Raw genomic sequence first — 115,343 nt, forward strand, 5'->3', positions numbered from 1 at the left:
CGCTTCGTCCCGGACAAAGCTCTCGTGGGTTGACTGCTTCATTCGACTATCAAAAGAAAGCGCTGCCCGTGCGTCCTCGAGATAACTGTCCCAAAACTTCGCCGGCACGTCCTTGCTTCGCCATACCCGCTTTGCGGCGGAGGTCGATTGATCCGAAAGCCTTGATTGCTGAGACTCGTAAATCCGACGGCCAGCTTCCTCGAGAATAGAGTCAATGCGCCATTCACTCACGAAAACCTCGCCCGTTCTCGTCCTGGCAACAAGCTGGAGTATTTCGTAAGCCCAGAGGCGGCTGCAAGGGGACTAACGAGGTACCCCCCTGAGGTTAGCCGCTTCGGCATGTGGTTTTCGCGATAACAGTCGTCCGGTTCGTTCCGCCGAACGTTTGAACCTCGGGCACGGCTAGCTTGAGTCGTCTCCCGCGCCGGTCCGGCGCATTGGAAGAAGAGTGCAACCCGACTCCTGAGGGAACTCTAGTTTGAAAGCCGGTGTGGATTTTCGCAGCCGGTTATTCGCCCGTGCGGATCAACCGGTAGTGGCGTTGCAGGCAGCGATGTTCACCGCAAAATGCCACCGAAGTCGCTGGGCGTACCTCACCCTGGGTATGGTCGCTCGCCCTCAGGATACGGTATAAATTGCCGATAGGTCGCTCATCGTTGCATCGCGATTTCACACGATCCTGGCTGCTTCCAACCGCGTGTTCGAGTTTGGGCTATTCCGGATTGAGCCGCTCGCCCCCGTATATGTCTATAAGATTCCGCGCGGGAGTGTGCGAGGAAATTGGGGAGCCTCAGAGATCGTCATCAGAGCTGAAAGGAGCTTGAGAGGGCGACTAGGTGCCCGTCGTCGCGCGGTCATCGATAACGGGCCATGCCCACGTTCGGAACGGGGACTCGTCAACAGTCGGTCGGACATAGAAGGAGGGGACATGAAAACCAAGGAGAGTCTCCTAGGCGGCATAACAGTTGCAATTGCTGTTATTGGTTTTTTGGCGGTAGCGGAATGTGTTCTTCGCTTCCTTCCTGTGAGGACTTCGCCACCTATCGTTCCAGTCACGCAAATCGATCCAGTGTTTCGCTTCACGCCTAACCGTTCCTTTGTGTTCTCAAAGGACTGGGACCTCGCCATGGTCAATTATAGCCATACCAATAACGATGGATGGGTGAACAAGCTCGACTATCGAAAAGAGGACCCGCTGCCGCTGATCGGTGTCATCGGGGACTCATACATCGAAGCCCTATCTGTCCCGCCCGATAGTACCGCGCAAGCCCATCTATCTGAATCCCTCAAGGAACAATTTCGAGTTTACAGCTTTGCCGCATCAGGTGCGCCTCTGAGTCAATATGTTGTCTGGGCCGCGTATGCAGTTCGAGAATACAAAGCGAAGGCGCTGATCATAAACGTTGTTGGGAACGACTTTGACGAAAGCCACTTGAGCTATAGTCAACACGTCCCCGGTTTCTGGATTTATGTTCCAGAACCAAGCGGGGAACTCCGCTTGCAATTGCTCGAACATCACCCGGGCGCAATGCGTTCTTTTCTAAAGATGAGCACTCTTGCACGGTACCTCTTCCTTAATTTGAATGTTAAGGAGGCGCTATTGAATGCGAAATGGGGAAGCTTTGTTTTTGGAGAGCACTATCGTGACCCAAAAGTTTATGCGGGTAACACGAGTGCCAGTCCGGATCCTGCGCGAATAGAGGCGTCTATTGCAGCGATCAACGCGTTCTTTCGAGATCTGCCGAAATATACTGGCCTCCAACCAGATCGCATTGTGTTTACGATGGACGGGTTCCGATATCCGGATGCTGCGAACGCTGGCAAAGGAAGCTACTACGATATTATGAGAACTTTGTTTCGCAAGACGGCGGAAACGTTGGGCTACGAAGTGATTGACATGGATCCCCTGTTCTTTGCTGATTTTCAGCTTCACGGTGGTCGGTTTGAGTATCCAAGAGATGCTCATTGGAATCCGACGGCGCATGCCATGGTCGCGAAAGCGATGCTTTCCTCGAAACTCATTGGTCGGCTTCAATGCTCTCTGGACAATTCGTGCGAGGGTGAGCGCGGTAACGACCAGGCTTCTGCCGAGGGTCGTGTCCCCGGCCAAGCTGCTCGCGAGCCGCGCCCTAAATAGCGCCGCGGCGGGCGAGCGTCTTCGCAATCGATCATCGTTGGTTCGCCCAGTAAGACCGGTTGCGATGTCAATCTCATTCGAAGAGGGACCTGTGTCTACGAAAACCTGAACCCGGGCGTAGCGCTATGTGAAAACGGCAAGACGCCTGAGCGCCATAGAAGGAATTCTTCTTCCAAGACCGTTCTGGGGCTCAAGCCCCGGAAGCGTATGAGGTCAGCTGTACCTCTAATGGCGGTGCAATAGCGGACCTGACCAGAGTCCCGAGAAGGGCCGGTAGCAGAGGAAAATTTCCGGACAGGTATCACGTCCACGTGCCGAGCAGTCATGATCGAATATCCTGCTGAACGGATCGACTACCGCGAGCAAAGATCGGGGCCGACAATTCTTTTCGTGCCCGGACTCGCCGGACGACGTTTCGATTGAACGGGAGATCGACGTCATCGAAGCAGTCTTCCAGCGCACCAAGAGCCCTGTCCCTCGACCCGGCGGCGCGCTGGATGGAGGCGCACGGCGGCCAAGCCTTTTTCGCCTACTCGACGAACTAGCTGGTCGACATCGAGAACGCGCCAAGCGATCAGAAGGTGGATGAAGTATCTCCTCTTTGGAAGGGAAGTAGTGCAGCCGGATCGACATCGGCCGGTTGCGCGCAATGCTCCTCGATGATGCTCCACTTCGTCTATCGCTCCCGCAGCGCCTCCTGCTTGTATCTTGCCAGCGGCGAGAGAAGGTAGCTGATGATTCTGCGCGCGCCGGTCTTGATCTCGACCGTCACCGCCATGCCGGGGCCGAGCTTGACGAGCTTGTCCTCCACCTGCATGTGCGTGCGATCGAGTGAAACGCGCGCCGCATATTCCAGCTCCTGGCCTTTTGGCTCGCTGCTGCCTTGCACGGTCCCTAACGCACGGTCGTTCGATCCACCCTGCCTGTCGCGCGTGATGGCATCTGTCGACACGCTCAGCACATCTCCAGAGAGAAGCCCGTAACGCGTGAAGTTGAACGTATCGATCTTGATCTCCGCCTTTTGCCCGGGATGAACGAATCCGATATCGCGGTTGGAGAGCATGGCCTCGATCTCAAGCTGGCTCTCGGTCGGAACCACGATGGCCAGGGCCTGCGCCGGCGTCACCACGCCTCCCACCGTGTGAACGGCAAGCTGTTGCACCGTGCCGTCGACCGGCGCGGTCAGATGCTGCAGCTTGGTGCGGCGGTCCGCCTTGACCACTTCCTGCGCAGCGCTTGCCGCCTTCTGCTCGGCTTTCGCAAGTGCGTCATAGGTGGTACGACGATACTCCGCGGCAGTCCTCTCTTTCGTTTCCTTCAGCAAGGCGATCGCAGCGTCGGCTTCGCGGAGCCGACTCTGCTGCAGCACCAGATCCTGTTGAAGCCCGACCAGTTCTTGGTACTCGGAGAGATAGACAACCTTCGAGGCCAGGGCCTTGTCGACGAGACCTTTGCGAATGTCGACCCGCTCCTGCAGCACCGGTATCGTCGCCTGGAGCTTCGCCACGCTCGCCGATGTGGTCGCCCGCTCCGCTTCCTTCTGACCTTGCTGGCGCTCGATCTCTGCGAGCTTGGCGCTCTGTTCGGCGCGCTGGCTGATCAGAAACTGGCGATGCATCTCGATCTCCGCGGCACTAGCGCCCTGCGGTGGTCGAAAAGCGGCGAGCGGATCACCGGTGAGCGCTGCGCGCAACCGCGCGACGTCGAGTTCCGACGCAACCAGATCGCTTCTCTGGCGCTCCTGATCGGCCTCCGTCATGGTTGGATCAAGCTCGATCAGAACGTCGCCGGCCTTGACGCTCTGTCCGTCGCGTACGTGGATTGCGCGGACGACGCCCGTCTCGAACGGCTGGATCAGCTTGGTACGGCCACCAGGCACGATCTTGCCCGTCGCGGTGGCGACGATATCGACGCTGCCCAACGACGCCCACAACAGCGCGATGCAAAAAACCGCGATGATGCTCACCCCGATCGCGCGACCGATCGGAGACGGCGGCGATTCGGTGATCTCGAGCGCCGCAGGCAGAAATGCGATCTCAGGCTCCCGCCGTCGAACCTCGGCTCGCGGAAAGGGGACAATATTTCGGCTAGCGGACATCATGGATACCGGCCTGCAAGTAGTGGAGATTTGCGTAGCGTCCGTTCGAGCGGACCAGCTCATCATGACTGCCGTCCTCGACAATTCGGCCGTGCTCGAGTGTGATGATCCGGTTCGCATTGCGCACGGTCGAGAGCCGATGAGCGATGACGAACACAGTCCGGCCCGCGGCAATCCGTTTCATGTTCTGCTGGATGGCCCTCTCGCTTTCATAATCAAGTGCACTGGTCGCCTCGTCGAAGATAAGAATGCGCGGGTTGGTAATGAGTGCGCGAGCGATCGCAACACGCTGGCGCTGCCCGCCGGATAAAGTGCTGCCGCGTTCGCCCACGACGGTGTCGTAGCCCTCCGGCAGCTCCAGGATGAAGTCGTGAGCGCCGGCGAGTGAGGCCGCCTCGATGACGCGCTCCATGGGCATGGACGGGTCGGCGAGCGCGATGTTCTCGCGAATCGAGCGATTGAAGAGCACGTTCTCCTGCAACACCACGCCGATCTGGCGCCGAAGCCAGGTCAGGTCGGCGGTCGCGAGATCAACGCCATCGACCAGCACGCGTCCGCTCTCCGGCACGTAGAAGCGCTGGATCAGCTTGCCGATGGTGCTCTTGCCCGAGCCCGAAGAGCCGACAATACCGATGACCTGGCCGGGCTCGACGCCGAAGGACACATCGTGCAGCACCTCGGGGCCGTCGGCGCGGTAGCGGAAGGTCGCGTGCTCGAACACAACCTTGCCGCGGATCGGCGGCAGCGCGGCGCGAGCCGAACTGAAGCTTGGCTCGGGAATGGTGTTGAGAATGTCGCCGAGACGATCGACCGACAGACGGGCCTGATGGAACTCCTGCCATATCTGCGCGAGCCGAAGCACCGGCATGCTCACCCGCCCCGCCAGCATGTTGAACGCGACCAGCTCGCCGACGCTCAGATCGCCGCCGATGACGAGCCTGGCGCCGAAGTAGAGCGTTGCGGCCGTGACCAGCTTGTTGATCATCTGGACGGCCTGGCTTGCCGTGTTGTTCAGGCTGAGCACGCGGAAGCTCGCGCCGACATAGCCGGCAAGTTGCTCCTCCCAGCGGCGCTGCATCTGCGGCTCGACCGCCATCGCCTTCAGTGTCTCGACGCCCGTGACGCTCTCGACCAGGAAGGCTTGGTTCTCCGATCCACGATTGAACTTCTCATCGAGGCGCCGGCGAAACAGCGGCGCGGCGCCGGCGGAGATCCCGATGTAGAACGGGAATGAAGCCAGAACGATCAGCGTCAGCGGTGTCGAGTAGTAGAACATCACCGCAAGGAAGACGACGGTGAACAGGAGATCGACGACAAGCGTGAGCGCCGAGCTCGTCAGGAACTGACGGATGTTCTCGAGCTCACGAACGCGGGCAACCGAGTCGCCAACGCGGCGCGTTTGAAAATAGGCGATCGGCAGCGCCATCAGATGACGGAACAGCCGCGCGCCGAGCTCGACGTCGATACGGTTCGTCGTGTGCGCGAACAGATAGACGCGCAACGTGCCGAGGACGGTCTCGAACAAGGTCAACGCGACGAGGCCTGCAACCAGCACATCGAGCGTGCTGATGCTTCGATGCACCAGAACCTTGTCGATGACGACCTGGAAGAACAGCGGGGCAACGAGCGCAAAGACCTGAAGGAAGAACGAGGCGATCAGCACTTCGCCGAGAAGGCCGCGATACTTGTGAACCGCGCCGAGGAACCAGCCGATATCGAATCGTCTGGAGAGATCCGTCAGAGCTGCACGTCGGGTCATCAGGATGATGTCACCGTCCCAGATCGCCTCGAGCTCGGCCTGGGTCATCGATTCAGGTCGGGAGGATAATGGACGCTGAACGAGGAGCGTGTCGTCGACGACCTTGCCCAGGATCAGGAAGCTGCCATCGCGCAGCGCGGCGATCGCCGGCAACGGCGTGACGGCAAGCCTGTTCCAGTTCGACCGTTGCGCACGGGCCTTGAGGCCGAATTCCCTGGTGCAACGCAGGATTTCGGTCACACCGACGCGCGAGGTGCCCATGCGATGGCGAATTTGCTCCGGGTCGGCGGCAACGCCATGGCAACGCAGCAATATCGCCATTGCGATAAGTCCCGACTCATCGCCGTCCACAGGCTCAGGACCGGGCTTCTGAACGCGCGTATCGCGACGAACGAAGGGATATGCCCGCATCAGGGCGTCTCCGGCGCGGACAGCCACGTCGCGCGCGTGCGCGATCACACCGGCAAACGCCTGATGCGCCCGGTCGGCGAGGCTTTGAGATCCGCTCAGGATCAGTCGGCCGTCCCAGATCTCCTCGAATTCGGCGCGCGGCATCAACTTCGGCTGGGTCGCGGTCGGATGCAGAACAAGCGCGGCGTCTTCCTCGACCTTCCCGAGCAGCAGGAAGCCGCCATCACGCAGCCCTGCGATTCCGGGGAGGCTGATGCCTGCGAGTTGTTTCCAATGTGTCGTGCGCGAAGCGACCTTCAGTCCGAAATCGCGGGCGCAGCGAAGCATCGCACGGATGCCGATTGCGCTGTCTCCGCAACTGTCGCGGAGCTGGTCGGGCTCGGCGTTTACGCCATGAAGGCGCAGAAACAGAGACAGGGTTCGAAGCCCGAGGTCTCCGGCATGGGCATTTCCATTCTGGATCGCCATTTAATACTCAACCCTTCGCGGCTACCGGCCGCGTATGATGTTCCTTCTCATGCATTCCAAAACATTGCGGGTGCCGCACCCAGGCGCGGAGCCTGGGTGCGGCTTGGCCTTAGTGTTGCGGTCTGGCCAGCAACGCGTCGTGCCCCCAACCGGTCGCTTGCGACACAGCCGCCACGATCTGACCGGGATCCACCCGGCCGGTGTGAGCGGCCAGATACTGGTTCAGGAGCGCAAAGCTCTGGCTTGCCAGCGACGCCATCGTGCTCCCGGTGGCAGACGGATGATCCGCCGCCATGACCGGATGGGCAGCGGTCGTTGCCAGGCTGCTGCCGGCCGGATCAAAGTGCTGCTGGAGCAGCGCAAAGGCCCGGCTTGCCAGGAAGCCCGTGTTTGCAGCCGCCGCCGGCTGATGATCCGTGGGCTCGATCGTCTGCGAGGTCGTCGGGGTCACGGCCGTCGTGGCGGCAACGGGCTGCTGATCCGTCACTGCGTGATGGCCGTGCGACGACGTCGTTGTAGTCGCGTCCCTCGCAGGTCGGGGGTCCGTCACAGTGATGGTCTTTGGCGCAGCGGTCGCAACGGCACCGGTTGACGGATCCGTCGCGCTTGCCGTCAGCGTAAGTTCCGCAACCGGATGGCCGCCGCCCCTGTAGGTGGACGTCAGAGTCAGCCCGCTGTTGACCTGCGCGGCCGTCAACGTGATGTCTCTTCCGCGGAACGTTTGACCGTCGAGCGCGTCAGTGATCGATTCATATTTCGGCAACCCCGTGATGTGCAAGGCCACGCGGTCGTTGGAATCGGTCGTTGTCACCTTCGTCCCGAGATCGACCGTACCGCCTCGACCCGCCACCCAGAGCGAGTCATCCGCAATGGTGAGGACAGGCGAAATCACGGAGGGAGTCGACGGCGGCGTGGGCGTCGTTGGCGTGGTGGGTGTGGTCGGCGTCGTAGGCGTCGTGTCGATCTGCAAACCGGTGAACGTCTTCACCGCGCCCGAGAGGTTGGCCGCAAGGCCGCCCGTATCCTTGATGCTCGCGCCACTCGGAATGTTGACCCCGGTGATGGCGAGCGCCGAAGTCGTAGTGTCGGTCGACGCGACGGTCGTCTTGAACGTGAGTGAGTTCGTCCCCGAGCCGCCGACATAGGTGGCCTTGGCGCCATCATTGAGCGACAGCGTCGGGGTACCGGTGACGGTCACGGCCTCGCTGAAGCCGAGTGTCATTGTGACGGTATCGCCGACATGCTCGACTCCCGTCCCCGGTGAAGCGGAGGCCTGCGTCACCGTCGGCGCAACGTTGACGGGGGCGGTCGGCGTCGTCGGCGTGGTTGGCTGCGTCGGGTTGGCGGTGCCCCCGCTCACCGCCTTGAGCATCGGAAGCATCGTATTCATGTCCCGACGGAGGGCGTCCATTGTCGCCGCATCATAGGCGTTCGCCTGGGTGCGAATGGCGGTCTGGGTGCCTCCGTCGTCGATGACGTAGGCGCCGTATTGCTGGAGCGCGCGGAACACCTCCTGGCCGAGCGTCGAAAGGCCGGATGGCATCGACGTCCCGGGCGCAATGGCCAGAAGCTGCCCTTCCTGCATTATGCCGCTGGAACTGCGGCCGTCGGTGGCAATGGCGGGGGAAACATAGCCTGGCTTCAAGAGCGAGGCCTCGACGGCAAGCTGCAGGGCATGATTGATCGTGCCCGTGTCCGTCTGTGCCTGGACCAGGAGCCCTCCGAGCTCGCTCGAGCCGGCCGCAGTGATGCCTGCGCCCTTCCCGGAGCCGCCCCAACCGGTGCCCGTGACCACGTTCGCCTCGCCATACGCCACGGCGGTCGCGGTCGTGGTGCTCGTGCGGTGGAATTGCCAGAAATTGTAGGCGATGTCGCCGTCGACGATGACGACCGGTCCGTCCGTGCCGATGCCGCCGGTCCCCCCGGCCGGAGCATGGACGCTGACGGTCCCGCCGGGCCATCCCCAGCTGGCGGGAACAGACACCTGCACGACTGGGTCCGACGACGAAGCGACGTAGACTGGCACGTTGCCCCAGCCCACGTCGTAGTTCCATCCGGTCGCGGTGGGCCAGTTGAGCGACGTATATGTTGCTCCGGTCGGAACCTGCTGGTTCCAAGCGGAGGTCGACGAAAACGGAGTCGATGACAAGTTGAACGACATGCGTACCTTTCGTTCTGCGTGAGTCTTTGACGTTGACAAGGGAATTCCACTGCCGCGCATCACGAAGGCGCGCGACATACCACGTGCTCGCAACCTCAGGCCGCGAGCGGATTCCAACGCATCACAGTCTCGGACCGCGAGCGGATTCCAACGCATCGCGGTCTCGGACCGCGAGCGGACTCCAAAGCAGTGGGATTTTTGAAGGTGCCCCCCGACTGCTGGGTTGGTTGGTTAATGAGCAAAAATGGCGAAAAAACTTTCAAAGTGTGATTCATACTCAAGTATGTAGCGCCCGGAAAACTACGCGCCTCTATCGCGCAACGTATTGAATTGGTTGGTTCAAGACACGCGCACCCGATTTTTCTGTCAGCTTGTATCGCGTCGGAGAGTACAGCTTGGTCCGATGCCAGCGCGGAACCTCGCGTAGGCGAGCACATCAGTCGCAGCTTCCTGGGCGAACGGTGGCGATGGAAGCGGAGACGACGCGCCGTGTGCTCTTGCCCGCATGCGCCAGCACGTTTGCCCGCATACGCCAGCATGTTGCGCATGAAGTGCAGGTGGCAATGCTGCGCCTACAAGCATGCAATGTGGCGTCGTTTGTCGATCTGTTTGGAGCAAGGGGCAAGTCCACCGATCGGCGGCATGGCGGAGTCATCTTGCGACCGAACAGATTGCCGCTCCAGGGTGACCCGTAAGGATTATTGCGAAGGCTGACCTCAAGTACGATCTGGAAGTTGAGCGCGTTGCCGGTGACCTGCGCCCAGCAATCGGAAGAGAAGCGAACCCGGTGACCTACCAAGTCGTGCGGCACGCGGCGGCGGACCCGCCCATCGGCATCGGTCCACCAGGATGCAGTCAGGTGACCTCGTCAACTTCATCGTGGGCTAGGAGAGCAGCCGTATCTCGCCTGTCCCACCGCGCGAGCCGATCGCCACGATCTCAGGCTAGGCGAAACGAGCGGCCACATCGAATGGAGGCGAGTGCGTTGACGAAGCTGATGCCTGACTTATGTGGCGATCCAGCGTCCACGCATGGAGCGTCTCAATGAGATTAGCGCAGCACAATGCGATTTACGATCGCATTAAAACACGCGGACAAGAACTGAAGGAGGTGGACAAAATCCACGTCAGCGTTCCAGGCTAATTGCTTCCGCTCTCAGTGAGGATTCGCATCGGCTGGTGTCCCTGCACGTGCGCGCCTCGGCGCCAGCGTCGTATAGGCGGCGAGGAGGGAACGCTTTTCGAGCTCCCACTGAAATGCGCCGTAGGCACGCTCCCTGCCGTAATTCCGCATACGCTCGCGCCCGGCCTCGTCCTCAAGCAGCGCCACGATTCCTTCGCCGAGCGCCCGCGGCGTCGGCTCCGCCACCACCAGGCCAGCGTCGCCTGCATCAACCCTCGCCTGTGCCAAGTCGAACAGGACGAACGGTAGCCCGAGGGCCATGTATTCAAAGACCTTGATCATCGACATAACCACGTTGCAGGCATTGGGCGGATCCGGAACGACGCCGATGTCGCAAGCCGCCAGCATGGCGGGAAGCGGATCGCCCGAAATGTACCCGGCAAATTCGATATTGTCGGTAATCCCGAGTTCGCTTGTGAGCGTCCTGAGCCGACCTGCCTCCGGCCCGTCGCCGATGATCAGGCAGGCGATATCCGTTCGATGCAGGCGCTTGACGATGTGTTCCATCGCCTTGACCAGGAGGTCTACACCGTCCTGCTCGGCCATCATTCCCACGTAGCCGACGAGATATCGACAGTCCCGCCTGACCGACAGTTCGGGCTTGACCCGGCTGAAGCGCCCAAGCTCGGGGACGCTTCTGACAATCCAGACCCTGTCTGGCGGCATCCCGCCTCGCTCCACGGCCTGCCGCTTCAGGGTAGGATTTGTCACGAGGCTCCCGTCAGCCGAGCGAAACGTCCAGCGTTCAAGCAGGAGCAGGAGACGATAAAGGAAATCCTGGCGGCCGAACTTGACCTCATAAAGTTCGGGCGCGGGATCATGCTGATCAAACAGAAATTTCTTGCCAAAGAAAACTTTGTAGAAAAGCGCAATCAAAAAGATCAAATCCGGTGGATTGCACGCATGAAGAATATCGAATCCATGCCTGTACAACACCTTCAACGAGAGAACGAATTGCCAAAAAAGGGCGACGGTATATTCGAGAAGATAAGTCACGGCGCCCGAGCCTTCCACACCCCGTGGATGGCGGTAGATATGCACACCGTCCATCTGCTCGTATCCCTTGTCATATCCCCTTCCTTTGGGACAAATGACCGAGACGGTGTAACCAGCCTGGTGCAGCGCTGTGGCCTGCGTCCAGACCCGGCGATCGGCCGGCACCGGCAGGTTCTCAACGATGATAAGGACCGCGCCGGTCGCATCACCTGCCGCGGATATGTTCGCTGAGAGAACCATTGCGCCTACCTCGGTCAGAGGGAACACGGCAAGCTTTATGCGCGGACTGGGCAGCTTGAGGAACGAGAGGTCAAGCTGAAGCGGCGGCCGCGCTCAGCCCTGACAAGTCGCCGCTGCAGATGTTTCGCGGGAGCTTTCCTGGGTTGAGCACCGGGTTCCCCATGGGCCGGTTATAATATTCTTCTGAACGATTTTGGCCGGATTGCCCATTACGATGGATCCCGCTGGCACATTTTGCAAAACCACGCTGTTTGGTGACACAATGCAATTATTTCCGATTTGAATTCCTGGCATTATTACTGAACCCGCTCCGATCAGGCAGTTGTCGCCAATAAAAACGTCCTTGTGCTTTGTGTTTATGAAATCATGAGCAAGTATTGCAGATCGAAAAGCAACCGCAGTATTCTTACCAATGTGTATACCCGTAGGATTTGTCTTATCTAGTTTTGCGCTAAGCGAGATGCGCGTCCCCTTTTTTATATCCATTTTCCAAAAATAAACAAAATACAACCGCCTCAATTCATAATTGAGCAAAGCTAACTTAGATCTAACCCGCGAGATCATCGGCTTTGGCATATTATCACTCCGAACCATACTTACTGTCGCAATTGTCGCGCGCTCTCTAGGATATCCTATTATCTTTCAGATCGTGCCCGCCCGGCGACCCTCCAGCCTAATGCACGGGATGTGGACATCGCGTCCGCCGTGTCAGACGGACGCTGCGGAGCCATTGCTCCAGCACGAGGATGCTAAATAGCATCTTGTGGTGGTCGGCCCGGCCTGCCTCATGGTCACGCAGCATGGATTGCACCGCAGCCGGCTCCAAGAACCGGTAGACCTGTGACTGCGGATCGGCCAAGTATTGTCGGATCCCTCCGTCGAGGGATTGTCGGAACCACCCATCGACCACATTCACCGCAAATCCGCGCTTCTTGCGATGGATGATTTCCGACGACAACAGCCGCTTGCACACTTCGCGATGAAGCCACTTGCGGATGCCATGACGCACCTTGAAGGACGCGCCCAATTGCTGGACGTGCTCGACCACTTCACGATCGAGAAAGGGTACGCGAACCTCGAGGGCGTGCGCCATGGACAGCTTGTCGCCATACATGAGCAACTCGTCCGGCAGCGACGAGCGCAGCTCGAGTAACTGAAAGGCGTTCAGGTCGTCCAGGTTTTCGAAGGCCGGCCGGTATTCCTCCCAGCAGCGGGCCGCCACGGCAGCTTCCCCGTCAGCGATCAGCTCGGGGCGAAAAAGCCCCTGCATCGCGTTGTCCGAAACCAGGGAGAATATCTGCTGGAAACGACGAAGCCGGTCGGGCTCGTGCAGCGAGTAAAGGCCACGCTTGATCGTATCGTTGCGCGGGAGGGCGCGCGCGAGTGCGGCACTGGGTGTCTGCAACCAGGCGGGCAGCGCGCGCCAGGCGGCGCCATAGTGCACGCCTAGGTGTCGGGTGTATCCGCCGAACAGCTCATCCGGCCCTTGGCCGATGAGCGCCACCTTCACGTTTTCACGAGCCCGCTGGCAGACGAAGTACATGGGCACGATCGATGACGAGGCGACCGGTTCCTCGAGAACGTCCACGATGCGGGGCAGGACGTCTCCAAACGTTTCCCGGGTGAGGTGAACCGAATTGTGCTTGGCCCCGTAGGTCCGGGCCGTTTTGGCGGCATCCTCGAGCTCATCATCGGCGAACGACGAACCATACCCGACGCTGAACGTGTGCCAGTCGCGGCCATAGGAGCTCATCAGCGCCAGCAGCAGGCCCGAATCCAGGCCGCCGCTGAGCAGCAGTCCGAGCGGAACGTCGCTGATGAGATGCCGCTTCATGGCCGCCCTGTACAGCTCGATCAATTTTTCCGCCGCCTCCTCCGGGCGGGGCTGCGGGGCGAATGGCTCCGGGACGAACTGGTAGTAGCGCGAGACGTGCACCTGGCCATTTTCGACGACGAGTTTTTCACCCGAGGCGAGCTTCTGGATGCCCTTGAACATCGTGCGCGGGGCCGGCGTATAGCGATAGCGCAGAAAAAGAGCGACGGCTTCGGGATCAACGCCCGGCGGCTCGCCTAGAGCAACACGGACCGGCCGAATCTCCGAACCAAAAGCGAGCGATCCGTTGCGGATTGCGTAGTAGACCGGCTTGATGCCCATCGGATCGCGCGCCAGCAGCAGCCGGCGCTCTCTCACGTCCCAGATAGCGAGGCCGAACATGCCGTTGAAGCGGTTCAGCACGGCGTCACCCCACTGCTTGTAGCCGTGCACGATCACCTCGGTGTCGCAGTTGGAACGAAACACGTGGCCGTGCCCCTGCAACTCCTGCCGGAGCTTCTGATAATTGTATATCTCTCCGTTGAAGGCCACCCACACCGTTTGGGCTTGGTCAGACATGGGTTGGTGGCCGGCGGGTGACAGATCGATGATCGCCAGTCGGCGGAAACCCAAGCCAAGATTCCCGTCCAAATGCTGACCGGCGTCGTCGGGGCCGCGGTGGATGATCGTGCCCATCATCGCTTCGATGGTGGAAGCACTGACGGGTGCACCGCTGCCGAAGTTAAACTGCCCGCAGATGCCGCACATGGTGGAATCCTTTGGCTGCTCGATCGCCTCGTCAACGACAAACCAGGAAGACAGAAAACACTCTCGCATTGTCTGGTCGAGATTGCCCGGTTCGGCGATTATCTCGCCCGCGCCTGCGATCCGCCGCCCGGCAACACCGTCATTTAGCGAGGGCCGTTACGCCTATCGACATTGCGCTGGGCACCATTATCGGAGGAAACACTTGTAGGTAGTTGAAAGCTTCACCGGATGGATGCGCGAAATATTTTCGCCAATACCTTTCATATGGCGGGTTTCCCAAATTGTTTCTTCAATCCCCGCGGTGAAGCGTTCGTCGGCGACGGCGTGCTGTTCATCGACGATCGCCATCGGCGCGCCCGCGCCAGCCTTCCGCTCCTGCAGCTTCACGAAAGAACGCGTTCGTACAAAGATTGTATTCGCCTCGCGACCGTTGCAAGCGAAAGTTCATGGACCGCGGCATAGCCACCGGAAAGACGCTTTCTACGGACCAGCACCTTCTCTGCAGCTTCCGCGATAGAAGTCGGCTCGTCAGACACGATGTAACATCCTTCGAACTCTTTAATTCGCTCGGCCACATCGCCAACATCGACGGAAACAATCGGTAGATTGCAGGCAAGAGCTTCTTTTACAATGTTCGGAGAACCCTCATGAGCGGACGTTAGCAGCAAACAATCGACGGCGTTCAGGAAGCGCGCGACTTCTTCCTGAGGTCTCTTATCAAGTGTGACCAATTGGGCAGATGGATTGGATTTTCGAACCAACTCAAAAGCGGCTTCGGCGAGCGGGTATCTCTTATAACCCCCTGCCGAGGGCCTGCCTGCAAATAGGACGTGCTGCTCGTCTTCCTTTAGACCCACTTCGTGCTTAGCGACCGTTCTGGGATAGAAGACATCAAGATCTATCCCATTGGAAATGATGGACGTTGTTTTGGCGCGAAGATATTTTGCAAGGCCGGCACTCTTCGCAATATTGTGAGCCGTCGCACACGACAATAAACGGGAGAATAGTCCGTGCAACACTCGATTCGAGAATCGATATTCTCCCCGCTCGTTGCAATCTCCATATACGTCGTTGCCCATAAAAGACACAACGAGTGGCAGGGTAGTAGCGAATCTGGCTGTCCAGCCTGAGTACATATAATGCGCATGAACGATATCGTACTGCCTCGAACGCACAGCCTTCCGTACTTCAGCAATACCCTTAATATATTTGCCAATGCCTGTGCTCTTGAGCAGGCAAACATCAACATCAATCCCACGCTTCGCTAGCGACTCCACTTGAGTGCGGATGAAAACGCCCGCAGACGGATTCTGTGCAGTAGGGTACGCGCCCGTAACATGCAGAACAATCAACGCAGCTTGCTCCTTGTGGCCTCCGGGAATGGCCATTCGCTCACCCGGCGCACGTCAAAAACCCCGTTTGATGGCCAAATAGGAAATCAGATCCAGCTCGACTATCGCAATCCCGCACATAGCGACCAATGCTTCTCAACAGGCTCCAATTACGGTCGTTCGATCAATCTGAGGCCCCAGCTCGCAATCAAACCGCAAAAGGCACCCTATTCCCGCTTGCCAATTGCCGAAACAGCTCAACGTGCTTCTGCACCATTTGCTCAATCCCGAACTTCTCCTCGACGAGCACCCGTCCTGCACGACCGAACGCGCTTCCAATGTCAGGACAGTCGACAATTTCCCTTATCCGCGACGCCAGTGCATTTTCGTCTCCGAATGGAATTAGGAATCCATTCTCTCCGTCCTTGACGATTTCGCGATTGCCCGCCACGTCTGTGGCTATGACCGGCTTTTCCAGCGCCATGTACTCTAGAATCACATTAGAGATTCCCTCTCCGTTTGTTGAGACCAATACTCCGACGGAAAAGGTTCTTATGACTTCTTCGACCCGTTTCCTGACTCCCAGAATGCGCACATTCGAAAGACCGTCGCGCTTCACACGCTCCATGAAGCTTTCAAGATCTGGTCCTTCGCCCACAGCGACGAATGTAATGTCCTTCCGCTCGCTGCACACCAATTTTGCCGCCTTGAAGAACGTACTATAGTCTCTCTCTCGATGAAATCTTCCGACCATACCGACTACGTGTTTGGTTCTTATATCCATCGAACGCTTGACGTCGTTGACGTCCGGAAGATTGTTTATTCGATCAAAATCAAAACCGTTTCGTATACAAAGAGCTTTTTTGCCTTCAACTCGAAAAGCTCTAAGTCCCGCTAAAGAATTTGCCAATATTACAGTTGAAAATGGAGCTGTCAGACGTAAACGTCGGTACGTATAATCCTTCAAATTCAGATGGGGCGGTGCGTTTTGTATCATTGCATTGATCAAAGCTGATCGAGATATCAACGCGATTGGTGACGCATACACCGAACACATCGACTCCCACGAATATATTATGTTCGGTCGGTATCGTCTCGCCAGGCCATATAGCTTTTCGAAAATACTGAAGTCCCATTGTCGGCTTCTTCTGATGATGTGTATTTTTATTCCCAGTGACCTAATCTCGTCATAGTGGATGGTATCTGAAAGAACGACGAGTTCGTTAATGAACCCATCTAGTTTGCTGAACCCACGCAGCAATTCAACCAGTTGCCGCTCCTTCCCCCCGGAGGCCAACGTGTCGGTTATATGCAGAACCCTGATCGCGGGCCTTGACGAATTCAGCATTCCCTCACCCGACCTTATGACCGCAGTCCCAGCGCTCAACCGAAATTAGGACTTTGATATAGGTTGATGTACGTTGGCGACGCAGAGGATCCTCACGATTAGTGTTGCCTCGACGCTTGGCACGAACTGCCACCGGGTCATGCGCCGCTCTCAATCACGACATGCGGGTGATGACCACCTGGTTACCCTCGTAACACCAGGCCGCACCACAGCGAACTCGGCGATCGTCACGTCCGCACCGATCGCCTCGGTCTCGACCACCGCCCATGCACTGTTTCGATTCATCACCACTCCTTCCCGACATCGGCCTGCAGCGCAGCGGACGAATACGTCGACTTCCGCTGCAAGTTCTTGTGACCGTCCTGCTCGGCCGCAGCGCGCGCAATCGCGGCGACACGGCGCACTTGGTCGCGTGTGAGCTCGGGAAACATGGGCAGGGACAATGATCGAGCGGCCATCGCTTCGCAGCACGGCAAGTCGCCCTGCCTGTAGCCGAGATGCTCGAGAGCAGGCTGTAGGTGGAGCGGTAACGGATAGTGGATCCCGGTCGCCACGCCGGCTTCGTCCAACTTGGTTCGCATTGCGTCACGATCGTTCGTGGTGATTACATACAAATGGTAGACGTGTGTCGACCCCTCTCGAACGAACGGCGTCTCGATCCCCGACTGCGCCAATTCAGTGGCGTACCACTCCGCAGCGCGCCGCCGATTGGTGTTCCATTCATCCAGACGCCGGAGCTTGACCTGCAGGACTGCCGCCTGGAGCGCGTCGAGCCGGCTGTTGAACCCGATCTCGGCGTGGCTGTAGTGAGTGGTTCGACCGTGGTCACGCAGTCGTTCGATCCGCTGGGCGATCGCGGCATTGTTGGTGGTGACCGCTCCGCCGTCGCCATAGGCGCCGAGATTCTTCGCTGGATAAAACGAGAAACATGCGACATCGCCGAGCGCCCCCGTTCGGACCCCCTGATATTCCGCCCCGTGCGCTTGGGCTGCGTCTTCTAGTACATAGAGGCCGCGCCGCCGTGCGATGTCCTTGATTGGACCCATGTCAGCCGGCTGCCCGAAGAGGTGGACTGCGATGATTGCTCTTGTACGGTCCGTTACGGCGCGCTCGATCATCTCGGGATCGATCGTGTAAGTGTCCGGATCGATATCGACGAACACAGGCCGCGCTCCCGTCGCCACGATGGCGGCCGCGGTGGCGATGAAGGTATGGGCGGTTGTGATCACCTCGTCGCCATGACCAATACCCAAGGCCCGCAGCGCCAGATGAAGCCCGTCCGTGCCGTTCGCCACACCGCGCGCGTAGCGCACCTGGCAATACGCGGCGAAATCTCTTTCGAACGAGGCAAGCGCCTCGCCACCTACGAACTGCGCGGAGTCGAGAACGCCTAGAATTGCTTCGGCCACGTCGTCTTTTAGCGTCTCATATTGCGCTTTGAGATCGACAAACGGAATGTGCATTTTTTCCAACCTCACGAGACTCCGTCTTTGTTTCCAGAGAACGTCATCGAGCACCGTGCCCCCGCAGAACCGCGGGAAACGTCAGGGCAATCAACTTCAGGTCGGTCAATAGGGTCCAGTTCATTGCATATTCGACGTCCATCTCGAGCATCACCTCGGGGCTGACACGACCCCGACCGCGCACCTGGCAAAGTCCGGTTATCCCGGGCTTCACAATGTGACGCTTATGGTGCCAGTCCCGGAAGTATTCGAGTTCATAGGGAATCGCTGGCCGCGGACCGACGATGCTCATTTCGCCCCGCAATACGTTGAGGAATTGAGGCAGTTCGTCGAGGCTGGTTCTCCGCAGCCACCGTCCCACGCGCGTCACGCGAGGATCGTCCGTCAGCTTGTATGGGGCGGCGGGGTCGTTCGAGAGGAGTTCCTTTGCCCAAGCCCTCCGGATCGCCTCGCGATGGACGTTTTCGTCGGCGTTGTGGTGGAGTGTCCGGAATTTGAAGCAGTCGAACGGCTTCTCGTCTCGCCCGATGCGACGTTGGCGAAAGACCGCTGGCCCGGGACTGTCGAGATGGATTGCTATCCACACCACGATGAAGACGAGGGCCAGCGGCACGATCGCGATAACGCTGATCGCGACGTCGAGCGCCCGCTTGCCGAATTCCCGCGGGGTCGCCTTCCGTCGCGTGGCGTCATGCGACGGCAATTTCGGGACCTCCCGCCGGCATGCTCCGCCGCCGAAATATCCGTTGATCCTTGCCATTGCTACGGTGCTTGTGCTTGAGCCGTAGACACGCCGATGCCGCCTCGAGCGCTTCGACAACGCGCAGCCCGTGCATTCCGTCCGCGCACGGCCGTTCCCCGGTCACGATCGCATTGACAAAGTCGAGTATCTCGAGCTTCAGCGGTTCACTGCTGGAAATCGCGGGGATATGCACGTCGCCATGATGATAGGCCGACTGGAAATCGGCATAGGAGTCGCCGTCGATCCGCGGCCTGAAGCGCTTCTGGTAAACGCGCACTTTTTCGGACGGCTGCACGTCGTCGAACACCAGCATCGCATCGCTTCCGACGATCGTGATCTGGCGCACCTTGACCGGGTCCAACCAGGAAACATGCACATGGGCGGTCGGGCCGCTCTTGAAGCCCATCTTGGCGTAAACAACATCCTCGACGTTGGGCAGAACGTGCGCGCAACCCCAGGCGCCGATGGTTTGCGGCACCTCCTCCAGCAAGCAGAAGATGATCGAGAGGTCGTGCGGCGCCAAGTCCCAAAGGACGTTGGCGTCCTGCCGGTAGAGACCGAGATTAAGACGCCGCGAATCTATGTAGTAAAGCTCGCCGAGAGATCCGCTCTTGATCATCTGGCGCATGACACCGACCGCCGGGTGATACTCGAACGTGTGCCCGACCATCAGCACGCGCTTGCGCTTTTCGGCGATCGCATTCAACTCGCGGCATTGCGCGCTCGTCATGGCGAGCGGCTTCTCGACGAGCGCGTGCTTTCCGGCCTGGAGCACCGCTCGCGCCAATTCAAAGTGCGTCTCTACAGGGGTGGCGACAATGACACCGTCTATAGAAGGGTTATTCAGTACCGCGCCGATATCATGCGAAACAGCGACAGAAGGATATTGTGAACGGATATATTCCAATCTATCAGGACGCGGATCAACGGCCATCGACAACCTTGCATCGCGTATATCGCAGCTGACGCGGATGTGTTTCGAACCCCAGTAGCCGCAACCGATGACCGCTAGCGAGGGGCCGTCGTTCCTGGTCCGCATTTCCGCGTCCTTATTCGCCATATTCGCCATGTTGGCCCCTGTTTGAACGCGCTCAGCGTGCATCCATTCAAGATAACCGATTGGGCGCGCGCGCCGCGGTAGAACAGGGATTATGATCTACGCTCTTTGGGGGTACACAGGTTGGACTCTCCCCCCGCCCCCTGCTCTCGTAGTGTTGGTCATAGCCAAAGTGATTGATTGGCTGGTCAACCACATAACGCCTTATCACTCCATGGGTTTTCAGCGCAGAGTCCGCGCCGATTGCGACAAGGAGCTGCCCGCATCGCCCATCGCAGATATGTTGGCCGACAGAACCATTGCGCCGGCGTCCTTCAGTGGAAACCTGGCGATCTTTGGTATAGGACTCCTCAAAAGAGGAGCACAGTCTCGAGGTCGCGGACGATCCGCAGGATGTCCGCTGGCCTTGCCGAGGGATGATGCGACAACCAGCAAGGAGCCCCCACGCCATGGACACGGGTTCTTCGATCGCACTTCTGCTCCGCAGCGACGACCCCCCATCGCCCGAGGATTGCAATCTAGCGGAAATCCTCGATTTTTTCGGAATTCCATGGACGGCGCTGACAGTCAGCGAAGCGAACGGGGACAAGGTCGCATCGCTGACGGCAAGTCATCCGCAGTTCTCCATCCTGACTTCCGCGCGCTCGCTCGCCGAAACCTTGCAGCGCTGCAAGGCCGGAACGTTTCCGGCCTGGTTGGCGGCAGCCGCTTCCGTGTTCGTCTATGACTTTCAACCAGGGGATCCCTGCAGGGCTCTGCTGCGCCAGATCACGGGAGACCCGGAGGCGGATATCCGCGGCATCGACGCATGGCCGATAACCGTGTCCGTCACTGATGCTTTTCCAGACATGTGCGGGCCTATGTCAGCCCTGCAGATCCAACTGCAGCGCGGCGCCGCGGATACGGCGCTTGTCATCCAGGCTGGTGGCGGATTGCAGAGCATCGCCGCGGCGCCCGAGGGACATCTGTTCGCCGGATTTTCTCATTCCGGCGTGCGCTTTTTTGCCGACGCGTCACTGACGATGGTGGACATTCGCGAACGGGCTGCGACTTATTTTGACGTGAAGAAGCGTTTCGCCGGTGCGGTGCCAATCGTGATGTATCTGAAGTGGTCGTTCCGCGACATCTGCTGGACTGCCTCCGAAACAAACGCGTGCCTGATCATCGACGATCCACCTCTGAGGCCACGGTACGGCTTTCTCGAATTTGGGGAGCTACTGCACTTGGCCAACAAACAGACGTTCGCGACGACCATCGCCTTCATTCCATGGAACTGGCAACGAACAAATCGCGACACCGTTGCCGCCTTTCGGAAAAATAGCGAAAAACTATCCGTCTGTGTGCACGGCTGCGATCACACCCGTGGTGAATTTGCAGCCCGTTCAGCCGAACTCCTCGACAGAAAACTGAAGACCGCCAAGTGTCGGATGCAGTCCCTTCTCAACAAGACCGCGCTTGATCATGAAAACGTAATGGTTTTCCCGCAAGGGGCATTCTCGCCGGAGGCAGCGTCGGCTCTTAAACGAAACGGTTTCGTCGCAGCAGTGAACACGGAAGTCGCACCAGCCGATGACACGTCGAACGAAACGACACTTGCCGACCTGTGGAGTGTCGCCATCGTCCGGTATGGGGGATTTTCGATCTTTACCCGGCGGTACATTCACCACGGCATTGAAAACTTCGCATTTGACGGACTCCTGGGCAAGCCGTGCTTCATCGCCGGGCATCACGACATTTTCCGGGGCCATGGCAGCGCACTGGCGGAGTTCCTCCGACAGCTTGCATCCTTGCGGTGGAAACTCTGTTGGCGGACTCTCGGGGACGCCGTTTGCCGCAGCTACAGCATTAAAGCCGGCGGCGGAACGAGCAAAATAAGGATGTTTTCTGAACAACTCCGCATCGAAAACAAGGAGGCGATGACGCGACGGATCCAAGTTATGAAGGAAGAACCACAGGTCGCCTCCTTGAAAACTGTTACAGTCAACCAGGAGATCGTCGCGCACGAATACATGGACGGATGTCTCAGACTGACCGTCGATATCCCGCCCGGCAGAACGGCGGATATACGCTGTGTTTATCACGAACAGCCGGATGCTTTCCCAGATTCAGAATCGGTCTCATACCGACTTGGAGTGGCGGCTCGGCGATATCTATCCGAACTTCGTGACAACTACGGGTCCAGCGACCTGTTTCGTTTTCGCCTGTAGCCGGGAGGCGCGCCGCAATTGAGCGTGATCATGCTGTTTCGGCCCAGGTACAATGCATGATGCTCCTAGCATGATGCTCTTGGCAGGTCGCTTCCTGCTCTGGCGGACTCCGACGCCTGACCCGATAGTCGCGTCCAAGCGGTCGTCACTTGGCCTCGGGCGCTGCCCTGGTCTCGAAAGGGCATTGCTGGCGCGCTGGTCCGCGCGCACGCAGGCGGCGGTCTTGCCCGCCGCCAGGAGCACGTGTCGGAGCAGTCGAAAGGATTACCCCCAATTCGCAGAGTTCACGCAGCATCAGACGCTTGCACATGAGGCATGAGACGGCGAATCTCGCACACTATCTCAATCTGGTCACGAATGACATCAGCTGCGATCACATCTCCTCGCGGCATCATCCGTGATGCCGCGGGCGATGACGGCACGCAAAACGTCATTCGACAACATGGCCATCGATAGATGAATGTCTCCTTCTCGAATTCTGGCTCCGTCGCGCCGTTACGAGCCGACACTTTATTCTTGATTCTCATCGGGATATTTGCCGCGATCGGCGGCGGATTGACCGCAATGGTCGGGGGAACGATTCCCTTTTTTCTTTATTCGTTGCCGATTGCCGCGGCGGTGGTTCTTGCCGACTACCGGAATGGAGTCTGGCTGTTGGTGTTACTGTTACCCTTCGCGTCAACCCAAATGGTTCCGCGTCAGGTATTCGAGGTCACCGGATTCAATTCGGAAAATTGCCTGCTCGTGCTCACGTTCTCGTCGTTGTGCTTGGCTTCGCTCCGAGAGGCCGTTCGATTCCCCCACCTGCCGCCGGCACTACTGGTTTATGTCGCACTGATTGCACTCGCCGCCTACAGCGGCTCCGGGTCGGCAGAGCAAGCGATCACGATTCCAGGCGAGGAGCCTTTAACCGTGAAGACATACATCCTCGACAATTTCGCTAAGCCGATGATTATCCTTGTCGTGGCTTGGATGGCGGCTGTGGTCTCGCGAAATGGAGGTGGGCAATCTCTGATCTGGGCGCTCGCAGGGGCCCTTGTTACCTTCTTCATGCTCGTCGTGGCCGACCTCGTTGGCAACGGCATCAGCCTTGAAAGTCTCGCGTCCGCAGGAGAGCGCGGTTTTCTCAGTTGGACCGGAATGCACGCCAATGAGATCGGCCTCATGGCGAATTTGGGGTTTGCGATCCTGCTCTACACGGCGGTGGCCACCGCCCGACCGATTCCGCGCCTGACGCTTTTTGCATGCGCCATCGCCGCCGCCGCGATGGCGGCGCTGACCTTTTCTCGAGGCGCCTTTATCGGCCTTGCCATCATCGTTGGACATTATCTGATCACCCGGCGCCGAACAGGCCAGATCGTTCTTGCGCTGTCGATCATCGTCGGTGTCACCTTGTTATTGCCCGGCGCATTCGTCGAACGAGCGACGACAGGTTTCGCCACAGAGGATACTCATGCAATCACGGCCGGTCGCCCCGACATGATCTGGCGCCCACTATTGCCAACGTTCTGGGAAGCGCCCATCCTCGGGCATGGCCTCGGTTCGACCATGTGGGCCACTCCCAATCTCCGCGGAGAAATGCTTCCGGTCGGACACCCCCATAATGCCTATCTCGGCGTTCTTTTTGATATGGGGATGGTGGGTGTCGCAGTCGTCGCAGCCTTCTTCTGGTCGGCTTGGGCCATGTTCAGACGCCTCGCGAAGAACCATGGTGATCCCCTATGGCGCGGGGTTTTCGAAGGGGGCGTTGTTTGCCTGATGTGCCTCGCCGTCCAGGGATTGACGGATGACCGATTTGTACCGACCTACCCGCAGGTGGCCCTTTGGCTGTGTTATGGGCTCGCACTCGGCCAGGCCCAATCAACCTGTTCGACCAAAAGAACGCAGCCATGAAGGTGTGTTTCGTCGGTCTTGAAAACCTCCCGGTCCTTGCCCCCGAATACAATCACCATGGTATTGGCGGGGAGGAGGTCCAACAGACGCTGCTCGCGAGAGCACTCGTTGCTCGTGGATACCAGGTTTCCGTTGTCGTCGGGGATTACGGTCAGTCCGACGCAGCAGCCTGGCACGGAATCACAACCTACAAAACGTATCGTGCGGATGCGGGCATTCCGGTTCTTCGTTTTGTTTATCCCCGTTGGACCGCAACGTGGGCGGCGTTGATGCGGGCCGATGCCGACGTCTACTACACGAGCAGTGCCGGCACGCGCGTCGGCTTGGTCGCGATGTTCTGCCGCCGGCATGGACGTGGCCTTGTCCACCGATTGGCACATGACACGGATGCCGATCCGGAGAAGTTGCTGATACGCTACACACGAGACAAAAAGCTTTACGAGTACGGATTGAGGAGAGCTGATAGTGTCCTTTGCCAGCACGCCGGCCAGCAACGCGCGCTCTTGGAAAATTACGGACTGACGAGCGTGGTCGCTGACATGCTGGTGGATCCCCCGGATCGGCAGCTGGATCGTGATCAGCGCGACGTGGAAATTCTTTGGGTAAGCAACCTGCGCGACTTCAAGCGCCCCGAGCTCGCCATCGAGTTGGCGCGCCGCATGCCTTCCCGGCATATCCACATGGTTGGCGGTCCACAACCGGGTTATTCCGAGCTGTACAGCAAGATCGAGTCTGCCGCGAAACAACTGCCGAACCTGACGTTTCACGGTCGTGTGCCTTATCACGACGTCGGTGACCTCTATGACCGCGCCAAGATTTTCGTCAATACCTCGCACACCGAGGGTTTTCCCAATTCCTTTCTTCAGTCCTGGCGTCGCGGTGTTCCGGTAGTATCATTTTTCGATCCCGATGGTCTCATCAAGCGCGAAGGTCTGGGTGCCTCACCCCAGTCCATCGATGAGATGGCTTACGTTGCCGACCACTTGATTGCAGATGAAACAGAATGGCGAAAGGCGTCCGAGCGATGCAGAAACTACATGGACCGGATGCATGGCGATCACGTGGTGCTGAAGCCCTATGTCGCAGCAATCGAGGAAGCGGTTCGCCGAAGGAAGAAATCACGCGCGTCGAGCAAACCGGTGTGGCAATGAGGCTTCTGATCGACGGCGATGTATGCAGGGGGAGCATGCGGGTCAGCGCGTCGATGGCCTCATTTCCTTTTGCCCATGCGCAGGCAGCAGTGGCAGACCGGTCGAGTCGCCCCGGTGGCTTTCACCCCCAACGCGCTCACAGATCCGTACATCAGCCTCGCGGCGTTGCGCGTAGTACAGGCGTTGGATCGCGCAAGAGGTCCTGCGGATCCAAACCTCTGCCCGCCGGCGATGTCGCTCGGGGCGCTCGTATTTAGCCATTGCCGAACGCGCCAGGCATCGGTTCAGCTAACGCAGCATCGGGCGCTGAGGCCTTTCCTCGCCGATACAATCGAACTCGGGCGGATGAAAGAAATAGAGCTTCAATCCGCGTTGGCGGGGGCCGCAGCCCGGACTTCGCCAATATCGATCTTAAGCGCCTGGAAGCGAGAGCTCGTTCGTGAAGGCGATATTCGGGCCGCGCCATTGCGGTCTTTGTCGGCTCACACGAAACTCACATGCCAAAGTATTACTCACGAAGAGCCACGAGGCGAAGCGCGGCGCCGCACTGGGGAGCGCCGCCTCACGTTGCGTCAACGAGCCAAATGGGCTCAAATCAACCCAGGAAAAAAAACTCTACCGTCGCTGGATGAATGAAGAGGCCGAGTCAACGACAGCGAGTAACGTGCTGTGTGCGATTCCTCGACAATCAATGAGGCCTCGTGATGCGCATCCTAGTAATAACAGATAAGCGGCTCGCTAGCCTACGTAACGGCCGCGATCTTCGCGTGTGGCATCTGTGCCGTGAATTGGCGAGGCGGCATGAGCTGTACCTTTTGACGGTTAATCTCAGTTCGCTAGATAACTTCAATGAAGGCCTAGTCGGTTTGGCTGATGTCTTCAAAACAATGAACGACGCACCGACTCTTCCTACAAACAGCCCCTCGCTGAAACGGCACTTCCGTCGAAATGATTCAAATTACTATTCGCTTTCCTACCCGCATCACTTTTCAGTTGTTACTAAAGCCATATCGGACATCTGTGAACAGAACAGTATCAGCCATATGATTGTCTGTAGCCTCTCCCTTGCGGAATTCGTTAGGCCGTTTTCGAGCAACAAGAAGATACTCTTCGATCTCATGGACAGTGAAGTTCTAACACTGACCCGAGAAATACAGTTTTTTCCACCCTGGCCCTTGCAGCCAAAAACAAGTCTAAAAGCGCACTTAATGCGCGCACGCCGTACCAAGATGGAAGCGTGTTTGCCTCATTGGTTCAACCACGTAACAACAATCAATGATGCAGATTCCGATACTGTTCGCAAATTGTCCGGCATCAGTACAAACATTAGCACAATACCGAACGGAGTTTCGACCGACCTCGTGGCGACATTTGACGCAAATAGTCATGTCGCTAAACGCAGGGGCGTGGCTTTTTGGGGAAATCTTTCCTTTAAACCGAACAGCGACGCTGTTCGTTCCTTCTACAAGAATGTCTATCGACCGTACTTGGCACCGGCCGGAATTGAGTGGTGCGTGGTGGGCAGGGATGCGGAGCTTTGGCTTCTAGAGGAGGCAAAGCGAGATCATGGTATTCGCCTCACTGGGTACGTTGACAACATTTCCTCAGTACTCGCCGAATACCCCATAATGGTGAACCCAATGCGAATTGGCAGTGGATTGAAGAATAAAGTGCTTGAGGCGTTTGCCATGGGGTTGGCTGTAGTTTCAACCGGATTAGGTGTTGAAGCTCTTTGCAAGGCACGTGAGGGCATCGACTACATGCGAGCTGACGAGCCCGAGAAGACGGCCTTTGCGATTAAATTACTCATCGAAAATGAATGCCTTCGGCTCTCTATGATCAAGAGTGCTCGAAAACTCGTGTCAGAGCACTACACTTGGAGCAAGGTTGCTGGCGATTTTGATGCACTTTTGTGCTCATTGTGAGCGCCGCTCCTGATTTGAAGCAGCAGGTATGTTTGTTTGCTATGTCGTTTTGGTCATTCTGTATTTCTTGCGCCACAGCCCTAACCGGCGATGCATCGATGATACTCCGCCTGGCCACATGAAACCGATGGGATGAGGCCCGCCAAACATGAGCTGTGAGCACGTCAGTTCCAGAGTTTGTTTGATGTTTTCCGGAGACTCACCAATGAGCTTTGATCTTCATTGCCGTGGAAAGTTCGGGCGGGCCGATATTCCTGCTCGCTATCTTCGGCGCCATCGCTAGGTCGCGGATCCATGGCCCCGATATTTCGTCAAGGCATTGCGCTCTCCGCTGCGCGCTACATCGAACAGGTCACCATGCTATTGACGCCGGTCGTTCTTGTGCGAACGATCGGGCCCACAAGCTTCGGCGAATATCGGCTGTTCTGGCTACTTGTAAGTACCGTGGCCCTTTTGATCTCCTTTGACATGCCCCGCAGCTTGCTTTTCTTCTTTGTCCGTTTGGATTCCCAAGGACGCCGGCTTTACGTCGGGCAGACGGTGCTGTTCTTGCTCGCCACAACGATGGTCGCGACGCTTCTGATTTTTGTCTTTGGTGAGGCGCTACCCTCGGGCATGAAAGACCTGCTGCACGAGCATGGGTTCTTGCTCGCGGCTTTCCTGCTTGTCTGGAATTTTGGCTTGTTGCTTGACGTGTTACCTAACGCCGCAGGGCAGGTTCGATGGCAGGCACAAGCTATCCTGATCACATCTGTGCTCAGGACCGCGCTCATAGTTTCCGCAGCAGTAGTTTTTCAGCGGATTGAAGCGGTGCTCGTTGCAGCATTGATTGCTGCCTGCATGCGCCTTGGACTTTTGGCGTATTTCATTGCACGCTATTGCGGTATTCGACTGTTCCCCCTGGACAAGCAGCAATTCCGTGCGCAGCTTCGTTATGCGCTTCCATTTGGCGTTGCCGTCTTGCTGTGGAGCATGCGGAAACAGGCCGAACAATGGATTGTGGCCACGGTGTTTTCATCAAGGGAGTTCGGCATTTTTTCAGTTGCAACTACGCTCCTTATGCCCTTTGGGGTCCTGAGAGACGTACTTGGGAATTTGCTTTTGCCCAAGATGAGCCATCTCCATTCACTTGGGCGCCACGAGGAGCTATTGCGCCTGAACAATCAGGGCAATGTGATCATCAGCGCCGTCATGTTCCCCGCCATTGCGGCATTATTCGCCTTTTCTGATGAAGTCATCCAGTTCCTGTTTACGAAGGAGTACGTGAGCGGCTCGCCGGTCCTGCGTATCTATCTGGTTCAGACGTTGATCTCGGCTGAGATGACCACGCTGCTGAATGTATTCCGACAAGGATCAGCTAACATGCGTTATGAAGCCTCAATTCTTCCCTTTGCCGTAATAACCAGTCTAGTCGGCGCTTGGTATTTCGGCTTGCCGGGCGCGGCTATCGGATCAGCACTGGCCACGTTCGTTTGGTATACGCTCTGCCTGAGAAGACTTTCAAACGTAATGGACGTTCCTGTCGCAAGACTGCAGGATTGGAAAAACCTTGGAATAATCTGGAGCGTATCCGCGGTTTGCGCCCTCGTAGTACGAGTTTCGGCCGACCTCCTGAAGCCGTCGGTCCCGATTGCTGCGATAGTCGGGCCCGCCGCAGTTTTGGTGCTCTATGCTGCTATTGTGTTTGTGACGGGGTACTATCGGACGCTTGCTGAGATGCGAAGATTCGATGTCCCAGAGTCAAATGACCATCTGCCAACAAGACAAGTTACCGTTGTTTCAACTCGCTCGTAGCCAAATGTTGCGCGACGGCGCCTCTACGCAGCGGCCACCTGACAAAGAAGCGTAAGCGTTAGCCTTAACCTTGGAAAAGGGAATTTCCCAACCGGGAAATCTCCTTCGTGCCCCTCCAGTAAGTTGATCAAGGCAGGGTTCATAATGAGTTCTGATTAGTCGGCGCAAAGTCATTGTCTCCGGCTTGTCTTCCCAGCTTTGGGCGTGGCCGAGACGCCACTCCAAACACAGGCGGGACGCCTACCCATGCAAGAACAACGACCGGATGCAACAGCCGTACGAGCGACGACGATTCGCACGAGGCGATGCGGTCCGTTCATGATGCAGAGCGCTGGCGAGCGGGCCGGAAGATACGTACCCCTGGCAAAGAGTGCCTGGAGCGCATGGTTCATTCGTCGAACGTGTCTAGGAATGCTGTTGGCCGCTTTGAGCTTCGCCGCCGGGCATGCAGGCGTTGTCAAGAGCGAGCCATACGTCTGGACAAACGTGAAGTGGGGCGGCGGTGGGTACGTCACCGGAATCGTCGCACATCCGTCGGCCCCCAACTTGCTCTACATTCGCACCGATGTCGGCGGATGTTACCGGTGGGATGCTGCCAACCAGCGGTGGATTCCGTTGCTCGACTGGCTCCCGCTCTCGCACCAAAATCTATTCGGCGGAGAGAGCATTGCTATCGATCCATCGAACCCGAATAACGTCTACTTCGCTGCCGGGATGTTCAACTGGTGGCGCGGCGGACCGTGGGATGTGCTTAAGTCCACGGATCAAGGCAAGACGTGGGAACGCACTAATCTGAACGTCGTAATGCACGGCAACGATGGTCGCGGCGCGCTCAACGGGGAGCGGCTGATTGTAGATCCGAACGACGGCAACGTCCTTTACTTTGGTTCGCGCAACGACGGTTTGTGGAAGAGCACCAACGCTGCAGTAAGTTGGCAGCGGGTCGAGAGTTTTCCCAAAGGCACGGCGGGAGTCGGGATCACCTTCGTGACCATCGATCGCACGACAGGCAGGGCGGGGTCGCCGTCTTCAACAGTCTATGCCGCTGTACGTGGCCACGGAGTCTATCGCAGCATGGACGCAGGGCTATCGTGGGCCGTCATGGCCGGCAGCCCGGTTGCCCCTCACCGCGAAGCCATCGCATCTGATGGAACCCTCTACGTGACCCACGACGACGGCGTCGCGAAATTTTCCGGAGGGGCCTGGACCAATATCTCGCCGCCTCAGCAGAGGCGCAACTTTTCAGCCATCAGCGTTGACCCGACCAATCCAAAGGTCGTGGTGACGATGGAGAGCCACTACGGCTGGTACCGCTCCACGAACGGCGGCGCCAGTTGGACCTTTTGGAACGTGAGCGCCACTTCTTCGGTTCCGTGGCTGCCCAACAGCGAGTTCGCCGATGGGCCGTCGGCGATGGTAATTGATCCTGCCGATCCGAAGCGGGTCTGGTTCACGGACACCGGTGGGGTGTGGCGCACCGACGACATTACCGCCAAGCGCCAAATTTGGCAGAGCTACGTAAATGGGCTGGAAGAGATGGTCGTCTTCGACGTCAAGTCCCCGCCCCGGGGCGCTCCCCTGCTCTCGGCTGTGGCTGACCATATCGGGTTCAGAAATGCCTCTCTCACCACGCCACCGCCCAACGAGTTCGGATATACCCCCTTCGGCAACTCCACAGGAATCGATTTCGAGGAGGCGGATCCAAACTTCGTCGTGCGGGTGGGACATCCTGGAGACACCTCGCCGGCCGGCGGCTATTCCATCGACAATGCGCAGACCTTCACGGCTTTTCCATCCAACCCAAACGGAAACTTAGACGGCCGAGTGGCGGTTTCGGCCACGTCACGGCGGATCGTATGGCTGCCGAAAGGAAGCGTTCCCTACTACTCGACCGACCTGGGCGCCTCGTGGACGCAGTCGGTTGGAGCGCCATCGGCCGCCGTCGAAGGAAAGAACTACTGGAGCAAGAACAAACCACTGGCCGCGGACCGCACAGATGGAAGCAAGTTCTACCTGTACGACTACAACAACGGGCATTTCTACCGCTCGACCGATGGTGCGGCGACATTCGAGAGCATCTCAACTATTCCGTCGTCGGGCTGGCGACAGCAGGTCGTAGAGGCCGCCCCAGAAATGAGCGGGGAGGTTTGGATGAGCAACGGTGCCTCGGGCCTTTATCGTTCGTCGAACGCGGGTGAGACCTTCGCCAAGGTCGCCAACGTGCAGTACGCCTTCATGTTCAGCTTCGGAGCGCCCCCGAACGGGTCGAAAGTCCCGACGGTCTTTCTCTACGGGACAGTCGAAGACACGAAGGGGGTCTTTAGGTCCGACGACATGGGGACCAGCTGGATTCTCATCAACGACAGCCAGTACCAAATGAGCGATTTCGTAAACGGAGCCGGGGCCATGGCGGGCGACCGGCAGGTTTGGGGCCGCGTGTACATCGGGACCGACGGACGGGGCGTCTTCTACGGTGTACCGTCAGCCCCAAGCGCGCGGATGCAGTGATTGATTTTGTCCGCTCGTTAACCCCTGGAGATTTGACGAAGAGCGCCCCTCCTTTGTAACCTGCTCTGGAACTTGCAATGTTTCGCGTATCATTCTTTTCGCATAGAAAAATGATCGGGCAAGCATGTGCGGAATTGCCGGAATAATCGAGGCCAAGAAGCCGGTTAGCTTTCAATTGCTGCAAAGCATGTGCGATGCACTCGCACACCGCGGCCCAGACGACGCTGGTACCTGGCTCAGTCCTGATCGGCGGGTAGGCTTAGGTCATCGGCGCTTAGCCATAATCGATCTCAGCCCTCTCGGTCATCAGCCAATGAGCTCGGACGATGGCCAGATAACAATTGTCTTTAATGGTGAGATTTACAATTTTCAGGAAGTTCGAGCCGAACTTCAGGCGCGCGGCAATAGTTTTCGCAGCACAAGCGATACCGAGGTCGTGATCACCGCGTATCGAACGTGGGGCCCCGCGTGTCTCGATCGTTTGGTCGGAATGTTCGCGCTCGCGATCTGGGACGGCGCCAAACGACGCCTGTTCGTTACTCGCGATCGGGCCGGCGAAAAGCCTTTATTCTATTTGCACAAGAATGGCCGGTTCGCTTTCGCGTCCGAACTGAAAGCCATTCTCGTTGATCCGAACATCCCACGGAGCATCAATCGCGAAGCGCTCGACGATTACTTGGCGTATGGTTACGTTTCCGGGTCACTTTGCATCTTCGACGGATTCGCAAAACTACCGCCGGGGCATTGGCTGACTTACGAACCCGATCTGGATCGACTGCAGATCAGCAGATATTGGGACCTACCGATACGTGCCACCAACACCGCGCAGAGCGATCTGCAAGAGCTCACGAGCGATCTCGAAGTCCTGCTGACGCAGAGCGTGCGCTGCCAGCTCATCGCTGATGTGCCGATTGGCATCATGCTGAGCGGTGGTCTTGATTCGAGCCTCGTGGCTGCCGCGGCCGTCAGGAGTTCGGGGCGGGCTGTTCGCACTTTCAACGTCGCCTTTCCAGGCTATCCGAGCTTCGACGAGTCGCGCCACGCGCGTCGGGTCGCTGATTATCTCGGTTCAAACCATACTGAACTCGTCGCTGAGCCGGGCTCGGGCGAGTTCCTGCCTTCACTCATTCGTCAATATGACGAGCCTATCGCTGACAACTCGTTGCTTCCCACCTATCTGGTGAGTCGCGCAATTCGAAAGGAATGCGCTGTCGCCCTAGGAGGCGATGGCGGCGATGAACTCTTCGGTGGCTACATTCATCATCCTTGGCTTCTGAAGATCGCGCAACTACGGAAGTTTGGTCTGCATCGACTCGGATTGGAAGCACTCGCCGCAAGATCGATACCGTTGGGAATCGAAGGACGCAATGCGATCATGGGGCTACTCAGCTGCAATGGGCCACAAACAGCGCTGACGCGACTACTTGATCCGATTACGAGGTCGCGACTGACCGGCCGGCCGATGTCGGCTACCCCGGAACTTCGCCGCGCTGGATTGGAAACAGTCTGCGGTGGCATAGATGCGATTTGTGCCGCCGAGTTTCGCACCTACTTACCGGATGACATTCTCGTCAAAGTCGATCGGGCCAGCATGCTCACATCCCTGGAGGTGCGCGCGCCGCTCCTGGATCATCGAATCGTCGAGTTTGCTTTTGGGCGATTGCCCGGAAGATTCAAAGTCCAGGATGCTCGAAGAAAGATCATTTTGCGTGCTCTTGCACAGCGTTGGCTACCTCCCGACTTTGATAGTCACCGAAAGCAGGGTTTCTCGATCCCTCTGCATGAATGGTTCCAGGGGCCTTGGAGGCCGCTCGTGGACGATCTCATCGCGACCGGTTCGCCACTTTTTGAAAAACGATTTTTGACGCGCCTCCTGTCAAGACTTCGGTCGACAGAGCGCGGAAGTCGCCGCTTATTTCAGCTCATGATGGTCGAGATGTGGCGCCGTGAGTATCGTGCTTCCGTACCAGAATAGCTTGCAGCTCGGTTGGAGCGTGTTCACCAGCGGTGCCTGCGCTCGGCGGATCCTGGCGCCGGCGTGATCATCGGCGGTGAAGACGTTCATCCGCGATGGCCGTACTGTTCTTCAACGATCGTCAACTGCGCGCCCATAGTCCGCACCGGCTACGAGTAGGAACTCGGCACCTGCCGCCAATAGTAATAGAGCGGCCAATCTGCCCCTTCCAACGGCCCGCAATCGCCGTGCCGCCATCGACCGGATGTGCCGGAAGTTTGGCGGAGGCCGGCAAAACGGGCAATAAGTGGGTAACTACGATGGTCGATTGAGCCGCGACCGCGCGGGATTAGATTCGGGCAGCAATGGAAGCGCCCGTCCCAATGGGTTCGATGAGTATGATAGAGAACCGATCAATCGAACTGAGCGGAAGAAGGCACCGAGTGGTTCGGCGTCAATGAGAGAACGGAACGTCATTTTGCGGATCGCCTGTCGGGAGGCTACTCGGACGGTTGTCCGCGAACAAATTCGGTGACCACGTTCGTACAGGGAATGACGCCATGCCGAACTCCAGACTGCGCAATAGCTTCCATGTCGACGTCGATGGCAGCGACCTGGGTCGTTGCATCAAATGGGCCTTGGTGGCTGTTGGCCTGACAATTTCCGTCACTCAAGCGAAGGCAGAATATCTGGTAAACATCGGAGATGTGCTGGAGGTTGCGGTGGCGGGCGTGCCGGAGCTGCGGCATCGTGCTCCCGTTCAAATGGACGGGAATATTTCGTTGCCTCTGGTTGGAACGCTTCCAGTGGCCGGCCTGCCCTTACCACAGATCCGAGCCAAAATCGGGGCTGCACTTGCGCGCAAGGTATTTCGACAGCGGACGTCCGATGGACGTGAGACGGTCGTCGTGATCGACGCAAGCGAGGTCACGACGATCATCGCGGAATACAAGCCCATATACGTAAATGGGGATGTATCGAAGCCGGGTGAGTACCCTTATCGTCCGTCTATCACCGCACGTCAGCTCGTCGCCGTGGCAGGCGGCTACGACATCATGCGCGTCAAAATGAGCAACCCGTATCTCGAGGCAGCAGACCTGAGAGGCGAGTATGGTTCGCTTTGGACAGAGCTGGCCAAAGAACAAGCGCGTATGTGGCGCATCAAGACCGAACTTGGAGAGGCAACCCAGATCAGTTCAGGCGCTCTGATGGACGCACCCTTAGCTCGATCGGCGATTTCGGACATCGTTAATGCAGAAACGGAATATCTGAAGACCAAGCAGAGCGATTATCAGCAGGAAAAGACGTACCTTCAGCGCGGCATTAGACAGGGAGACGACGAGGTCCGCGTGCTGTCAGAGCAGCAGAAGAAGGATGAAGAGGGACTTCACGCAGATCTTGACGACCTGCAGAAAACGACCGAGCTCTTCGGCAAGGGTTCCTTGATCAGCCCTCGCGTTACGGATGCGCGTCGCGCCGTGCTGCTGTCATCGACCCGGAAGCTGCAAACCTCTGCGCAACTGCTGCAGGTCAAGAAGCAGCAGGACGAGTTCGTCAGGAAGCTGGCAAAGCTAGACGACCAGCGGAGGCTCGACCTGCTCCGCGAGCTGCAAGATACCAGCGTGAAGCTCAATCAAATTCGCGAGAGGCTGCAGAGCGTCGGCGAGAAACTTCAGTACACCGCGATGGTTCGATCACAACTCGTGCGAGGAACCGGCAACCACGCGGAGATCGCCATCATCAGGAAGGGCGATAAGGGACAGGAACGGATCATCGCAAGCGAGGATACCGAGCTGCAGCCGGGTGACGCCGTCGAGGTCACTCTCCGATACCAGGATGGTCCTGCCGTCCCTCCCCGAAGGATAGGCAGTTCAGACATTCCATCAGGGACAAGCCGAACCGATGAGAGCTCTGGCGATTCGGTACGCATCGGGCAGAGGTAACAACAGCCGTCGCAATTCCCTAGCGGGAGATAGCATTTTGCGACGCTATCCTACGTTGGCGGATCCAAACCTCATCCGCGACGCCTGTAAATGGATGATGCAACGGTCATGAGCGCTCGATGGTCCGCCCCCGGCTGCACCGCCCGGATGCAGTCCATTAGGGGTAGCTCATAAGGCCCAGAATCTCCACGCCCCGTGGACGAGACTTCCGATTAATGTGGTGCCGCATGCACGGAGGCCAGTTGAGCGAATGCGGAAACTGTCCGAGATGATCTTGGTGACTGGAGGTACCGGCTACATCGGGTCCCACGTCTGTATCGCATTGCTGGACGCCGGGTTCGACGTCGTCGTGCTCGACAATCTCTCCAACAGCAACCAGACTTCGCTCGAGCGGGTGCAGTCCATTTGTGGGCGTTCGCTCGTCTTTCGGCACGCAGATATCCGCCATGAAGAGGCGATTCACGCCATACTTCGTTCCTGCGGAGTGACCGCGGTCATTCACCTTGCAGGATTGAAGGCCGTCGGCGATTCCAACGTACGGCCCCTGAGCTATTACGAGAACAACGTTTTGGGAACGATGCGGCTGGTGTCGGCAATGAAGAGGGCGAATGTAAAGACGCTCGTCTTCAGTTCGTCCGCGACCGTTTACGGAATACCTAAATACTTGCCGCTCGACGAGAAGCATCCCCTCTGTCCGACCAATCCGTATGGCCGCACAAAGCTCGTTATCGAAGAGATGCTGAAGGATCTCTGCAGGTCCGACGACGATTGGCGGATCGCCAATCTGCGCTACTTCAATCCGGTCGGCGCACACGAAAGCGGGCTGGTCGGAGAAGACCCGCTGGGCCTTCCCGACAACCTGCTCCCGTTTGTGGCGCAGGTGGCGATTGGACGGAGGGAGAAGCTGCAGATCTGGGGAAACGACTATGACACGCCTGATGGCACCGGAGTCCGCGACTTCATTCATGTGGTCGATCTCGCATCCGGGCATTTGAGCGCCTTGCGCAACCTGAGACAGCCTGGTGTGCTCACGGTCAATCTTGGCACGGGGAACGGCAGCAGCGTTCTGGACATCGTTCGTACATTTGAAGCAGCGAGCGGGCGTTCAGTTCCCTATGAAATCAAGGAGCGTCGGGCTGGCGATGTCGCCGCCTGCTATGCCGACCCGACCTTTGCGATGGAGGCTTTGGGCTGGAAGTCGACCCGATCGTTGGAGCAGATGTGTGCGGACCATTGGCGTTGGCAATTGCAGAACCCCGACGGTTACCATGGTAGCGCACTTTCAAAGACCGGAGCTGTCCAGGCATTTCCACCGTCACGGATGAGCGCGTGCGCCTCAGCTATTCGAACGGGCGACGCCGAGCGGATTCGGGGCGAGCACACCGCCCATCAGAGGTAGCTCGCAATGCTCCATAATCTCCAAACCGGAGAGCGAGGCGGCAGGTAAGATGCGGTCGCGTGGGGATTTGCGATGCCACACTATCGTGCATTTGTTTTGGACGAACACGGCCAATTGGGGAGCGTGGTCAACCTTCACTGCCCGGACGACGCGTCCGCAACCGAGCGGGCCGGGCGGTTGGCGGATGGCCACGAGGTTCAGCTTTGGCGACTGGTCGCCGAGCTCAAGTTTGACGATCCGCGGCAACGACACAAGCGGCGGCGGGCTGCCCGTGCACCAATGCACTGAGCTCGATTGATGGTGCGCTCCGTCTCGTGGTCAACTCGCGCATCTTCCGCTGCAAGCCAGATCAGTGTGCCCACTAAGGACGCTGGCGCGTCACCACGTCGGGATCGTGGACCAATTGCGCCATCATCCAGCTGGCCGCTGCGGAAAGCGCGAAGCCGGCGCAGGTCGAAAGCGCATCGACCATAAAATCCTCAAACCTCGCGTGCCGTCCCGGTACCCATAGTTGCATGATCTCAAGGAGGCCGATCAGGGCAACGGCGAGCGCTGAAGCAGTCCAACGCCGCTGCGGATAGGCAAGGCCGAAGGCAATCCCGACCAGAACGAAGGCGAGCGCGTGATCGCCTTGCTGTCCGAGAAAGGGGCGAGGCCGAGCGTCCGGAGGTCCAAGCGTTGCGAAAGTGACGGCGGCTGCGAGCAGCCACGCGACAAGCCGAAGAAGAGCGGTAATAACCACTAAAGGGCCTCGATTGGCAGCGCCTGCCGGCGCTCTTCATTTCTGAGACTCGATTTCAAGAACATGCTCCCTCCACTCGGCGCAACCGGCACCCCTGAGCGGTAGAACGCCAGGTCCATGATTACCACCTGCTCTCGACACATGAGTGCAGGATTCCTGACGTGCGTGGACGAAAGGAGAGTACTCCAAAAGGATGGGACACTGAACCAAAATCCGGAACTTGCCTTCTGCAACGGCTCGGCGATCCGGGCTTGCGCGTTTGCTCTGGATCAGCACATGGCCGATTAGGTGCGAAACATCACGCTCGACATACAATTTCAAATAGCGGTTGATATAGGTGCATCCGCACTGGGAGTACCCATCCATGGCAGTTGTTAATCGCTGTTTGTTAGCAACAATAGCTTCTGCTTTCCTCAGGATTGAGGACAATGCGATGGCGATCCGTGAAGGCGCTACTCGCAGCCGCGGGGGCTGGACGGCCCTAGGATCCAGCCCGCTGAGGCCATCTCATTGTTCACGGCTCGAGCACAATCCGTACCCTAACCCAAAAGTGGTGAGAGAGGGTCCTCCATGCGGGCTATATGATTCGCGTAAAGATGAAGGGCATAATGAGGCGTCTGAAGGCATCTGAGAGATGTCGTATCGCCGCGTGACAGGTGATTGCAGATGGCTCGCACGGTCGTGCTCAACGAGGAAATGAAGAACTCCCTCACGCGGGGACGATGCGCGCACCTGTGGATGGCAGCGGTCATGCTCGCTATGACATGGGCGTCGGAAACGGAGGCTTCCCGGGATCAGGCGCGGCACCGCGCAGACGAGCAACTGGCAACGACTTTCCACGATCTCGGTTCTGACGAGTTCAAGAGGTTGCTGCCGGGCCGGGGCGGCAGTGACAAATCGATACAGGTTGCGCAAGCGACGATTAGCGACACAGGGGCCCTGCAGCAGCCCCCTAAACAGCAACGCGACTGGCCAGAGTCCCTGTCATGCGAACTTGCCTTTGCAAGGCGCGACATAGAGCTGCTGCAACATCTCGAGCGGGAGCACGATCGGGCCGAGTGGCTGGTGCAGAGCCTTGACGATGCGCGGCGCGAGATCGAAGCGCAAAAGGCGTTGGCAGCGAAGGCCCTGGAGGAAAGCTCCCAACTGAAGCAAGCTTCCCGGCCGAATCAAGCGGGCGAGAGTGGCGCGGCTGAGCTGCAGGCATTCCTGCAGGAGGAGCGCGAGCGGTCGGCCCGGCTGGAGCAGGATCTCGCAGCCGCGCGGCGCAATGTCGAAACCCAGGGTGCGTTGGCGACGAAAGCAGGTGAGGAAACGTCCCGGCTGAAACAAGCCGGAGAGCGCGAAGCCGCAGAGCTGCGGAATGCCCTGCAACATGAGCGCGAGCAAACAACGCGATTGGAGCAGAGTCTCGCAGCCGCGCAGCAACACGTCGAGACCCAGGCTGCGTTGCTGGCAACGGCAAACGAGGAAATCTCGCAGCGAAGTCGGGCGGCGGAGGCCAGTGCCGCGGACTTAACGCAATCGATGCAGAAGGAGCGCGAAACGTCCGCCCCGCTCGCGCAGGTTATCTCCCTGTCGCTGAGCGCGATTTATGCATACCAGGCGCAAACCGCACCGTCGGCGAGAGCCAGCGACGGCTCGTCCTTGCTGAGAGCGCCAGAAGGGAACGGCACGGCGGAGCTGCAGAATTCCCTGCAGCAAGAGCGGGATCGGGCCGGGCAGCTGGAGCAAGCGCTGGTGGCTGCGCGCCGAGATGTCGATGAGCAGACGACGCTGGCCGCAAGGGCGAGTGACGAGGTCGCCAGACTTACGCGAGCGGCAAAAACCGAGGCCGCAGAGCAGAAGCGATCGATCCAGAAGGAGCAAGAGAGAGCCGATGCACTGGCGCAGGATCTCTCGATCGCTCGCAGCAAGGTCTACGCATACGAAGCTCAAGCGGCCAAAGCCAGCGAGGAAGCGGCACAGCTCAAACAGACGGCAGCGAGCAATACGGCCTCGCTGGAGCAGTCGCAGCGGCGGGAGCGCGAGCGGGCTGAACAGCTGGCCCGGGACTTGGCGAAAGCAAGCCGCGAGCTCGACGCGCAGACCGAACGGGCGTCCAAGGCGAGCGAGGACGTGGCACGGATCAAGCAGGCCGGAGAGCGCGAATCGGCCGAGCTGCGGAGCCTGTTGCAGCGTGAGCGCGAGCGCGCCGAGGGGTTGGAAAGGGATCTGACATTGGCGCGTCGGGATAACAGCGCGCTTGCGGCGAAAACTCTCTCCGCTGCGGCTCCGCCGGCTACCACCGGCAAGGCCGCGCGCGAGGAGCCACCGTCGGCGCCGGCCCGGCCAATCCAAAACCGGCCTACGCAAGATGGACTCGTCCACGACAAGCCCATCCAACAGAAATCGGTCGGAGACAGACCAGTCCAAGACAAAGCCTTATCGGCGCGCAGCAAGGGCGATGCTGAGGTCCAGTCTAACAACAGCGCGCAGGCGGAGAAATTGGTCGCGCGCGCGAGCGCACTACTTGAACAGGGAGACATCGGCTCGGCCCGGATCGTGCTGGAGCGCGCCGCTGAGATGGGGAGCGCGAAAGCAAGCTTCGCGCTCGCGGAAACCTACGATCCGCTGATCCTGCCGAATTTCGGAACGTACGGAACGCAAGGGGATTCCACTAAAGCGCGAGATCTTTATGCGCGAGCCGAAGCCGGGGGTATCAAGGAAGCAAAAGCGCGATACGAAGCGTTGCGCCGATAAAAAGCCCAAAGCGGATGCAGCGTGCGTAAAGGAGTTCGTCGATGAAAGGGTTCATAGGATTCCGCCGGTTGGCCTTGTTTGCGGCGTTCGCATCATCGCTCATGGCCGTTCAGCCCTGGGCGGATGCGCGGCCGTTGAATTCACAGTCCCACAATGCTCGGCCGGTTCGCCCCGCGCCTTCGCAGCCAAGACCTGAGGTGCTCTCCATGAACGCCTGGACTGTTGGCCTGGCCGGAGGCCTGCTCGAGGGCGCACCGATACGGCTGGCGGCGGAGATCGCGCGTGTGGTCGACGACGGGGATAACCTACACGTTCTGCCGGTCGTCACTCGCGGAGCCACTGAAAACGTGAATTCCCTGCTCTATCTACGCGGCATCGATGCGGCAATCATCAATTCCGACGCGCTCGAGGAATACAAAAGCCAGGTGCCGGACATCCAGCGACGAATTGCATATGTCCTGAATCTGTTCCCGTCCGAGCTGCATATCTTCGTTCGACCGGAGATCCAGAGCTTGAGCGATCTTTCCGGCAAGAAGGTCAACTTCAATACGCAAGGCACCGCTGCGGCCTATTCGGGCCCGCTGATCTTCAGCCGCCTCAAGCTCGAGGTGGAAAAGACGTTCATCCCGCACCAGATCGCGCTCGAGCAGATGCGCAAGGGCGAGATTGCAGCGGTTGTCTTCATTACATCGAAGCCGGTGGATGCCTTCGTGCGGGGCCGTTGGGAGCCGGGTTTCAAGTTCCTGTCCCTCCCCTATGACGGCAGGTTCGAGGACTACTATCTCCCCGCCTCCCTCGGCGAAGCCGACTATCCCAATCTGATCAAGCCGGGCGAACGGGTTTCGACGATCGCCGTGCCGACCGCACTGGTCGCCTTCAATTGGCCGATCAAGTCAAACCGCTCCGAACGCGTCTCACGTTTCATCGACCACCTGTTCTCCCGGATCGACAGACTGCAGGCGCCCGGTTTCGACCCGAAATGGAAATCCATCAATCTTGCTGCAACGGTTCCGGGTCTCACCCGCGTCCCTGCGGCGCAGGCGTGGCTGGATCGTCAGCACCGCGCAACACAAGCATCACAATGAACTGGGCCGCGACCCTGCTTCTCTTGGCGCTCGCGGCTACAGGCGGCGTAGCGTCGGCGCAGGATTCGATGGGGCAACTGCGCTCCTGCCTTCAGAGGCAACACGCCGAGCGCCTCGAATGTCTGGACAAACTGACTCGCACCGTGGCGCCTCAGCATCGTCAATCCCCCGAAGACGGCTGGGTCGTCAGCCAGACGACCTCGCCGATAGACTACTCTCCGATCGCGACTGCCACGACATCCTCACGCAGCGGAGCCGGCGAGTCCGCGATGCAATTGTCGATTCGCTGCCGCAACGGGCGGACCGAATTGGTGCTCACGGGACCAGGCATCTCCCGTGGGGGCGGTGACGATGCAATTTTTTACCGCATCAATGATAACCCGGCGATGCAAATCGGGGCAGCCGTCCCGGCCTTCGGGCCCGGCGTTGCGTTTACGGGGGAAATTATTCGCTTGGTGCAGTCGCTTCCAGACAGCGGGGACCTCATTGTCCTGTTCTCGCGACGGGGCGGCGCCGCCCATGACGGATCGTTCTCCCTCGCTGGGTTGGACGAAGCGCGTGCGAAGATAGCAGCGGCATGCAAATGGCCGCGCGCGCTCGCGACACCGAGTCATTGATGACATGCAAAACGATCTTCTCGATGGAGGCGGATAATGATGACGTTCCAACATACTGCCAAGGTGTTCGCGATGGCGGCGATTACAGTTCTGGCTTCTGCATCGTTTGCGGCCGCCGAGCAAGGCGGAAGATACTGGACGCCGGCAGACGGGCAACAAGTCCAGCATAGGGCGGCGCACGCGAGACAACACGTGGCGAAGCCGGCAAAGCGAAAGCAGGACGCGTTTGCCCATATGAAGAATTCGGCGGCGCCGAAGGAAAGAGAGCATCATTTGATCCTGCAGGTAAATACCAATGACGCCCCGGCGATGAATCTCGCGCTCAACAACGCGATGAACGTGGCGCAATACTACAAGGACGCCGGCGAGAAGGTGAAGATCGAGGTCGTCACATTTGGGCCCGGGCTACACATGCTGCGTGACGACACGTCGCCGGTAAGAGCGCGCATCGAGGAAATGGCCCTGAGCACGCCTGAGGTTTCGTTCAAGGCCTGCGGCAACACCCAGGAGAAAATGAAGAAGGCCGAGAACAAGGACATACCGATTATGCGTCAGGCGGAGATCGTGAAATCGGGCGTCGTGCGCGTCATGGAATTGCAGGAGAAGGGCTGGACCTACGTCAAGCCGTGACAGGTAAGTAGCGGCAGTGACGTCGGCCGCCATCGCCGCGTCTAAGAGCATCTCATTTGCTGAGAAGGCCATGGCGGGACCAGCCTACACCAATCTCGGGTTTCCGCCGGGTTCACGCGTTCAGGTAAAGCCCGAAGCCGGCGCTCGCTTGGCTGGAAAGACCGGACGCGTCGTTGGCGGCGGATTTTATCCGAAAAGCCTCCGTCTGGTCCTGGACGGAGCGAAAGTTCCAATCACTCTGCACGTGAACTACGTGGCGGCGATTGACGACGACGTCGATCCGATGAAATCGGATTGATGGATGGGCTGACGTCGGGCCAGAAACGCAGGCCTGCTCTAAGGTCGTTCCAATGTAATGGAGCTTGCGTTGAGCGACGTTCCTTCCATTTCATTTCCGGCAATTGCCTTGCATCCCGTCAAGTAAGTCGCGGCGCCGCAGGTTGGCCGGGCATCAATGACTTGAGCATCCTGGCAGCACGGATGGCGAAGCCCAGCGGAGGCCGCCGGCAAAAGGCGACCTTCTTCACACGCTCCTTGACGTGCCACTTGGCATGCGAGCCGGTGCGGAACAAGATCACGTCGCCGGCACCATAACGCGTCGGCGCTCCACCATCGACCTCGAGCATGATTGATCCTTCGAGGATCACGACGGTCTCGTCGAAATCGTAATGCCAGTTGAACTTGCCTTCGGTGCAGGACCAAATCATCGTCCACCAGGTCTTGAACGCGCTCTTCGACAGAAGGTGCGAACGAGCTTCCGGGCGACCTTCGATGATCCACGACGGCTCGATGGGTGACGGCGTGAGTTCAACCGTGTCGCAATATGCCGCTTCAACAAGGTCGCGCATCTGCACCATCCGCATTGTTTGATGTATATTTGGCTCCTTCTCAACATATTCAGGCCTCAATTGAAGCCCGTGAAGATGTCGCCTTGTCGCACTCCCCGCTTCGTCGCGCACCATTACGAGGTACCTCGGCCCGGTAGATTCGCGGACGGTGTTTTGTGCTGCTTCTGAGCGATCGACAGCTCCGCGACTCGCCCGGATGGAGCTGGCAAGATGCGTGCTTCGACACCACGCATCGCGTGGCTTCCACCGCTATCTCAAGGACGGTGCTTGCCAGCTGATCTGCTGCATCTCTCGTTACGGCAGATTGTCGCGCAGAAAAATGTCGATGCGGATGCGCTCCTGGTCCGGGCTGATGGGCTCGCCCGAGCAATGCGCGAGCAGGACGCGCGCCGCGGAACGCGCTTCGTGGCCCGGATCCTGGTTGATGATCGCATCGAGCGTGCCGCGGACCAGGAAGCGCCGCGTGTGCTGGGTCAGTTCATGGGTGATCCAGACCACCTCGCGTGCGCGGCCCGAGGCTTCGAGCGCATCGGCGATGCCGCGGTTCCCGGCCCCGCAGCAATAGATGCCGCGGAGATCGGCATGGCGCGCGAGCAGCGCGGCCGTGAGCTTTCGCGTGCGGTCGCTGTCGTCGCGGCCCTCGAGGACCGGCAGCGCGCGCAGGTTCGGATATTCGCTGGACAGGATCTGGTGGAAGCCGAATTGCCGCTCGGTGTGGTCGCGCAGCGACAACGATCCCGCGATCACGGCAACCGTCCCCTCGCCGCCGGCGAGGAAACGTCCCATCAGCGTTGCGGCGGTCCGGCCAGCGGCCGGATTGTCTATTCCGACGTAATGGAGACGGCGCGCGCTCGGTGCATCCGACACAAGCGTCACGACGGCGACCCCGCGCGATGCGAGTTCGTCGATCGCGGCGCGCACCCGGGGATGGTCGAGCGCGATGACAGCCACCCCCTGATAGGCCGGCGACAGAGTCTCCAGCGCGCCGGCGAGCACGTCCGGATCGAACACGTCGACATGGAGGATGTCGATGAAGCCGCGCTGTCCGGCGAGCCACTCCGCCGTGCGCTGGACCTGCTCGGTCAGATTGGTCATGAAGCTGTTGCTGCCGCTCGGCAGCACGAAGGCGAAGCGGAAACTCTGCCCGCGCGCGAGCCGCGCCGCGGCGACGTCGGCGCGATAGCCGAGTTTCGCCACCGCAGCCTCGACACGCGCGACCGTCTTGGCGCGCACGCCCTCGCGCCGGTTGACGACGCGGTCCACGGTGGCGAGCGAAACGCCGGCCGCCCGCGCGACATCCTCGAGCGTGGCGCGAACGACCTGCTGGGCCGCGCCGGCTGTCATTCGCGCGCTGCCCACAACATGCCGCGGGTCATCAGCGTCCGGATCTCGGGCACGTCGAGCTCGTAGGCGCGGTGGCCGAGCGAGGAATAGAACACCCTGCCGGCGCCGTAGCGCTTCTTCCACACCACGGGCATCACCACGCCCTCGATCCAGGGCGCGTGCTCTCCGGTGAAGGTCGTCGTCGCCAACACCTCGTTGGCGGGGTCGACATGCATGTAGTACTGCTCGGAACGATGCTCGAAACTCTTCAGGCCCTTCATGATGGGGTCGTCCGGCTTCGTCAAGTCGACCTTGTAGTCGATGATGTTGCCGGGATGGGCGACCCACTGCCCGCCGCACAGGAACTGGTAGTCGACCGAATCGCGGAATGCGTCGCACATCCCGCCATGGTGTCCGGCGAGCCCGACCCCGCTGCGCACAGCCGCGCAGAGATTGAGCGCCTCCGCCTTCTCGATCTTCGACATCGTGTAGATCGGGATGATCAGCGACAGATCGTGGATCGCGGGATCGGCGAACGCCGCCGTCGTGGTCTCGATCCGCACCTCGAAGCCTTCGGCCTTCAACCAGCCGCGGATCATCGACGCACAGAGATCGGGATCGTGCCCCGGCCAGCCGCCCCAAACAATCATTGCCTTGCGCATGCTTCTATCCTCAGTCGATCTGTCCGGTTTCGCGTCCGGCCGGCAGCATCGCCGGCCGCTCGACGCGGCTCTCGATCTTGACGCGCCTCCCTTCGTCGGCAGAGGTCTGGAACGCCTCCATCACCTCCAGCACATGGAAGGCAAGCGCGCCGCTGGCGCGATGCGGCCGGTTGCCCAGGATCGCGGAGGCCATGTCGGCGACGCCGATGGAACGGAACTCGCCCTCGGCGTGACCGTGCGTGAGCGGCACCGTCTCCCACTCGCCGCCGGTTCTGGCCAGTTGCACCTCGCCCCCGAAGCGGTTCGGGTCCGGCACCAGCATGGTGCCCTTGTCGCCCCAGATCTCGATCGGGGCATGGCGGTGCTTGGGCACGTCAAAACTCATTCCGATCGAGACAACCGCGCCGCTTTCGAATTCGAGCAGGCCTGCGACATGCGTTGAAACCTCAACGGGGATCAGCGTGCCGTTCATCGGCTGGCTGGTGACCAGGCGCTCGGTTTTCGGACGCGCCGTCGTGCCCATTACGCTCGCAACCGGGCCGAGCAGTTGCACGAGATCGGTGATGTAATAGGGACCCATGTCGAGCATCGGCCCACCGCCGCGAAGATAGTAGAAGCCCGGCGCCGGATGCCAGCGCTCGTGGCCGGGGCAGCCGAAGAAGGCACTGCCCGCCACGGGCGTGCCGATCGCGCCGTCGTCGATCAGCTTGCGCGCGGTCTGGTGCCCGCCGCCGAGGAACGTGTCGGGCGCGCAGCCGACCCGAAGGTTCTTCTGCGCGGCAAGGTCCATCACCTTGCGCGCTTCCGTGGCGTTGATGCCGAGCGGCTTCTCAGAATGGACGTGCTTGCCGGCGTTCAGCACTGCAAGGCTGACGTCGGTATGGGCGAGCGGCACCGTGAGATTGACGACGATCTCGACGTCGTCACGCCTCAGCAATTGATCGACCCGCATCGCCGGAAGCCCGAAGGCCGCGCCCTGGCGCTCCGCGGCGTCACTGCGCATGTCGGCAAGCGCCTTGATCTCGAGGACGGGAAAGCGCTGGGCCGCCTTCAGATAGGCGGTACTGATATTGCCGCAGCCGATGATTCCGATACCAATTCTTCTCATCATGTTCTCCGTGAGATGCCGTTCATCCCTTGACCGCGCCCGCGGTCAGGCCGGCGACGATGTGCTTCTGCGCCAGAAGGAAGAGAATGACCGTCGGCAGGATGGTCAACGTGATGAAGGCCAGGATCAGGTGCCACTCGGAGGAGTACTCTCCCTGATAGACCATGATCCCGAGCGGCCAAGGATACAGCGCATCCGTGTTGAGCATCACCAGTGGCAACAGATAGGCGTTCCAGCTATTGACGAAGGTGATCGTGCCGACGGTCGCCAGGATCGGCCTCGACAAAGGCAACGTCACGTAACGGAAGAACTTGATGTAGCTGCAGCCGTCGACCAGCGCGGCCTCCAGCAGCTCGTAGGGGATGTCCTTGAAGAAACGGCGCAGCAGCAGCACGCTCATGGCGAGGCTGAAGGCCACCTGCGGCAGCGCAACGCCGAAATAGGTATCGAGCAGCCCGAGATCGCGCACCTTGATGAAGAGCGGTAGCACCGCGGTCGCGGCGGGAAACAGCAGGCCGAGCGTCAAATAGCTCAGCAGCATCGAGCTGCCGTAGAACCTGACATGGGCGAAGGCGAACGCCGCCATCGAGGCCACGATCAGGGTCAATGTCACCGCGAGCGCCGAGATGATCAGCGAATTGCGCAACAGCTGCCAGTAGCGCGCGGAGAACAGGATGTCCGCATAATTCTGCCACTCCCAGTGCTGCGGCAGGCCGAACGGATTGACGCGCAGTTCCCCGAGCGATTTGAACCCGCCGAGCACGGTCGCGAGCAGCGGCACCAGCACGAAGACGGCGATGGTGGCGAGGAACAGCGCCTTGAACAATGCCGCGGGATCGAACGGCGCGCGGGTGATGCCGGTCCTACTCATCGCGCATGAACCATCGCTTGTAGGTGAAGGCAAAGGTCACGCAGATCACGAACAGAATGACGCCGATGGCGCTGCCATAGCCGACCCGCATCCGGGAGATACCGTTGTTGTAGAGGAAGCTCACCATCGTGTTGGAGGAGTCCGCAGGTCCTCCGCGCGTCAGCGGCATGACGAGATCGAACAGCTGCAGCGAGCCGATGATGGCGAAGAACACGGACAGCCGAATGGTCGGATAGAGCAAGGGAATGACGACGTGGCGCAGGGTCTGCGTCCGCGTCGCGCCGTCGATGCGCGCGGCCTCGACCAGGCTCTTGTCGAGGCCCTGAAGCGCCGCGATGAACAGCATCATGTGAAAGCCGAAATATTTCCAGACGATCACGATCAGCACCGCCAGCATCGCGGTGTCGGTCGAGGCGAGCAGATGGGGCGGCTCGGCGCCGAATGTGCGCCAGATCGAGGCGACGAGGCCGTAATCGCCATCGTAGACGAAGCTGAAGATCAGCCCGGTCGCGATCTCAGCCAGGATATAGGGCATGAAGAACAGCATGCGTAGCGCCACCGCACCACGAAAGCGTTCCGCGAGCATCAGGGCGAGAGCGAGCGCCAGGGGCAGCTGGATCGCGAGCGAGACTGCGATGATCAGGCCGTTGTTGCGCAAGGCGAGCCAGAACGCGCGCGTTTCCAGCACGAAACGGTAATTGTCGAGGCCGATCCAGTTGGTCGGCCTGCCGAACCCGTTCCAGTTGAAGGCCGAGTACCACGCGGCCTCGCCGATCGGCAGCACCACGAAGAGTGTGAACAAGAGGAGTGCCGGCGGCAGGAACAGGATCAGGACCGTGAAGCGCCCGTCCCAGCGCGGACCGCGGACCGCGATCGACGAGAACGATGCCTCTGCAACGCCGATCGCAGGTGAGCTCGCGATCCGCCGGGCCACCGTCAATTGCCCTGCTTCCAGGCCGCCTCGATCGCTTTCGCAGCATCCTGCGGGCTCATGCTGCCGCCGGCGATCTCGGCGGTGACGTCGTTGACGACGCGACCGACCGAGGGACCAAGGCTCTGGTCATAGAAGTTCTGGTGATAGTTCGACTTCGCCAGATTGGCCGCGATCAGCTTCATGAAGGAATTGTTGAGGCCGGCATCCGCGCCTTGCACCACCGGGATGATGAAGTTGGCCGCGGCCAGCCGCGTCTGTACGTCTTTGGAGACGAAGTATTTCAGGAAGTCGACCGCCTCCTTCGGCGAGCCCTTCGTGATCAGCCAGCCGGTGATGCCGCCAAGCGTATCCGTCGGCGCGCCCTTGCCGCCTGATACGACGGGGAAGTCGAACCAGCAGATCTTGTCCTCGGAAAGGCCCGTCTTGTCGGCTGCGAGCGCGCGCTGCAAATGATAGACGGTGCTGATGGCGAGCGTCATCGCCGCCTTGCCGTCGCCGAAATATCCGACGGCCTGCGGATTCTTGAACCCGAGGAAACCGTTCTGGAACGGCTGGAGATCGACGAGCTGCTTGAACAGCTCGCCGGATTTCTGGAAGGTCTCACCGGCGAAGCCGCCATTCTCGCCGCGCAGCGCCGCGTCGAACGCCGGCTTGCCTCCGATGCGCACTGCAAGATGCGTCCAGTAGAAATGCAGCGGCCATTTGTCGGCACCGCCGACCACGATCGGCGTCACGCCGGCGGCCTTGAGTGTCTTCACCGCCGCAAGCAGATCATCCCAGCTCTTGATCGCGCCGGGCTCGACCTTCGCTTTCGCCATCAGCTCCTTGTTGCAGAGGAAGCCGACCTGCGAGAGCGCGGTCGGCAGACCATAGACGCGACCGCCGCTCGTGAAGGCGGCGAGCGCGGCTGGCGTGAGGCTGTCGCTGTAACCCTTGACCTGATCGGTAATGTCGTCGAGGACGCCGGCCTCGATCTGCGTTTTCAACACGCCGCCGGCCCAGCTGTAGATGATGTTCGGCCGATCCTTGGATTGCAGGATGGTCGGCAGCTTGGCCTTGTAGGCCTCGTTCTCGAGGAACTGCATCTCGACCTTGACGCCCGGATGCGACGCCTCGTAGCTGCGCGCGACCTCCTCCCAGATCTTCACCTGGGCGGGATTGGCCTCGATGTGGAGCCATTTCACTGTTGTGTCGGCTGCGGCCAGATTGGCCCCAAACAGGCATGCGGCAGCGGCGAGTCTCAGCTTCCCGAGCAGCCTCATCACATTCCTCCCAACAGGTTCTTCTATTCTTTGGCTGCAATCCTGCCTTCAAATTTTGAGGTACGCAACTAAAATTCTGATCTATGAACCTCACGACGGAAATGACTAAGGTTTGCAAGGGAAACGGGCGGCGCTTCGCACCGCCGCAAGCAAGTCGAGATGTGTCCATGGCAGCCATTTATTCTGACCTCGCCGGCAAGGTCGTTCTCGTTACCGGCGGCGCATCGGGAATTGGCGCTGCGATCGTGCGGCGGTTCGCGCAGCAGAACAGCAAAGTCGTGTTCTTCGACATCAAGGCCGACGAAGGCCTTCGCCTTGCACGCGAATTGTCCGATCAAGGCCTCGATGCACATTTCCAGCGCGTCGACCTCACCGATATCGCTGCGCTACGCGCCGGCGTCGCGGAAGCGCGCAACACGCACGGCGTGATCAACATCCTCGTCAACAATGCCGCGCATGACGAACGTCACAAGACCGAGGACATGACGCCGGAATACTGGGATGACCGCATCGCGGTGAACCTGAAGCATCAGTTCTTCGCCGCGCAAGCTGTACTGCCGGACATGAAGGCGGCGAATGCCGGCGCCATCATCAATTTCGGCTCGGTGTCGTGGATCGCCGGACAAGGCGGCATGGCCGCGTACACGGCGAGCAAGTCCGGCGTGGTCGGACTGACGCGCTCGCTGGCGCGCGACTACGGTCCCTACAACATCCGTGTAAACGCGATCGCGCCGGGCTGGATCATGACCGAGCGCCAGCTCGAGAAATGGATGACGCCGGCGGGCGAGATCGAACTGCAGCAGCGACAGTGCCTGAAGCGCCGGCTGGTGCCGGACGAGGTCGCGAAATTCACCGTCTTCCTCGCCTCCGACGAAGCCTCCGCCTGCACCGCTCAGCACTACATCGTCGATGGCGGCTGGGTGTGAATGCCTTGAGGACGATCGCTGCACCTGGACGCAAACCGGGAGCCGCGGATCCATCCCGCTGCGTTGACCTTCGCCTGCTGCACCGCGAGACCATTTGCGCCGCAGCATTCAAAAATGAGACTGCCCGTCAAGCCGGACGAGGCGTCCACGCGTGCACCGCATTCGACTTCGGCTAGCTTCCCCATAAAGCCGCGGGCCCATTGAGAGCCACGGGTGTCACGCCGGTTCGGCGCGGCAACAAATCGACGACACAGGGAGGAGCACAATGTCGAAATGCAGTATCGGACTGCTCGCGCTGAGCAGCCTGTTTCTTTCAGGCGCAGCGATCGCCCAGGAAAAGATCAAAGTGGGCGTGACCGCGACCCTCGAAGGCACCTACACGGTGCTCGGCGAGGACGGCATGCGCGGCCACCAGACGGCGCTCAATGTCCTTGGCAAGAAGATCGGCGACAAGGAGCTCGAATTCATCGTCGCCTCGACCGATGCGACACCGGACTCCGCGGTGCGCGCGGTCCGTAAGCTGATCGAGCAGGACAAGGTGCAGATCCTTCTGTCGCCCCTCTCCGGCGACGAGGGCATCGCGGTGAAGAACTTCGCGAAGACCCACCCCGAGCTGACCTTCATCAACGCGGCATCCGGCGCGCAGGAAACCACCTATGTCGACCCTGCCCCGAACTTCTTCCGCTACAACATGGACGGCGCACAGTGGCAGGTGGGCCTCGGCAAATACGCCTATGACGAGAAGAAGTATCGCAAGATCGCGACCGTCGGCGAGGACTACTCTTTCATCTACACCCAGGTGTTCGGGCTGGTGCTTGAGTTCTGCGGCGCCGGCGGACAGGTCACCAACAGGCAATGGGTGCCGCTCGGCACCAAGGACTTCGCCTCGGTCATCGCCGCCCTGCCCGACGACGTCGATGCCATCTATCTCGGCCTTGGCGGTGCGGATGCCGTCAACTTCCTCAACCAGTATCAGCAAGCCGGCGGCAAGGCGCATCTGATGGGCGGTTCCATCATGATCGACCAGACCATCCTGTCGTCGAAAGGGAACGCCAAGAATGCCCTCGTCGGCACCATCGCCGCGAGCGGCCAGGCCGACACCTGGGAGGATCCGGGCTGGCAAAAGTTCGTCAAGGCCTATCAGGACGCCTTCCCGCCCAACAAGCGCTTCCCGAGCCCCTCGCTGCTGGCCACCAACTATTATGGCTCGACCATGGCCCTGATCCTCGCGCTGCGTCAGGTCAATGGCGATCTCTCCAACAACCAGGCGAAGTTCAGGGAAGCGCTGGCGAAGATCGAGCTCGACGCACCGAACGGCAAGATCAAGCTCGACTCCAACCGCCAGGCGATCGGCACCAACTTCGTCACCGAGGTCGTCGATGACGGCAAGGGCGCGCTGTTCAGCAAGGTGGTGAAGGTGATCCCGAATGTGAACCAGACGCTCGGCTATGATCCGGCGGTGTTCTCGAAGATCGGACTGCCGAGCCGCACCGTGCCGGAATGTAAGAAGTACTGACGCATCACATCGGCAGGACGCAACCGGGGAGCGACTCGCTGACGCGGTCGCTCTCCGCTCTTGCAATCTCGGCGCCTTTGTTGAACGCTGGCTGAAAAGAAGAACATTCGGGAGGGGAAGGCATGAGCCGCGCGCTCGCCGTCTTCCACGGCCGCTTCGGCCGGGCGACGGTTTATCAATTGAACCGCCCTTTCAATATCCACGCCCATCGCGAAGGTCATCTGATCTTCCATGTCGGCGGCATGCCGGCATGCATCGATGTCTCCGACGGACACTATGATCTCACCGAATCCTCCGTCGTCGCCGTCAATCCCTGGGAGCCGCACAACTTCCTGCCGACCGACCTCGATGGCGGCGCCATCTTCTTCGTGCTCTACGTCAATGCCGAATGGTTTGCGCCCGACGCTTCGGGCACCGACCGGCTGCGGTTCGGCCGCACCCAGTTCAGGCGCACGCCTGCACTCGACAAGCACATCAGGCGGACCGCCGCGCTCGTGTGCGGCGCACCATCCCTCTCCAGCCTCGATTCCGAACTAAGGCGGCTGATCGACATCTGCTACGACGAGAGCTGGCAGCAGGCCGAGATCGCGCGCGATCCACGCGCAAACGGCGCCGTCACCGATTTTCGCGTGCGCAAATGCATCAAGATGATGACCGAAAGCCCCGGCGCCGAGATCGAGCTCGACACCATTGCGCGCGAATCCGGCCTGTCGCGGCCGCACTTCTACCGGCTGTTCCGCGTTCAGACCGGAGTCACGCCGAACCTCTATCTCAACACATTGATCATGGAACAGGCGCTCGAAGCACTGGTGGCCAGCGAGACGCCGATCGCCGACATCGGCTTCGATCTCGGTTTCTCCTCGCAGAGCGGTTTCACCCGCTTCTTCGCCGCCAATGTGGGGATGGCTCCGACCGATTATCGCCGCGCCGCCAAGGTTTTGCGCGCCTGACCGCTGTACGAAAAGATACTCACGATCAAACGTCGCCCTCCCCGCCCGGCTAGGATGCGGGCAACGCGATCCCGAGATGATCGCGACCGACGGGAGCGCACGTCCATGGCAAGGCCTGCAGCCGCTGCAAGGCTGTCCGACCTGCATTCGATGAACGATCGCCGCGTCGCCCGGACAAACGGACGGCGCACATGAGCCGTTTCATCGAACGCCATCCCGCCTGGGCGCTGATCACGATCATTGCCATTGCCGTCTTACTCTGGCTGATCTTCTCGGTCTGGCCGCCGGGTCTCGAAGAGGCGATCGGCCGCAAACGCGTCTTCCTCAATGCCGTCTTCAACGGCATTACGCTCGGGGGCCTCTACTTTCTCGTCGCCAGTGGCTTCACGCTGATCTTCGGCCTGATGCGCAACGTCAATCTCGCCCACGGCTCGCTCTATCTGTTCGGCGGCTATGTCGGCTACGCCGTCAGCACGTCGACCGGCTCCTGGACCCTCAGCTTCATCGTCGCCTTTATCCTGACGGCCCTGGTCGGCGTGCTGCTCCAGGTGATCGTGTTCCGGCGCATGGAGGGCCAGGACCTCAGGCAGACCATGGTGACGATCGGACTGTCGATCGTGTTTGCCGATCTCATGCTCTGGGCCTGCGGCGGCGATTTCTACCAGATCCAGACCCCGAGCTGGTTGATCGGGCCCGTGGACCTGCCGCTGATCACCGCGGTGAAGTCCTCGGGCGAACCGGTCTATCTCAGATATCCGATGGTACGGCTCGTGATCTTCGCTGCGTCCGTGGTCATCGGCGTCGCGATGTGGCTCGCGCTCAACCGCACCCGGATCGGCATGATCATCCGCGCCGGCGTCGATGATCGCGACATCCTTGCCGCAACCGGCGTGCGCATCCAGCTCGTCTTCGTGCTGGTGTTCGCGTTCGGCGCGGGGCTTGCCGGCATCGCCGGCGTGGTCGGCGGCACCTTCCAGTCATTATCGCCCGGCGAGGACATCCGCTTCCTGCTCGCCTCGCTCGTCGTCGTGATCGTGGGCGGCATGGGCTCGATCCCCGGTGCGGCACTCGGCGCGCTGATCATCGGCCTCGCCGAGCAGCTCGGCTCGGTCTACATCCCGACCTACGCCATCGTCGTGACCTTCCTGATCATGGTGCTGGTGCTGGCGATCCGGCCGCAAGGCCTGTTGGCGAGGCGCTGAGATGTCGTTGCTGCAGAGCACCCAGCTTCGCGCCACCCCGCCCGCATCAGCCGCCCGCCGCGCCTTCATCCGCGCCTGGCCGGAATTTGAGAACCCAGCGGCTTGGCTGGTGGCGCTGATTCTCGTCATCATGCCGCTGATCGCGAGCGGCTTCTTCCTGATCGAGATCTTCGGCACCACCTTGATCCTCGGCACCATCGCGCTCAGCCTGATGTTCCTCGCAGGCTACGGCGGCATGGTCAGCCTGATGCAGCTGACCATCGCGGGATTTGCCGCCTACATGGTCGCGGTATTCGGCATCAGCGCCAACACCAATATCAGCCTGGGCTGGCCGTGGTGGCTCGCAACGCCGATGGCACTCGCGCTCGCGACCGCCTTCGGCACGCTCGGCGGCGCGCTCGCGGTGCGCACCGAGGGCATCTACACCATCATGATCACACTGGCGATCGGTGCGGCCTTCTACTACTTCACCAACCAGAACTGGGCGATCTTCGGCGGCCACACCGGCATCAATACCGTCGCCACCCCGCATTTCTGGGGCATCGACTGGCGTACCGATATCGCGTTCTATTACGTGACGCTCGGCGTCGCCGCGATCTGCTACTTTGCGGTCCAGTATATCTCACGCGCGCCATTCGGCCTCGCGCTGCAGGGCGTGCGCGACAACCCACGCCGGATGGCCGCGCTCGGCTTCAATGTCAACGCGCATCGCGTGGCGGCGTATGCCTTCGCTTCCTTCATCGCCGCGCTCGGCGGGGTACTGCAGGTCTGGAACTACCGCCAGATCTCGCCGGGCTCGGTCAGCGTCGGTGCCTGCATCGACGTGCTGATCATCGCCGTGGTCGGCGGCATCACCCGCCCGATCGGCCCCTTCATCGGTGCGCTGATCTTCGTGCTGCTGCGCACCTTCGCGCTCGACTTCCTGGTCAGGCTCGGGCTCGACGGCAACCGCTTCCGCCTGCTGATCGGGCTCGGCTTCCTCGCCATCGTGTTCTGGTCCTCGGACGGCGTCATCGGACTGTGGCAGCGGTGGCGTCAGAGCCAGCGTCCGCGGACGGATCGCCCAGACGGAGGGCGCGGCCATGGATAGCGTCGCCCAACGCCTCTCCGCCGTCGGTGCCAGTGCCGCGCTCGAGCTACGCGGCGTGACGCGGCTGTTCGGCGCGCTGGCAGCGCTGACGGACGTCACCTTCACGGTGCGGCCGGGCGAGCGGCGCGCCGTGCTCGGCTCCAACGGCGCCGGCAAGACCACGCTGTTCAACTGCATCACCGGCGATTTCCCGCCTTCCTCCGGCACAATCCGCTTCTTCGGCGAAGACGTCACGCACTTCCCGCCCTATGAACGCATCCGCCGCGGGCTGCGCCGCACCTACCAGATCTCGGCGCTGTTCCCGGGCCTCACCGTGCAGGACAACGTCTATCTCGCCTGCCGCGGCGTCTCGCGCGGACGCTTCTCGTTTCTGCGGCCGGGACAGAATGATGCCCTGATGCATGCAGCCGACAATCTCGTCCAGGCCGTGCATCTGTCCGCCGTGAAGGACCAGCGCGTGGCCGAGCTCGCGCACGGCCAGCAGCGCCAGCTCGAGATCGCGCTCGCGCTGGCCGGCGCCCCGCGCTTCGTCCTGTTCGACGAGCCGGCCGCGGGGCTGTCGCCGACCGAACGGGCCGAGCTGATCGAGATCCTGACTTCCCTGCCCGCCCATATCGGCTACATCATCATCGAGCACGACATGGACGTGGCGCTGCGCGTCGTCGAGAGCGTCACGATGATGCACAACGGGCGCGTCTTCAAGGAGGGCCTGCCGCAGGAGATCCAGTCCGATCCCGAGGTGCAGGAGCTCTATCTCGGAGGCGGCCATGAATGAGGCCCGCCGCTCTTCCCCTGCGCTCGAGGTCCGCGGCCTCGACGTCTACTACGGTCACTCCCACGCGCTGCAAGGCGTCGATCTCACGCTGGACAGCGGCGTATTCTCCGTCGTCGGCCGCAACGGCATGGGCAAGACCACGCTGTGCAAGGCGATCATGGGGCTCGTTGGCGTGAGCGGCGGATCGATCCGCGTGCGCGGCGAGGATGTCACGCGGCGGCCGTCGGCCCAGATCGCCCGGCTCGGCGTCGGCTATGTGCCGCAAGGCCGCCGTCTCTGGCGCTCGCTCAGCGTCGATGAGCATCTGCAGCTTGCCGGCGGCATGCGGCAAGGGGCCTGGACCGTCGAGCGGATCTACGACACCTTCCCGCGCCTCGCTGAACGCAAGGGCCACGGCGGCGGCCAGCTCTCCGGCGGCGAGCAGCAGATGTTGGCGATCTCGCGCGCGCTGCTCACCAATCCGCATCTCTTGATCATGGACGAGCCGACCGAAGGCCTCGCGCCCGTCATCGTCGCGCAGGTCGAGGAGATGCTGCTGCGGCTCGGCGAGGACGGCGACATGTCCGTGCTCGTGATCGAGCAGAACATCGGGGTGGCCACGGCGATCTCGCGCAATGTCGCGATCATGGTCAACGGCCGCGTCAACCGCATCATCGACTCCGGCCGCCTTGCCGCGGACCGCGAGCTGCAGCAGCGCCTGCTCGGCGTCGGGCTTCACGCCGAGCTCGAGCCCGATAGCGACATCTCCGAGGCTGCCCGCGGCGCGAAGCCAGCGCCGGCGCCGCGCCCGGGCGGACCGATCCGCATCTACGTTTCCAACCCGACGCTCCCGACGCGATGGTCGCAGCCGGTGCCGATCGCCCGCATCGAGGCGGCGGCCCGCACGGTCTCGACGCATGTCGCGCGGCTGGAGGAGACGACGCGGCGCAGGCGCGAGCCGGTGGCGGCGCAGACCGCCGGCCCGCCCATCGTCCTGGTCGTCGGCACGCTCGATACCAAGGGCACCGAGTTGCGCTTCATCCGCGACATCGTTGCAGGAACCGGTCTACGCACCCGGCTGGTCGACGTCTCGACCAGCGGCAAGCATTCGAGCTGCGATGTCTCCGCGCAGGAGATCGCGCTGAACCACGGCCGCGGCGGTGCGGCCGTGTTCGGCCCCGATCGCGGCGCTGCCGTGACCGCGATGGCCGATGCGTTCGCCAATTGGCTGCGACGCCAGGGTAACGTTGCCGGCGTGATCACGGCCGGCGGCTCGGGCGCGGCGTCGCTGGTTGCGCCGGGCATGCGTACCCTTCCCGTCGGCGTGCCCAAACTGATCATCTCCTCCATCGCCTCGGGCGATGTCGGGCCCTATGTCGGCCCCGCCGACATCACGATGATGTACTCGGTCACGGACGTGCAGGGGCTGAACTCGATCTCGCGCGCGGTGCTGGCCAACGGCGCCAACGCGCTCGCCGGAATGGCCAAGGCGCGCCTTGATGCGCATGCCGCGGCGGCGCGCGAGGCCGGCGGCCTGCCCTCGGTCGGCATCACCATGTTCGGCGTCACCACGCCTGCCGTGCAGAAGATCGCGGCCGAGCTGCACGACGATTTCGAATGCCTGGTCTTCCACGCCACCGGCGTCGGTGGCCGTTCCATGGAAAAGCTCGTGGAGTCCGGCCAGCTCGCCGGCGTCATCGACCTCACCACGACCGAAATCTGCGACCTGCTGATGGGCGGCGTGTTTCCGGCGACCGAGGATCGTTTTGGCGCGATCATCCGCAGCCGGCTGCCCTATGTCGGCTCGGTCGGCGCGCTCGACATGGTCAATTTCGGCGCGCTCGACACCATCCCCGAGCGCTACCGCGGCCGCAAATTCCACGTCCACAATCCGCAGGTCACGTTGATGCGGACGACTGCCGAGGAGAACGAGCGCATCGGCCGCTGGATCGCCGAGCGGCTCAACCAGATGGATGGCCCTGTGCGCTTCTTCCTGCCCGAGGGCGGCGTCTCCGCGCTCGATGCGCGAGGCCAGCCGTTCTGGGATCCGGACGCCGATGCCGCGCTGTTCCGCTCGCTGGAGCGCAATGTCCGGCAGACCGGCAACCGCCAGCTCATTCGCACGCCCAAGAACATCAACGATCCCGACTTCGCCGCCGTCATCGTCAGCGCGTTCCGAACCCTGTTCGGCCGCACCGGCGCGCGGCGGAGACTAGCGAGGTGACCGATGGCCAGGTTTGAACGCGCAGCCCTCCTGAAGAAGTTCCGCGACATGGCAAGGCGCGGCGAGCCGATCGTCGGCGGCGGCGCCGGCACAGGCCTGTCGGCCAAATGCGAGGAGGCCGGCGGCGTCGATCTCATCGTCATCTACAATTCCGGCCGCTATCGCATGGCCGGCCGCGGCTCGCTCGCGGGCCTGATGGCCTATGGCGATGCCAACGCCATCGTGCTCGAAATGGCCAGTGAGGTGCTCCCGGTGGTCGGCCAGACCCCGGTGCTCGCGGGCGTCAACGGCACCGACCCGTTCCGCGACATGGACGTCTTTCTCGACCAGCTGAAGGCCCTTGGTTTCGCCGGCGTCCAGAACTTTCCGACGGTCGGTCTGATCGACGGCACTTTCCGCGCCAATCTCGAGGAGACCGGCATGTCCTATGCGCTCGAGATCGACATGATCGCGAAAGCGCACGACAAGGACATGCTGACCACGCCCTACGTGTTCAGCGAGAAGGAGGCCGCCGCGATGGCGATCGCCGGTGCCGACATCATCGTCTGCCACATGGGGCTGACGACGGGCGGGACGATCGGCGCGCAGACCGCCTTGAGGCTCAAGGACTGTCCCGCGCGGATCGACACCTGGGCCACAGCTGCGCTCAGCGTCAATCCGGACATCCTGGTGCTGGCCCATGGCGGCCCAATCGCCGATCCCGCCGACGCCGATTTCATCATGAAGAACACCCGTCATTGCCACGGCTTCTACGGCGCCTCCTCGATGGAGCGGCTGCCCGTGGAGCGGGCGCTGACGGAGCAGGTACGTCAATTCAAGGCGATCGGCGCGCGGTAACGCCGGAAGGTTCGAAGGAGGGAAACATGTCAGGGATGCTGGTCGGTGAATTGATCCTCTGGCTGATCGTCGCGATCATCGTGATCGTGGTTGGCGTCTATATCGTGAACTGGCTTTACCATCGCTCCTCCAAGGAGACGTCGTTCGTCAGGACCGGTTTCCTCGGCGAACGCGTGGTGATCAATGGCGGCGCCTTCGTGCTGCCGTTCATCCACGACTACACGCCGGTCAACATGAATGTTTTGCCGATGGGCATCGTGCGCTCCAAACAGGACGCCGTGATCACCCGCGACCGCATGCGGGTCGACATCGAGGCCGACTTCTACGTGCGCGTGCAGCCGACCCGCGAAGCCGTCTCGATCGCGGCAGCCACGCTCGGCCGCCGCACCTTGGAGCCCGGGCAGCTGCACGCGCTGCTGGCCGGCAAGTTCATCTCGGCGATCCGCTCGGTCGCCTCCGAAATGACCATGGAGGAGATGCACGAGCGGCGCGGCGAATATGTCGCGCGTGTCAAGACCGAAGCGGCGGAAGCCCTCGCCCAGAACGGCCTCGAGCTGGAATCGGTCGCGATCACCGATCTCGACCAGACCGACCTCGAATTCTTCAACCCCTCGAACCGGTTCGATGCCGAAGGCTTGACCCGCCTGATGGAGGACATCGAGGCCAAGCGGAAGCTGCGCAACGACATCGAGCAGGACTCGATGATCAAGATCCGTTCACGCAATCTGGAGGCCGAGCGGCAGGCGCTGGAAATCGAGCGCGAGAGCGAGACCGCGCGCCTGGAGCAGGAACGCGACATCGAAATGCGCCGCGCCCTCCAGCGCACGGAAGTGGCCCGCGAGCGCGCGCTGCGCGAGACCGAGGCCGAGCAGGCGCAGATCTCGGCGCGCGAGGCCATCGAGCGCGCCCGCATCGCCAACGACCAGGCGATCGCGGAAGCCCGCATCGCCTCGGAGCGCGAGACCCGCCAGAAGGAGATCGAGCGGACCCGGACGATCGAGGAGAAGGAGCTGCTGGCGCGCGAGGAGATCGAGAAGACCCGGATCGCCAACCAGCGCTCGATCGACACCAGCCGCATCGCTTCCGAGCGCGAGGTGCGCCAGCGCGAGATCGAGCGGATGCGCACGGTCGAGGAAGCCGAGATCGCCGCGCGCGAAGCCATCGAGAAGGCGCGGATCCAGCAGGACCGCGTCGTCACCGATGCCCGTATCGCCAACGAGGAGGAGACGCGGCGCCGCGAGATCGAGCGCACCCGCGCCGTAGACGAGGCCGAGATCGTCGCGCGCGAAGCCACCGAGAAGGCCCGCATCGCCCAGACGCTGATTGTCAATGTCGAGCGCATCTCCTCAGACGAGCGCACCCGCGCGCTGGAGATCCAGCAGGTGCGCACCATCCAGGAGGCCGAGATCGAGGCCCAGCGCGCGGTCGAGGCCGCGCGCATCGCGCGCGAGCGGACGCTGGCCGCAGACCGCATCGCCGCCGAGCAGAACACCCGGCAGCTGGAGATCGAGCGTAACCAGACGCTCGACGTTGCCGGCATCGCGGCCCGCGAAGCGACGGAAGCCAGCCGCATCGCCCAGGAGGAGCGCGTGCGCTCGCTGGAGATTGCCCGCAACCGCGCGGTCGAGGAAGCCGACATCGCATCGCGCGAGGCGATCGAAGCGGCCCGCATCGCCCAGGAGAAGGCGGTTGCGGCCGAGCGAATCCAGGCCGAGCGCGACACCCGTTCGCTCGAGATCGAGCGAACCGGCATCCTGGAAGCGGCCGAGCTGAAACGGCGCGACGCCATCGAGCGCCAGCGTATCACGGTCGATCTCGCCCTCGAGGCCGAGCGCATCAACTCCTCCAAAAAGCGCGAGGTGCTCAATATCGAGCAGAAGAAGGCCGTCGAGATTGCGGACGAAGACCGCGTCATCGCCCTCTCCACCAAACGCTCCGAACGGATCGATGCCGACCGCCAGGTCAAGCAGGCCGAGATCGTCGCGCGCAAGGAGGTCGAGACCACCGACGTCTCGCGCGAGCAGGCGCTTGAGGCGGCCCGTCTCGAGCGACGGCGCGCCATCGAGCAGCTCGAGGTCGCCCGCGTCCAGTCGCTCCAGGAGGCGGAAATCGCAGCGCGCGAAGAGGTCGAGCGCGCCCGCATCGCTTCGGATCGCGGCCTCGACGAAGCCCGCATCGGCCGCGAGCGCGAACTGCGCAAGCTCGAAGTCAACCGCGAGAAGGACGTCGAGACGGTGCTGATGGAGAAGGCCATCGCCATTCATCAGAAATCGCTGGAGGAGTCCGCCGCCCGCGCCGCCGCCGAGGAGGCAAGGATGCGTGCGACCGAAGCGGCCGAGCGTGTCGTCACCGCGCGCGAGAGCGAGATCGCAAAGCGACGCAAGACCGTCGAGGTCCTGCTGGCCGAGAAGCAGGCCGAGGAAACCCGTATCGCGGCCGAAGCCGAGCGCATCCGCGCCACAGTCGAGGCCGAGGCGCAGCGGATGCTCAACGAGGCCGAAAACGTGCTGACGGATCAGGCCCGCTACTCGCTGTTTCGCCGCAAGTTGCTCGACCGCATCGAGGGCATCGTGCGCGAAAGCGTCAAGCCAATGGAGAAGATCGAGGGCATCCGCATCCTCCAGGTCGACGGCCTCAACGGCAACGGACACGGCGGCGGCAATGGCGGTCGCAGCGCCACCGACGAGGTGATCGACTCCGCCCTGCGCTACCGCGTCCAGGCGCCCCTGATCGACTCCATCCTGTCAGACATCGGCGTCGAAGGCGGCAGCCTGGCAAAGATGCCCGGACTGATCCGCGAGGCCCGCGACATGCAGGGCATCAAGGATGCCGCGCGCAAGGGCGGCGGTGGCGACAAGCCCGCCGCCCCGCCCCCTGCCGAAGGCGGCGAGCCGCCGACCGAGCGCGGTCCGCGGAAGAAGAGCTGAGGTCGCGCCATGGCCCGCGTCTACGTCTCCACCGTCGTCAACGCCCGCAACGATCGCGTCTGGGCGCGGGTGCGCGATTTCAACGGCCTGCCGAACTGGCACCCGGCGATCGCCGAAAGCCGGATCGAGGGTGGCGAGCCCTCCGACAAGATCGGATGCGTCAGGGACTTTCGCCTGCGCAACGGCGACCGCATCCGCGAGAAGCTGCTGGGGCTCTCCGACTACGACATGTTCTGCACCTATTCGATCCTGGAATCCCCGATGGGCGTCGAGAACTACGTCGCGACGCTGCGGCTCACGCCCGTCACCGACGGCGACCAGACCTTCATGGAGTGGACCGCAGAGTTCGACTGCGCGCCGGAGCGGGAGACCGAGCTCGTGAGCAATATCGGCGGCGGCGTGTTTCAGGGCGGCTTCGACGCCCTGAAGCGCGTGTTCGGAGGCTAGCCGTGCCACATATCGTCAAGAGCACGATCCTGAACGCGCCGACCGAGGCGGTGTGGAGCGTGCTGCGCGATTTCAACGGGCACGACCGCTGGCATCCGGCGGTTGCGACCTCCTCGATCGAGCGCGCGCAATCCGCCGACAAGATCGGCTGCGTCAGGCGGTTCAAGCTGAAGGACGGCTCGGAGCTGCGCGAGCAATTGCTGGCCCTGTCCGACCTCGAACAGAGCTTCAGCTATTGCCTGCTCGATACGCCGATCCCGATGTTCAACTACGTCGCCCATGTCCGCCTGCTGCCCGTCACCGACGGCGACCGTACCTTCTGGCACTGGGAGTCGCGGTTCACGACCAAACCGGAAGACCGGGAGCGCATCACCCTCATGGTCGCCGAAGACATTTACCAAGCCGGGTTCGAAGCGATCCGCCGGCACATGAAGGAGGCCGCATAACATGGCCGTGACGGTAAAGACCTTCGCGAATGCGAGCGAGGCGGCCGGAGCGCTGTCCTCGGACCGCAGCGCGCGCTACGTCGGCGGCGGCACGCTGGTGATGCGGGCGTTGAACGAGGGCGACGTCTCGATCTCGACCATCGTTCGCGCCAGCGACCAGGCGCTGACCCGGATCGATGCTTCCGGCCCGCGCGTGACGCTCGGCGCCGGTGTCACCTTCGCGCGCGTCCTCGCCGAGCGCGACCTCGCCTTTCTGCACGCCCCTGCCCGCTCGATCGGCGGCCCCGCCGTGCGCAATATGGGAACGGTCGGCGGCAATCTGTTTGCGCCAAGTCCTTACGGCGATTTCACCGTGGCGCTGCTGGCGCTCGATGCCATCATCGCCGTCGCGGGTGGATTCGGCGCGCGCGACATCCCGATCGAAGAGTTTTTGCAGGCACGCGAACGGCAGGCCGGGACATTGGTGCTGTCAGTTTCCTGCACCCGGCCAGCGAGCGCCGAGGCATTCCGCTTTCGCAAGATCGCGCGGATCAAGCCGAAGGGCGGCGCGGTGATCACGCTGGCCGCGCATCTGCCCATCAGCGGGGGCCGGATTGCGGGTGCGCGCATCGCACTGGGTTCGATGGCGCCGACGCAGATCCGCGCACGCGCAGCCGAGCGTACGCTGGAGGGCCGCTCGCTGGATGCCGCGACGATCGCGGCCGCCGCATCGGCGGCAGCTGAAGGAACGTCGCCATCCGACAACGCGCTCGGCAGCGCCTGGTATCGCCGCGAGATCGTCGGCGTGCATCTGCGCCGACTGCTGTCGGGACAGGAATAGATCGTCATGTCGAAAATCCCCCTGCAATTTCGCCACAACGGCCGCGACGTCGCGATCTTCGTCGACGGCGGCACCAATCTGCTGGTGGCGCTGCGTGAGCTGATCGGCGACATGACGCCAAAATTCGGCTGCGGCCAGGGCGGCTGCGGCACCTGCAGCGTGCTGATCGACGGGGAGCTGCACCTCTCCTGCCTGACACTCGCCGAGACGGTCGCGGGCCGCTCGGTCGAGACGCTCGACGGCATGAAGCAGGGCCCGAACCTGCATCCGCTCCAGCGCGCCTTCGCCGACCATTTCGCCGCCCAGTGCGGCTATTGCACGCCGGGCATGCTGATGGCCGCCAAGGCGCTGCTCGACCGCAACCCCGCGCCCAGCCGCGACGAGGTCGTCGAAGCCATCTCTGGCAACATCTGCCGCTGCACCGGCTACGAGCCGATCATCAATGCCATCCTCGCCGCCGCAGGCGGCCGGGTCAGCGCGTAAGGGAACGCGACCATGCTGGAACTGCGCAAGGACATCTTCGCCGACGAGCGCGACGATAATCTGAAGGAGATCGGCAAGGGCACCCAGCGCCAGGACATGCTCGGCCATGTCACGGGCACGTCCAGCTATTTCAATGACCACAAACTGCAGGGCATGCTGCACCTGAAGGTCGTACGCTCGACGCAGGTGCATGCAAGGCTCCGCCGCATCGACACCACGGAGGCGGAGCGCTCGGCCGGCGTCCGCCGCATCATCCGCGGCGCCGACGTGCCGCGCAACCTCAACACGCTGCTCAGCCTCATCAACTTCGGCAAGGACGACGAGCCGTCGCTGGCGGTCGACAAGGTGCGTTACAAGGGCGAGCCGATTGTCGCGATTATCGCTGACAGCGAGCGCGAGGCCTTCGAGGCGATCGCAAAGGTCAAGGTCGACTACGAGCCGCTGCCGACCGTGTTCGACGTCGAGGACGCGCTGAAGCCCGGCGCCCCCGTGGTGAACGAGACCTATCCGAAGAACACGTTCACCTATCACGACGTCTACGATCACCAGCGCCTGCGCTTCGGCGACGCCGATGCGGCGCTTGCAACCGCCGACCACGTGCTGGAGCAACGCTACCAGATGTCGCCCATCGAGCACGCGCCGACCGAGACAAACGGCGCCATCGCAGCGCCCGATACCAACGGTCGCTACGTCGTCTACACCTCGACCCAGGCGCTGTTCTTCTCGGTCGACACCTGCGCCAAGATCCTGGACGTGCCCTCCAACACCTTCCACTTCATCGGAGGAACCGTCGGCGGCGGGTTCGGCGGCAAGGTGGACACCCTGACCGAGCCGCTCGCGATCCTCGGCGCCATGCTGACCGGGCGTCCCGTGCGCTACGTGTTCGGGCGCGAGGAGGAAATGCAGTACGGCCCGCCGCGCGGCGCCGAGCGCATCTACATCAAGGACGGCGTGATGCGCGACGGCCGCATCGTCGCGCGCAAGATCCGCGCCTATTTCGACAGCGGGGCCTATACAAGGCTGTCGAGCTATGCCGCAGTAAAATGCGCCGCGCACCTTCCGGGCCCCTATACCATCCCGAACGTCTATGGCGAGGTCTATTGCGTATTCACCAACCGCACGCCCGCCACCGCCATGCGCGGCTTCGGCGTCACCGCCATGGACTTCGCCATCGAGTGCCAGATGGACAAGCTGGCCAACCTCGTCGGCATGGACCCAATGGAGTTCCGCATCCTCAACGCCTATCGCGACGGCGACATGAAGGCGCACCGGCGCGAGGCCAAGAACACAGCATTGATCGAATGCGTCCAGGTCGCGGCCGAAAAGGCAAAGTGGCCGATCCGCGAGGAGTTCAAGCGCGCCTCCTCGCGCAAGGACGGCGGCGGCAGCCGCGCCGCCATCCCCACGACGCCGACGGATTCGCGCGCGCGGCCGGCGGCGCCGTCGCAGCAGCGCACGAGCTATGACCGCGCGCCGGTGACGGTCACGCGAGAGCCGCCGCGCGATCCACCTCCGCCGGCGCCTCCGCCGCCCCGCCCCGCCGCCCCATCGCACGGGGCGACCCGCTTCTCGTCCGTGTTCGGAACCAGGAGACGTTGAGATGACCAGGCATCGCGGACGCGGCATGGCGTCGATCAACTATCCCATCGGCATGAATCTCGGCGGCGATCCGAGCCAGGCGCTGGTGCATTCCAACCCGAGCGGCAAGTTCACCGTGGCGCTGTCGTCGATCGACTTGGGACAGGGCATGAAATCGGTGACGCGGCAGATCTGCGCGGAGACGCTGGGCGTGCCAGTCGAGGACGTCTATGTCGACACGGCGGACTCCGACACCGGCCCACACTGCATGGGCTCGTTCGCCTCGCGCGGCACCCACCGTGTCGGCAACGCCGTGATGGCTGCCGCCCGCGAGGCGCGCGGCGTGATGATGGAGGCGGCCGCCGAGGAGCTCGAGGTCAACGCGGCCGATCTCGAGACCGACGGCCGCGGCAACATCCACGTCAAGGGCGCGCCACACCGCTCGATCTCGACCAAGGACGTCGCGATCGCGGCGCAATTCAAGCAGGGCAAGACCATCTCCGGCCGCGGCATCTTCCTCGTGCCGCTGTCCGACGTCGATCCGGAGACCGGCGAGATGTCGCCGGCGACCTGCTATGCCCATGCTTGCCTCGTCGCCGAGGTCGAGGTCGACGACGAGACCGGCGAGGTTGCGATGGTCCGGATGGACTCCGCTTATGAGCTCGGCCGCGCGCTCAACCCGCGCCTGGTCGAGCAGCAACTCGTCGGCGGCGCCTGGATGGGTGTCAGTCACGCGCTCTACGAGACGCCCGAGCCTTATTACCCGGACCCGGCTCACGGGCCCCGCGACTTCGTCGAATATCTGATGCCCGGTCCCGGCGACATCTGTCCGCACGATATCGCCGTGCTGGAACGCCCTGCCCCTGATGGTCCGTTCGGCGCCAAGGGCCCCGGCGAGATGTGCGCCAATCCGGTGCTGCCCGCCGTTGCCAACGCGATCTTCAATGCCGTCGGCGTGCGCATCGACGATCTCCCGATCACGCCGGAAAAGGTGCTGCGGGCAATCAAGAGCCAGGGCGGTGCACGGCCGCAGGCGCGGCGCTGAGGGAGACGCCGTGGCCGTTCGCAGCAACATCGTCGGCATCGACAGCCCGGAAGCGCTGGAGAAAGCGCTTCGAGCTGCCTACTACCTCGCCGACGAAGGCCTTGCGACTGCCGCCTATCTCGGGCTCGCACTTGGTAAGCCGCTGTTGCTCGAGGGCGCACCCGGCGTCGGCAAAACGGAAGCCGCAAAAGCCATTGCCGCCGTGCTCGGCCGCCGTCTCATCCGCCTGCAATGCTACGAGGGCATCGACTCCTCCGCTGCGCTCTATGAATGGAACTATCCGCGCCAGATGCTCGCGATCCGGCAGGCCGGCGACGATAGCATCGACATCTACGGTGAAACCTTTCTGATTGAGCGGCCGATGTTGGCCGCCCTTCGCGCGCCTGATTCAACCGTGCTGCTAATCGACGAAATCGACCGAGCCGATCAGGAGTTCGAGGCATTTCTGCTCGAATTCCTCTCCGATTTCCAGATATCCATCCCCGAGCGCGGCACGGTCCGCGCGGCCGAGCGTCCCGTGGTGGTGCTGACCTCGAACCGGACGCGCGATCTGCACGAAGCCCTGCGGCGCCGCTGCGTCTATCACTGGATCGACTATCCCACCGCCGAGCGGGAGGCGCGGATCATCATGATGCGCGCATCCAGCGTCGCCGAAGCCACGGCCCGCGCCGTCGTCGCCGCCGTCGAGAGGTTGCGGCGCGAACCGCTGAGCAAGGCGCCTGGCATCGCCGAGGCCGTCGATTGGGCGGAAGCCGCGACGCTGCTCAACAAGGGCGGCGCGCGCTGGCCCGACGCCTTCAAGCGCTCGATCGGCGTGGCGCTGAAGGACGAGGAGGACCTGCACTTCATCGCCCCCCGGCTCGATGCCATGCTCGCGGAGGCGACCGCATGAGCACCGAGCTGCTGCTGCCGCGCGCTGCCCGCATCTTCATTTCCTTCGTTGCGCTACTGCGCGTCAACGGTTTCGCCGTTGCCCCGGAGCAGACCACCGCCTTTCTCGCAGCGATCGCGTTGCTCGGCCCGCGTGACCTCGACGACATCAGGCAATCTGCGCTCGCCACCCTCGCCCCGCCGCCCGAGCGCCGCACCACCTTCGACCGGTTGTTCGACCTGCATTTCCGCGGCAGCGAGGCCATCGAGCACGCCGACGACGGCGAGGACGACGAGACCGTTCGTCTCCAGGAGGAAGGCCGCGGCGACGAGGAGCCCTTGCTCTCCGATGACACCAATGAATCAGGCCTGACGGCGACGCGCGCCGAGGCACTGGTCGAGCGCCGCTTCGCCCAGCTCCCCACGACCGATGCGCTCCGCCGTCTGGCGCGCGAGGCCCCGCGGCGCCTGCCGCGGCGGCGCGGGCACCGCCGTATGCGGGCACGCCGCGGTCCCTTCGCCGATCTCCGCCGCACCTTGCGCGACAGCGTCCGCAGCGACGGCGAGATCCTGCGGCTCGGCCATATGAAGCGCCGCCAGCGCCCGCGCAAGATGCTGCTGCTGATCGACGTCTCCGGTTCGATGAAGAGCCGGACCGAGGAGAACATGAAGCTTGCCCATGCGCTGGTGCACGCCGCGCCCAATGTCGAGGTCTTCACCTTCGGCACACGGCTGACCCGTGTCACCCGCGCGCTGCGGCTGAGGCGGCGCGAGCAGGCACTGAGCGCGGCAGCGCATCTCGTGAGCGACTGGGACGGCGGCACCCGCATCGGCGACGCGCTGCAGGCCTTCCTCGCGGTGCCGCGGTTCGGCGGCTATGCCCGCGGCGCCGCCGTGGTCATCGTGTCGGATGGGCTCGAGCGCGGCGAGCCCGACGCGCTTCGCGATGCCGTTGCGAAATTGTCGCGGCGGGCCTGGCGCCTGAGCTGGCTGACGCCGCTCGCGACAGGACCGGGCTTCCGCCCGCAGACCGAGGCGCTCGTCGCGATTGAACGCTTCGTCGACGATCTCGTGGACGGAGGATCGAGTGCCTCGATCGTCGCCCATGTACTGGCGCTCGGACGAAGGAGAGCTGCGTGAACGGTATTGTCGACGGCCATCATCACATCTGGCGGCAGGCCGACCTGCCCTGGCTGACCGGCCCCATGCAGCCCCGCATCTTCGGACCGTACGAGCCGATCCGGCGCGATTATCCGATCGAGGAGTATCTCGCCGATCTCAAGGGCGCCGGCGTCACCCGATCAGTGTATGTGCAGACCAATTGGGCGCCCGAGCACTTCGAGGAGGAAGCTGCCTGGGTCCAGCGCACAGCCGACGAGCACGGCTGGCCGCATGCCATTGTCGCCTACGCCAATTTCGCGGCCGACGACGTCCGCCCGCAGCTCGATCGCCTCAAACGCTATCCGCTGCTCCGCGGGGTGCGCATGCAGCTGCACTGGCACGAGAACCCGCTGTACCGCTTCGCCGCTCGTCCGGATCTCTGCGCCGAGCCCGTGATCCGTCGCAACGTCGCGCGCCTGGCCGACTACGGCTGGAGCTTCGACCTGCAGGTCTTCACGCCGCAGATGCCGGATGCCGCGCAGCTGGCCGAGTCTTGTCCCGGCGTGACATTCATCCTCCAGCATGCCGGCATGCTGGAGGATCTCTCGCCGGCGGGCCGTGCGGCCTGGCGCGCGGGCATGGCCCGCCTCGCCACATGCCCGAACGTGGTCTCGAAACTGTCCGGGCTGGGGACCTTCATCCATCGCAACGATCCCGCGCATATCGCCGCCGTGCTCACCGACACTGTCGCGATCTTCGGCGCCGAGCGATGCCTGTTCGGCTCCAACTTCCCGATCGAGAAATTGTGGACCAGCTATCACGAGCTCGTCAGTGCCTTTCGCGCAGCTGCCGCCCCGTTCAGTGCGGAGCAGCAGGACGCGATCTTCGGGACGACGGCGACACGCGTGTACCGGCTTTGACAGACAAGAAACGAGACAGGAGGGCACCGAATGGCACTGGAGATCAAGATCCTGGACTATGGCGATATCGAGCTGGAATCGAGCTTCCTGGTGCTCGGCCGCGACTGCGGCCGCACCCGCCGCGTCCTCACCCTCGGCTTTTTGATCCTCGGCGGCCCCTACCCGGTCGTGGTCGACACCGGCTACCGCTCCAACCAGATCATGGAGACGCTGGGCATGCGAGGGCTTCAGTACCATGAGCACATGATCGAGAACCAGCTCGCGCGTCACGGCGTGCGCATGGGCGACGTGCGCTTCGTCTGCCACACCCATCTGCACATCGACCATGCCGGCAAGGACGACCTGTTCCCGATGAACACGACCGTCGTCGTCAACCGCAAGGAGCTCGAATACTCCGTCTCCGGCCTGATGCATCCGCAATATCCGGCGCCCGACATCAAGCACCTGATCGACCGCCTGCACACCAAGAGCGCGCTGCGCTTCCTCGACCTCGAAATCACCGGTCCGATCGAGCTGATGCCTGGCGTCTATTGCGATGCCGCCAACGCCCACACCGAGGGATCGATGAACATCATCGTCCACACCGCCGACGGCATCGCGACCATCTGCGGCGACGTCATCTACGACTTCAACGACCAGATCGTCACGCCCTTCCACGAGATCCACGACTGGGAGCCGCGCACCACCGGCAACCACGGCACCAGCAAGCGTGCGGAGAAGGCGGCGATCAAGAAGCTGCTGAGCAGTTCGCGCTACCTGCTTCCCGTGCACGACCGTCCTGCCAAGATCGAAGGCGGCAATGTCGTCGGTCGCCTGCACGACCAAGTCCCCGGACCGGTCGTGCAGTCCCTGCCCCAGCGGAACTGGTTTCCGGCCTGATGTTGTCGAGGATCGACCGATGACGCACGTCACTTTGCGAAGCGAGTTCGAGAACCTGATCGATCCCTATGCGCCGGTCGCGCAGATCGGCACCGGCTTCGACTTCACGGAAGGGCCGATCTGGCATCCGGTCGATCACTACCTGCTGTTCTCGGACATGCCGGGGGACGTGCGCCGGCGCTGGGACGCACGGCGCGGCGTCGTCGAGGTCAAGCGTCCCTCGAACAAATGCAACGGCATGACCTATGACGCCGAGCTCAACCTGATCGTCTGCGAGCACGCGACCTCGTCGCTCGTCCGCGAACGTCCGGACGGACGGCGCGAGGTGCTCGCGTCGCATTTTGGCGGCCAGGAGCTCAACAGCCCCAACGACGTCTGCGTGCACTCCTCCGGCGCGATCTATTTCTCGGATCCCTGGTATGGACGGATGCCGGTCTATGGCGTCGAGCGGCCACGCCAGCTCGGCTTTCAGGGCGTTTATCGCATCGTGCCAGGCGGCGAGCCGAAGCTCGTGGTCGACCGCAACCTGTTCGATCAGCCGAACGGTTTGTGCTTCTCGCCCGACGAAAAGCTGCTCTATGTCAACGACACCGTGCAGGCACTGATCCGCGTGTTCGACGTCAATTCCGACGGCACGCTTTCGAACGCACGCGTGTTCGCAAGCGGCATCCGATCCGAGCTGGAGCCGGGCCTGCCCGACGGCATGAAATGCGACCAGCACGGCAATGTCTGGGTCACCGCTCCCGGCGGGATCTGGGTCTATTCGCTGCGCGGCGAGCTGCTCGGCAAGGTTCGCGTGCCGGAGCTGGTCGCCAACCTCGCCTGGGGCGGGCCGGACTTGCGCACGCTCTATCTCACCTCGACCCATTCGGTGTACGCAATTCAGACCAAGGTCGGTCCGCGTCACGAGCCCTATATGAGCGGCCGTCGCGCCGGTGGCGGCGCAGGCCCGAGCTCGTCACCGGCCTCGCCTGTTCTCACCCAGGGTGAGATGCGGCTCGATCCGCAGCGCTGCGCCATGATCATCCAGGATCTCCAGAACGACGTCATCATGGACGGCGGCGCCTTCGCCGAGTCGGGTGCGCCGGGTCATGCGAAGCAACAGCATGTCGTCGAGAATGTCCGGCGGCTGGCGGAAGCCGCACGCGCGCGCGGCGTCGCCATCATCCATGTCTGGTTCGTCGTCGAACCGGGCGCACCCGGCGTTACGCTCAACGCCCCTTTGTTCGAAGGCCTCGTCGACAGCAAGGCGATGGTGCGCGGAAGCTGGGGCGCGGCCCCGGTCTCAGGCCTGGAGCCACGACCCGGCGACTTCATCGTCGAGAAGATGCGGATGAGTGCCTGGGAAGGCACGCGGCTGGAGACGATCCTGAAAGCCACCGGCCGCGACATGATCATCAATACCGGCGCCTGGACCAACATGTCGGTCGAGCACACGGCGCGGACCGGTGCTGACAAGGGCTATTTCATGATCGTGCCCGAGGACTGCTGCTCGACCATGAATGCCGACTGGCACAACGCCTCGATCAATTTTGCCATGCAGAACGTCGCGGTCGTGACCAGGGCCGATACCGTGATCAGAGCGCTGGGATGAGCCGTGGCGAAGCTCCTGCATCTGTCCTGCTCGCCCCGTGCCGAGTCCGAGTCGAATGCCGGCGCACGCGTCTTTCTTGACGGCTTCCGCCAAGCCCGGCCGGATTGGGACGTCGATGTCGTGGACATCTGGCGTGAGCGGATGCCGGAGTTCACGGGCCCCATCGTCGACGCCAAATATGCCCGCATGAAGGCTCAGGCCTTCACCGAGGCGCAACGCGAGAGCTTTGCCGAGGCCGAGCGGATGGCGCTGCGCTTCTCGCTCGCCGATCGGGTCCTGATCTCGACCCCGATGTGGAACTTCGGCATCCCCTACAAGCTCAAGCAGTGGTTCGACATCATCGTCCAGCCCGGGCTCACCTTTCGCTTCGATCCGTCGCTGGGATATTCTCCGCTGCTGAAGGACCGACCGACGCTGGTGATCATCGCCAGCGGCAGCGACTTCGCCACCGGCATGAACCGTGGCCGCAGCGACATGGCAACGCCCTACCTGCGGGAGATCCTGCGCTTTATCGGAATCAGCGATGTCCGTTTCGTGCCGATCGGTCCAACCACGGGACCGCAGCAGCCGATCGATTCTGCCCGTGAAAGGGCCTATCAGCGCCTTGCTGCAATGGCCGCGACCTTCTAGGCATTTCGGCGCCTCAGTGAGCAAATCACGTGGCGCCACCAAGATAGAGCCGCTTGACGATATCGTTGCCTCTCAATTCATCGACCGAAGCGGCCGCCACGACGATTTCACCATGTACAATGATATAGCCGCGGCTCGCGATCCGGATCGCCTGATTGAAGTTCTGCTCCGCCATCAGCACCGTCAGACCGAGGTTTTGATTGAGCTCGCCGATCTTGGTGATGGTCTGCGAGACCAGTAGCGGCGAGAGACCCACCGAAGGTTCGTCGACCAACAACAAGCGTGGTGACGACATCAGGGCGCGCCCAATCGCCAGCATCTGCTGTTGTCCGCCCGACATCGTGCCCGCGAGTTGCGCCTGCCGCTCCTTGAGGACGGGAAATGCTTCAAAAACGATCGCAAGATTACGGTCGATACTGCGCCTGGCTGCCTTGCGGAACGCGCCGAGCATCAGGTTCTCGAGCACGGTCAGCCGGGGAAACAAACGCCGCCCCTCCGGAACCATCGCTACGCCGAGCTCGACAATGTCTTCGGTCGAAAGGCGGGACAGGTCGTGCGCCGCTCCGTCGATTGTAAGCGATATGGCGCCGCGTTGCGGCCTCACCAGGCCCGCGATGCACTTCATCAGCGTGCTCTTGCCGTTGCCGTTGGTGCCGAGCAAGGCAACGGTTTCGCCGGCCTCGACACGGAGCGAAGCGCCGCGCAACGCCTTCACCGCGCCATAATCTGCATCAAGATCATTGATGGCAAGGCTAAGTGCCAAGGTAAGCCTCCTGTACGCGCTGGTCGGCCATGACTTCGGATGGCGATCCGATCGCAATGATTCGGCCGGCGTCAAGACACATGACGCGTTCGGAGAAGCGCATCACGGCCTGCATGATATGCTCGATCATGATGATGGTGATGTCCCGGCTTGCAAGGCTGAGCAGCAGATCAAGCACTTCGTCGACTTCCGAGCTGGAGAGGCCTGCCATGGCCTCGTCCGAAATCAGGAGCTTCGGATGCGTCGCCATCGCGCGTGCGAGTTCCATCTTGCGCAATTCCACCTGACTAAGCTGCGTGGCCGAGACGTTGGCTTTCGGGCCGAGGCCCATTTGATCGAGGATCGACATCATGCTGTCTCGCCGCTGCGCCGCCGAGACGTGCTCGTGCGCGGCAAAATCGAGCGCGACCATGAGATTTTCAGCGACCGTCATGCTCCTGAACGGTCGCGGGATCTGGAAGCTCCGAGCGATACCGCGGCGCGTGCGCACGTGCGGCTGCAGCAGTGCGATGTCCTCGTCACGAAACAGGACCGTGCCGGGTTCGGTGCGAAACGCGCCGGAAATGCAGTTGATCAGCGTGGTCTTGCCCGAGCCGTTCGGGCCGATCAGGCCGAACCGCTCGCCGGGCCGAATGTCGACGCTGACATCATGGAGTGCCGTGAACCCGCCGAAACGCTTGGTGAGCGACGAAATCCGCAGCAGGGGCGACCGGGTGTCGGAGAGCGTCATACTTCACCCTCCTTGCGGTCGCCGCGCAGCTTGCGGATCAGGCCGATGATACCCTCCGGGGCGCCCACGACGAACAGCACCAGCATCAAACCCAGCACCAGCACGTTGACTTCCGACGAGATCGTTACCGTCAGCAATTGCTGCGTTGTGCCTAGCAGGATCGCGCCGATGATCGGCCCGGACCAATGCGCGGTTCCGCCGATCAGAGACATCGCGAGTGTCGTGACCGAGTAGTTGAGATTGAACGCGGACGCGGGGTCCGCATATTGCAAGTACATCGCCGCCGGCGCGCCGACGGCACACATCAGCGCCCCTGAGATCACACAGGCGAGCAGCTTCAATCGCAAGGTCGGCACGCCCGTGCATTCGGCCGCAAGTTCGTCGTCCCTCAGCGCCTGCAGGCCGCGGCCGATCCAAGAGTTCTGGATGTAGCGCGAGATCGCAACCGCCAGCACCACGAGAAGGGCCTGAACGAAGAACAGCATCTGCACATAGTTGTCGAATGGCGCCGTCACCGCCGGCCGTTGGATCTGGATGCCCGCAGCTCCACCGACGTATCGCCAGTTCGTTATCGTCGTCTCGATGATGATCGTCAGCGCAATCGTCGCGATCGAGAAAAAAATGCCCTGCATGCGAAGCGTCAGGAGACCGAGCGCAAACCCCATGAGTGCACCGATCGCGGCGCCAGCCAGGATCTGCAGGGGAAGCGGCGCGCCAAAGGCCTTGACCAGGAATACCGCGGCATAGACGCCAACGCCGAAGAACGCGCTGGTGCCGAAATTCACATAACCTGCATATCCACCAAGGATGCTCCATGCCACGGCAAGCGCGATGAACTGCAGGATCACGTAACCGGCAAAGAACGGATACTGGTTGCCGACGACCTGTGTCATCACAAAGACGGCGACGAGAAAGACGGTCGATCCGGTCCAGAAAGCAATGCTGTTGCGTGTCATGATCGCCTGCCAAACAGGCCCTGCGGCCGTACGGCAAGAACGCCGAGCAACATCGCAAAGGAAATCGCCGGCGCCCAGGAGGCGCCGAACATGGTGAGCACAATCGTCTCGGCGACACCGAGAATGATGGCGGCGACGAGCGTGCCGCCCATGCTGCCGAGCCCCGCCATCACAACGACGCAGAATGTGCGCCCGATATAGGCACGGTCGAGCGTCGGATCGACAGGGGCGACGATGATGAGCAGGGCGCCGGCGATCCCGAGCACAGCGGTGGCGATGCCGAATGCCCACTGCTTGATCTTGATCGGGTTGGCGCCCATCAACCGTAACGCCTCCTGGTCCTGCGCGACCGCGCGAATGGCGCGTCCCATGAAGGTCCGCGACAAATACAGTGTGAGCAGGACGGTCAGTGCGGTTGCGACGGCAAAGGCGACCAGGAGCCGGTACGGAATGCGGATATCGCCGAGCCGCCAGGCCCTGCCGATATAATCGGCGGTGACGGAGCGTTGATCGACACCGAATTGCAGGATGATCAACACTTCAATGATGAAGGCGACGCCGAAGAAGAAGGCGATGCCGCGCACGGCGGCGTCGCTGCCTCGCTTCTCGAACGTTTCGTAATACAAGCGATAGGCCACGAGCCCGAGCAGAAAGAATACCGGCGTGATCAGGAGCCCCGCGACCAGGGGATCAACGGCGTAATGCTCGTTAAGGAAATACACCGCGTACGACGCCAGAACCAGAAACGCCGGATGCGCCACATGGGGAACGTCGAGCAGGCCGAACGACACGGACAATCCGAGGCTGACCGCGCCGTAAAAGCAGCCTAGCAGCACCCCGATCACCACCGCATCGAGCAGGAGATCAAATGAAAACAATTGAGGTCCCCCTTGACCCGCCTTGGCCCGCTTCCCCGATCAACTCGTGCCGGGGTATCCGATCCCCGCCGGGGACGATCTTTCCCTTGCCGCCTCGACTTATTTCCGCGCGGCCTCAAACGGAGCGATCAACTCGCCGGATTTCAGGTTCTCCGGGAACAGGATCACCTGCTTGCCCGAGCTGCGGAACTGCTCCATGTTCTTGTCAACGACGCCGCGGAACTGGGCCTGCAGCACCGCGGTTTCCTTGCGCTCGCCGTCAGGCGAAAACGCGATCGGACCGACGATGGTCTTGTGCGTGTTTTCGCGCAGATATTTTGCAAGTGCCTTCTGCTCCAGCGATCCCACCGCGTTGATGGCCTGCGCGATGAGCTGGCCGCTGGCATAGCCGAACGGCGCCAGATAATAGCCGAGCGGATCGATCTTGGCTTCGACGGCACGTTTCGTGTACTTGTCGAAGAACTCCTTGGTCCCCTCGAAATACATGCTCTTTTCGGGCAGCCATGTGTTGTAGTTCACGACTCCGTTGAGTAGCGAACCCATATTCTCCATCACGGCGCCGAACTGCAGGCCGACCATACCGCCGCCGAAAACCTTGACATTGTCGCCGATCCCGATCTCGTTCACGGCACGCAGAATGCCCGCCGAGTCCGGCGGATAAGACGCGATATAGACGATGTCGGGCTTGGCCGCCTTGAGCGCGCGGATGATGCTGGAGAACTCCACCGTGTTCGGCGGATAGGCCTGGTCGAATACCATCGGCAGGTTGCGCTTCGCTGCGACTTCACGCGCGGTCTTCGCCAGATTCTGCGCGAATTCCTGGTCGGCGGCCAGCAACGCCATGGATTTGCCGCCGGCCCTCTGACCGATATCGAGGAACGAGGTCGCCCAGCTGTCAGCCGGCCCCCAGGGCGCATTGTTGAACCACATGTCATGGCCGACTTTGCTGTTGACCTGGAAGGAGAAGTTACCCATCAGCAGAAGCCCACGCTGCTTGACCATCGGCATGATCGGCGCCGTCGGCACGGTCGCATAGGGCGCGAACAGGAGGTCAACCTTGTCGACATCGATCAGCTTCGAATAGATCGCCGGCGTCTCCGACGCGCTGGACTTGTCGTCATAGACGACAAGTTCGATCTTGCGGCCTCCGAGCAGCCCGCCCTTGGCGTTGACGTCGTCGCGCCAGATCTCGATGCCGAGCAGCGAGGCCTTGCCGCCGCCTGCGAGACCGCCGGTTTGCGGCATGCTCATGCCGATCCTGATCGGCGTCTGCTGCGCCCGCACCAACTTGGCGCCGAGCGGCGTGGCGGCAAGCGCCGCGCCGGCGGTCGCCAGCAGGCGGCGGCGGGAAATCGATCCTGGCTTGGAGACCTTCTTCGACATTGGCAGTTCTCTCCCCTGGGTCGTTGTTGCTTGGTGTAATTGTACTGGTGTTGTGGCGGCGTCCCTCGTCAGATCCGTCCCAAGGCCGACAGGATGACCTGCGGTGTCAGGGGAATCTCGGTGATCATTGTCCCGAACGGTTTGAGCGCATCATTGACCGCGTTGGCCACCGCCGCCGCCGCGCCTGCAGTACCGGCCTCGCCCGCGCCCTTGGCGCCTAGCTCGGACTCGCGCGTCGGCGAGACAACGTGGCCCACGTCGATGTCAGGCATTTCGCCGGACATCGGCACCAGGTAATCGGCCATGTTGGCATTGGTCAGCTGTCCCCGGTCGTCATAGACGCACTTTTCAAACAGCGCCGCACCAAGCCCCTGCACCACCCCGCCCCTGATCTGCTCATCGACCAGCTGCGGATTGATGATGGTGCCGCAATCCTCGACCACCCAGTGCTTGAGCAACTTGACGAAGCCGGTGTCGGTATCGACTTCGACCCAGGCGGCTTGAACGCCATTTGTGAAGGCGAAAGGATAGTCACGGGGCACATAGTGCCTTGTCGCCATCGGTTCGGGCTGGATGCCCGGTGGTAGGGTGTCGGGACGGAAATAGACGATGCGCGCAAGCTCGTCGAGTTCGATGCGCCGCGCACCGTCGCTGACATTGACCACGGCATTGTCGATGATATCGAGTTCGGCCGGGGTCGATTGCAGAATGACAGCGGCCACATCGAGGATATTCTTGCGCAAGATCTTCGTCGCCTGCAACGCCGCCTCGCCGCCAATGCCGGCGCCGCGCGAAGCCCACGTGCCGCCGCCGTAGGGCGTCATGTCGGTATCACCGAGGATGACGCGGACGCGATCCATGGAAACGCCGAGGACGCTGCCCACGATCTGCGCCGTGAGCGACTGCGAGCCCTGCCCCTGCTCTGTGATGCTGGTCTGGCAGATCACCGAACCTTGCGCATCCAGCCGCACCGCCACGCCATCCTGGGACGAAATCTTGGCCCCTCCGACGCCATAGAACGCGGCGCTGGGATTGGTAACTTCGATAAAGCTCGCGATGCCGATGCCGCGATGAATGCCCTGCTTTCGCAAGGCCGCCTGCTCGGCGCGCAGCGCCTCATAATTCATCATCTCGACGATCTTCGCCAGCGACGCATGGTGCGACAACTGCTCGAACCGCAGCCCCGACGGCGAGGCACAGGGATAGGCGTCGTCGGCAATGAGATTGCGGCGGCGGATTTCCACCGGATCCATACCGATCTTCATGGCGGCGAGATCGACCAGTCCCTCAGTCACCGAACAGGCGATGGGATGGCCGACTGCGCGGTACTGGCACATCACGTTCTTGTTCTGAAACACCACCCGCGCACGTGCGCGATAGTTCTTGGTGGTGTAGGGGCCGCCGACGAGGTTGACGACCTGGTTGGCCTCGATCGCGCTGGTGCGCGGGTACATCGAATAAGGCCCGATGCCGGTCAGATCGTCGATCTCGAACGCCGTGATGGTGCCATCGCGCTGGACGCCGATCTTTCCCTTGCAGCGATGGTCGCGGGCGTGAATGTCGGTATTGAAACTCTCGACGCGGTCGGCGACGAATTTTATCGGCCGACGCAACAGCTTGGCCAGCGCGTATGTCGCCATCTCGTCGGCGTAGATGTGCACCTTGATGCCAAACGAGCCGCCGACATCCTTGCAGACGACGCGGACCTGCGCCTCTCGCAAGCCTAGATGCAGTGCCGCGATGTTCTGCACCATATGCGGGGCCTGCGTGCCCTGATAGATCGTGAGCCGCGCTTCCGCGGCATCCCAGTCGGCAACGACCGAACGCGGCTCCAGCGTCACGCCGGTGTGGCGGCCGAAGATGAATTCGGCCTCGACCACCGCATCGGAACCGGCGAAGGCTTGATCCACCGCGCCTGCGTCGAGGATGCGCTCGAACGCAAGATTGTCGCCAAGCGAGGCGTGAATGACCGGTGTCGCCGGATCGAGCGCTGTGCGCATGTCGGTGACGGCTTCGAGTTCCCTATACTCGACCCCAACATGCTCCACGGCATCCTCAGCCGCCGCCCGGCTCGTCGCGACGATAGCGGCCACCGCCTCGCCCTGCCAGCAGACCCGGTCGACTGCGATCGCCGATTGTGGTGCGGATTTGAGGCCCTTGAGATGGGAGAGCACGCCGATCCACGGCGTGATGACGTCCGCAAGCTCTTTGCCCGTAACAACCGCGATCACGCCCGGCATCCGCCTTGCAGCGGCGGCGTCGATGCTCACGATCTCCGCGTGCGCATACGGCGAGCGCAAGAACACGACATGCGCCATCCGCGGCAGCTCCATGTCGCTGACATAGCTGCCGCGGCCCTGCAGCAGTCGGTCGAGATTCGGCCGGGGCACCGTCTTGCCGATATAGGAGTTCGGCCGGTCCAGGACCGACAGCCGTTGGGGATTGCTGCGGATCGAGCTCATGCCTTCAGCTCCATCCGCGCCCGCGCGGTCGTCTCGATCGCGTCGATGATGGCGTGATAGCCGGTGCAGCGGCAGTAATTGCCCGAGAGATGCTCGCGGATCTCCTCTCGCGCAGGCGTTCGGTTCTCGCGCAACAGATCCTGCGCCGCCATCAGCATGCCCGGCGTACAGAAGCCGCATTGCAGCGCATTGCGGTCGCGAAACGCCGCCTGCAGATCGGCGATCTCGCCGGAGTCGGATAGGCCCTCGATCGTCTCGACCGCGGCGCCATTCGCCTGCACCGCCAGCATCAGGCAGGAGCGCACAATCTCGCCGCCGACGCGCACCGTGCAAGCTCCGCATACACCATGCTCACATCCGAGATGCGTGCCCGTCAGTTTCAGATGTTCGCGCAGGAAATCCGCAAGATTGAGCCGCGGCAAGACATGCGCCTCCACGCGCTCGCCGTTGACCGTAACTGAGATCGCCACTGGAGCCGTCACGAACGTCCTCCGATGTTGAGATCGGGACGGTTCAGGAGCGAAGCGACGCAGCGCGCCAGCAACACTCTTGCGAGATGTCGGCGCATTGCCGGCGTCGCCTGCTGATCCTCATGCGGATCAAGCTCATGTGAAAGGGCGTCGGAGGCCTCGGCCAGCAGTGCGGGCGTGATCGTGGCGCCAGCCAGTTTGCTGGCAGCCTTCGCCAGGACGGGCTTGTCGCCGACGGCGAAATAGCCGAGCCGGAGGTCGGCGAACCGATCGCCCTGCAGCATTGCCTGTGCCGCAAGGCCGACGATCGCATAGTCGCCGTGCCGCCGCGCAAACTCCTGGAAGAAATGCGCCGAGCCGGTACGGGCGACTGGCAGTTCGATGGCGACCAGCAGATCCTGCGGTGCGAGCTGCGTCTCGTAGATCCCGGTGAAAAAATCCTCTGCAGCAATCCGCCGTTCGCCGCCGGGGCCGTGTACGACGATCGTCGCACCCAGCGCCAGCATGCAGGCGGGCAGCTCGGATGCCGGATCGGCCTGCGCAAGGCTACCGCCGATGGTCCCCCGGTTGCGTATCGCGGGGTGCGCGACATGCGCCGCTGCCGCCCCGAGCAGCGGCGCGCATTTCACAATGTCGGATGATTTCAGGAGGTCGGCATGCCGGGTCAGCGCGCCCATGACGAGTGTATCGCCCTTGACCACGATCCCGCGCAATTCGGCGAGATCGCCGATATCGACGATTACTTCCGGCGCAACCAGCCGCAGATTCATCGCGGGGATCAGGCTTTGCCCGCCCGAAAGCACCCTCGCTTTCTCTCCGTGCACGGCAAGCAGCTCCAGCGCATTGGCAACGCTGGTCGCGCGTGCATAGGCGAAAGCCGCGGCTTTCATTCAGGCAAGCCCCTCCCCGGAACTGCTTTTCTGCTTTTGAGGGGATTAGAGGGTGGGACTATTCGAAGGTCAAGCGACTAGATTTCGCAGTCTTTTCGACTTTCGGACTTGCCTTGATCGACCGGCCGACGCACGCTCCCGCCAACAAAAACAGCTCGGGGAGGCACAGCAATCATGAAGCTTGGGTTCTTCACGATGCCGATCCATCCCCTGGACAAGGATTGGCGGCAATCCCTGAAGGAGGATCGGGAAGCCTTCCTGCTGGCGGACGAGCTCGGATTTTCGGAGGCCTATGTCGGCGAGCACGTCACCGACCGCGCCGAAAACATCACGTCCTGCGTCGCTTTCATCGCCTGGCTTGCCGCCGCCACCAAGCAGATCAAACTCGGCACCGGCACGGTCAACATGCCGAACAGCCATCCGGCTGCAATTGCCGCCTCCATCGCAATGCTCGACCACATGCTCGACGGCCGGCTGATCTTCGGCATCAGCCCGGGCGGCCTGCTGTCGGACGCCGAGCTGTTTGGCAATCTCGGGGCCGATCGCAATGCGATGTTCCTGGAGGCGATTAACCAGGTCCTGGCAATCTGGGAGGGCAAGCCACCCTACAATCTTGCCGGCAATTACTGGAACATCTCGATCGAAAAGACCCTGATCGAAGACATCGGTCAGGGCTTCATTGCAAAGCCACTGCAGCGTCCGCACCCGCCGATCGTGGTCACGGCCGTCGCGCCCTTCTCCAAGGGCGTCACCGAGGCGGCCGCGCGCGGCTGGGAACCGATTTCCGCCAACTTCCTGATGCCGGCATGGGTGAAGAGCCACTGGCCGAAATATGTCGAGGGCTGCGAGCGCGCCGGCCGTCCGGCCGATCCCGCCAACTGGCGCGTGGCCAAAAGCGTATTCGTCGCCAAGGATGCCGCTACCGCCAAGGCCTACGCCACCGACCCTAACGGACCTTACGTCTACTACTATCGCTCGCTCTTCACCAAGCTGAAGCGGAATGGTCGCATCGAGCTGTTCAAGACCCGGCGCGACCAGCCCGACGATGAGGTGACGCTGGAGTCGATCTGCGAAAAGCTCATTATTTACGGCACACCGGAGAGCGTCGCCGACCAGTTGCTGGCTTTCCAGGAGGAAGTCGGCACCTTCGGCACGCTCCTCTACGCCGGCAAGGACTGGCGCGATCGCGAGGCCGGCCGCCGCTCCATGATCCTGATGGCCGAGCAGGTCATGCCACGCGTGAACGCGGCCTCTGCCCGAAGCCGCGACGCCGCAGGTTGAGCGCGATGGCCCTTTCCGATCGCATCCCCTATCTGGCGCAGGTCGACCGCCCGAAGCTCAAGCTGCCCGGCGGCAAGAGGCTCGCCGTCTGGGTCATCCTCAATGTCGAGGAATGGCGGATCGAAAACGCCATGCCTCGTAGCGTGCTGTCGCCGCCGATGGGGCAGCCGCTGTTGCCGGACGTGCCGAACTGGTCGTGGCATGAATACGGCATGCGCGCGGGTTTCTGGCGCCAGTTCAAGGCACTCACGGAGCGCAACATCCCGGTGACGCTCGCGATCAACGGCAATGTCTGCAACTCCTATCCCCGCGTCGCCTCCGCCGCACTGGAAGCCGGGTTCGAGTTCATGGGCCACGGCTTCCTGCAGGGGCCGATGCACAAGCTCGATGACCAGGCCGACGCGATCAAGCGCGCGGTCGACACCATCGCCCAGTTCGCCGGCAAGCCGCCGCGCTCATGGGAGAGCCCTGGCCTCACCGAAACCGAGGCAACTCTGGACCTGCTCCGCCTCAACGGCATCGAATATGTCGCGGACTGGGTGATCGACGATTTGCCGCAGGATGTCGCCACGCCCCACGGCACAATCACCACCATCCCCTATTCGGTGGAGACCAACGACATTGTCATCCATGCGCTGCAGCATTTGCCGTCCGAGCAGTTTTTGAAGCGCTGCACCGACCAGTTCGACCGCCTCTATCTCGAAGGCGCCGATAATGCGCGGGTGATGGCGATCTCGATCCATCCTTACATCACCGGCGTGCCGCACCGGATCAAATATCTGGAGGCGCTGCTCGATCATGTCATCTGCCATGATGGCGTCGCCCTGATGACCGCAAGCGAAATCGGCGACTGGTATCGCGCCGAGATGGCGGGGAAATAGCGCTGATCTATTTGCCGTCGCCGGGGATGAATTGCCATCCGCGTGCGCTGCCCGGGCTGAAATCACCGCCCAAGTGCTTTATTGATGCCGGCCAGACCGATCCGCAGGAACGGGTCCGAATGGATGTAGAAATACTTGACGCCCCGCTCGAGCCAGAACGGTAATTCGTTAGACGTCACGAGCGTCCCGGCGATCTTGCCCGCGGCGCGGATCTTCCTGACTGCAAGATCGACCCGCTCGGTGACGGCTTGCGGCCGTGGCTGTCCGAAGGGCGGCGCCGGCGGATAGCCCATGTTCTGCGAGAGGTCGCCGGGCCCGATGAAGAAAACATCGATGCCTTCGACTGCCAGCAGCGCGTCGATGTCGTCGATCGCGTTCGGCGTCTCGATCATGGAGATCACAAGCCGCTTCTCGTAGTCGGCGGGACAGGCGTAGCGCACCGCATCGACGATGGCCCGCGCCTGCTCTGCGGTATCGACCATCGGCACCATCAGGCCGTCGGCGCCGGCGTTGAGATAGCGGATCAGGACGGGCCGCTCATGGGAATGTGGGCGGACGATCGCAGCGCCGCCGGCACCGCGGATGGCCTGCGCGGTCACGCGCAGGTCCTCGAAGCTCCAGGTCCCGTGCTCGCAATCGACGAAGATGGCGTCCGCGCCGAGCTCGACCAGCCGCACCGCCAGTCCCGATGAGGCATGGTGCGGCGTGAACATGGTGACCGCCTCGCCCTTGACAAGGCGCTCGCGCAACTTGGCTCCGTTCATGGGAGATCCTCTCTAGCTCTTCGGCTTGTCGGCAAGACCGGCAGGCGCGCCGACCCAGCGGGCCGTCTCGATGTCCGCGGACGTATCGCGCATAAAGGTCGGGCAGATGTGCAGCTCGGGAATCATGGCGCCCTTCTGCAGGCTCGCGCAAAGCAGCACCGCGCGTGCAACGTCGTGCGGATTGAGCATCACGGCGCGTTCGCTGTCCAATGGCGGGCGGGCGCGATTGTCCATGATCGGCGTGTCCGTCTCGCCCGGCAGGATCGTCGTCGCGCGGATGCCCTGATTGCGGAACGTGTTGTGCAGGAAGGTCATGAAGTTCTTCACCCCGGCCTTGGCTGCGCCGTAGGCGGCACCGCCGAGCAGGTTCGGATTGACGACCGCGAGCGAGGAGACCGTGATGATCGTGCCGTCCTTCCTGGCAAGCATGCCGTCCAGCACGGCCTGGGTCAGATTGAATACCGCCGTGAGATTGACGTTGACCGTGGCGTTCCACTCGGTCTCGCTGATGAACCGCGCGTTCAGCACCTTGCTGGCGCTGCCGGCATTGTTGACGAGGATGTCGATCGATCCGACGTTACCTTTGACCCAGGCAACTGTCTCAATGATCGCCTCGCGCGAGGCAACGTCGAGCGCGTGTGCGACGGCTTTGCCACCCGCTTTCTCGATCGCGGACACGACCTGCTGAAGCGGCGCGATCCGCCGCCCGGTCAGAACAACGGTTGCACCTTCCTGGGCGAGCAGGATCGCGGTCTCACGCCCGATCCCCGTGCCAGCCCCCGTGACGAGCGCAATCTTTCCGTCGAGCAGCCCCATGATTCACCTATTCGGCGGCAGTCGCCGCCAGGCTTGAGCGTTGATATCCGTAGAACTGCCGGGCAGCCTGCGGCGTAATCAACCCCTCCGCAAGATCGAGCTCAATCGATGCAGCCGAGCGTTCGGACGTCTTGCCCCAGCCACCACCACCGGGCGTCTCGACTTCCAGGCGGTCTCCGGTCTTCAAGACGACCTTGCCCTTCGGAAATTGCGGTTCGCCGTTCTTATACACCTTGCCGGCGCTGCCGGACTGACCACCGACCACACCGAAGCAGGGATGACGCACCCGTTCGGAGGCAAGATAGATATTCATCGGATTGCGGCCGAGATTGCGCAGCACCACGTGCTGGCCGAGACCGCCCCGGCTCTTGCCGGCGCCGCCGGAGTCCGGAATCAGCTCCTTGCATTCGACCAGCGCCGGCACGGCTATCTCGAACATCTCGATGGCGGTGACCCTGCAATTGGACGGGAAGCTCAGCGTGTCGAGGCCGTCGAACTCAGCGCGCGCGCCCTGCCCGCCGTGGAAATTCTGCACGGAACCATATTGCGAGCCATCGTCGCGCCGACCGACGCAATTGGCGGCCCAGATCGGCGCGCCGCCACTGTCGCCCATGACCTTGTCGGGCACCACGCTCTCCAGCGCCTTGAAGATCAGCGAGGGAATGACGTGCCCGATCAGGTTTCGCGAATTGCCCGCCGTCCATTGCTGGGGATTGAGGATGGAGCCGAGCGGCGCCTCGTCGGTGATCGGGGTGATGCAACCCTCGTTGTTCGGTGTATCCGGATCGAGCAGGCACTTCAGCGCATAGACCGAATGGGCGTAGCGGTAATTGGTGCGGCAATTGATCGAGTGAAGGATCTGGTCCGATGTCCCGGCGTAGTCGACGTGGATGGAATCGTCGCGCACAATGACGGATGCCTTGAGTCTCACGTCGGTGTCATAGCCGTCGAGCAGGACCTCGGCAGAATAGGTGCCGTTCGGCCACTGCCGAATGGCCTTTCGCGTCTGGGCCTCGGAGCGCGTATGGATGGCGTCCGCGAGTTCGTCGATGCTGTCGAGATCATACTCATCGAGGAATTTCAGGAGCTCACGCCCCATGACGTTGTTGGCCGCGACCATGGATTCGAGATCGCCCATCACCTCGGTCGGGAGGCGAACGGAGGCAGCGATGATGTCGAGCACATCCTGGTTGGGAACGCCCGCCTTGTGCAGCTTCACGATCGGAAAGCGAATGCCCTCTTCGAAGATGTCGCTGGCTTCCGAATGCAGGGGAGCGCCGCCGATGTCAGGCAGATGCGCGATCGAGCCGGCATAGGCCACGACCTTGCCGTTCTTGAAGATCGGCGTGATCATCGTCACGTCGGGAAGATGGCCGGTGCCGATCTCCGGATCGTTGGTGGCAAGGACGTCGCCCTCCTGCAACGTCTCCGCGGGAAACTTCGGCAGGAAGTATTTCTGCGCTGCGACCGGCAGCGAGGTGATGAATACCGGAATCGACCACGTACACTGCGCGAGCGCGCGGCCTCGGCTATCCAGCAGCACGGTCACATAGTCGTGGTTCTCGCGCACGATCGGCGAGAACGCGGTCCGGCCGAGCACGATGTCGGCCTGGTCGGCGATGAAGATCAACCTGTTCCACATCACCTGGAGGTTGATCGGGTCGTTGAAATCGGCAGCGTTCACGGACATGGATACGTGGTCCTCAGGCGATATTGATCACGAGATTGCCGTTGATATCGACGTGAGCGGTGCCGCTCGGTCCGACCACCGCAGTGGACTCGCGCTGCTCGACGATGGCCGGCCCCCTGATCTCCTCATCCACTGGCAATTTGTAGTGATCGTACACCGGCGTTTCGACGAAGTCGCCGCGCTCGCTGAAATAGACCAGGCGGGTCCCCTTCTTCGCCTGCGCGGCATGGCGTGTATGCGGTCGGGTCACCTGATCCTTCTGTCCGCCAGCGCGCAGGCGCCAGGTGATCACCTCGACCGACGAGCCTGCCACGGTCCGACCGAACAGCTCGCGGTAGAGCTTGAAAAAATTGGCGAGCAGCTGTTCGTGGAACTGCTTGGGCGGCAAGCTGCGCTTCGGCAGGGCGACGGTAATCTCGTGGCCCTGGCCGACGTGACGCATGTCGACGGTGTAAGTGTTGGTGATGGTCTCCGGTGCGACGCCCGCGGCACGGACGACCTCAGCGCCCTGGGCAGCGAGATCTCCCAGTAGGCGATCCATCGCGGCGAAATCCCAATTGTCGACCTGCATCGGAAAGCTCGCCGACAGATCGACGGCGACCGGCGCGATCAGCAGGCCGATCGCCGAGGTGACACCGGCGCCGGTCGGGCAGATGATGCGCTTGATACCGAGCTTGCGCGCGATGCCATAGGCGTGCACGGGCCCGGCGCCGCCAAACGCGACCATCGGCAGGCTGCGCGGATCGACGCCGAGATCGGTCGCGTGCACGGCCGCGGCCTTGCTCATGGATTCGTTCACGAGATCGTGGATGCCGAAAGCGCAGCGGGGAACGCTGACGTCGAGCGAGGATGCAAGCTTCGTCATCGCCGCGAGCGCGGCATCCTTCGAGACCTTGAACGAGCCGCCGACGAAGGATTCAGTGCCCATGTAGCCGAGCAGGATATCGGCGTCGGTGACGGTCGGCTCAGTGCCACCGCGCTGATACGCCGCCGGTCCCGGAATCGCCCCTGCCGAGCGCGGCCCGACATCCAACAGCCCGAGCGGGTTCTTTGCCGCGATCGAGCCGCCGCCGGCGCCGATCTCGATCATGCGGATCGACTGGATCTTGAGCGGGAAGCCCGAGCCCTTACGGAAGCGGTGATAGTGCGCGACTTCGAGATCGGTGCCGACCGTCGGTTCACCGTTCGGGATCAGGCACAGCTTTGCCGTGGTGCCCCCCATGTCGAAGGACAGCACGCTGCCCTCTCCGGCGATGCGACCGAACTCGGCGGCGGCAACCGCGCCTGCGGCTGGCCCCGACTCGATCAGGCGAACCGGCAACTCGGCAGCGCGGCTGCTCGGCACGAGTCCGCCCGAGGACGTCATCCAGAGCACCTGGCGATCGATGCCCTTGACGGCGAATTCGCGCTCGAGGTGAGCGACGTGTCCCGACATCTGCGGCCGGGTATAGGCGTTGACGACAGTGGTCGAGGCGCGATCGAACTCGCGCACTTCCGGGCAGACCTCGGAGGACAGCGAGACGAAGATATCAGGATCCTCCTCGCGCAGCAGCGCTGCGATGCGCTGCTCGTGGGTCGGATATTTGTAGGCGTGCAGCAGGCAGACGGCGACGGATTTGATGCCCTCCTCGCGCAGGCGGCCGGCGATCCCACGGACCGTCTCCTCCTCCAGCGCCGTGATGACCTCGCCATCGGCGGAGATGCGCTCGACCGCGCCAAAACTGTTCGCGCGCGTGACCAGTGGATCGGGATACTTCAAATTCAAGTCGTAGAGATCGTAGCGCCCCTCGTTGCGGATACGCAGCATGTCCTGGAAGCCGGCGGTCGAGATGAAGCCGGTCTTGACGCCTTTTCGCTCCAGCACGGCATTGGTGACCACGGTGGTCGCGCCGAGCACCTGTAGTTTGTCGAGATCGACGACATCACCAAACTGCTCGAGCAGTTCGGATACGCCGCGGACCACGGCTTCGGCGGGATTGTTGGGCGTGCTCAGCACCTTGTGGAGATGCAATTCACCGTTGTCGTCGAGCAGCGCGAAATCGGTAAAGGTTCCCCCGGTGTCAAATGCGAGCTTGGCCATCTTTTTCCTCGAAGCGATCGCCGTGCAGGATGACGAAGGATTCTCGAGCTGCCTGCTGAACCGTGCGATCGAGCTTCAAATCGGGAACGCCGGGTTCGACGATGTCTTCGACGGTAGGAAATGCACCTGCCGCTGGCCAACACAACTCCGGTCTGCCGCCATAGGTTTTGCTTATGGCGTGCGGCGATCGGCGTCTAAACGGCTCGGATGCCTTGCGGATGGCCGCGCATCAGCTTCTCCACGACCGTGAGGAGTACCGATCGGGTCGCCAGTGCAGGCTCCGAGAGCGGCAGATGATCCGACACGCACAGCGAAACGGTCGCTTCGATTGCGGGACGAATGAGCCGCCGGACCTCGACGCCCTCGAAGCTGGATGCACTTGCCGCCACCGAAGCCGGCAGGATGGTCGAGCCGAGCCCTTCCGTGACCGCCGCTCCAAGCGCCGAGACGGATTCGATCTCCGAGACGACGTTCGGCGTCACCCGCGCTCGCGCCAGTGATTCATCGATCAGGCGCCGCAGGAAATGGCCCTGGCTCGGCAGCAGCAGCTTGACGTCGGCGAGCGCCGACAGCGGCAGCGGCTCATCCCCCTGCTTCTTTCCCGCCTGCTCGGCCCGGGAGACCAGATACAGTTCCTCCCGGAACAACGGCTGGAGCTTGACGCCCTTGATGGGGCCGGAGCCATAGATCATGGCCATGTCCATCTTGCCGGTCATGATGAGTTCGCTCAGCACATGACCGAAACTGTCGTTGATATGGACGATGATCTGGGGATGCAGCGTAGACATCTCCTTCAGGATCGGCAGCGACAACGTGCTCGATGCCGAATAGGTCGCCAGCCCGATCGACACGCGGCCAGCCAGCGCCTTGGTCGATTGATCGATATCGATCTGCGCCTGCTCGATCTGCTTCAGCAGCAGTTGGGCATGCCGGTAGAGGATGAGCCCTGCTTCGGTGGGGACGATGCCGTGATTGCTGCGCAGAAGCAGCTTGTGCTTGAAATGACTTTCGAGCGCAGCGATCTGCTGCGACAGCGCGGGCTGCGCCGTCCGCAACAGGCCAGCGGCGCGCGAGACGCTGCCGGCGTCGACGACTTTGACAAAGCTCTTCAGCTTTCTGAAATCGACGCTCATCTCAGTCGAATGCCAGCCCTGAAAACACAATCTAGATTAGCACTATCCTTTATCTAGCACATTGATTTCAATGAGATTCTTGCTCAAGCAGGCGGTTTTCGGGTGCCACTTCAGCGCAGTGCCTTGCAGGCCTTCTCGATACGGTCGCAGGCTTCCCTGATCGCTTCCATCGAGGTCGCGATCGACAGGCGGAAATACGGTGAGAGCCCGTAAGCCGCGCCGTGGACGGCCGCCACGCCGACGCCATCCAGGAGATAGAGCACGAAATCGAGATCGTTCTCGATGACCTTGCCATCCGGCGTGGTCTTGCCGATGACACCGGCGCAGCCGGGGTAGAGATAGAACGCCCCGTCCGGCGCCAGACATGACAGACCCGGAATCGCATTCAGCCGCGCGCAGGCATAGTCGCGCCGCTCCTTGTAGAGCTTGACGCTGTCCCGCACGAAAGACTGGTCGCTCGCGAGCGCATGGGCGGCCGCAGCCTGGCTGATCGACGAGGGACATGACGACATCTGCGATTGCAGCTTGTTGATGGCGGCGATCAGCGGCGCGGGACCCGCCGCGTAGCCAATCCGCCATCCGGTCATGGCGTAGGTCTTGGACACGCCATTGGTGAGCAGAATGCGCTCCCTCAGCGCGGGCACGGCAGCCGCCAGCGTGGTCGCCGGCTCGTCGCGATACCAGATCTGGTCATAGATGTCGTCGGACAGCACCAGCACGTTCGGATGGCGGAGCAGGACCTCGCCGAGCGCCTGAAGGTCCGCTCGAGAATACGCCGCGCCTGTCGGGTTCGAGGGCGCATTGAGGATCAGCCAGCGCGTCCTTGGAGTGATGGCAGCCTCGAGGGCATCCGCAGTCAGTTTGAATCCCTGGTTTTCCGAGCAGCGCACGATGACCGGTTTGCCGTCGTTGGCGATCACCATGTCGGGATAGGAGACCCAATAGGGTGCGGGGATGATGACCTCCGCCCCCTCCTCCACGCTCGCCATCAGCGCCAGGAACAGGATCTGCTTGGCGCCGCCACCGACGCAGATCTCGTTGTCGGCATATTCGAGGCCGAGGCGGCGCTTGTAGTCGGCTATGATCCCCTTCCGCAGGGCGAGGGTACCGTTGACCGCGGTGTATTTCGTCTCGCCACGATCGATCGCCTCATGCGCGGCCGTCTTGACGTGATCGGGCGTGTCGAAATCCGGCTCGCCGATCGCCATGTCGATGATGTCGCGACCCGCCGCCTTCAGTTCGCGAACGCGAGCGGACGCCGCCGTGGTCGGAGAGATCTTGATGCGCGAGACGCGCGCAGCCGGCACGAAAATCGTCACTTTGGTCGTCCTTCAGGTTTCGAATATGTGGGTGCTCGTCCGCGGCGAACGCCGTGATTGCTAGTGCTCGACCTCGGTTTCGCCGCGCATGCGGCCCGTGAGGAACAATTCGCCGAGCTCGTCGTGGGTGATATCGGCAGGCCTGCCGTCCCAGATCACCTTGCCGAGGCGCAGGATCACCGCGCGCTGGGCGACCTCCATGGCCTTCTTGGTGTTCTGCTCGACCAGCAAGATGGTTTGACCGGTCGCGTTGATGCGGAGCAGCTCGTCGAAGACGATGCCGATTGCGCTTGGCGACAGGCCCACGGACGGCTCGTCGACCAGAAGGATCTTCGGCCGCTGCAGGACGGCCATGGCCACTTCCAGTAATTGCTGCTCGCCACCGGACATGTTTCCAGCCAAGGTATTGCGACGCGTCTTCAGGATCGGGAAGAGATCGTAGACATAGTCCCGCTCCGCTTTCACTTGACTGTCGCGCAGCGTATAGGCCGCCATCTGCAGATTTTCATCGACCGTCATCACCGGGAAATTGCAGCGTCCCTGCGGCACCCAGGAGATGCCTTCTGCAAGGATCGCGCGCGACTTCAGGGCCGTGATATCCTTGCCCTGCCAGCTGATGTTGCCGCCCTTGATGGTTGTCATCCCATAGAGCGTCTTCAGCAGCGTCGACTTGCCCGCGCCGTTCGGTCCCATCAGCGCGACGAACTGTCCCTGCGGGACGTCGAGATCGACGCCGTTGAGAATGTCGAGCGAGCCGTAGCCGGCGCGCAATCCCTTGATCGAGAGAGAGGGTTCAGCCACCGAGATAGGCCTCCCGCACTGCCTGGTTCTGGACGATATCGTCGGGCGTGCCCTCAGCAAGCTTGCGGCCCTGGTCGAGCACGACCACGCGCCTGCAGAGGCTCGTCACCACATCGATGTTGTGCTCGATGATGAGGAAACTGACGCCGAAGGAGGTGTTGGCGAGGCGGATGCTCTCGACCACCCGCTCGATCAGCTTGGGATTGATGCCGGCCATCGGCTCGTCGAGCAGAATGAGCTTCGGCTCCGGCATCAGCATCGAGGCGAACTGGATCAGCTTCTGCTGGCCGCCGGACAGCTTGCCCGCCGGCTGGAAGCGCACGTCCCATAGGCCGGCGATCTTGATCAGCTCGCGCGCTCGCTCTCGCAGCGCCGCGACGCGATTGCGCGCCGCCGATCCAATCCCGAACGTCGACCAGATGCCCGGAAAGGTGAACATCTGGCCGGCGATGACGAGGTTCTCCTCGATATCGAGCGCGGAGAACACCACGGTCTTCTGGAATGACCTCAGCATGCGGCCCTCACGGGCGATGTCGTTCAGCGACCAGCCGGTGATGTCCTGACCGTCGAGCTTCACAGCGCCGGCGCTGGGCTTCGCAAGCCCCGTCACGCAATCGAAAAAGGTCGACTTGCCCGAACCATTTGGGCCGATGAGCCCGCAGATCTCGCCGCGGTCCACCTGCAGATCGACGCCGTCGACGGCGCGCACGGCACCATAGGACTTGCAGAGGCCGGAGATGTCGAGGATCGGAAGGCCGGTCATTTGCGCCTCTCGAGGAAAGACCAGAAGCGGCCGATGAGCGGCGCGAATCCGCTGGGGAACCAGAAGACCAGCCCGAGCAGGAAGAAGCCATAGGCGATCATGCGCAGCTCCGGCGCGACGCGCAGCGCTTCCGTCAGCCCAACGAACAGCAGGCTGCCGAAGATGACGCCTGAAATGGTCCCGGCGCCGCCGCCGAGCACGATGATCAGCATCGTCGTCGAATAGTACATCTGGAACGTCAGCGGGCTGACGACGGTGAGGTAGTGCGCATAGAGGCTGCCGCCGAGGCCGGCGAAGGCGGCGCTGATCATGAAGACCACCAGCTTGTAGTGCCAGGTGGGAATGCCGACGGATTCCGCGAGCGTCTCGTTTTCGCGGATCGCGATCATGTTCCGCCCCGCCGGCGAACGAACGATGAGGTAAGCGACCAGCGTGGCGATCGCGGCGATCGCAAGCACCAGATAGTAGAAGCCGACCGTGCCGGAGACGGTGAACGACGCCGGCCCCAGCGCAAACCAAGGCTTTGGAATCGCCGCCAGGCCCATGTCGCCGCGCGTCAGGGTGATCCAGTTCTTGGCGATGGCCTGGCCGATGATGACGAAGCCCAGCGTGCACATCACGAACGAGGTCGCGCGCAGCCTCAGCGCCGGAATGCCGAGCGGCAGCGCGATGGCGCCGGCCATCAGTCCCGCCGCCAGGAAGTTTACATAGAAGGGCGTTCCGAAATGCACCGCGAGCAGCGCGGACGTGTAGGCGCCGATGCCGAAGAACGCGGCCTGCGCGAGCGACAGCAGCCCGGTGTAACCGAGCAGCAGGTTGAGCCCATGCGCCGGCAGAAGAAAGATCAGCGCGATGATCATCGCGTGCAACGGATAATTGCCGAGGAACAGCGGCGCGGCACAGGCCAGCGCCACCAGCGCGACGCCGAAGGGAACGCGGAGATCCCGTCCCGTCGTCGCTGCCGTGAGTTCAGCGGGCGTCATGTTCGGCTCTCGGGCGATCTCGCTCACCTGTCCTCACCACCGCATCTAGAAGCGCGCCTGCGCGGAAAAGAGCCCGTGCGGACGCCACATCAGCACCAGCATCAGGGTCGCAAAGCCGACCGTGTCGCGGAATTGCAGGCCGACATAGGTGGCAACCAGGCTCTCAGCGATACCGAGGATCATGGCGGCGACGAAGGTGCCGCGCACGTTGCCGAGCCCGCCCATGATGATGATCGGCAGCGTCTTGAAGGTGATCAGCTCGCCCATGCCGCCATAGACGCTCACGTTCACCGGCGCCGTCAGCACGCCCGAGAGCGCGGCAAGACAGGCACCGATGATGAACGTCCACAGTGCGATGTGGCGAACGTCGATGCCGACCACCGCGCAGCACTCGATGTTCTGGGAGACCGCGCGCATGGCCTTGCCCATCCGGCTGTACGTCACCATCAGTTCGAGCCCGACGAAGGTCACCAGGCCGACGATGATGATGAGGATGCGCTGTTCGGCCAGGGTGAAGCCGAAGACGCTCACCGGCTCGATATAGCCGCCGGAGAAGAACTTGTAGCTGCCGCCGAACAGCAGGATGACCGTGTTCTGCAGGATCAGGGCGACGCCGAGCGTGGCGAGAACGCCGGCCTCGGCCGGCGCTCCCACGATCCGCTGCATCACGAAGTTACCGACGACGACCGCGATGACCGCCGTCGCAATCACGCCGATCACGAGCGCGACCGGATAGGGCAGATCGAAATAGTCGATCGCGAACCAGGCCCCGAAGGTCCCGAGCATGTAGTATTCGCCGTGGGCGAAGTTGATCGCGCGAAGGACGCCGAAGATCATCGTCATGCCCACGGCAACGATCGCGTAGACCGATCCGGAAACGATGCCGTTAACGACCTGCTCGGTGATCGTGTAGAACATGGTGCCTACCGTTCCGCGGGCTTACTTGGGATAGTCGATCTCGGCCTTGTAAGCTCCCTTGATCATGGGCTTGCCGCCCTCGATCTCGAGGAGAATCATCGGCAGCCGCGCCTGGTTGTGGTCGTCGAAGGTGACCTCGCCGACCGCGCTATCATAATGAATGCCGGAGAGCGCGGCGCGGACTTTCTCGCGATCGATGCTCTTGGCCTGCTCGATCGCCTTGGCGAGCAAATGCACCGTCTCCCAATGCACGTAAGCGTGATTGTTGGGAGCTTCGCGGTATTCGGCGGTGAACTTTTCGACGAAGGCCTTGCTCTTCGGAGAGTCGTACGCCGGAAGCCAGGCTGCGGCCTCGATCGCCCCCTCCATCGCCTTCGGCGCCGCCTTGATGGTGCTCGCCGTATTGAACTCGGCGTTGCCGATCAGCGGGATCTTGCCTGCGATCCCAACCTCCATCATCTGACGCCCGACGATGGGCGAGGAATCGGCATTGCCGTACATGATGATGGCCTGGGCGCCGGAGTCGCGAATCTTGGCGAGCACGCTGCGGAAATCCACCTCGCCTTCCTTGTAGTAGTCTTCCGTCAGGATCGCGCTCTTGAAGCGCGGCAGGTACTTCTTGGTGAACTGAATGGCGGCGCGGCCGTAGTCGCTGTCGACCGAGAGCACGGCGTATTTGGTGAAGCCCTTCTTCTCGGCGGCGTATTGCAGCACGAGGAGGGCGCGGTTCTCGTCGGTCGGATAGTTGCGGAAGGACCATTTGAAGCCGCCGGCGCCCGCCTTGTAGGTGATCATCGGGTTCGATGAGGCCGCATTGAGCAGAAGCACGCCGGCGTCCTCGACGACCGGCTGCATGGCCAGCGTGACCGAGCTCGAGACGTCGCCGATGATGAAGTCGACCTGGTCCTGGTCGATCAGACGGCGGGTCGCGGAAACGCCTTCGACCGGCGTACCCTGGCTGTCCCCGGGCATGACGTTGATCTTGCGTCCGCCGACGCCGCCGGCGTCGTTGATCTCCTTCGCGGCCATCTGGGCACCGCGCATCGAGAAGGCGCCATATCGGGCGTTCGGGCCGCTCATCGGCGCGACGAGGCCGAGCCTCACCGTTCCATCTTCACTTCGCGCGGCGAAAGCACCGGAGGAAACGGCCTGGAGCCCAACCAGAGCGGTTCCGATACAAAATGCCCGTCGGCTCAACTCGATCGTCATTGCCCGCTCCGTTGCTGCCACAAAATGATGCGCCCGCGAACTCTGCCACTTCGGTGGTCTTGCCCTTGGAATTTTTTGCTGCGGCCGACGGTAAAAAATAGATTTACGTTCGATGACAGGGGAAGCACGACTGTCCTCTGCCGCCATAGCGAATTCTTATGGCGGGGAGCGGTTATCAGAACCGATGGTTGAGGCCGCGCATCGGGCTTACATGACTGCGGATCGTAGCCGAGGGAGAGACTGCTCCGATCGGGTCAGCGGATCTCGTTCACATAGCGATGGTGCGCGGTCGTCGCGCGGTGTTCGCTGAGAAGCGCCAATGCGCCGGTCTGATCGTAGGCCTCTTCGTGAATGGCCAGGACGGCGCTTGGCGATCGCAAGCCGAGCAGGCGCCGGTCTTTTGCGTCCGCGATCTCTGCCGACAATTTTTCGCGAACTGCAGCAACGCGGATGCCGTAGACGTCGAGCAGATGAAGGTAGAGGAGCGCCGGCACGCGTGCCGGTTCGCGCGGAAAATCGGGCACGCGACGCGCGAGCAGCTTGATCTGCGAATGCATCACCGGCACGCTACCGACTCTGCGGATGCGATCGAGACACAGCAGCGGCTCACCCGCCGGCTCCGAAAAGAGCGCAGCTTCCTCGGCGCCTGCCGGCCGGATTGTCACGGACAAGACCTCAGGGACGGAGCGCTGCAGGCCGCCATCCTCGCCGTGCAAGCGGAAGTACTGAAAGAAGAAGCGAAGGCTATGCTGCGGAGCACGGCCGGTGACGACAGTGCCGGTCTTGCGACGGCGCACCAGCATGCCGTCGGCAGTCAGATCCGCCAGCGCCCGGCGAATGGTGCCAACCGCAACGCCATAACGTGTTGCAAGCGCAACCTCGCCGGGCAGCACCGTACCCGGAGCCAGGTCTCCAACCAGGATCGCCTCGGCGATCTGCCGCTTGACGTGCTCGTACAGAGGAACCGGCAGGCTCGACGAGCCCGTCACCGCCGCTTTTGCCTGTTTACCGGTCACGCCTGCCTCATTCTTTGGAATTGACAGCAATCGGTTCTCATCGTGTATTTCTTTATAGAATATAGAAATGAGCCGCCGCAAATGGTTTCTCCGCCCATCCGTCCAGGGCAGTCCGGGCTAAGCTTGGGATTCGCCGAGATCGAACGCGCCACCGAAAGCGCGGTCGACGATCTTGCGCGGATGGTCGCGGTCGACACGACCTTCCCACCCGGTGCGGGCTACCAGGCCTTTGCCGGATTGATGGAGAGCTTCGTCGCGCCGCTTGGCCTCGAGTGCCGGCGCATCGACGTGCCCGAGCATCTGTGGCGTGTCCCTGGCGGCCCTGCGCACGGCGCGCGCACCAATCTCATCGCACGCCGCCGCTCCGGCAGACCGGTGCTGGGACTGTATTTTCATGTCGACACCGTGCCGGCTGCGCCGGGCTGGGCCACCGATCCGCTGCACCTGACGCGCGATGGCGACCGTCTGATCGGCCTTGGCGCCGCCGACATGAAGGGTACGATCGCGGCCGTGCTGCTGGCGCTGCGCGCCGCCGAACGGACCGGCCTGCCGCTCGGCTATGATCCAATGCTGCTGTTCTGCACCGACGAGGAAGGCGGGCTCTACCCCGGTGTTCGCTATCTCGCGGATCAGGGCTTGCTCGAGGGGCACATCCTCAATTTCAATGGTGCGGCGGCGCCACGCATCTGGGCCGGCTGCTTCGGGCTCTTCACGCTGCTGCTGCGGGTCCATGGCCGGACGGTTCATGCGAGCGAAGCGGCAAATGCCGGAAGCGGCGCCAATGCCATCGAGGCCGCTCTGCCGATCCTCAATGCGCTCGCCGCGTTGAAGCCGGACATCTCAGAGCGCACGTCCGCCCTGCCCGCCCCGCCCGGCGCGACCCGCCCGCTTGCCGCACAGCTCGACATATCCGCCGCACATGGCGGCCAGTGCGGCGGCCAGATCCCCTCGCGGTTCGAGATCCTGATCTGCCGCCGCTACGCGCCGGAAGAGGATTTTTCCGCCGCACGTCGCGAGATCGAGGATGCGATCCGCAAGGCCGCGCCGCAGGCCGAGATCGAGATCGTCCTCACCGGTCACCTGATGCCGACGTCGGATCCAACCGGCCCGCACTGGCCGCGTTGGCAGGACGCGCTGTCGGCCGGCTTCGGCTACGCACCCGACGAATTCGCCAAATGGGGCGCGACGAGCTGTTCCGATTTCGGCTGGGTGCAGGCGACCGGCATGCAGGAGATCCTGCTGACGGGCCTCGGCCGGCCGAACAGCCGCATTCACGCGCCCGGCGAATTCACCACGCTCCCCGACATCGTCGCGCTCGCGAAGTCGGTCCTCGCGTACCTCTCCGCCGAATTCCGCCCTGATCTGTCGCCCGAAGCAACCGCCATTCGCTAACTCGAGGAGCCTACTGCCATGCTGTCCGTCACCCGCCGCCTGTTTCTCGCCGGCACGGCCATCAGCCTCGTCACTCTCCCCAGGATCGCCGTCGCCGATACGCCCAAGCGCGGCGGCGTGCTTCGGATGTCGCTCGACCAGGCCGCGTCGGTGATTCATCCGATGCTGGCGCGGGTCAATCCGGAATACCTCGTCACCGAATTGCTCTACTCCAACCTGACCCGGCTGAAACCGGACATGACCGTCGAGCCGGACCTCGCGCTTTCCTGGGAGCCGAACGAGACGCGCACGGAGTGGATCTTCAAGCTGCGCCCGGGCGTGACGTTCCATGACGGCTCGCCGCTGACGTCGGAAGATGTCGTCGCCAGCATCAATGCCATCCTCGATCCCAAGACCGCCTCGCCCGGCCGGACCAATGTCGGTCCGATCAAGGAGGTCGCGGCGATCGATCCCTTGACCGTCAAGTTCACGCTCACAGGCGCCTACGCCGACCTGCCGGTGGCCCTGACCTATCTCAACGCGCGGATCGTTCCGGCGAAGGTCATCGCCTCCGATCTCGCCAGCCTCTCCACGACCGCAAACGGCACCGGGCCGTTCAAGCTCGTGTCCTACGAGCCCGACCGGAAGATCGTGGTCGAACGCAACGCCGCCTATTACGACCCGACACGGCCTTACCTCGACCGCGTGGAATTGCTCGTCTATCCCGATCGCACCGCCGAAGCGTCGGCGATGATCTCCGGCGAGATCGACCTGCTGCTGACGACGACGCCCGGCGAATACGAGCGGCTCGTGAAGGCGAGCGGCGTCAAGGCGCTGCGCACGCCCTCCGGCCAGTTCCTCAACATCAACCTCGGATGCGACCAGAAGCCGTTCAACGACGTCAGGGTCCGCCAGGCGCTGGCACTCGCGGTCGATCGCGAAGCGACCGTCGGCTTCGTCGCCGGCGGCTACGGAACCCCGGGCAACGACACGCCGCTGAACTCCGCCTATCACTTCTACAAGAACATCCCGATGAAGAAGCCCGACGTCGCCAAGGCGAAGCAGCTCCTGGCCGAGGCCGGCTATCCCAACGGCATCGATCTGACGCTGATCGCGTCCGACAGGCCCGCGACCCGCACCCAGCTCGGCGTCGCGGTTCGCGAGATGGCGGCCGCCGCCGGCTTCCGCATCAACGTGCAGACCATGCCGCACGCGACCTATCTCGACCAGGTCTGGAAGAAGGGCAATTTCTACGTCGGCTTCTACAACATGCAGCCGACCGCCGACGCAATCTTCAACCTGCTCTACACGTCCAATGCGACCTGGAACGAGACCCGCTGGAACAACAGCGCATTCGATGCCGTCATCAATGCGGCCCGCGTCGAGACCGACGAGGCAAAGCGCAGCGCGCTCTATGCAAAGGCGCAGGAGATGATGAACGCGGAGGTCCCCACCGTGATCTCGGCGTTCTTCGACCTTCTTGCTGCACAGCGCTCCTATGTCGACGGCTACACGCTGCATCCGCGCGGTTCGGTGTTCCGCCTCGATCTGGTTTCGCTCGGCGCCGGCGCGCCGAAGCGCGGCTGAGGCGGAGACATCGGTGTCGCTCGCCTGGTTCGCGCGCCGTCTGCTGCTGATGGTCTACACCGTCATCGTGGTCTCGATGCTGGTGTTCGCCATCACACAGGTCCTGCCGGCCGACGCGGCCCAGTCGCTGCTCGGCGAGAATGCGACGCCGGAAATGCTGGCTGCGCTCAGGGCGAAGCTTGGGCTCGGCGCTCCGGCCTGGCAGCAGTATCTGCACTGGGCCGGCCGCGTCTTCACCGGCGATTTCGGCATCTCGATGCGGACCAGCCAACCCGTCGGCCCGGAGATGCTGAGCGCGCTGTCGCGTTCGCTGCTGCTCGCGGCCTCGTCCATCCTCGTCACGCTGGTCGTCGCCGTACCGCTCGGTGTGGTGGCGGCGCTGCGACAAGGCCGGCTCGCCGATACCGGCGTCAGCCTGATCGCGTATCTCGGTGTATCGTTGCCCGAATTCGTCACCGCAACGCTGCTTGCGCTCCTGCTGGCCGACACGTTGCATTGGCTGCCGGCGACGGGCTACGTCTCGCCGCTGGAACATTTCGGCGACGGCATCTCTCATTTGGCGCTGCCGGTGCTGACGATCTCGGTGATCCTCATCGCACACGTGATGCGCATGATGCGCTCCGAGACGCTGGACGTGCTGAAATCGGACTATATCCGCGCAGCGCGCTTGAAGGGCTTGCCGGAACGCACCGTGCTGTTCCGTCACGCGCTGCGCAACGCGCTGTTGCCGGTGGTGACGATCATCGCGCTCGATGTCGGCTACCTGCTCGGCGGCATCATCGTGATCGAGGAGATCTTCGCCATTCCCGGCATCGGGCGGGCCTTGATGGTCGCCATCACCGCGCGCGACCTGCCGTCGATCCAGGCCGGCGCATTGATCATGGCTGCGACCTACGCCGTCACCAACACGCTTGCCGACATGGCCTATGCCGCTCTCGACCCGCGGATCCGCTATGATTGAGCTGTTCGTCCGCCTTATCCGCAGACCGCAGGGGCTCGTCGGCGTCACGCTCCTGGCGCTCATCGCCATTGCTTGCCTGTTCGGGCCGGCGCTTGCCCCCTACGCACCGGAGAAGATCGATTTTCTCGGTCGGTTTCGTCCACCCGGCTGGCAGAACTGGCTCGGCGCGGACCAATTCGGCCGCGACATCCTGAGCCGCCTGATGGTCGGCGCCCGGTCGACCGTGCCAATGGCCCTGATCGCGACCTTCGTCGGCAGCGCGGCCGGCGCCATCATCGGCGTCGGCTCGGCCTATCTCGGCGGCCGGACCGACGAGGCCATCATGCGCACCAACGACGCGGTGATGGCGATCCCAGGCCTTCTGCTGGCACTGTTGCTGGTCTCGACGCTTGGCAACGGCGCCGGCAACGCCGTCATCGCCATCGCGGTGGCCTTTGCACCCGGCATGGCACGCGTCACCCGCTCGGTTGCGCTCAACGTGCGCAATCAGGACTACGTCAAGGCGGCCATCGCGCGTGGCGAGGGCGCAGTCTGGATCATCTTCCGCGAGATGCTGCCCAACGTGATGGCGCCGATCGTGATCGAATCCACCATTCGCGTGTCCTTTGCCGTGATGCTGTTCGCAACGCTCAGCTTCCTCGGCGTCGGCGCCCAGCCGCCTGCATCAGAATGGGGGCTGATGGTGGCCGATGCCCGGCAGTACATGTACCAGGCGCCGTGGGGCCTGATCATGCCGTCCACGGCGATTGCACTCACCGCCATTGCCTTCAACCTCGTGGGCGACGGCCTTCGCGACGCCCTCAATCCGAAGGACGAGCGGTGATCCCGGCCCTTGCCATCAAGAACTATACGCTCGACTACGCGACGGCCGCAGGACCAGTGCGCGTGCTGCACGACATTTCGCTTCAGATCGGTCCGGGCGAGGTGCTGGGTCTCGTCGGCGAATCCGGCTCGGGCAAGAGCTCGCTCGCCTGGGCGCTGATGCGCCATCTGCCGGACAATGCCCGAGAGATCGCAGGCTCCCTGCATCTCGGCGACACCGACCTTCAGCGCCTGAGCCCGCGGGAGCTGACCAGAATCCGGGGACGCCGGCTCGGCATGGTGTTCCAGGATCCGTCGACCTCGCTCAACCCGACCCTCACCATCGGCCGGCAGGTGACGGAGACGCTGATCCAGCATCGCGGCCTCAAGCAGCGCGAAGCGGACGCGCTGGCCGTCGACCTGCTTGGCCATGTCGAACTGCGCGATCCAGCCGCGATCATGCGACGCTATCCGCACGAGATCTCCGGCGGCGAAAAGCAGCGCGTCATCATTGCAACGGCATTCGGCTGCCGGCCCGACATCATTCTGTTCGACGAGCCGACCACGGCGCTCGACGTCATCACCGGCGCGCGCATCCTCGAGCTGTTCGCCCGGCTTCGCCAGGAAACCGGCGTCGCCGCGCTCTATATATCCCACGACCTCGCGCTTGTGACGCGGGTTGCCGATCGGGTCGCAGTGCTGAAACGCGGCCGTCTGGTCGAAGAGGCTCCGGCTGCCGACATCTTCCGCGCCCCACGCCATGCCGATACGCAGGCCCTCGTGCAGGCAGTGCCGAGGCCCGAACGGCGCCTCGTTCATGACAAGCCCGGTGACGAGATCCTCCTCTCGGCCTCGGACATCGAAGTCCATTACGGCCGAGCAAGCCTCTTCGGCCATGCGCCGCCGCCCGCGACGAAGAGCATCGGGCTGGACGTGCGGGCTGGAGAAATCCTGGGGCTGGTCGGTGAATCCGGGTCAGGCAAATCGTCAGTGGCGCGCGCGCTCACCGGTCTTGCCAGCTTCTCGGGCAAGGTCAAATTCGACAATCAGGCGATCACAGCCGCCCGCGACATGAACGCGGCCTATCGCCGCGACGTGCAGATCATCTTCCAGCATCCGGATTCCTCGCTCAATCCGCGCCACAAGATCGGCGAAATCCTGTCGCGCCCCCTGAAACTCTATGGCGGCAATGCCGCCGAGATTCCCCGCCTGCTCGAGCAGGTCCGCCTGCCGGCCTCCTATGCCGGCCGCTGGCCGCACCAGCTCTCGGGCGGCGAGAAGCAGCGCGTCGCCATTGCGCGGGCCTTTGCCGCGCGACCGAAGCTCGTGATCTGCGACGAGATCACCGCACCGCTGGATGTTTCCGTGCAGGCGCAGATCATCGAACTGCTGCTGGCACTGCGCGCCGCGACCGGCACCGCCTTCCTCTTCATCACCCACGATCTCAACCTCATCCGTCAGATCGCCCACCGCATCGCCGTGATGCGCCGCGGTGAAATGGTCGACCTGTTGCCGGCCGAGGATTTCGACGCAGAGCACGTTCATCCCTATACCCGCGAACTGATGGCCGCCTCGCCCGTGCCGGTCGGCTGACGACAAGGATTTGCCTCCATGGATCACAACGCACTTCTCGCCCGGATCGACGTGCCCGCCGCCCTCGACCTCTTGTCGCGCATGGTGCAGCACAAGAGCTACTCCAAGTCGGAGGGCGAGAAGCAGCTCGCGTCCTTCATGGCCGGCCGCATGCGCGAGATCGGTCTCGAAAGCGAGCTCACGCCCTTCGGCGACGAGGGACGCGTCAACGCCGTCGGCCGCTGGAGAGGTTCGGGTGGCGGCAAGAGCCTGATGTTCAACGGCCATCTCGACACCAATCCGGTGACCGAGGGTTGGACCGTCGATCCCTGGGCAGGCAAGGTCGACGACGCCTTCATCTACGGCATCGGCGTCTCCAACATGAAGGCCGGCGACGCCGCCTATTTCTGCGCCGTCAAAACGCTGATCGACGCCGGCATCAAGCTGCGGGGTGACGTCATCCTCACCTACGTCGTCGGCGAGCTGCAAGGCGGGGTCGGCACCTACTCGCTGGTCGAGCAGGGACTTCGCGCCGATTACTTCATCAATTCCGAGCCGACCGACCTGAAGGCGATGACCATGCATGCGGCGGCCTTCATGTTCATCATCGAGCTCACAGGAAATACCCGCCACCTGTCCAAGCGCGAAGAGGCCGTCGACGCCATCACCGCGGGGTGCGATCTCATTCCGCGCCTCAACGCGATGAAATTCTCAGGCGCCCTCTCGCCGGAACACGAAGGCATCAACCGCGTCCATGTCGGCGTCGTTCACGGCGCGCTCGGCCGCGAGCTGCACGAATGGCGGGCGCCGCAGGTTGCGGATTTCGTGCGGATCAAGGGCTCGGGCCGCTATGCGCCGGGCCAGACCGAGGCCGGCGCGCTGGCTGACATGCGTCGCGAGCTCGATGCGCTCGAAGCACGGTTTCCCGGCCTCAAGACCAAGATCATGTCCGAGGATCGCTCCGGCGTGCCGACCATGCCGCCATTCGAAGTGGCGCGTACGAGCCCGATCGTCGCAGCGATCAACCGCGCCTATCGTACGGTGCGCGGCGAAGACCAGCCGACCGGACCCGTTGCACCGAGCTGCTTCTACGGCACCGATGCCGGTCACCTGCACTATTTCGGCAAGATGGAAGGCATCGTCTGCGGTCCCGGCGGACGCTACAACACCATGCCCGACGAACGGGTCGATATCGTCGATTTCGTCGACATGATCCGCATCTACATGCTCGCCATTCTGGAGATCTGCGGATAGCTGCGCTCCGGGCGCGCATTTGATCCCACTGAAAGTGCATGACGATGTTGTTTCCGATCGACGAATATAACGCGCGCGTCAAGCGTGTACGCGAGCAGATGGCGGCGCGAAATCTCGATGTCCTGATCATCGACCAGAGCGAGTTTCTCGCCTATCTCACCGGCTTCCTGATCTCGGAGAACATGTATCGGGCCTGCCTGCTGCCGCGCGATGGCGAGCCGGTCATGATTCTCCGCGCCGTCGACCTCGGCCCGTTCAGCGACAGCTCATGGCTGCAGCGTTCCGTCGCCTTCACCGATTGGGAAGACCCGATCAAGGTCCTCGCCGATACCGTCCGCAGCCTCGGTTGTGCGACAGGCCGTGTCGGCCTCGACGAAGATTCCTATTGCATGCCGCTATCCCGCTTCAAGCATCTGTCGGCACAGTTGCCGGACGCGAAATTTGTCGACTTCTCCGGCGTGATGGCCCTGCTCCGCGCCAGGAAAAGCGCAAGGGAAATCGCCGTGCTCCGGCGCGCCGCTGGTATCGGCGATCTCGGCATCGATGCCGCCTTGAAAGCGGCCGGCGAAGGCCGGTCGGCCCGCGACGCCGCTGCAGCCGTCTATCAGGTGTTCATGCAGGAGGGCGCCGACGCGGCACGCGCGGGCATCATCACCGCCGGCGTCGGCAACGCCTTTCTGCACGGCGGACTCACCAATCAGCCGCTCGCCAAAGGCGACGTTCTGCACATGGAGCTGTTGCCCTATATCGATGGCTACAGCGCCCGCCTGATGCGGTCGGCCGTCATCGGCGAGATCGACCCGCGCCGGTCTCAACTCGCCCGCCGTCTGATCGAGATCCAGAACCGGCAGTTCGAAGCGATGAAGCCAGGCACCGCAGCCGCCGATATCGACGCGCTGGCGAGAGATACGATGCTCGCCGAAGGCCTGCGGCCGGACTACCCCAACATCACCGGCTATTCGCTCGGCTGCTATCCGGCCCACACGCCGCGCACCAGCGACTTCTCACGCGTCTTCCTGCCCAACGTCGACTGGACGCTGGAGGAAGGCATGGTGTTCCACATGTATGTTTCCGCCGACGGGATCGCGCTGAGCGAGACCGTGCTCGTCACGGAAGCCGGACACGAGTGTCTGACACGCGCACCACGGCAGGTATTTCGGGTTTAAGTTGCGCGGGCCTCAAGGCGCAGCGCGCCTCTAGAAATGGCTCGTTCAATCATACTGAGCCGTGTGCGAGCTACCCCGCTTCACTGCGCTTTCCGCAACGGCCGGTCCTGCCGCGGGCGCAGCTCCGCCTGCTTTCGCGAATGTCAGCGTCTCGGTGAGCTCGCCGCGCACCATCGTCACCTCGCGCTGGTGCACCGAACTTAGTCGCCAGCCCTGATAGTCTCCGTCGAGCTTCAGACGCAGCGTGGCCTTGCTCGCCTCGTCGACGAAAATGCCGACACTCTGATCGCCGCCGACAACGGTTCCGACCAGCACGAGCCGCAGCTCGGCCGGCGGCGGGCCGGGCGGCACGGACGGCGCTTTCGGCGCAGGCACCGAAATCACCGATGGCGGCGGCGGCCGCCGCGAGGCCGAGAAAATCGGCCGCTCGTTCGTGTCCGTCAATGCCGCGAGCGGGACTGCCCAGAGCGGATTGCCGCGCATCGCCTCGCGATTGACGTGAGAGCGCGATGGCGCCGCCGGAACGGCCGGTGCCAACGTTGCGGGAAACTCCCCGAGGCTCGACGTCGGCCCGCTGAAGCCCGGGACGTCGATATCAGGGAAATCCGCCGGCAGCGCCGAGGTCGAGGCGGAAACATCGAGCAGAGAGGCCAGCACGAGGACGAACCCCACCGATATCCGCCGCGCCGCCTTGTGCCCTCTCATGTTCCCAGTCATCAGCCTGTCGGAAGCAACGCGCAAAATTCTCGGTCAAGGAGGCCGGTGGCCAGCATAGGCAAGACAAGGGCTCGCCAGGCACTGAGCACCGAGGGGAGCAAGGCTTATCGGCCGCCGATGTGACACTTGTGCGAAACACCGACGACCTTCCCGATGTTTCCCCGCCTTGCGATCATTCCGCGCCTCGACACCGGCTCCGGGCCTCAGTATGACATTGTTGCCGCATCGTCATACTCCCCTGCTAGAGCGTGGCGTTGCTGGACTGGTTGGGGTGCGGAGACGTGGCGGTGCGTGGGACCTTGTTGCGGATGTTTTCGGCCGCCGCATCCTCCGCCCTGTGTGCGCTTCCGGCAGCAGCCCACGAGCTCAGCGCGGCCGCCGAGCTGCCGCCGGTCACCGTCGCGGCGGAGGAACAGCCTCCTAAACGGCCCGCCCGCAAGAAGCCGCCGAAGAATGGGGGCCCGCGCAATCATCAGAGTGCCGCTCGCACGGACAGCACGACCGAGGGCGGCGGTGCGGCCGGTGCGGCGCCCGCCGGCCCGCCCGCTCTGCAGCCGACGGCCGCCAGCGCGGTTCGCATCAGCGGCAAGGAGGTCAATGCGATTCCCTTCTCGCGACCCGGCGAGGCCCTTGAAGTCGTGCCTGGCCTGATCGTCACCCAGCACTCCGGCGAGGGCAAAGCCAATCAGTATTTCCTGCGCGGCTTCAATCTCGATCACGGCACTGATCTCGCGATCAGCGTCGACGGCATGCCCGTCAACATGCCGACGCACGGACATGGGCAAGGCTATGCCGACATCAATTTCCTGATCCCCGAGCTGATCCGGTCCGTCGATGTGCGCAAGGGGCCGTATTTCGCCGACCAGGGCGACTTTGCGTCCGCCGGCGCCGTGGCGATCGACTATGTCAACAAGCTGCCGCACAACATCGCGGAGCTGACCTTCGGCAGCTTCGGCTATCGCCGCGCCCTGGCGGCAACGTCGAACGCCGTCGGCGCCGGCACGCTGCTGACGGCGCTCGAAGCCACCAAATATGATGGACCGTGGCAATCGCCGGACGACGTCCGCAAGCTGAACGGCGTACTGCGCTACAGCCAGGGCACCGCGACCGACGGCCTGACGCTGACGGCAATGGCCTATTCCAATGGCTGGAATTCCACCGATCAGGTTGCGCAACGCGCGATCGACCAGGGCCTGATCGATCGCCTCGGCACCCTCAATCCGACCGACGGCGGCACCTCGAGCCGGTTCAGCCTGTCCGGCAGCTGGGCGCAGTCGGGCGACTACGGACAAACCAATGTCCGCGCCTATGTCGTGCGCTCCGATCTGCGCCTCTTCAACGACTTCACCTACTTTCTCGACAACCCGGTCAATGGCGACCAGTTCAGCCAGCTCGACCGCCGCAGCTTCGGCGGCGTCGACGCCCGGCATGCGTTCGACTGGCGCTTTGCCGGCATCGAGGCGCAACCCGCGTCGGCATACAGAGCCGCTATGACGATATCCATGTCGGCCTGTTCAAGACCGAGCGGCGCAACTGGCTCTCGACCGTGCGCGACGACCGCGTGCAGGAGGGCAATGTCGGCCTCTGGAGCGATACGACCACGCGCTGGACCGACTGGCTGCGCACCACCGTCGGCATCCGCGAAGATGTCTTCGCCGGACACGTCTTCAGCGACACGCCGCAGAATTCGGGCAGCGCGCAGGCGTCGATGGCGAGCCCGAAGGCCGGCCTCGTGCTCGGCCCGTGGTACAAGACCGAGTTCTACGCCAATGCCGGATACGGCCTGCACAGCAACGACATCCGCGGCGCGACGATTACGGTCGATCCCAACGACAAGGTGACGCCGCTCGACCGCGTGCCGCTGCTGGTGCGCTCGCGCGGCGCCGAGCTCGGCGTCCGCACCAAGCCGATCGAGGGGCTCACCAGCTCGCTCGCGGTCTTCGTGCTCGACTTCGACTCGGAACTACTGTTCGTCGGCGACGCCGGCACCACGGAGCCGAGCCGGCCCAGCCGCCGCGTCGGCGTCGAGTGGACGAACCAGTACAAGCCGCTGCCGTGGATGACGGTCGATCTCGACGTCGCCCACACCCATGCACGCTTCACCGATTTCGATCCGGCCGGCGCCCGCATCCCCGGCGCGCCGGTGTGGGTGGCGAGCGGAGCGGTCACACTCGGCGGCGACACCGGATGGTTCGGCGCGCTGAAGGCGCGCTATTTCGGCCCGCGCCCGCTGATCGAGGACGACAGCGTCCGTTCGCGGTCGTCGCTGATCTTCAATGCACGCGCCGGCTACAATTTCGACAACGGCGTTCGGGTGCAACTCGACGTGCTCAACCTCTTCAACACTCAGACCAATCAGATCGAGTACTATTATCTGTCGCGGCTGCCCGGAGAGCCCATCGAGGGCGTCGCCGATCGTCACGTCCATCCGGCCGAGCCGCTTGCAGTGCGGCTGACAGTGGCGGCGAGATTCTGATCGCGGCGGCTTGCGGGCCTGGCATGGAAACAACCTGCGCCGGCCGTCATAAATCCTGAAAAAATCTGACATAGCGCGGATGCTTTGATGAACCGAGAGCACGAGTTCGGCTGACGCAAGACCCCGGCTCCGACCGCCCAGCCGGTCGCGTTCGAAGCAGGAGTGAGGGGAATGCAATCTGAGCCTGATATCACCATGATCGCCTCGGCAGAGCGGTTTGCACGCACGGCCGCATCGACGCGTGGACAGGCTGCACGTCCGTGGGCGCTCGTCCCCATCGTGACGGCGTCGGGCTTTGCAGGCCTCGGCTACGAGATCGTGTGGACGCGCCAGTTGAGCCTAGCGCTCGGCACCGAGATGATGGCGGTGCTCGGCGTCATCGCCGGATTTTTCGGCGGCCTGGCCCTTGGCGCGTTCGCACTCGATCGGCTGATCCGCCGTGCGACATCGCCATGGCGCGTCTATGCGGTCCTTGAAGCCGTCATCGCCGTTTGGGGCCTGATCAGCGTGTGGCTGCTGCCGGCGGCCGGGCGGGCGCTGCCGCCTCTGCTTGGGACCGAACCGTCTCCAATCCTGCTATGGGCCGGCAGCCTGGCGCTGCCGACGCTCGCGCTGCTCCCCGCAGCGATGGCCATGGGCGGAACCCTGGCCGCGCTTGAGCGGATGACGCGGCATGCGCGCGGCGATGCGCGCGTCACGGCGGGCGTGTATGGGGCGAACACGGCTGGAGCTCTGGCCGGCACGCTTGCCTCCACATTCCTCCTGATCCCGGCACTCGGATTTTCGGGAACGCTGCTCTGCCTTGCCGGCGTCAATGCGCTCTGTGCCCTGGCCGCGCTTGCGCTTGGACCCGCGGCGGGCAAGGCCGATGCCGAACAGGCGCGGCCCGAACGACTTCGCGACCCGCGTCTCACGATCACCCTGTTCGCCACGGGACTGCTCGGCATCACCTTCGAGGTCCTCGTGGTCCGGCTTGCCGCGCAGGTGATGGAAGATACCGTCTACACCTTCGCGGGCTTACTCGCCGCATATCTGCTAGGCACTGCAGCGGGCGGCTTGCTCTGGCAGCGGACCGGGCGCGATGCGACCGATGGCAATCTCCGCGGTCTGCTCGCTGGCACCGCACTCGCCTGCATCACGGCTGCAGCGCTCGCGCCCTTTGCCGGCCGGCTGGTCGAGATCGCATCGCGCGCGGATGTGTTCGGCGAACTGGCGGTGGCTGTCGCCCTCTTCCTGGTTCCGGCGACAGCAATGGGCGCACTGTTCGGCCTGCTGGCGCAGCGGGTGAGCGATCAACGCGGCTCCGTCGGATCGGCGGTCGGCATCAACAGTCTCGGCGCCTGCATCGCACCGCTGGTGGCTGCGCAGTTCCTGATCCCGGCCCTTGGCGCCTGGACGGCGCTGCTTGCCGTCGCAGCGGGCTATCTGCTGCTTATGCCGCCCAGCCGGTCGGCATTGCTGTGGTCCGCGCTACCTGCGACCTGCGCACTCGTGCTGTGGCTCCATCCGACGCCATCATTGACGCGGGTACCATCGGGGGGCGCGCTGCTTGCGGTTCGTGAAGGACCGATGGCGACGGCGAGCGTGGTCGATGACGCGGCAGGCACGCGCTATCTCGAGGTCAACGGGCATTTCCGTATGGGCGGGACGAGCTCGACGCGATCCGACTATCGGCAGGCGATGCTGCCGCTGTTGCTTCACCGAGCACCCCACAGCGCCCTGTTCCTTGGCATCGGCACGGGCGCGACCATGGTCGGCGGAACGCAGATGCCTGGCGTGAGCGTACATGGCGTCGAGCTGTCGCGGGAAGTGGTGGACCTGCTGCCCTGGTTCGTCGATCCGCCGGCAGCCTCGACGCCGCGCCTGACCGTCGCGGATGCCCGCCGCTACGTCGCCGCGGATACCGGCCAGCACGACGTCATCATCGCCGATCTGTTCCACCCCGCGCTCGATGGCAGCGGCGCGCTCTATACCGTGGAGCATTTCGCGGCCGTGAAACGCAGACTGGCGTCAGGCGGCATCTTCTGCCAATGGCTGCCGCTCTACCAGCTCGATATGCCTTCGCTCCGCGCCATCATCCGCGGCTTTCTCGACGTCTATCCCGACGGCGCCGCCTGGCTCAACCACTACAGCGTCCGCACCCCGATGCTTGCGATGATCGGAACACGCGACGGCGGCCATCTCGATGTCGATGCGCTGCAAACGCGGCTGCACGATCCCATGACCGCGAAAGTCGTGCGGCCGCTGGGGTTCGAGGCACCGATCGATCTGCTCGGCCAGTATGTCGGAGGCCCACGCGCCCTCTCTGCGTTCGCCGGCCAAGGCCCGCGCAATACGGATGATTATCCGTTCGTGACGTTCGATGCGCGGCGGAATGTCCGCGCGCTCCGCGCAGCCCCCTGGTCGCTGCTGCTTGCGGTCATGAAGGAGATTCAGCCGGATCCGAACGAGCTCCTTTCTGGCGACGCCGGGCGCGATGCGTTGAGCGCGCGCCTCACAGCGTATTGGCATGCGCGCAACCGTTTTCTCGAGGCCGGCGCGTCGCTGCCCGGCGATCCGCGCGGTGCCGCCCTTATTGATGCCGCCTCCCCGGGCCTCATCGACGCGCTTCGCTTGAGCCCCGAATTCGATCCGGCGTATGGGCCGCTGATTGGCATGGCGAAATCGCTGATCGGCTCGGACCGCGCAGCGGCCGCGCGCCTGTTGCGCAAGATCAACGAGGCGGCGCCCTCGAGGCCGGAAGCGCGGGAGCTGCTGCTGCGCGAGTTCGGCCTCAGAAACGAGTGATCACCGCCCTCACGGGGCGAAGTTGACGCGATAACCCCAGCAGTCGAGATGATCGGGAATCGCATTGAAGGCGATCGTGATCCTCTGCCCGCCCTGATTTCTCGGCACCTCGTGATAGAGGTAGCTTGGAAACAGCACGAGATCGCCGGGCTCGGCCTCCGGCAAGGCATACTTGCCCGCGTTGAAGGGGCCGATGGCGGCTTCGCGCGTGTGGTGGCGGAAGGAGAAGTCGAAGCCACCGGGCGGCCGCACGAAGACCGTCTTGCAGGCCGAATGCGAGGGCGTCAGGTAGAAGATGCCGGAGACGAAACTGTTGGCATGGGAATGCAGCGTCTGGTTTCCGCCAGTCTCCAGCATGTTGGTCCACATTTCCTTGACGGTCCAGCGCAGCTCTTCGCCGAACAGCAGGACGCCGAAATCGACCAGCTTGGGGACGGCAAGCTCGGCGATCTGGCGAAACAGCTCGTTGTCGCGGGGATCGGCAACTTCGGTGTGGAAAAGCTGGCCCGAGCGCAGATTGCCCTCGATCCGGGTGTTCCGGATCGCGGCCACGGCGGCTTCGTTCAGCGAGGGCGGCAGCAGCCCGGGCGAGCGCAGCAGCGGAATCGGGAAAAGCGGCTCGATCTGATCCATGTCGCAACGTCACCCTGTTCTTGAAACGCGGGCAGACAATGCGCGGGCAAAGATGACACTGCGATGACAGCGCGCAGGATCTGCGAAATTCTCGGGTCCTGCTACTCGTCGGCCCGGAGCACTTTCAGCTTCTCGCCGGGCCGCAGCTCGTGGCGCCGCTCGCGCACCTCGTCAGAGGCACGCGCGGCCATGTCGAGACATTCGTCGAACTCGCCATTGCCGGCTTCGACAAGCGCCTGGTGCAGGTGCCGTTCGGCGAAGTACCGCGAGAGATGATCGGGCGGCAAGGCGGTCGCCAAAGCCCGCGCTTCCGCCACCGCAGCATTGCAATCGTCCCGGGTCGGTTCCTCCGAGGCGGGCGCGGCAGCATCGGGGGCGGCCACTGCGCAGCCGAGGCCGGCGAGCAGCCCGAGTGCGCAGACGGTGATACGAAATAGATGCATGTCGGTCGTTCCGGGCAGCGACAGCCCGCGTCAAAAACGAGCACGGCGGGACGCAAAATGCGTCCCGCCGGATGGCCTCACATCACCAGTGGTGGTCGTGATGATGATCGTCGTGGTCGTGGTGGTCGTGATCGTGCTCAGCCCGCTGTCCGAGCCGGCGCGCCAGTTCGGCGTTGGTCTCGACCAGGAGCTTCGGCGAGCCTTCCGGCCTGACGAAGATCGGGTTGGCGTAGAACCAGACGTTCGAGTAGGCCTGAACGTCGTGGGTCACCTTCTTGGCGCCGTTCACCGTCTCCAGATGCGCGGGGCATGCCGGATCGATGCAGCTGACTTGCGCGTTGTTGGCGTCAAGCAGCGGATTGCCGGCGGTATCGCTGACGTTCGGAGTGCCGTTCGGAATGTTGGTTCCGCGCGCGCGGATGTAGAACGGCTTGGTGCCCGCGGTAAACGTCGTCGTGAACCGCAGCCGCACGCCGTCGCGATCGCCCCGATGCTCGCGATGCATCTGCGTCGCGGGGATCTGCCGGGCGATGGTCGCCGAGGGATTGTACACGATCGACGCGCCGGCCGTGCCCGCGGCATTGGCCACCGCGTAATTGGGCGCGTTAGGCGCAACGACGCCGGTGATCTGGCCGGTGATCAGATCGACGTGGTCGAGCGACGGCTTGTTCAGCGGCTGCTTGATGCCCACCGGCACCAGCAGCGGGTTGTTGAAGGTGTAGGGAGCGTTGTTCTCGCGCGGGACGGTCAGCTCCATCTCGACCGTGATCTTCTCGCCGGGCCGCACGACCAGGGTCTCGCCCATGGTCTTCCAGTCGTCGCCGCGCGTCTTGGCGCGGAACACCAGATCCGGACCGATGAGGTCCGCGTTGACCGAGTACGAGTTGCCCGAACGCATGCCGTCGACGACGTGCTGCGACGAGAACCGTCCGGCGTTCGGAACATAAAGCTTGGTATATTCGCCGGGAATGAAGTCGGCCGTCGTGAAGGAGTCGCGCGCACCGCCGGCACCGCGGCTGTGCCAGTCCGAGCTCACATACATGAAGAAGTTGCGGCCTTCGCCAAGCAGTCCGTCCCAGAGGCCGCCGACCTTCGCGGTGTAGATGCCGCTCATGCCGTAGGTGCCGCCGCCGACCGCGTTGGCGGTGTACGAGCCGGAGCCGCCATTCGCACCGCCTTCGGCGAAGTGGCCGGGCGATTCGATGCCGAACGCAACCGTCGGGCCTGCATTGTTGAAGTCGCGGAAATGCTCGATGTTGTAGCCCTTGTTGGCGGTCGTGCTGAACGGGCCCTGGCGCTCAGTGTGGGTCGGGATGACGTAGGAGTGCAGCGGGTAGTTCGCCTGCAACCACTTGATGCCCGTGAGCGCCTTCTGGTGGCCCGCCGTGCCGGTGTTGTTGACGTTGTCCTTGCCCGGCCAGAGCTGGTTGCCGCCGGCGTCGATGACGGGGCCGATCGCGTCGGTGTCGGCGCGGTCGAAGCGGTATTCGAATTCCGCCATCTTGTCCGCGTTGCCGGGTCCCTTCCTCGGGTGCATCGGGTGCTGCCCGGTGATGACGGCGACGTCGACGTGTTCATGGCCGGGCGCGATCCACTCGAGACCCTCGATCAGCACCTTGTCGTAGCGTGCCGAGCGATTGACGATGGTCGGATACTCGACCTCGCGGATCGACTGCCAGCGCCACATCTGCGCGCCGGTGCCGGAGCCGTTCGGGGTGCCCTTCAGGCTGCTGATGGTGATCCCGTCGATGGTCTGGCCGAGCGTCTGGCTCCAGGTCGTCGTGGTCTGTCCCGGAATATTGGCGCTGGTGTCGCTGAAGCGGCAGTCGCGATTGCCGGAGCCGCCGTGGTTGCCGAGCGTGAACCAGTCGAGATCGAAATTATTGCCGCCCGCCGACGCGGTGCCCCGCCCGACTGCGCGGTCGATCGTGTAGCCGGCCGCAACCGAACCATCCGTGCAAGTATTGTGATTGTGCATGTCGCCGGCGACGTAAGGATTGCCGCGGCGCTCGCCCCGACCGAATTCCTCGGCCGTAGCGCTCTGAGTCAGCGCCAATGACGCCGATGCGGCGGTCAACAGGATCGTCTTGCCAGATGGAAACATCTATCGCCCCTTATTCAAGTCGGATATCGCGAAACAACAGAGATTGGGAATTCGAGGACTCTCTTGCCCCGACCGCGTGAACGGATTCCCTGCGCGCGGCGACATGACCAGAGTTCCGATACAGCTTCGTGAAGGATTTATGTTCGACGCACGCAGATCGGCAATTTCCACGAGGCATCTTGCGTCCAGCGTTTGTCCGTTGCATTTTCCGCGCCGCGTGAAGATGACAGTTGAAATGCTCTGCCGCATCGAGCGGCGGTGCGTGCTGCGAGATTTGTGACAACCATATGTCAATGCCGGCGACACCAGTTGAAGTGCAGTCCTTTCCGATATCGCACGCGGGAGGCTCGGGCCCGGGCGCCGATGTCGCCAGTGGCGCCACGCAGCCGTCGCGCTCCTTCGTCTCGGCGCTTGTGCGACTGTCGCGCGAACCCTTACTGCACTTCACCCTGCTCGGAGCAATCATCTTCGGCA

92 protein-coding genes and 1 pseudogene (2 of these 93 cut by a window edge) are annotated in these 115,343 nt (G+C 62.5%); 48 read left to right on the forward strand and 45 right to left on the reverse strand.

The window, feature by feature from the left end:
- Positions 1-231 carry the 5' end (the start) of a hypothetical protein gene (locus IQ16_RS28845; protein ID WP_244635882.1) on the reverse strand. Its footprint begins 384 nt before the window's first position, so the window shows 231 of its 615 coding nt (coding positions 1-231); it begins with the start codon at positions 229-231; its stop codon lies off the left edge, out of view.
- Positions 232-928: 697 nt separating this feature from the next.
- Between IQ16_RS28845 and IQ16_RS28850 the strand changes: the two genes are divergently transcribed.
- Complete coding sequence (locus tag IQ16_RS28850) at positions 929-2,137, forward strand: SGNH/GDSL hydrolase family protein (protein WP_145831887.1); 1,209 nt, start codon at positions 929-931, stop codon at positions 2,135-2,137.
- Positions 2,138-2,813: 676 nt separating this feature from the next.
- Here IQ16_RS28850 and IQ16_RS28855 read toward each other — a convergent pair.
- The 12 genes from IQ16_RS28855 to IQ16_RS28915 form a co-directional block, all read right to left on the reverse strand.
- On the reverse strand, positions 2,814-4,238 hold the full coding sequence (locus IQ16_RS28855; protein WP_018642994.1) for an HlyD family type I secretion periplasmic adaptor subunit: 1,425 nt from the start codon (positions 4,236-4,238) through the stop codon (positions 2,814-2,816).
- Positions 4,225-6,873 (reverse strand): type I secretion system permease/ATPase, encoded by a 2,649-nt coding sequence (locus tag IQ16_RS28860; RefSeq protein ID WP_018642995.1) that lies wholly within the window; start codon positions 6,871-6,873, stop codon positions 4,225-4,227. Before IQ16_RS28860 ends, IQ16_RS28855 begins: the two co-directional genes overlap by 14 nt.
- A gap of 109 nt (positions 6,874-6,982) precedes the next feature.
- The gene (locus IQ16_RS45855) at positions 6,983-9,034 is read right to left on the reverse strand and encodes a hypothetical protein (protein ID WP_018642996.1); all 2,052 of its coding nucleotides are present in this window, start codon (positions 9,032-9,034) and stop codon (positions 6,983-6,985) included.
- A gap of 1,155 nt (positions 9,035-10,189) precedes the next feature.
- Complete coding sequence (locus IQ16_RS28870; RefSeq protein ID WP_018642997.1) at positions 10,190-11,452, reverse strand: glycosyltransferase family 4 protein; 1,263 nt, start codon at positions 11,450-11,452, stop codon at positions 10,190-10,192.
- Positions 11,453-11,545: 93 nt separating this feature from the next.
- On the reverse strand, positions 11,546-12,028 hold the full coding sequence (locus tag IQ16_RS28875; RefSeq protein WP_208751647.1) for an acyltransferase: 483 nt from the start codon (positions 12,026-12,028) through the stop codon (positions 11,546-11,548).
- A 97-nt stretch (positions 12,029-12,125) separates the two neighbouring features.
- Positions 12,126-14,102: an asparagine synthase (glutamine-hydrolyzing) gene (asnB, locus tag IQ16_RS28880; RefSeq protein WP_020607874.1), complete on the reverse strand. Its 1,977-nt coding sequence runs from the start codon at positions 14,100-14,102 to the stop codon at positions 12,126-12,128.
- Between the two features lie 117 nt (positions 14,103-14,219).
- On the reverse strand, positions 14,220-14,420 hold the full coding sequence (locus IQ16_RS28890) for a hypothetical protein (RefSeq protein WP_018642999.1): 201 nt from the start codon (positions 14,418-14,420) through the stop codon (positions 14,220-14,222).
- Complete coding sequence (locus IQ16_RS28895) at positions 14,417-15,421, reverse strand: glycosyltransferase family 4 protein (RefSeq protein ID WP_018643000.1); 1,005 nt, start codon at positions 15,419-15,421, stop codon at positions 14,417-14,419. The genes IQ16_RS28890 and IQ16_RS28895 overlap by 4 nt, the downstream gene beginning before the upstream one ends.
- Positions 15,422-15,572: 151 nt before the next feature.
- Complete coding sequence (locus tag IQ16_RS28900; protein ID WP_145831889.1) at positions 15,573-16,712, reverse strand: glycosyltransferase; 1,140 nt, start codon at positions 16,710-16,712, stop codon at positions 15,573-15,575.
- A gap of 284 nt (positions 16,713-16,996) precedes the next feature.
- A complete protein-coding gene (locus tag IQ16_RS28905) occupies positions 16,997-18,175 on the reverse strand; it encodes a DegT/DnrJ/EryC1/StrS family aminotransferase (protein ID WP_051122976.1) in 1,179 nt (392 codons plus the stop codon).
- A 43-nt stretch (positions 18,176-18,218) separates the two neighbouring features.
- Complete coding sequence (locus tag IQ16_RS28910) at positions 18,219-18,878, reverse strand: sugar transferase (protein WP_018643003.1); 660 nt, start codon at positions 18,876-18,878, stop codon at positions 18,219-18,221.
- Positions 18,865-19,986 carry a Gfo/Idh/MocA family protein gene (locus tag IQ16_RS28915; protein ID WP_158646947.1) on the reverse strand — a complete coding sequence of 374 codons (1,122 nt, stop codon included), beginning with the start codon at positions 19,984-19,986 and terminating at the stop codon, positions 18,865-18,867. Before IQ16_RS28915 ends, IQ16_RS28910 begins: the two co-directional genes overlap by 14 nt.
- A 437-nt stretch (positions 19,987-20,423) precedes the next feature.
- On the opposite strand from IQ16_RS28915, the gene IQ16_RS28920 reads away from it, so the two are divergent.
- The 9 genes from IQ16_RS28920 to galE all read left to right on the forward strand — a co-directional run bounded on the left by IQ16_RS28920 (position 20,424) and on the right by galE (position 36,748).
- Positions 20,424-22,181: a polysaccharide deacetylase family protein gene (locus tag IQ16_RS28920; RefSeq protein WP_020607876.1), complete on the forward strand. Its 1,758-nt coding sequence runs from the start codon at positions 20,424-20,426 to the stop codon at positions 22,179-22,181.
- A 456-nt stretch (positions 22,182-22,637) separates the two neighbouring features.
- On the forward strand, positions 22,638-24,074 hold the full coding sequence (locus IQ16_RS28925; protein WP_018643007.1) for an O-antigen ligase family protein: 1,437 nt from the start codon (positions 22,638-22,640) through the stop codon (positions 24,072-24,074).
- Positions 24,071-25,225: a glycosyltransferase family 4 protein gene (locus tag IQ16_RS28930; RefSeq protein WP_018643008.1), complete on the forward strand. Its 1,155-nt coding sequence runs from the start codon at positions 24,071-24,073 to the stop codon at positions 25,223-25,225. The genes IQ16_RS28925 and IQ16_RS28930 overlap by 4 nt, the downstream gene beginning before the upstream one ends.
- A 704-nt stretch (positions 25,226-25,929) precedes the next feature.
- The gene (locus tag IQ16_RS28935) at positions 25,930-27,150 is read left to right on the forward strand and encodes a glycosyltransferase family 4 protein (RefSeq protein WP_145831890.1); all 1,221 of its coding nucleotides are present in this window, start codon (positions 25,930-25,932) and stop codon (positions 27,148-27,150) included.
- A 294-nt stretch (positions 27,151-27,444) separates the two neighbouring features.
- Positions 27,445-28,944 (forward strand): lipopolysaccharide biosynthesis protein, encoded by a 1,500-nt coding sequence (locus tag IQ16_RS28940; protein ID WP_018643010.1) that lies wholly within the window; start codon positions 27,445-27,447, stop codon positions 28,942-28,944.
- A 417-nt stretch (positions 28,945-29,361) separates the two neighbouring features.
- Entirely contained in the window at positions 29,362-31,452 is a 2,091-nt protein-coding gene (locus tag IQ16_RS28945) for a WD40/YVTN/BNR-like repeat-containing protein (protein WP_145831891.1), read from the forward strand.
- A gap of 124 nt (positions 31,453-31,576) precedes the next feature.
- Positions 31,577-33,427: an asparagine synthase (glutamine-hydrolyzing) gene (gene asnB / locus IQ16_RS28950; protein WP_026311993.1), complete on the forward strand. Its 1,851-nt coding sequence runs from the start codon at positions 31,577-31,579 to the stop codon at positions 33,425-33,427.
- 539 nt (positions 33,428-33,966) lie between these two features.
- Positions 33,967-35,349 carry a polysaccharide biosynthesis/export family protein gene (locus IQ16_RS28955; protein ID WP_020607878.1) on the forward strand — a complete coding sequence of 461 codons (1,383 nt, stop codon included), beginning with the start codon at positions 33,967-33,969 and terminating at the stop codon, positions 35,347-35,349.
- 268 nt (positions 35,350-35,617) lie between these two features.
- Positions 35,618-36,748, forward strand: a complete 1,131-nt coding sequence (galE, locus tag IQ16_RS28960; RefSeq protein WP_167526358.1) for a UDP-glucose 4-epimerase GalE — start codon at positions 35,618-35,620, stop codon at positions 36,746-36,748.
- Positions 36,749-37,109: 361 nt separating this feature from the next.
- Here galE and IQ16_RS28965 read toward each other — a convergent pair whose 3' ends face one another.
- Positions 37,110-37,484: a VanZ family protein gene (locus IQ16_RS28965; protein WP_035666488.1), complete on the reverse strand. Its 375-nt coding sequence runs from the start codon at positions 37,482-37,484 to the stop codon at positions 37,110-37,112.
- A 672-nt stretch (positions 37,485-38,156) separates the two neighbouring features.
- Between IQ16_RS28965 and IQ16_RS28970 the strand changes: the two genes are divergently transcribed.
- From IQ16_RS28970 to IQ16_RS28990, 5 genes are all read left to right on the forward strand, one after another.
- Positions 38,157-40,232, forward strand: coding sequence for a hypothetical protein (locus tag IQ16_RS28970; RefSeq protein WP_018643018.1), 2,076 nt, complete (start codon positions 38,157-38,159; stop codon positions 40,230-40,232).
- A gap of 41 nt (positions 40,233-40,273) precedes the next feature.
- Positions 40,274-41,317 carry a TAXI family TRAP transporter solute-binding subunit gene (locus IQ16_RS28975; protein WP_018643019.1) on the forward strand — a complete coding sequence of 348 codons (1,044 nt, stop codon included), beginning with the start codon at positions 40,274-40,276 and terminating at the stop codon, positions 41,315-41,317.
- Positions 41,314-41,934, forward strand: coding sequence for a hypothetical protein (locus IQ16_RS28980; RefSeq protein ID WP_018643020.1), 621 nt, complete (start codon positions 41,314-41,316; stop codon positions 41,932-41,934). Before IQ16_RS28975 ends, IQ16_RS28980 begins: the two co-directional genes overlap by 4 nt.
- A gap of 36 nt (positions 41,935-41,970) precedes the next feature.
- Positions 41,971-42,564 (forward strand): DsrE family protein, encoded by a 594-nt coding sequence (locus tag IQ16_RS28985; RefSeq protein ID WP_018643021.1) that lies wholly within the window; start codon positions 41,971-41,973, stop codon positions 42,562-42,564.
- A gap of 70 nt (positions 42,565-42,634) precedes the next feature.
- Positions 42,635-42,862, forward strand: a complete 228-nt coding sequence (locus tag IQ16_RS28990) for a hypothetical protein (protein ID WP_145831892.1) — start codon at positions 42,635-42,637, stop codon at positions 42,860-42,862.
- A 118-nt stretch (positions 42,863-42,980) separates the two neighbouring features.
- Here IQ16_RS28990 and IQ16_RS28995 read toward each other — a convergent pair whose 3' ends face one another.
- The 7 genes from IQ16_RS28995 to IQ16_RS29025 form a co-directional block, all read right to left on the reverse strand.
- Complete coding sequence (locus IQ16_RS28995) at positions 42,981-43,421, reverse strand: cupin domain-containing protein (RefSeq protein ID WP_018643023.1); 441 nt, start codon at positions 43,419-43,421, stop codon at positions 42,981-42,983.
- A 285-nt stretch (positions 43,422-43,706) separates the two neighbouring features.
- On the reverse strand, positions 43,707-44,756 hold the full coding sequence (locus tag IQ16_RS29000) for a LacI family DNA-binding transcriptional regulator (RefSeq protein ID WP_018643024.1): 1,050 nt from the start codon (positions 44,754-44,756) through the stop codon (positions 43,707-43,709).
- Positions 44,753-45,397, reverse strand: coding sequence for a ThuA domain-containing protein (locus tag IQ16_RS29005; protein ID WP_018643025.1), 645 nt, complete (start codon positions 45,395-45,397; stop codon positions 44,753-44,755). Before IQ16_RS29005 ends, IQ16_RS29000 begins: the two co-directional genes overlap by 4 nt.
- 10 nt (positions 45,398-45,407) lie before the next feature.
- Positions 45,408-46,505: a Gfo/Idh/MocA family protein gene (locus IQ16_RS29010; protein ID WP_026311995.1), complete on the reverse strand. Its 1,098-nt coding sequence runs from the start codon at positions 46,503-46,505 to the stop codon at positions 45,408-45,410.
- Positions 46,506-46,527: 22 nt separating this feature from the next.
- Entirely contained in the window at positions 46,528-47,376 is an 849-nt protein-coding gene (locus IQ16_RS29015) for a carbohydrate ABC transporter permease (protein WP_018643027.1), read from the reverse strand.
- Positions 47,369-48,310 (reverse strand): carbohydrate ABC transporter permease, encoded by a 942-nt coding sequence (locus IQ16_RS29020; protein WP_020607879.1) that lies wholly within the window; start codon positions 48,308-48,310, stop codon positions 47,369-47,371. The genes IQ16_RS29015 and IQ16_RS29020 overlap by 8 nt, the downstream gene beginning before the upstream one ends.
- Before the next feature lie 2 nt (positions 48,311-48,312).
- A complete protein-coding gene (locus IQ16_RS29025) occupies positions 48,313-49,572 on the reverse strand; it encodes an extracellular solute-binding protein (RefSeq protein ID WP_026311997.1) in 1,260 nt (419 codons plus the stop codon).
- 167 nt (positions 49,573-49,739) lie between these two features.
- Between IQ16_RS29025 and IQ16_RS29030 the strand changes: the two genes are divergently transcribed.
- From IQ16_RS29030 to IQ16_RS29130, 21 genes are all read left to right on the forward strand, one after another.
- Complete coding sequence (locus tag IQ16_RS29030; RefSeq protein ID WP_018643030.1) at positions 49,740-50,498, forward strand: SDR family NAD(P)-dependent oxidoreductase; 759 nt, start codon at positions 49,740-49,742, stop codon at positions 50,496-50,498.
- A 265-nt stretch (positions 50,499-50,763) separates the two neighbouring features.
- Positions 50,764-52,014, forward strand: a complete 1,251-nt coding sequence (locus tag IQ16_RS29035) for an ABC transporter substrate-binding protein (protein WP_018643031.1) — start codon at positions 50,764-50,766, stop codon at positions 52,012-52,014.
- A 122-nt stretch (positions 52,015-52,136) separates the two neighbouring features.
- Complete coding sequence (locus tag IQ16_RS29040; RefSeq protein ID WP_018643032.1) at positions 52,137-52,964, forward strand: helix-turn-helix domain-containing protein; 828 nt, start codon at positions 52,137-52,139, stop codon at positions 52,962-52,964.
- 191 nt (positions 52,965-53,155) lie between these two features.
- A complete protein-coding gene (locus IQ16_RS29045; RefSeq protein WP_018643033.1) occupies positions 53,156-54,166 on the forward strand; it encodes a branched-chain amino acid ABC transporter permease in 1,011 nt (336 codons plus the stop codon).
- Position 54,167: 1 nt separating this feature from the next.
- Positions 54,168-55,256, forward strand: a complete 1,089-nt coding sequence (locus IQ16_RS29050; RefSeq protein ID WP_018643034.1) for a branched-chain amino acid ABC transporter permease — start codon at positions 54,168-54,170, stop codon at positions 55,254-55,256.
- A complete protein-coding gene (locus IQ16_RS29055) occupies positions 55,249-56,031 on the forward strand; it encodes an ABC transporter ATP-binding protein (protein ID WP_018643035.1) in 783 nt (260 codons plus the stop codon). Before IQ16_RS29050 ends, IQ16_RS29055 begins: the two co-directional genes overlap by 8 nt.
- A complete protein-coding gene (locus IQ16_RS29060; RefSeq protein ID WP_018643036.1) occupies positions 56,024-58,234 on the forward strand; it encodes an ABC transporter permease in 2,211 nt (736 codons plus the stop codon). The genes IQ16_RS29055 and IQ16_RS29060 overlap by 8 nt, the downstream gene beginning before the upstream one ends.
- A 3-nt stretch (positions 58,235-58,237) precedes the next feature.
- On the forward strand, positions 58,238-59,071 hold the full coding sequence (locus IQ16_RS29065; RefSeq protein ID WP_018643037.1) for a phosphoenolpyruvate hydrolase family protein: 834 nt from the start codon (positions 58,238-58,240) through the stop codon (positions 59,069-59,071).
- A 26-nt stretch (positions 59,072-59,097) separates the two neighbouring features.
- Positions 59,098-61,998 carry a flotillin family protein gene (locus IQ16_RS29070; protein ID WP_018643038.1) on the forward strand — a complete coding sequence of 967 codons (2,901 nt, stop codon included), beginning with the start codon at positions 59,098-59,100 and terminating at the stop codon, positions 61,996-61,998.
- 9 nt (positions 61,999-62,007) lie between these two features.
- Positions 62,008-62,445, forward strand: a complete 438-nt coding sequence (locus IQ16_RS29075; protein WP_018643039.1) for an SRPBCC family protein — start codon at positions 62,008-62,010, stop codon at positions 62,443-62,445.
- Between the two features lie 2 nt (positions 62,446-62,447).
- Positions 62,448-62,891 carry an SRPBCC family protein gene (locus IQ16_RS29080; protein WP_018643040.1) on the forward strand — a complete coding sequence of 148 codons (444 nt, stop codon included), beginning with the start codon at positions 62,448-62,450 and terminating at the stop codon, positions 62,889-62,891.
- Position 62,892: 1 nt separating this feature from the next.
- Entirely contained in the window at positions 62,893-63,711 is an 819-nt protein-coding gene (locus tag IQ16_RS29085; RefSeq protein WP_018643041.1) for an FAD binding domain-containing protein, read from the forward strand.
- Between the two features lie 6 nt (positions 63,712-63,717).
- Positions 63,718-64,194 (forward strand): (2Fe-2S)-binding protein, encoded by a 477-nt coding sequence (locus IQ16_RS29090; RefSeq protein ID WP_018643042.1) that lies wholly within the window; start codon positions 63,718-63,720, stop codon positions 64,192-64,194.
- 12 nt (positions 64,195-64,206) lie between these two features.
- On the forward strand, positions 64,207-65,793 hold the full coding sequence (locus IQ16_RS29095; protein ID WP_018643043.1) for a xanthine dehydrogenase family protein molybdopterin-binding subunit: 1,587 nt from the start codon (positions 64,207-64,209) through the stop codon (positions 65,791-65,793).
- Position 65,794: 1 nt separating this feature from the next.
- Positions 65,795-66,817: a xanthine dehydrogenase family protein molybdopterin-binding subunit gene (locus IQ16_RS29100; RefSeq protein WP_018643044.1), complete on the forward strand. Its 1,023-nt coding sequence runs from the start codon at positions 65,795-65,797 to the stop codon at positions 66,815-66,817.
- Positions 66,818-66,827: 10 nt separating this feature from the next.
- Positions 66,828-67,709 carry an AAA family ATPase gene (locus tag IQ16_RS29105; protein WP_026311998.1) on the forward strand — a complete coding sequence of 294 codons (882 nt, stop codon included), beginning with the start codon at positions 66,828-66,830 and terminating at the stop codon, positions 67,707-67,709.
- Positions 67,706-68,827 (forward strand): vWA domain-containing protein, encoded by a 1,122-nt coding sequence (locus IQ16_RS29110; RefSeq protein ID WP_018643046.1) that lies wholly within the window; start codon positions 67,706-67,708, stop codon positions 68,825-68,827. Before IQ16_RS29105 ends, IQ16_RS29110 begins: the two co-directional genes overlap by 4 nt.
- Positions 68,824-69,708, forward strand: coding sequence for an amidohydrolase family protein (locus IQ16_RS29115; protein ID WP_018643047.1), 885 nt, complete (start codon positions 68,824-68,826; stop codon positions 69,706-69,708). Before IQ16_RS29110 ends, IQ16_RS29115 begins: the two co-directional genes overlap by 4 nt.
- Before the next feature lie 30 nt (positions 69,709-69,738).
- Positions 69,739-70,587, forward strand: a complete 849-nt coding sequence (locus IQ16_RS29120; protein ID WP_018643048.1) for an MBL fold metallo-hydrolase — start codon at positions 69,739-69,741, stop codon at positions 70,585-70,587.
- Between the two features lie 19 nt (positions 70,588-70,606).
- On the forward strand, positions 70,607-72,181 hold the full coding sequence (locus IQ16_RS29125; RefSeq protein ID WP_018643049.1) for an isochorismatase family protein: 1,575 nt from the start codon (positions 70,607-70,609) through the stop codon (positions 72,179-72,181).
- A gap of 3 nt (positions 72,182-72,184) precedes the next feature.
- Positions 72,185-72,811, forward strand: a complete 627-nt coding sequence (locus IQ16_RS29130) for an FMN-dependent NADH-azoreductase (RefSeq protein WP_018643050.1) — start codon at positions 72,185-72,187, stop codon at positions 72,809-72,811.
- A 25-nt stretch (positions 72,812-72,836) separates the two neighbouring features.
- Here IQ16_RS29130 and IQ16_RS29135 read toward each other — a convergent pair whose 3' ends face one another.
- The 8 genes from IQ16_RS29135 to IQ16_RS29170 all read right to left on the reverse strand — a co-directional run bounded on the left by IQ16_RS29135 (position 72,837) and on the right by IQ16_RS29170 (position 81,343).
- A complete protein-coding gene (locus IQ16_RS29135; protein ID WP_026311999.1) occupies positions 72,837-73,574 on the reverse strand; it encodes an ABC transporter ATP-binding protein in 738 nt (245 codons plus the stop codon).
- On the reverse strand, positions 73,564-74,304 hold the full coding sequence (locus IQ16_RS29140) for an ABC transporter ATP-binding protein (protein WP_018643052.1): 741 nt from the start codon (positions 74,302-74,304) through the stop codon (positions 73,564-73,566). The genes IQ16_RS29135 and IQ16_RS29140 overlap by 11 nt, the downstream gene beginning before the upstream one ends.
- Positions 74,301-75,260 carry a branched-chain amino acid ABC transporter permease gene (locus IQ16_RS29145; protein WP_018643053.1) on the reverse strand — a complete coding sequence of 320 codons (960 nt, stop codon included), beginning with the start codon at positions 75,258-75,260 and terminating at the stop codon, positions 74,301-74,303. The genes IQ16_RS29140 and IQ16_RS29145 overlap by 4 nt, the downstream gene beginning before the upstream one ends.
- On the reverse strand, positions 75,257-76,138 hold the full coding sequence (locus IQ16_RS29150; protein WP_020607880.1) for a branched-chain amino acid ABC transporter permease: 882 nt from the start codon (positions 76,136-76,138) through the stop codon (positions 75,257-75,259). Before IQ16_RS29150 ends, IQ16_RS29145 begins: the two co-directional genes overlap by 4 nt.
- A 99-nt stretch (positions 76,139-76,237) precedes the next feature.
- A complete protein-coding gene (locus tag IQ16_RS29155) occupies positions 76,238-77,521 on the reverse strand; it encodes an amino acid ABC transporter substrate-binding protein (protein ID WP_018643055.1) in 1,284 nt (427 codons plus the stop codon).
- Positions 77,522-77,589: 68 nt separating this feature from the next.
- Complete coding sequence (locus IQ16_RS29160; RefSeq protein ID WP_018643056.1) at positions 77,590-79,983, reverse strand: xanthine dehydrogenase family protein molybdopterin-binding subunit; 2,394 nt, start codon at positions 79,981-79,983, stop codon at positions 77,590-77,592.
- Positions 79,980-80,465, reverse strand: coding sequence for a (2Fe-2S)-binding protein (locus IQ16_RS29165; protein WP_026312000.1), 486 nt, complete (start codon positions 80,463-80,465; stop codon positions 79,980-79,982). Before IQ16_RS29165 ends, IQ16_RS29160 begins: the two co-directional genes overlap by 4 nt.
- A complete protein-coding gene (locus tag IQ16_RS29170; RefSeq protein ID WP_018643058.1) occupies positions 80,462-81,343 on the reverse strand; it encodes an FAD binding domain-containing protein in 882 nt (293 codons plus the stop codon). The genes IQ16_RS29165 and IQ16_RS29170 overlap by 4 nt, the downstream gene beginning before the upstream one ends.
- 174 nt (positions 81,344-81,517) lie before the next feature.
- Here IQ16_RS29170 and IQ16_RS29175 point away from each other — a divergent pair, with 174 nt between their 5' ends.
- Positions 81,518-82,624 carry an LLM class flavin-dependent oxidoreductase gene (locus tag IQ16_RS29175; RefSeq protein ID WP_018643059.1) on the forward strand — a complete coding sequence of 369 codons (1,107 nt, stop codon included), beginning with the start codon at positions 81,518-81,520 and terminating at the stop codon, positions 82,622-82,624.
- Between the two features lie 5 nt (positions 82,625-82,629).
- Positions 82,630-83,505, forward strand: a complete 876-nt coding sequence (locus IQ16_RS29180) for a polysaccharide deacetylase family protein (protein WP_020607881.1) — start codon at positions 82,630-82,632, stop codon at positions 83,503-83,505.
- Between the two features lie 62 nt (positions 83,506-83,567).
- Here IQ16_RS29180 and IQ16_RS29185 read toward each other — a convergent pair whose 3' ends face one another.
- From IQ16_RS29185 to IQ16_RS29240, 12 genes are all read right to left on the reverse strand, one after another.
- Positions 83,568-84,269, reverse strand: coding sequence for an HpcH/HpaI aldolase family protein (locus IQ16_RS29185; protein WP_018643061.1), 702 nt, complete (start codon positions 84,267-84,269; stop codon positions 83,568-83,570).
- A 12-nt stretch (positions 84,270-84,281) separates the two neighbouring features.
- Entirely contained in the window at positions 84,282-85,085 is an 804-nt protein-coding gene (locus IQ16_RS29190; RefSeq protein WP_018643062.1) for an SDR family NAD(P)-dependent oxidoreductase, read from the reverse strand.
- Between the two features lie 7 nt (positions 85,086-85,092).
- On the reverse strand, positions 85,093-86,775 hold the full coding sequence (locus IQ16_RS29195; RefSeq protein WP_018643063.1) for a hydantoinase B/oxoprolinase family protein: 1,683 nt from the start codon (positions 86,773-86,775) through the stop codon (positions 85,093-85,095).
- Between the two features lie 13 nt (positions 86,776-86,788).
- Positions 86,789-88,855, reverse strand: a complete 2,067-nt coding sequence (locus IQ16_RS29200) for a hydantoinase/oxoprolinase family protein (protein ID WP_018643064.1) — start codon at positions 88,853-88,855, stop codon at positions 86,789-86,791.
- 194 nt (positions 88,856-89,049) lie between these two features.
- A complete protein-coding gene (nac, locus tag IQ16_RS29205) occupies positions 89,050-89,988 on the reverse strand; it encodes a nitrogen assimilation transcriptional regulator NAC (protein WP_018643065.1) in 939 nt (312 codons plus the stop codon).
- A 110-nt stretch (positions 89,989-90,098) separates the two neighbouring features.
- Entirely contained in the window at positions 90,099-91,307 is a 1,209-nt protein-coding gene (locus IQ16_RS29210) for an aspartate transaminase (protein WP_020607882.1), read from the reverse strand.
- A gap of 60 nt (positions 91,308-91,367) precedes the next feature.
- Complete coding sequence (locus IQ16_RS29215; RefSeq protein ID WP_018643067.1) at positions 91,368-92,108, reverse strand: branched-chain amino acid ABC transporter ATP-binding protein; 741 nt, start codon at positions 92,106-92,108, stop codon at positions 91,368-91,370.
- The gene (locus IQ16_RS29220; RefSeq protein ID WP_018643068.1) at positions 92,101-92,871 is read right to left on the reverse strand and encodes an ABC transporter ATP-binding protein; all 771 of its coding nucleotides are present in this window, start codon (positions 92,869-92,871) and stop codon (positions 92,101-92,103) included. Before IQ16_RS29220 ends, IQ16_RS29215 begins: the two co-directional genes overlap by 8 nt.
- Entirely contained in the window at positions 92,868-93,854 is a 987-nt protein-coding gene (locus IQ16_RS29225; protein WP_018643069.1) for a branched-chain amino acid ABC transporter permease, read from the reverse strand. Before IQ16_RS29225 ends, IQ16_RS29220 begins: the two co-directional genes overlap by 4 nt.
- A gap of 45 nt (positions 93,855-93,899) precedes the next feature.
- Positions 93,900-94,772 carry a branched-chain amino acid ABC transporter permease gene (locus tag IQ16_RS29230; protein ID WP_018643070.1) on the reverse strand — a complete coding sequence of 291 codons (873 nt, stop codon included), beginning with the start codon at positions 94,770-94,772 and terminating at the stop codon, positions 93,900-93,902.
- A 21-nt stretch (positions 94,773-94,793) separates the two neighbouring features.
- Positions 94,794-95,981: an ABC transporter substrate-binding protein gene (locus tag IQ16_RS29235; protein WP_026312001.1), complete on the reverse strand. Its 1,188-nt coding sequence runs from the start codon at positions 95,979-95,981 to the stop codon at positions 94,794-94,796.
- 254 nt (positions 95,982-96,235) lie between these two features.
- Entirely contained in the window at positions 96,236-96,997 is a 762-nt protein-coding gene (locus IQ16_RS29240; RefSeq protein ID WP_018643072.1) for a GntR family transcriptional regulator, read from the reverse strand.
- 81 nt (positions 96,998-97,078) lie between these two features.
- Here IQ16_RS29240 and IQ16_RS29245 point away from each other — a divergent pair, with 81 nt between their 5' ends.
- Genes IQ16_RS29245 through IQ16_RS29275 form a run of 7 tightly spaced genes read left to right on the forward strand, consistent with a single transcriptional unit; the run spans position 97,079 to position 105,709 of the window.
- Positions 97,079-98,389 (forward strand): M20 family metallopeptidase, encoded by a 1,311-nt coding sequence (locus IQ16_RS29245; RefSeq protein ID WP_026312003.1) that lies wholly within the window; start codon positions 97,079-97,081, stop codon positions 98,387-98,389.
- 18 nt (positions 98,390-98,407) lie between these two features.
- Positions 98,408-99,955, forward strand: coding sequence for an ABC transporter substrate-binding protein (locus IQ16_RS29250; protein WP_018643074.1), 1,548 nt, complete (start codon positions 98,408-98,410; stop codon positions 99,953-99,955).
- Positions 99,956-99,968: 13 nt separating this feature from the next.
- Positions 99,969-100,916, forward strand: a complete 948-nt coding sequence (locus tag IQ16_RS29255) for an ABC transporter permease (RefSeq protein WP_026312004.1) — start codon at positions 99,969-99,971, stop codon at positions 100,914-100,916.
- Positions 100,909-101,739 carry an ABC transporter permease gene (locus IQ16_RS29260; RefSeq protein ID WP_018643076.1) on the forward strand — a complete coding sequence of 277 codons (831 nt, stop codon included), beginning with the start codon at positions 100,909-100,911 and terminating at the stop codon, positions 101,737-101,739. The genes IQ16_RS29255 and IQ16_RS29260 overlap by 8 nt, the downstream gene beginning before the upstream one ends.
- The gene (nikE, locus tag IQ16_RS29265) at positions 101,736-103,310 is read left to right on the forward strand and encodes a nickel ABC transporter ATP-binding protein NikE (RefSeq protein ID WP_018643077.1); all 1,575 of its coding nucleotides are present in this window, start codon (positions 101,736-101,738) and stop codon (positions 103,308-103,310) included. The genes IQ16_RS29260 and nikE overlap by 4 nt, the downstream gene beginning before the upstream one ends.
- Before the next feature lie 18 nt (positions 103,311-103,328).
- Positions 103,329-104,543, forward strand: coding sequence for a M20 family metallopeptidase (locus tag IQ16_RS29270; RefSeq protein WP_018643078.1), 1,215 nt, complete (start codon positions 103,329-103,331; stop codon positions 104,541-104,543).
- Between the two features lie 38 nt (positions 104,544-104,581).
- Positions 104,582-105,709, forward strand: a complete 1,128-nt coding sequence (locus IQ16_RS29275) for a M24 family metallopeptidase (RefSeq protein WP_018643079.1) — start codon at positions 104,582-104,584, stop codon at positions 105,707-105,709.
- A 45-nt stretch (positions 105,710-105,754) separates the two neighbouring features.
- Here the strand turns inward: IQ16_RS29275 and IQ16_RS29280 are convergent, their stop codons facing one another.
- Complete coding sequence (locus tag IQ16_RS29280) at positions 105,755-106,414, reverse strand: hypothetical protein (protein ID WP_018643080.1); 660 nt, start codon at positions 106,412-106,414, stop codon at positions 105,755-105,757.
- A 320-nt stretch (positions 106,415-106,734) separates the two neighbouring features.
- On the opposite strand from IQ16_RS29280, the pseudogene IQ16_RS29285 reads away from it, so the two are divergent.
- A pseudogene (locus IQ16_RS29285) lies at positions 106,735-108,902 on the forward strand (TonB-dependent receptor).
- Positions 108,903-109,073: 171 nt separating this feature from the next.
- On the forward strand, positions 109,074-111,689 hold the full coding sequence (locus tag IQ16_RS29290; RefSeq protein WP_244635885.1) for a spermidine synthase: 2,616 nt from the start codon (positions 109,074-109,076) through the stop codon (positions 111,687-111,689).
- Positions 111,690-111,698: 9 nt separating this feature from the next.
- Here the strand turns inward: IQ16_RS29290 and IQ16_RS29295 are convergent, their stop codons facing one another.
- The 3 genes from IQ16_RS29295 to IQ16_RS29305 all read right to left on the reverse strand — a co-directional run bounded on the left by IQ16_RS29295 (position 111,699) and on the right by IQ16_RS29305 (position 114,869).
- The gene (locus IQ16_RS29295; RefSeq protein WP_018643082.1) at positions 111,699-112,322 is read right to left on the reverse strand and encodes a 2OG-Fe(II) oxygenase family protein; all 624 of its coding nucleotides are present in this window, start codon (positions 112,320-112,322) and stop codon (positions 111,699-111,701) included.
- A gap of 101 nt (positions 112,323-112,423) precedes the next feature.
- Positions 112,424-112,765 carry a hypothetical protein gene (locus IQ16_RS29300; protein ID WP_018643083.1) on the reverse strand — a complete coding sequence of 114 codons (342 nt, stop codon included), beginning with the start codon at positions 112,763-112,765 and terminating at the stop codon, positions 112,424-112,426.
- 82 nt (positions 112,766-112,847) lie between these two features.
- The gene (locus IQ16_RS29305; RefSeq protein WP_018643084.1) at positions 112,848-114,869 is read right to left on the reverse strand and encodes a hypothetical protein; all 2,022 of its coding nucleotides are present in this window, start codon (positions 114,867-114,869) and stop codon (positions 112,848-112,850) included.
- A gap of 287 nt (positions 114,870-115,156) precedes the next feature.
- Between IQ16_RS29305 and IQ16_RS29310 the strand changes: the two genes are divergently transcribed.
- Positions 115,157-115,343, forward strand: the 5' end (the start) of a protein-coding gene (locus IQ16_RS29310) for a peptidyl-prolyl cis-trans isomerase (RefSeq protein ID WP_430648217.1). 722 nt of this gene lie beyond the right edge of the window; the window shows 187 of its 909 coding nt (coding positions 1-187); the start codon lies at positions 115,157-115,159; its stop codon lies beyond the right edge, outside the window.

This window comes from Bradyrhizobium huanghuaihaiense (assembly GCF_007830635.1).
Lineage (GTDB): Bacteria > Pseudomonadota > Alphaproteobacteria > Rhizobiales > Xanthobacteraceae > Bradyrhizobium > Bradyrhizobium huanghuaihaiense.

Excerpts from the sequence above, each read along its gene's own strand:
- IQ16_RS28850 (WP_145831887.1), top strand. The coding sequence starts at position 929 with ATGAAAACCAAGGAGAGTCTCCTAGGCGGCATAACAGTTGCAATTGCT.
- IQ16_RS28855 (WP_018642994.1), bottom strand. The coding sequence starts at position 4,238 with ATGATGTCCGCTAGCCGAAATATTGTCCCCTTTCCGCGAGCCGAGGTT.
- IQ16_RS28860 (WP_018642995.1), bottom strand. The coding sequence starts at position 6,873 with ATGGCGATCCAGAATGGAAATGCCCATGCCGGAGACCTCGGGCTTCGA.
- IQ16_RS45855 (WP_018642996.1), bottom strand. The coding sequence starts at position 9,034 with ATGTCGTTCAACTTGTCATCGACTCCGTTTTCGTCGACCTCCGCTTGG.
- IQ16_RS28870 (WP_018642997.1), bottom strand. The coding sequence starts at position 11,452 with ATGGTTCTCTCAGCGAACATATCCGCGGCAGGTGATGCGACCGGCGCG.
- IQ16_RS28875 (WP_208751647.1), bottom strand. The coding sequence starts at position 12,028 with ATGCCAAAGCCGATGATCTCGCGGGTTAGATCTAAGTTAGCTTTGCTC.
- asnB (WP_020607874.1), bottom strand. The coding sequence starts at position 14,102 with ATGCGAGAGTGTTTTCTGTCTTCCTGGTTTGTCGTTGACGAGGCGATC.
- IQ16_RS28895 (WP_018643000.1), bottom strand. The coding sequence starts at position 15,421 with ATGGCCATTCCCGGAGGCCACAAGGAGCAAGCTGCGTTGATTGTTCTG.
- IQ16_RS28900 (WP_145831889.1), bottom strand. The coding sequence starts at position 16,712 with ATGCTGAATTCGTCAAGGCCCGCGATCAGGGTTCTGCATATAACCGAC.
- IQ16_RS28905 (WP_051122976.1), bottom strand. The coding sequence starts at position 18,175 with ATGCACATTCCGTTTGTCGATCTCAAAGCGCAATATGAGACGCTAAAA.
- IQ16_RS28915 (WP_158646947.1), bottom strand. The coding sequence starts at position 19,986 with ATGGCGAATATGGCGAATAAGGACGCGGAAATGCGGACCAGGAACGAC.
- IQ16_RS28920 (WP_020607876.1), top strand. The coding sequence starts at position 20,424 with ATGGACACGGGTTCTTCGATCGCACTTCTGCTCCGCAGCGACGACCCC.
- IQ16_RS28925 (WP_018643007.1), top strand. The coding sequence starts at position 22,638 with ATGAATGTCTCCTTCTCGAATTCTGGCTCCGTCGCGCCGTTACGAGCC.
- IQ16_RS28930 (WP_018643008.1), top strand. The coding sequence starts at position 24,071 with ATGAAGGTGTGTTTCGTCGGTCTTGAAAACCTCCCGGTCCTTGCCCCC.
- IQ16_RS28935 (WP_145831890.1), top strand. The coding sequence starts at position 25,930 with ATGCGCATCCTAGTAATAACAGATAAGCGGCTCGCTAGCCTACGTAAC.
- IQ16_RS28940 (WP_018643010.1), top strand. The coding sequence starts at position 27,445 with ATGGCCCCGATATTTCGTCAAGGCATTGCGCTCTCCGCTGCGCGCTAC.
- asnB (WP_026311993.1), top strand. The coding sequence starts at position 31,577 with ATGTGCGGAATTGCCGGAATAATCGAGGCCAAGAAGCCGGTTAGCTTT.
- IQ16_RS28955 (WP_020607878.1), top strand. The coding sequence starts at position 33,967 with ATGCCGAACTCCAGACTGCGCAATAGCTTCCATGTCGACGTCGATGGC.
- galE (WP_167526358.1), top strand. The coding sequence starts at position 35,618 with ATGATCTTGGTGACTGGAGGTACCGGCTACATCGGGTCCCACGTCTGT.
- IQ16_RS28970 (WP_018643018.1), top strand. The coding sequence starts at position 38,157 with ATGGCTCGCACGGTCGTGCTCAACGAGGAAATGAAGAACTCCCTCACG.
- IQ16_RS28975 (WP_018643019.1), top strand. The coding sequence starts at position 40,274 with ATGAAAGGGTTCATAGGATTCCGCCGGTTGGCCTTGTTTGCGGCGTTC.
- IQ16_RS28980 (WP_018643020.1), top strand. The coding sequence starts at position 41,314 with ATGAACTGGGCCGCGACCCTGCTTCTCTTGGCGCTCGCGGCTACAGGC.
- IQ16_RS28985 (WP_018643021.1), top strand. The coding sequence starts at position 41,971 with ATGATGACGTTCCAACATACTGCCAAGGTGTTCGCGATGGCGGCGATT.
- IQ16_RS28990 (WP_145831892.1), top strand. The coding sequence starts at position 42,635 with ATGGCGGGACCAGCCTACACCAATCTCGGGTTTCCGCCGGGTTCACGC.
- IQ16_RS28995 (WP_018643023.1), bottom strand. The coding sequence starts at position 43,421 with ATGGTGCAGATGCGCGACCTTGTTGAAGCGGCATATTGCGACACGGTT.
- IQ16_RS29000 (WP_018643024.1), bottom strand. The coding sequence starts at position 44,756 with ATGACAGCCGGCGCGGCCCAGCAGGTCGTTCGCGCCACGCTCGAGGAT.
- IQ16_RS29005 (WP_018643025.1), bottom strand. The coding sequence starts at position 45,397 with ATGCGCAAGGCAATGATTGTTTGGGGCGGCTGGCCGGGGCACGATCCC.
- IQ16_RS29010 (WP_026311995.1), bottom strand. The coding sequence starts at position 46,505 with ATGAGAAGAATTGGTATCGGAATCATCGGCTGCGGCAATATCAGTACC.
- IQ16_RS29015 (WP_018643027.1), bottom strand. The coding sequence starts at position 47,376 with ATGAGTAGGACCGGCATCACCCGCGCGCCGTTCGATCCCGCGGCATTG.
- IQ16_RS29025 (WP_026311997.1), bottom strand. The coding sequence starts at position 49,572 with ATGAGGCTGCTCGGGAAGCTGAGACTCGCCGCTGCCGCATGCCTGTTT.
- IQ16_RS29030 (WP_018643030.1), top strand. The coding sequence starts at position 49,740 with ATGGCAGCCATTTATTCTGACCTCGCCGGCAAGGTCGTTCTCGTTACC.
- IQ16_RS29035 (WP_018643031.1), top strand. The coding sequence starts at position 50,764 with ATGTCGAAATGCAGTATCGGACTGCTCGCGCTGAGCAGCCTGTTTCTT.
- IQ16_RS29040 (WP_018643032.1), top strand. The coding sequence starts at position 52,137 with ATGAGCCGCGCGCTCGCCGTCTTCCACGGCCGCTTCGGCCGGGCGACG.
- IQ16_RS29045 (WP_018643033.1), top strand. The coding sequence starts at position 53,156 with ATGAGCCGTTTCATCGAACGCCATCCCGCCTGGGCGCTGATCACGATC.
- IQ16_RS29050 (WP_018643034.1), top strand. The coding sequence starts at position 54,168 with ATGTCGTTGCTGCAGAGCACCCAGCTTCGCGCCACCCCGCCCGCATCA.
- IQ16_RS29055 (WP_018643035.1), top strand. The coding sequence starts at position 55,249 with ATGGATAGCGTCGCCCAACGCCTCTCCGCCGTCGGTGCCAGTGCCGCG.
- IQ16_RS29060 (WP_018643036.1), top strand. The coding sequence starts at position 56,024 with ATGAATGAGGCCCGCCGCTCTTCCCCTGCGCTCGAGGTCCGCGGCCTC.
- IQ16_RS29065 (WP_018643037.1), top strand. The coding sequence starts at position 58,238 with ATGGCCAGGTTTGAACGCGCAGCCCTCCTGAAGAAGTTCCGCGACATG.
- IQ16_RS29070 (WP_018643038.1), top strand. The coding sequence starts at position 59,098 with ATGTCAGGGATGCTGGTCGGTGAATTGATCCTCTGGCTGATCGTCGCG.
- IQ16_RS29075 (WP_018643039.1), top strand. The coding sequence starts at position 62,008 with ATGGCCCGCGTCTACGTCTCCACCGTCGTCAACGCCCGCAACGATCGC.
- IQ16_RS29085 (WP_018643041.1), top strand. The coding sequence starts at position 62,893 with ATGGCCGTGACGGTAAAGACCTTCGCGAATGCGAGCGAGGCGGCCGGA.
- IQ16_RS29090 (WP_018643042.1), top strand. The coding sequence starts at position 63,718 with ATGTCGAAAATCCCCCTGCAATTTCGCCACAACGGCCGCGACGTCGCG.
- IQ16_RS29095 (WP_018643043.1), top strand. The coding sequence starts at position 64,207 with ATGCTGGAACTGCGCAAGGACATCTTCGCCGACGAGCGCGACGATAAT.
- IQ16_RS29100 (WP_018643044.1), top strand. The coding sequence starts at position 65,795 with ATGACCAGGCATCGCGGACGCGGCATGGCGTCGATCAACTATCCCATC.
- IQ16_RS29110 (WP_018643046.1), top strand. The coding sequence starts at position 67,706 with ATGAGCACCGAGCTGCTGCTGCCGCGCGCTGCCCGCATCTTCATTTCC.
- IQ16_RS29120 (WP_018643048.1), top strand. The coding sequence starts at position 69,739 with ATGGCACTGGAGATCAAGATCCTGGACTATGGCGATATCGAGCTGGAA.
- IQ16_RS29125 (WP_018643049.1), top strand. The coding sequence starts at position 70,607 with ATGACGCACGTCACTTTGCGAAGCGAGTTCGAGAACCTGATCGATCCC.
- IQ16_RS29140 (WP_018643052.1), bottom strand. The coding sequence starts at position 74,304 with ATGACGCTCTCCGACACCCGGTCGCCCCTGCTGCGGATTTCGTCGCTC.
- IQ16_RS29145 (WP_018643053.1), bottom strand. The coding sequence starts at position 75,260 with ATGACACGCAACAGCATTGCTTTCTGGACCGGATCGACCGTCTTTCTC.
- IQ16_RS29155 (WP_018643055.1), bottom strand. The coding sequence starts at position 77,521 with ATGTCGAAGAAGGTCTCCAAGCCAGGATCGATTTCCCGCCGCCGCCTG.
- IQ16_RS29160 (WP_018643056.1), bottom strand. The coding sequence starts at position 79,983 with ATGAGCTCGATCCGCAGCAATCCCCAACGGCTGTCGGTCCTGGACCGG.
- IQ16_RS29170 (WP_018643058.1), bottom strand. The coding sequence starts at position 81,343 with ATGAAAGCCGCGGCTTTCGCCTATGCACGCGCGACCAGCGTTGCCAAT.
- IQ16_RS29175 (WP_018643059.1), top strand. The coding sequence starts at position 81,518 with ATGAAGCTTGGGTTCTTCACGATGCCGATCCATCCCCTGGACAAGGAT.
- IQ16_RS29180 (WP_020607881.1), top strand. The coding sequence starts at position 82,630 with ATGGCCCTTTCCGATCGCATCCCCTATCTGGCGCAGGTCGACCGCCCG.
- IQ16_RS29185 (WP_018643061.1), bottom strand. The coding sequence starts at position 84,269 with ATGAACGGAGCCAAGTTGCGCGAGCGCCTTGTCAAGGGCGAGGCGGTC.
- IQ16_RS29190 (WP_018643062.1), bottom strand. The coding sequence starts at position 85,085 with ATGGGGCTGCTCGACGGAAAGATTGCGCTCGTCACGGGGGCTGGCACG.
- IQ16_RS29195 (WP_018643063.1), bottom strand. The coding sequence starts at position 86,775 with ATGTCCGTGAACGCTGCCGATTTCAACGACCCGATCAACCTCCAGGTG.
- IQ16_RS29200 (WP_018643064.1), bottom strand. The coding sequence starts at position 88,855 with ATGGCCAAGCTCGCATTTGACACCGGGGGAACCTTTACCGATTTCGCG.
- nac (WP_018643065.1), bottom strand. The coding sequence starts at position 89,988 with ATGAGCGTCGATTTCAGAAAGCTGAAGAGCTTTGTCAAAGTCGTCGAC.
- IQ16_RS29220 (WP_018643068.1), bottom strand. The coding sequence starts at position 92,871 with ATGACCGGCCTTCCGATCCTCGACATCTCCGGCCTCTGCAAGTCCTAT.
- IQ16_RS29225 (WP_018643069.1), bottom strand. The coding sequence starts at position 93,854 with ATGACGCCCGCTGAACTCACGGCAGCGACGACGGGACGGGATCTCCGC.
- IQ16_RS29230 (WP_018643070.1), bottom strand. The coding sequence starts at position 94,772 with ATGTTCTACACGATCACCGAGCAGGTCGTTAACGGCATCGTTTCCGGA.
- IQ16_RS29235 (WP_026312001.1), bottom strand. The coding sequence starts at position 95,981 with ATGACGATCGAGTTGAGCCGACGGGCATTTTGTATCGGAACCGCTCTG.
- IQ16_RS29245 (WP_026312003.1), top strand. The coding sequence starts at position 97,079 with ATGGTTTCTCCGCCCATCCGTCCAGGGCAGTCCGGGCTAAGCTTGGGA.
- IQ16_RS29250 (WP_018643074.1), top strand. The coding sequence starts at position 98,408 with ATGCTGTCCGTCACCCGCCGCCTGTTTCTCGCCGGCACGGCCATCAGC.
- IQ16_RS29260 (WP_018643076.1), top strand. The coding sequence starts at position 100,909 with ATGATTGAGCTGTTCGTCCGCCTTATCCGCAGACCGCAGGGGCTCGTC.
- IQ16_RS29270 (WP_018643078.1), top strand. The coding sequence starts at position 103,329 with ATGGATCACAACGCACTTCTCGCCCGGATCGACGTGCCCGCCGCCCTC.
- IQ16_RS29275 (WP_018643079.1), top strand. The coding sequence starts at position 104,582 with ATGACGATGTTGTTTCCGATCGACGAATATAACGCGCGCGTCAAGCGT.
- IQ16_RS29280 (WP_018643080.1), bottom strand. The coding sequence starts at position 106,414 with ATGAGAGGGCACAAGGCGGCGCGGCGGATATCGGTGGGGTTCGTCCTC.
- IQ16_RS29290 (WP_244635885.1), top strand. The coding sequence starts at position 109,074 with ATGCAATCTGAGCCTGATATCACCATGATCGCCTCGGCAGAGCGGTTT.
- IQ16_RS29295 (WP_018643082.1), bottom strand. The coding sequence starts at position 112,322 with ATGGATCAGATCGAGCCGCTTTTCCCGATTCCGCTGCTGCGCTCGCCC.
- IQ16_RS29300 (WP_018643083.1), bottom strand. The coding sequence starts at position 112,765 with ATGCATCTATTTCGTATCACCGTCTGCGCACTCGGGCTGCTCGCCGGC.
- IQ16_RS29305 (WP_018643084.1), bottom strand. The coding sequence starts at position 114,869 with ATGTTTCCATCTGGCAAGACGATCCTGTTGACCGCCGCATCGGCGTCA.